70 protein-coding genes are annotated in these 110,217 nt (G+C 32.8%); 40 read left to right on the plus strand and 30 right to left on the minus strand.

What is annotated here, in order from left to right; translation table 11 throughout:
- The 3 genes from DG508_RS08775 to DG508_RS08785 form a co-directional block, all read left to right on the plus strand.
- The coding region (locus DG508_RS08775; RefSeq protein WP_159090768.1) for an SDR family oxidoreductase at positions 1-2,100 on the plus strand (2,100 nt) is incomplete at its 5' end.
- Entirely contained in the window at positions 2,069-4,195 is a 2,127-nt protein-coding gene (locus DG508_RS08780; RefSeq protein WP_108867787.1) for an aminotransferase class III-fold pyridoxal phosphate-dependent enzyme, read from the plus strand. The genes DG508_RS08775 and DG508_RS08780, both read left to right, overlap by 32 nt.
- Positions 4,196-4,225: 30 nt before the next feature.
- Complete coding sequence (locus DG508_RS08785; protein ID WP_108867788.1) at positions 4,226-5,293, plus strand: hypothetical protein; 1,068 nt, start codon at positions 4,226-4,228, stop codon at positions 5,291-5,293.
- 188 nt (positions 5,294-5,481) lie between these two features.
- On the opposite strand, the gene DG508_RS08790 is transcribed toward DG508_RS08785, so the two are convergent.
- From DG508_RS08790 to DG508_RS08800, 4 genes are all read right to left on the minus strand, one after another.
- The gene (locus DG508_RS08790) at positions 5,482-6,180 is read right to left on the minus strand and encodes a hypothetical protein (RefSeq protein ID WP_159090769.1); all 699 of its coding nucleotides are present in this window, start codon (positions 6,178-6,180) and stop codon (positions 5,482-5,484) included.
- Positions 6,181-6,190: 10 nt separating this feature from the next.
- Positions 6,191-6,406, minus strand: a complete 216-nt coding sequence (locus DG508_RS20995; protein ID WP_159090770.1) for a hypothetical protein — start codon at positions 6,404-6,406, stop codon at positions 6,191-6,193.
- 242 nt (positions 6,407-6,648) lie between these two features.
- A complete protein-coding gene (locus tag DG508_RS08795; protein ID WP_108867790.1) occupies positions 6,649-7,170 on the minus strand; it encodes a UpxY family transcription antiterminator in 522 nt (173 codons plus the stop codon).
- A gap of 619 nt (positions 7,171-7,789) precedes the next feature.
- Complete coding sequence (locus DG508_RS08800; protein WP_159090771.1) at positions 7,790-8,686, minus strand: tail fiber domain-containing protein; 897 nt, start codon at positions 8,684-8,686, stop codon at positions 7,790-7,792.
- A 329-nt stretch (positions 8,687-9,015) separates the two neighbouring features.
- Here DG508_RS08800 and DG508_RS08805 point away from each other — a divergent pair, with 329 nt between their 5' ends.
- The 7 genes from DG508_RS08805 to DG508_RS08835 all read left to right on the plus strand — a co-directional run bounded on the left by DG508_RS08805 (position 9,016) and on the right by DG508_RS08835 (position 19,243).
- A complete protein-coding gene (locus tag DG508_RS08805) occupies positions 9,016-10,050 on the plus strand; it encodes a LacI family DNA-binding transcriptional regulator (protein ID WP_108867792.1) in 1,035 nt (344 codons plus the stop codon).
- A 439-nt stretch (positions 10,051-10,489) separates the two neighbouring features.
- The gene (locus DG508_RS08810) at positions 10,490-13,648 is read left to right on the plus strand and encodes a TonB-dependent receptor (RefSeq protein ID WP_108867793.1); all 3,159 of its coding nucleotides are present in this window, start codon (positions 10,490-10,492) and stop codon (positions 13,646-13,648) included.
- A 190-nt stretch (positions 13,649-13,838) separates the two neighbouring features.
- Positions 13,839-14,744, plus strand: coding sequence for a ribokinase (gene rbsK / locus DG508_RS08815; protein ID WP_108867794.1), 906 nt, complete (start codon positions 13,839-13,841; stop codon positions 14,742-14,744).
- A gap of 74 nt (positions 14,745-14,818) precedes the next feature.
- The gene (locus DG508_RS08820) at positions 14,819-16,378 is read left to right on the plus strand and encodes an amidohydrolase family protein (protein WP_159090772.1); all 1,560 of its coding nucleotides are present in this window, start codon (positions 14,819-14,821) and stop codon (positions 16,376-16,378) included.
- 13 nt (positions 16,379-16,391) lie between these two features.
- Positions 16,392-17,324 (plus strand): nucleoside hydrolase, encoded by a 933-nt coding sequence (locus DG508_RS08825; RefSeq protein ID WP_159090773.1) that lies wholly within the window; start codon positions 16,392-16,394, stop codon positions 17,322-17,324.
- A gap of 190 nt (positions 17,325-17,514) precedes the next feature.
- Positions 17,515-18,747 (plus strand): nucleoside permease, encoded by a 1,233-nt coding sequence (locus tag DG508_RS08830; RefSeq protein WP_108867797.1) that lies wholly within the window; start codon positions 17,515-17,517, stop codon positions 18,745-18,747.
- A 118-nt stretch (positions 18,748-18,865) separates the two neighbouring features.
- A complete protein-coding gene (locus tag DG508_RS08835) occupies positions 18,866-19,243 on the plus strand; it encodes a LacI family DNA-binding transcriptional regulator (protein WP_108867798.1) in 378 nt (125 codons plus the stop codon).
- A gap of 391 nt (positions 19,244-19,634) precedes the next feature.
- Here the strand turns inward: DG508_RS08835 and DG508_RS08840 are convergent, their stop codons facing one another.
- The 5 genes from DG508_RS08840 to DG508_RS08860 form a co-directional block, all read right to left on the minus strand.
- Positions 19,635-20,153 carry a hypothetical protein gene (locus DG508_RS08840; protein WP_108867799.1) on the minus strand — a complete coding sequence of 173 codons (519 nt, stop codon included), beginning with the start codon at positions 20,151-20,153 and terminating at the stop codon, positions 19,635-19,637.
- Between the two features lie 2 nt (positions 20,154-20,155).
- Positions 20,156-20,665 carry a hypothetical protein gene (locus DG508_RS08845; RefSeq protein ID WP_108867800.1) on the minus strand — a complete coding sequence of 170 codons (510 nt, stop codon included), beginning with the start codon at positions 20,663-20,665 and terminating at the stop codon, positions 20,156-20,158.
- 146 nt (positions 20,666-20,811) lie between these two features.
- Positions 20,812-21,288, minus strand: a complete 477-nt coding sequence (locus tag DG508_RS08850) for a hypothetical protein (protein WP_108867801.1) — start codon at positions 21,286-21,288, stop codon at positions 20,812-20,814.
- A complete protein-coding gene (locus DG508_RS08855) occupies positions 21,288-23,738 on the minus strand; it encodes a hypothetical protein (protein WP_159090774.1) in 2,451 nt (816 codons plus the stop codon). The genes DG508_RS08850 and DG508_RS08855 overlap by 1 nt, the downstream gene beginning before the upstream one ends.
- A 24-nt stretch (positions 23,739-23,762) precedes the next feature.
- Positions 23,763-25,334: a T9SS type A sorting domain-containing protein gene (locus DG508_RS08860; RefSeq protein ID WP_108867803.1), complete on the minus strand. Its 1,572-nt coding sequence runs from the start codon at positions 25,332-25,334 to the stop codon at positions 23,763-23,765.
- Between the two features lie 597 nt (positions 25,335-25,931).
- Between DG508_RS08860 and DG508_RS08865 the strand changes: the two genes are divergently transcribed.
- The gene (locus tag DG508_RS08865) at positions 25,932-27,230 is read left to right on the plus strand and encodes a hypothetical protein (RefSeq protein WP_108867804.1); all 1,299 of its coding nucleotides are present in this window, start codon (positions 25,932-25,934) and stop codon (positions 27,228-27,230) included.
- A 375-nt stretch (positions 27,231-27,605) separates the two neighbouring features.
- The gene (locus DG508_RS08870) at positions 27,606-28,322 is read left to right on the plus strand and encodes a 3-ketoacyl-ACP reductase (RefSeq protein ID WP_108867805.1); all 717 of its coding nucleotides are present in this window, start codon (positions 27,606-27,608) and stop codon (positions 28,320-28,322) included.
- An 82-nt stretch (positions 28,323-28,404) separates the two neighbouring features.
- Here the strand turns inward: DG508_RS08870 and DG508_RS08875 are convergent, their stop codons facing one another.
- The 12 genes from DG508_RS08875 to DG508_RS08930 all read right to left on the minus strand — a co-directional run bounded on the left by DG508_RS08875 (position 28,405) and on the right by DG508_RS08930 (position 43,129).
- Positions 28,405-29,049: a type 2 periplasmic-binding domain-containing protein gene (locus DG508_RS08875; protein ID WP_108867806.1), complete on the minus strand. Its 645-nt coding sequence runs from the start codon at positions 29,047-29,049 to the stop codon at positions 28,405-28,407.
- Positions 29,039-29,581: an AAA family ATPase gene (locus DG508_RS08880; protein ID WP_103863627.1), complete on the minus strand. Its 543-nt coding sequence runs from the start codon at positions 29,579-29,581 to the stop codon at positions 29,039-29,041. Before DG508_RS08880 ends, DG508_RS08875 begins: the two co-directional genes overlap by 11 nt.
- A 183-nt stretch (positions 29,582-29,764) precedes the next feature.
- Entirely contained in the window at positions 29,765-30,073 is a 309-nt protein-coding gene (locus DG508_RS08885) for an AbrB/MazE/SpoVT family DNA-binding domain-containing protein (RefSeq protein WP_103863626.1), read from the minus strand.
- 12 nt (positions 30,074-30,085) lie between these two features.
- A complete protein-coding gene (locus DG508_RS08890; protein WP_108867807.1) occupies positions 30,086-31,117 on the minus strand; it encodes a phosphoribosylaminoimidazolesuccinocarboxamide synthase in 1,032 nt (343 codons plus the stop codon).
- Between the two features lies 1 nt (position 31,118).
- Complete coding sequence (locus DG508_RS08895) at positions 31,119-32,528, minus strand: nucleotidyltransferase domain-containing protein (protein WP_108867808.1); 1,410 nt, start codon at positions 32,526-32,528, stop codon at positions 31,119-31,121.
- Between the two features lie 246 nt (positions 32,529-32,774).
- Positions 32,775-34,973, minus strand: coding sequence for a PepSY domain-containing protein (locus tag DG508_RS08900; protein ID WP_108867809.1), 2,199 nt, complete (start codon positions 34,971-34,973; stop codon positions 32,775-32,777).
- Positions 34,974-34,978: 5 nt separating this feature from the next.
- Entirely contained in the window at positions 34,979-35,476 is a 498-nt protein-coding gene (locus DG508_RS08905) for a DUF2271 domain-containing protein (protein ID WP_108867810.1), read from the minus strand.
- A gap of 5 nt (positions 35,477-35,481) precedes the next feature.
- Entirely contained in the window at positions 35,482-36,975 is a 1,494-nt protein-coding gene (locus DG508_RS08910; RefSeq protein WP_108867811.1) for an ankyrin repeat domain-containing protein, read from the minus strand.
- A gap of 55 nt (positions 36,976-37,030) precedes the next feature.
- A complete protein-coding gene (locus DG508_RS08915) occupies positions 37,031-39,523 on the minus strand; it encodes a TonB-dependent receptor (protein ID WP_108867812.1) in 2,493 nt (830 codons plus the stop codon).
- A 439-nt stretch (positions 39,524-39,962) separates the two neighbouring features.
- Positions 39,963-40,457, minus strand: a complete 495-nt coding sequence (locus tag DG508_RS08920; protein ID WP_103863619.1) for a DUF2271 domain-containing protein — start codon at positions 40,455-40,457, stop codon at positions 39,963-39,965.
- 1 nt (position 40,458) lies between these two features.
- Positions 40,459-41,952, minus strand: coding sequence for an ankyrin repeat domain-containing protein (locus DG508_RS08925; RefSeq protein WP_108867813.1), 1,494 nt, complete (start codon positions 41,950-41,952; stop codon positions 40,459-40,461).
- Positions 41,953-42,214: 262 nt separating this feature from the next.
- Complete coding sequence (locus DG508_RS08930; RefSeq protein ID WP_108867814.1) at positions 42,215-43,129, minus strand: DUF6607 family protein; 915 nt, start codon at positions 43,127-43,129, stop codon at positions 42,215-42,217.
- An 81-nt stretch (positions 43,130-43,210) separates the two neighbouring features.
- On the opposite strand from DG508_RS08930, the gene DG508_RS08935 reads away from it, so the two are divergent.
- The 4 genes from DG508_RS08935 (at position 43,211) to DG508_RS08950 (ending at position 50,070) form a co-directional block, all read left to right on the plus strand.
- On the plus strand, positions 43,211-45,355 hold the full coding sequence (locus DG508_RS08935; RefSeq protein WP_108867815.1) for a TonB-dependent receptor plug domain-containing protein: 2,145 nt from the start codon (positions 43,211-43,213) through the stop codon (positions 45,353-45,355).
- A gap of 43 nt (positions 45,356-45,398) precedes the next feature.
- Positions 45,399-46,790, plus strand: coding sequence for an HmuY family protein (locus tag DG508_RS08940; protein WP_159090775.1), 1,392 nt, complete (start codon positions 45,399-45,401; stop codon positions 46,788-46,790).
- 175 nt (positions 46,791-46,965) lie between these two features.
- Positions 46,966-49,107, plus strand: a complete 2,142-nt coding sequence (locus DG508_RS08945; RefSeq protein WP_108867817.1) for a T9SS type A sorting domain-containing protein — start codon at positions 46,966-46,968, stop codon at positions 49,105-49,107.
- A 261-nt stretch (positions 49,108-49,368) separates the two neighbouring features.
- Entirely contained in the window at positions 49,369-50,070 is a 702-nt protein-coding gene (locus DG508_RS08950) for a hypothetical protein (protein ID WP_108867818.1), read from the plus strand.
- Between the two features lie 371 nt (positions 50,071-50,441).
- Here DG508_RS08950 and DG508_RS08960 read toward each other — a convergent pair whose 3' ends face one another.
- From DG508_RS08960 to DG508_RS08975, 4 genes are all read right to left on the minus strand, one after another.
- Positions 50,442-62,390, minus strand: coding sequence for a LysM peptidoglycan-binding domain-containing protein (locus DG508_RS08960; RefSeq protein WP_108867820.1), 11,949 nt, complete (start codon positions 62,388-62,390; stop codon positions 50,442-50,444).
- A gap of 74 nt (positions 62,391-62,464) precedes the next feature.
- A complete protein-coding gene (locus tag DG508_RS08965) occupies positions 62,465-66,112 on the minus strand; it encodes a hypothetical protein (RefSeq protein WP_159090776.1) in 3,648 nt (1,215 codons plus the stop codon).
- Between the two features lie 227 nt (positions 66,113-66,339).
- Complete coding sequence (locus tag DG508_RS08970; protein ID WP_108867822.1) at positions 66,340-67,032, minus strand: hypothetical protein; 693 nt, start codon at positions 67,030-67,032, stop codon at positions 66,340-66,342.
- A gap of 41 nt (positions 67,033-67,073) precedes the next feature.
- A complete protein-coding gene (locus tag DG508_RS08975) occupies positions 67,074-67,751 on the minus strand; it encodes a hypothetical protein (RefSeq protein WP_108867823.1) in 678 nt (225 codons plus the stop codon).
- Positions 67,752-68,509: 758 nt separating this feature from the next.
- On the opposite strand from DG508_RS08975, the gene DG508_RS08980 reads away from it, so the two are divergent.
- From DG508_RS08980 to DG508_RS09020, 9 genes are all read left to right on the plus strand, one after another.
- The gene (locus tag DG508_RS08980; protein WP_108867824.1) at positions 68,510-68,989 is read left to right on the plus strand and encodes a glycine-rich domain-containing protein; all 480 of its coding nucleotides are present in this window, start codon (positions 68,510-68,512) and stop codon (positions 68,987-68,989) included.
- Between the two features lies 1 nt (position 68,990).
- Positions 68,991-69,911 carry a hypothetical protein gene (locus DG508_RS08985; protein ID WP_108867825.1) on the plus strand — a complete coding sequence of 307 codons (921 nt, stop codon included), beginning with the start codon at positions 68,991-68,993 and terminating at the stop codon, positions 69,909-69,911.
- Between the two features lie 133 nt (positions 69,912-70,044).
- Complete coding sequence (locus DG508_RS08990) at positions 70,045-72,366, plus strand: TonB-dependent receptor (protein ID WP_159090777.1); 2,322 nt, start codon at positions 70,045-70,047, stop codon at positions 72,364-72,366.
- Between the two features lie 10 nt (positions 72,367-72,376).
- Entirely contained in the window at positions 72,377-73,555 is a 1,179-nt protein-coding gene (locus DG508_RS08995) for a hypothetical protein (RefSeq protein WP_108867827.1), read from the plus strand.
- A 3-nt stretch (positions 73,556-73,558) separates the two neighbouring features.
- Positions 73,559-74,260 (plus strand): ABC transporter ATP-binding protein, encoded by a 702-nt coding sequence (locus tag DG508_RS09000; RefSeq protein WP_108867828.1) that lies wholly within the window; start codon positions 73,559-73,561, stop codon positions 74,258-74,260.
- A 4-nt stretch (positions 74,261-74,264) separates the two neighbouring features.
- Entirely contained in the window at positions 74,265-75,701 is a 1,437-nt protein-coding gene (locus tag DG508_RS09005) for an ABC transporter permease (RefSeq protein ID WP_108867829.1), read from the plus strand.
- The gene (locus DG508_RS09010) at positions 75,694-77,127 is read left to right on the plus strand and encodes a DUF3526 domain-containing protein (RefSeq protein ID WP_108867830.1); all 1,434 of its coding nucleotides are present in this window, start codon (positions 75,694-75,696) and stop codon (positions 77,125-77,127) included. Before DG508_RS09005 ends, DG508_RS09010 begins: the two co-directional genes overlap by 8 nt.
- The gene (locus DG508_RS09015; RefSeq protein ID WP_108867851.1) at positions 77,124-79,328 is read left to right on the plus strand and encodes a DUF5916 domain-containing protein; all 2,205 of its coding nucleotides are present in this window, start codon (positions 77,124-77,126) and stop codon (positions 79,326-79,328) included. The genes DG508_RS09010 and DG508_RS09015 overlap by 4 nt, the downstream gene beginning before the upstream one ends.
- Before the next feature lie 3 nt (positions 79,329-79,331).
- Positions 79,332-80,696 carry an MATE family efflux transporter gene (locus tag DG508_RS09020; RefSeq protein WP_108867831.1) on the plus strand — a complete coding sequence of 455 codons (1,365 nt, stop codon included), beginning with the start codon at positions 79,332-79,334 and terminating at the stop codon, positions 80,694-80,696.
- A gap of 17 nt (positions 80,697-80,713) precedes the next feature.
- On the opposite strand, the gene DG508_RS09025 is transcribed toward DG508_RS09020, so the two are convergent.
- From DG508_RS09025 to DG508_RS09035, 3 genes are all read right to left on the minus strand, one after another.
- Positions 80,714-81,322, minus strand: coding sequence for a class I SAM-dependent methyltransferase (locus DG508_RS09025; protein WP_108867832.1), 609 nt, complete (start codon positions 81,320-81,322; stop codon positions 80,714-80,716).
- A 10-nt stretch (positions 81,323-81,332) separates the two neighbouring features.
- The gene (locus tag DG508_RS09030; protein WP_108867833.1) at positions 81,333-81,761 is read right to left on the minus strand and encodes a Fur family transcriptional regulator; all 429 of its coding nucleotides are present in this window, start codon (positions 81,759-81,761) and stop codon (positions 81,333-81,335) included.
- Positions 81,762-82,048: 287 nt separating this feature from the next.
- Positions 82,049-84,457 (minus strand): TonB-dependent receptor, encoded by a 2,409-nt coding sequence (locus DG508_RS09035; RefSeq protein WP_234418204.1) that lies wholly within the window; start codon positions 84,455-84,457, stop codon positions 82,049-82,051.
- Between the two features lie 762 nt (positions 84,458-85,219).
- On the opposite strand from DG508_RS09035, the gene DG508_RS09040 reads away from it, so the two are divergent.
- The 9 genes from DG508_RS09040 to DG508_RS09080 all read left to right on the plus strand — a co-directional run bounded on the left by DG508_RS09040 (position 85,220) and on the right by DG508_RS09080 (position 97,900).
- Complete coding sequence (locus DG508_RS09040; RefSeq protein WP_108867834.1) at positions 85,220-85,855, plus strand: nitroreductase family protein; 636 nt, start codon at positions 85,220-85,222, stop codon at positions 85,853-85,855.
- A 34-nt stretch (positions 85,856-85,889) separates the two neighbouring features.
- Positions 85,890-87,422 (plus strand): pyridoxal phosphate-dependent decarboxylase family protein, encoded by a 1,533-nt coding sequence (locus tag DG508_RS09045; protein WP_108867835.1) that lies wholly within the window; start codon positions 85,890-85,892, stop codon positions 87,420-87,422.
- A complete protein-coding gene (locus tag DG508_RS09050) occupies positions 87,394-89,853 on the plus strand; it encodes a GNAT family N-acetyltransferase (protein ID WP_108867836.1) in 2,460 nt (819 codons plus the stop codon). The genes DG508_RS09045 and DG508_RS09050 overlap by 29 nt, the downstream gene beginning before the upstream one ends.
- 20 nt (positions 89,854-89,873) lie before the next feature.
- Positions 89,874-91,205 (plus strand): lysine N(6)-hydroxylase/L-ornithine N(5)-oxygenase family protein, encoded by a 1,332-nt coding sequence (locus DG508_RS09055; protein WP_108867837.1) that lies wholly within the window; start codon positions 89,874-89,876, stop codon positions 91,203-91,205.
- Between the two features lie 122 nt (positions 91,206-91,327).
- Entirely contained in the window at positions 91,328-93,169 is a 1,842-nt protein-coding gene (locus DG508_RS09060) for an IucA/IucC family protein (protein WP_108867838.1), read from the plus strand.
- The gene (locus tag DG508_RS09065) at positions 93,169-94,575 is read left to right on the plus strand and encodes an MATE family efflux transporter (protein ID WP_108867839.1); all 1,407 of its coding nucleotides are present in this window, start codon (positions 93,169-93,171) and stop codon (positions 94,573-94,575) included. The genes DG508_RS09060 and DG508_RS09065 overlap by 1 nt, the downstream gene beginning before the upstream one ends.
- 31 nt (positions 94,576-94,606) lie before the next feature.
- Positions 94,607-94,849: an acyl carrier protein gene (locus DG508_RS09070; protein WP_108867840.1), complete on the plus strand. Its 243-nt coding sequence runs from the start codon at positions 94,607-94,609 to the stop codon at positions 94,847-94,849.
- A gap of 32 nt (positions 94,850-94,881) precedes the next feature.
- On the plus strand, positions 94,882-96,273 hold the full coding sequence (locus DG508_RS09075; protein WP_108867841.1) for an AMP-binding protein: 1,392 nt from the start codon (positions 94,882-94,884) through the stop codon (positions 96,271-96,273).
- An 808-nt stretch (positions 96,274-97,081) separates the two neighbouring features.
- A complete protein-coding gene (locus tag DG508_RS09080; RefSeq protein WP_108867842.1) occupies positions 97,082-97,900 on the plus strand; it encodes an enoyl-CoA hydratase-related protein in 819 nt (272 codons plus the stop codon).
- 116 nt (positions 97,901-98,016) lie between these two features.
- On the opposite strand, the gene DG508_RS09085 is transcribed toward DG508_RS09080, so the two are convergent.
- On the minus strand, positions 98,017-98,568 hold the full coding sequence (locus DG508_RS09085) for a flavodoxin (RefSeq protein WP_108867843.1): 552 nt from the start codon (positions 98,566-98,568) through the stop codon (positions 98,017-98,019).
- A gap of 95 nt (positions 98,569-98,663) precedes the next feature.
- On the opposite strand from DG508_RS09085, the gene DG508_RS09090 reads away from it, so the two are divergent.
- On the plus strand, positions 98,664-99,023 hold the full coding sequence (locus DG508_RS09090) for a hypothetical protein (RefSeq protein ID WP_108867844.1): 360 nt from the start codon (positions 98,664-98,666) through the stop codon (positions 99,021-99,023).
- Positions 99,024-99,031: 8 nt separating this feature from the next.
- Here the strand turns inward: DG508_RS09090 and DG508_RS09095 are convergent, their stop codons facing one another.
- Positions 99,032-100,045, minus strand: coding sequence for a helix-turn-helix domain-containing protein (locus DG508_RS09095; RefSeq protein WP_108867845.1), 1,014 nt, complete (start codon positions 100,043-100,045; stop codon positions 99,032-99,034).
- Positions 100,046-100,152: 107 nt separating this feature from the next.
- Here DG508_RS09095 and DG508_RS09100 point away from each other — a divergent pair, with 107 nt between their 5' ends.
- The 5 genes from DG508_RS09100 to DG508_RS09120 form a co-directional block, all read left to right on the plus strand.
- Entirely contained in the window at positions 100,153-102,501 is a 2,349-nt protein-coding gene (locus tag DG508_RS09100) for a TonB-dependent receptor (RefSeq protein WP_108867846.1), read from the plus strand.
- A gap of 30 nt (positions 102,502-102,531) precedes the next feature.
- On the plus strand, positions 102,532-103,866 hold the full coding sequence (locus DG508_RS09105) for a DUF4374 domain-containing protein (RefSeq protein ID WP_108867847.1): 1,335 nt from the start codon (positions 102,532-102,534) through the stop codon (positions 103,864-103,866).
- Positions 103,867-104,087: 221 nt separating this feature from the next.
- Positions 104,088-104,807, plus strand: coding sequence for a DUF4198 domain-containing protein (locus DG508_RS09110; RefSeq protein WP_108867848.1), 720 nt, complete (start codon positions 104,088-104,090; stop codon positions 104,805-104,807).
- A gap of 19 nt (positions 104,808-104,826) precedes the next feature.
- The gene (locus DG508_RS09115; protein WP_108867849.1) at positions 104,827-105,480 is read left to right on the plus strand and encodes a class I SAM-dependent methyltransferase; all 654 of its coding nucleotides are present in this window, start codon (positions 104,827-104,829) and stop codon (positions 105,478-105,480) included.
- Between the two features lie 521 nt (positions 105,481-106,001).
- Positions 106,002-110,217, plus strand: a 4,216-nt coding sequence (locus DG508_RS09120; RefSeq protein ID WP_108867850.1) for a DUF7507 domain-containing protein, incomplete at its 3' end; no start/stop codon positions are given.

Consider the following 110,217-nt stretch of genomic DNA (forward strand, 5'->3'; position numbering starts at 1 on the left):
ACTCAGGTGTATGTATTAGATAGAGAGATGCAATTATGCCCTGTAGGAGTTCCAGGAGAGTTATATACCTCAGGAGAAGGAATTGCTTTGGGATATTTGAATAGGCCCGACTTTACCAAGGAGCGTTTTGTTTCAAACCCATATGGTAGTGCAGATAGTAAATTATATAAGACAGGAGATGTAGTTCGCTGGTTATCCACAGGAGATTTGGAGTTTATAGGTAGAAATGACAATCAGGTAAAAATTAGAGGATTTAGAATAGAACTAGAAGAGATTAGTTATCAATTAAACAGAATCAAAGAGATTAAACAATCTTTTGTAACCGTAGATACCTGTGAGCAAACAAAGGATGTGTCTATTGTGGCCTATATCGTGTCTGAAACAAATATCAGTAAAGATACAATCATAACCACATTAAGATCATGTTTGCCTTCATACATGATTCCACAGCATTACATATCTATAGAGGCATTACCAATTACGGCTAATGGTAAAATAGATACAGCCTCATTACCAAGAGTAGACAAAAATGTTTCAAAAGATACCTATGTAGCACCAAGAAATGAATTGGAAGAAAAAATAGCCGCTATCTGGAAAGAAGTATTGTCAGTTGATCAAGTAGGGGTATATGATAATTTCTTTTCGATAGGAGGTAATTCTATTTTGGCAATTAAGCTTGTAGCGATGTTGCAACAATATTTCCAAATGGAAATCAACGATATTTTTGAATATCCTACAATAGATGAGTTGATCAAAAATATTAGCTATGAAAAGAACTATCTCAAACATAAACTAGAATCTTACATTTCTAAGCTCAAAGCGATGGAGTTTGTTGAACAATTTGCAACTAAAGAAATTAAGAAAGAAAATAAAAAAGCAACAGAAAGACTTAAGCAACAGAAGAAAGACTATATAAAAGATATTAAGAAATTACGTAAGCTGAATTACAAGAAAAAGATCTCATATGATCATATTTTCTTGTTAGGAGGAACAGGATATCTGGGAGTACATCTGTTGTTTGAAATATTAGAAAAACTTCAAAGCAAGGTTACTCTGCTTATTAGAGGTGAGGATCAACAGGATGCAGAAAATAGAATTCGAGATAAATACACCTATTATTTTGGTAAGAATGTTTTTGATTACAACGATAGGGTACAGGTGATAAATGGTGATATTACAGAACCTTTCTTTGCAATAGAGCAAAGTAAATACGAAGCGCTAGCTGAGCAAGTAGATTGTATTCTGAACACGGCAGCAAATGTAAAGCACTACGGTAAACAAGAAGATTTTGAAAAGGTAAATACACTACCAATTCATGAGCTAGTTTCCTTCTCTCTTATCGGTACACCTACCCCAATACATCATATTTCGACATTAAGTATTGGAGGTTTTTTAAGTGAAGAAGTAGTAGCGCAAGAAGAGGAAGAAGAAAACCTGAAAGTAATATTTACAGAGCAAGAAACAAATAAAAAGCAACAACACTTTAATCACTATGCAAAAAGCAAGTTCGACGCAGATACTTTGTTAGATACTGCTAGAGCAAAAGGAGCAATCGTAAATATTTATAGAGTAGGAAACCTTAGTTATCATAGCAAAACGGGTCATTTTCAGGAGAATATAGAAAATAATGCTTTTTATAACCAGATCAGAGCAAATCTGTTTTTAGGAGGAGTTATTCATAGTGAGATAGGAACAGAAATATCGTGTATTGATAGAGTAGCACAGGCGATTACTAAAATCTTTGACAAAGAACAATTATTGAATAGAAATTATCACTTAAAAAATGATAACCTGTTAGACAATAAAACATTCATAAAAGCAGCCAACAAAAATGGATTTGATGTACAAAGTATGGAGTCTAGAGAATTTCTAGAAAATATGTTAGGCATGTATGATGCCCATACGGCATTAATTAACCGTTTTATGCTTCATCTCAATATTTTTGATGGAGAAGCGTCAAAAAGAGTCCCTTACATGTTATGTAATGAAGAGACAGAATATATTTTGAAAAAATTAGGATTTGCTTGGAATCCAAATAAAGAAAGAGAAGTAAAACTCATGTTAAATTATGGAAGAAAAATTAATTATTGGATCAAATAGTCAGGTAGCCGTATCTACTGTACTAAAAGAAGCTTCAACACAACAACTGGATTATCTTAAAGAGAGAATCGAGGCTGGATTACCCAGTTTTTTATCCTCTATAAATCCTGTGTTTGAAGAATCCGTTCAGGTAGCTTATATGCTTTCAGAAATAAGTAATCACTTTCAAAAAGGAGAATATAGAAAAACATTCTTTGGGAACTCTCATTTAGAGGCTGTTCATGGAGCAATAAAGGTAGGTAGGCACGCAGCTAAAGAACTTTTTGATAAAGAAGGAGGAAAAGTCGTCGTCCTAGATAGCCTTAATTACTACAAAAAGATATTTGACCCTTTGCAAAAAGGTAAGGGTAAAGCATTAATTCCTGGAGTTGAATTTCTTGAAAATATCAGTAGCTTGGCAACTCATATCCAAAATAAAGAGCTTGCTGTAGCAGTAATAAAACTAGAGAAAGAACAAGAGGTAAACGATACTTTACTACAGATTCTTATAGAAGCACATAAGAATACTATAGTAACTGTTTTAGATATGAGCTGTTTGGATATAGACCAGATAAAAGTGCTTCCAGCTGAATTGATACGGCAGTCTGATGTTCTCGTATGGGGAGAAGCATTAACAGATAACAGATTTCCTTTTGGAGCCTTTTCTACAAAAAATAGTATTCATAAACCTTGGAACAGCTTTGATAGAGCATTATTACACTCATCAACTTATGGAGGAAATGGATTGGTACTAGGATTTGTGAGGAATGTTCTTTTGAAACAGTATCCTGATTTTAACCAGAGAAAGTACAACAATGTTTTTAGAAAGATTAAAAAATCTGAAGGATTCAAATTCAAAATGGCTTCAAAGTATATGAATGAATACCTCAATTTTCTTTTTAGAACTACAGTTTCTATGAATTTTGAAGAATCTAGATACTCTTATTTTATTACCAAAGGCAAAAAATATTTAGACTGTGTAGGAGGCTCAGGCTGTAATGCAAGAGGACATAATCGATTAGATATTATTGATGATGTGCTTGAACAACATGATACGACAAAAGACTATTTTGAAGACCTAGAAAAAGAAATGGCACTACGTACAGGGTTGAGTAGAGCAATGATGGGTAATAGTGGGGCAAGTGCTGTAGAGATGGGGATTATTATGGGAATGCTAGCTAATAAAGGAAAAAAGAAAATAGTTGTTTTTAATGGAAACTATGCAGGAAAGACATTAATAGCGATCAATGGAACAAATGATGATCATAGCCATTTTGAACCACTTTATGCTGATGTAGAAATTATAAATCCATATGTAGCATCTGCAAGAAAAGATCTAGAAAATGTCTTACTAACCAATGAGGTAGGATTAGTTTGGTTTGAGCATATTCAAGGAGGTGCCTTACTCAAGATACCTACAGATTTATTATCACTTCTTGCAAAACACAAAACTACCTACAAGTATTTGATAGGAATTGATGAAATCTTACATGGAGTTCATAGAACAGGAGATTTTCTAAGTTTTGATACGACCATTATAGAACCCGATATTATCACTTTTGCCAAAGCTTTAAGTAATATGGTATTTCCTACCTCTGTAGTTATGATGTCTCAACAAGTTATAGAAGCTGCTGAGGATACAAATTATGAAACCGTGCAGTACTATAAAAATGTGTTTAAAAACCAACTGGGAGCACATCTCGCTTTAGATGTGCTACGCAAAAGCGAAATGGAGAATATCGCTGCTAATGTGAAAGAAAAATCAGCATATTTACAACAACAAATAGGTCAATTGTTTAGAAAATCTAATTATTTCAAGAATATTGAAATTGTAGGTTTTCATATTCGATTTAATCTTAATATGAAAGCATATCCGTTTAAGTATTTTTCATACAAAAAAGCTACAAATATTATCACAAATGCCTTCTATAAAAAGGCAAAAATCATTACCTTTTTAGGGAGAATGCTTCCTCCTTTAAATAGCTCAAAAGAAGACATTGAGGTGTTGATAAAAGGAGTCGAAAAAATGGTAAGTATCCCAGGGTGGTACTTTATTTGGATTGGGATTAAACAGTATGTTCACATGAAATATTTGATGATAAAAAAGAAATTATAAAATAATAATAGTTGTATAAATATAGAAGAAATGAATAAAAAAGAAGAACCAAAAGTTCGTTGGATAGACTTTGGGATTCCTATTGGTATTATTGCATTGGCAGTACTACTAGGAAAAACCTCTTTGCTTCAGGAATACCCCAATACAGTTTCGATATTGATTACCTATACTTTGACGATAGTATCTCCTTTGGTATTTTTGATTCTCATTTGGGAAAAGAAGATATTTAGGCTTACTGCAATTCCTTTTTTTACCATAGGAATTATTTTGGTGCGTTTTCTTTTATTAGAAGAACAAAGGGTTCACCTAGAAGTTATTACAACGTATCTATTACCAGTTATAGAAATTCTTGCGATTCTATATATTGTTTACAAAAGTTATATGTCTATTAAGTCATTTAGGGCAAATGCCAAGGAAGATGCCGACAGGTATATGGTATTTAAAAAAACTGCCTATGACATGGTAGAAAATAGATTTCTTACAAATTTTCTAGCTTCAGAAATTGCTTATGTAAACTATGCCTTTTTTGAGTGGAGGACAAGGGCTTTAAAGGACAATGAATTTACCTGCTATAAAAAAAGCGGAGTTACCAGTGTTTTTGGAGGGATTATTTTTGTTGTCCTTTTAGAAACCATTGTTTTGCACCTTATACTGTATCGGTATGATTTAAAAATTCTAGCTTGGGTTTTTACCTTTAGTAGCTTGTATGTAGCTATGTTAATTTTTGGACATCTAAAATCTATGAAATTCCGTTTTTCAAAATTAAAAGAAGATCAGTTAATACTTAGATATGGACTTTTTGGAGATGCTCGCATCAATCTTGATATGATAGAAAAAGTAGAATCAACTACCAAAGATGTTGATATAAAAGAGAAAAAAGTAGCTAAACTGGCCATGATAAGTGATATGGAAGATCACAATATTGCACTCTATTTTAAAGAAAAACAAAAGGTAGAAGGAGCCTACGGGATTATCAAAGAATGTGATGTGTTACTATTATATATAGACGAAAAAAAGCACTTTCTGGAGACATTAAATCAATTAATTCAACAAGCTGAACCAGCATCGCAACAAGTATATACGTCAGCTTCAGTATAAAAAAGCACTATCTCATTAATTGTATAATTAATGAGATAGTGCTTTTCAGACAGAATTTGAGTTACACCCTTCTATTGGACACTACCTCAGTTCTTAACTATATTTGAAAAACGGGTCCAACTATAAAAAGTTAAACCCGCTGAAATTTTGTTTACACAAAATTATGGATACTGTCTATTTATTATTGGTTATTCATTCTGATCAGATTTTTCTTCCTTTTTTGAATTAAGCTTTAGAAGCCTTTCTTCACTTTTGGAAAGACTGGATTGAACCTTGGTAACCTTCTCTTGATGTTTTTTTAGTCTTTCTTCCACTTTAGCAACTTTAGCAATTTTTTCTATGTATTGCTCTTCTGTGATTTCACCAGCTTCTTTTTGAGCAGCTAAACGATCCTTAGTTTTTTGAATTTTGTCAGTTCCTTTACTACTTTGATTTTCATAAAAAGCCAGCTTTTCTTTTTTACGTTCGATGTTACTTTGAACAAGATTTGCTTTTTCGTTCTTATATTCAACTCGTTTGGCTTTTATCTCTTCTCTTTTTTCTTTGGTAGCTTCTTTATAGGCAGTAAGCTTTTCTTTCAATTCAGGATTAGCGTCTAGATAAGCCTTTTTTTCTTCAGGAGACATTCCCTTCATTTTTTCTTTATGTTCTCCCAGAATAGCCTTTCTACCTTCTTTTAATTCTTTTTTTGCTTCTTTAATTTCCCCTTTTTGGGCTTTCAGCTCTTCTTTCTTCGCCTTTATATCTTTTCGCTGAGCTTTCATTTCTTCTTTTTTCTGCTTCACCTTTTCCTTACGCTCTTTTATAGCGTCTTCAGGTTTTTGAGCATTCGCTATTCCGATAAACCCAATTAATAGGATCATCAATATATATCTTGTGAATTTCATTGGTATAATTTTATAGGTTGTCTAATTCATTGAGAGCATTGTCAATTTCCTTAGCTTCTTTTTCTAAAGACTCTAATTCTTGTGTAGTTTCTTCTGCTTCTTCCTTCACAGTCTCAATTTGTTGGTTTAATTCAGCAGCTTCTTTTTTTTCTTGTTCAGCTTTTTTATCTGTACAAGACATGAGACAGAAACTCATTACAAATAAAGTTAATAAGATTTTTTTCATAATATAAGTGTTGATTAGATTAAGTACCTAATTTACTTATTTTTTTCAGTTTTAACAATTTCAAAACCCTTTAAAGTGTTAAAAATTAAGTGATAACGATTCAGTGAATTTTTATTCAAGATTGTTAATACATAAAAAAAGCATCGATATCAATACACTTTTTGTTAAAGAAATTGATATCGATGCAATTATAAGTAACACATAGTTTTTAAAGAAACTATGAATTTGTTAATTGTTTCTTGTTAAACAAGAGCTTCCTCTAGATAGTAAGAAGGAATAGTTGCCATAATGTTTTGGTGTAATGAATCAATTCTAACAACAATTTTTTGGGTATTATCAACCCTCATTACCTCGCATCCTAATCCATCTAATGATCCATGTAAAATTTTTCTAATATCTCCTACTTTAGGTAAATTTTGGGTGACCTTAATTTCTGAGATTTCATCATTACTAACAAGAAGTTTGATTTTTTGAATTTCTTGCTGAGTTAGTAATGCGTACTCATTACCAAAACAGATAAATTTACAAACACCTTGCACAGATAAGGCCTTGTGAAATTCTTTTGCAGATGTAATATTTACAAAAACATAAGAAGGAAACAAGGGTTTAAAAATGGTTTTTTTTCGATCACTCCATTGTCTTATAGTCTTTATTGTTGGTAGAAAAACCTCAATCTGTTTTTCTTGTAAAAGACAATGGACTTTTTTCTCTTGGCATGATTTTACATAAAGTACATGCCACCCGGTTTTAAGAATTCTAGTCATAAAATTAATAATTAGTGTGAAATAAATATAATTATCATTGAATCTCTTCAATGGTCATTAACTTTATTGTTTATAATGGGGGGAGGTAATGATTAGATAAAGCTTCGCTTCCTGTACTTACAAAAATGGTCAGGGGTAAAGTATAAATGCAAAGAATTCATAGTATTTGAATTGCTAAAAAAATATTAATTTATCAGTATAAAAATACAAATATATTATGATAATTATTTGATATATTGTTCTTAAACGTCAACAATATAATACATTAGTGATATTTCTTTAAAAATTGAACGTTACGATTATATTAAGATTAATTACACAAAAAAGATAATTAGTGTTAAAAATACAATACATATTATAGTAACGATTTTTTTGCTTATTTGTTTTAAAAACTAACGTATATAAATTTTATCCATCTTTTTTAAAAGTAGTATTAATAATTATAAGAATTATATATCTTAATTTAAGAATCACTTTATTAGCATGTTATATAAAATCAGGGGTTTTTTTGAAATTGATGGAAACACATAGAGGAATTTGATGTTAAAGGGTCGTTTAAAAATATATAAACGACCCTTCTTACTAGTATGCCAACCAGCTTTTATATTTAATATTTTCTTTATTTAATCAATACTTTTTGACTATCTACTTTTTTATTATTGATTAATAAAGAATAAAAATGTATACCATTGGTTAGTTTGGTGCTATTAATAGTTATAGATGTATTTCCTCTTTCAGAAACAGGATGTGATGCTAGTTCTTGCCCTTTAGAATTAAATATTTTGACAGCAGCAGTAGCTATATCTTTAGCTATAAATAATTCAAGCGTTACTTCTCCATCAGAAGGATTAGGGAAAGCTTTAATCAATCTGGATTTAGAGGAGTTTGCAGGAATGTTATTACTCGCTATTTGATTTTCTAATTTTGTAACTTTAGCAGACAAATTTTCGATCATCTCTTTTTGTGTTTTTATGGCCTCTACTAATATAGGAACCATATGAGAATACGAAATAGATTTTCCTTCTATTCCTTCGACATTTCTTACTAATTCAGGAAAAACTTTTTCAACATCTTGAGCGAGAAATCCAATTTCTTTTTTTTTGGATTTGTCAGATTTCCAAGTGTAAGAAACAGCATCTAATTTAGATAAATCATCAAGATAATTTTTATTTATTATAGATATATTTTCTTTATCATTTTTATCAGATCTTTCATATAGGGTTTTTGCATAAATATCTATAAAGCTGGCTCTAGGAGTATTAAAGAATACAATAAACCTTTCAGATTCTAATCTAGGATCGGAAGCAGTGGTATTAATTAAAAATTGGCGTCTTCTGTATGGAGAGGTATTGCTATAACGAACTCTAAGTGAGCCTCCCTCGATGTCTAGTTTTTTTGCAGGAGACCTCGTGCCTATACCTACATTTCCATTAGGAGCTTCGTATAATTGTGCATTAATATCTATAGAGGAAAAAAGAAATATACAGATAGATAATTTAATGAATATTATTTTCATGATTTTTGGTTTTAAGATTATTGTATGATGCTGGTTAGGCATGTATTAAATTTACAAACTATTGGGGTATATTTTTTCTTTTTTAAGAAAAGGTTACATAATGAGTTGAAAAATAATATTTTACAGTAATTGCGGAAGTTTATACCACTTTAGGAAGCAGTATATGTATTAGAAACATACTTTAGTAAGATTTCAAAATAAAAAATTACCTTTGGAAAAGGGGAGGTGCAAAAAGAGCAAGTAGATAAAAATCAATTACTTTTCTATACGTATTTATATAAGTAGGGATAATTTTTGCGTTCAACCAATTAAGCAATATTGAGCAGTCTATGTCAAAAAACAAAGCTACTATACAATCTATCGCAGACACATTAGGGGTTTCTGTATCAACAGTATCCAGAGTAATGAATGGGGTCGGTAAAAAATATAGAATTAGTACAAAGACCATTGCAGCCATTCATGAAACCGCAGAAAAATTAAACTATACGCCTAATAAGATTGCAAAAAGCCTTCGTCTGAAAAAAACATTTACCATTGGAGTAATTATTCCTGATATTTCTAATCCTTGGTTTTCAAAAATTACCATGCGAATAGAAGAAGAATCCAGAAAAAGAGGGTACAGTGTTTTTTTATGCAATAGTAATGGTGATATTACCATAGAAAGGGATGCATTAAAATTATTAGAAAATTGGAGTGTTGATGGCATTATTATCGTTCCCATTGGGATAGAGTATAAGCATTTGCTCGCTTTGTATAAAAATGGAAAACCATTGGTTTTGGTAGATCGTTTTTTTGAAGATGTAGAACTACCTTATGTTTCTACAGATGACAAGCAAGGAGCCTTAGAAGCGAATGAACTATTAATCAATAATGGGCATACCCGTATAGCATGTATACAAGGGTTGAGAGGAACTTCGCAAAACACACAACGAGTTAATGGGTATAAAGAAGCACATAAAAAACATGGTATTCAAATAGATGAATCCTTTATCGTAGGAAGTGATTTTGGGTATGATAATGGCTATAATGAGGCCAAAAAAATCCTTAAAAATTTAAAAGACACCCAAATAACAGCTATTTTTTCTACAGGAAATCAAATAACGCTAGGAGTTTTAAAAGCATGTAAAGAGGAAAATGTAAAAATCCCAGAAGAGTTATCATTAATCTCTTTTGACGAAAATAACTATTCAGAGCTCTTATACACTCCAATTTCTACGGTATCTCATATAGATGATGAAATAGGAAATAAAGCGATAGAATTATTATTTAGTCAGATAGATAAAAATACAATTGAAGAATCTACAAATGTACTAACACCCACTCACCTGATCCAAAGAGCTTCAGTGCAAAAAATCTCATCATAAAAAGAAGTTTTAAAAAAACAAAAGTGCAATTAAAGACTCTTTTTAGTGCCTTTTCTAACTTGGCTATTATTATTATTTAAATAGTATAGTAATTTTTTTTCATTAAAAATAAGAGAAATAATAAGAGGATAATAAATCAACGTAAAATCCCTCTATTACTGAACTTCAAGATACCTAGAGCACTGTTGTTTTGCAATAAAGTAATTACGGTAATTGTGTTAAATAACAGTCTGTTAGAGAATGAAAGTTTTGGAAAATCAGAAAAAACTACTATTTTGCACAAACGTTTGCGCAAAAAAATATTCTATAATTCTTTTGAATTAAGAATGAATATAAAAGGATAAAAATCAAGAGGCAGGATGCCTTTTTTGCAATTCATCTCTTTTTCTTAAAACCCTAGTGATGAATTTGTGTGATATTAATTTAATTTTCTGTAGTTATGAAAAACAGTTTTCTTTTTGTCATTTTTTTAGTGTTCCTGGGGGCAGAAATATCAGCGCAGGTAACAACATCAAACATCAGAGGAAAGGTCATGGATGATCAGGGGCTCGCCTTAATGGGAGCAGATGTTATAGCAATACACACGCCTACTGGAACAAAGTATGGAGTGATTACCAATTCAGATGGTAGGTTTAATATGCTTAACCTTAGAGTAGGAGGGCCTTATACCGTAACAATATCTTATTTAGGGTTTAAGACTCAAACACAAAAAGAAGTGTTTTTATCATTAGGTAAAACCTTAACTTTTGATACCACATTAACACTCGACGCAGAAGCGCTGGGAGAAGTAATAGTTGTTTCTGATGGCGCAGGCACTTTTAATGGTGATAAAACAGGAGCCGTAACAAGTGTTACGAGCAAACAGCTAACAAAACTTCCTACGATTTCTCGATCAGCACAGGATTTTACACGATTAGAACCAACAGCAAGTGGTAATTCTTTTGGAGGAAGGAATGACCAATTCAATAACTTTTCATTAGATGGCGCTGTATTCAATAATCCCTTTGGGTTAGACTCTCCTACACCAGGAGGACAAAGTGGGGCGCAACCCATTTCGCTAGATGCTATTGATCAAATTCAGGTATCATCAGCACCCTATGATGTAACACAATCAGGTTTTACAGGAGCTTCTGTAAATGCGGTAACAAAAAGTGGGACCAATGAGTTTCACGGAACTGTATACAGTTTTTATAGAGATGAAAACCTAACAGGAAATAAAGTAAAAGGAGAAAAGGTAATACGACCAGATTTGAGTCAGTTGCAATCAGGATTCAGTATTGGGGGACCTATCGTAAAAGACAAGTTGTTTTTCTTTGCCAATCTAGAAAGAGACCAGAGAGATGACTTAGGAACCAATGGTTTTGTGCCTAATACAGGATCTGGAGCCATTAATGAATCTAGAGTTTTAGAAAGTGACTTGATAGCAGTACAACAAGCATTAGGTAGCTTAGGATATAATACAGGAGCTTATGAAGGGTTTACTTATGGAGCAGAATCTATAAAAGGAATTTTAAAACTGGACTGGAATATCAATACCAAACATAGATTAGCTTTTATCTATAATTTCTTGGATGCATCAAAAGAACTACCAGCACATCCAACAGCTATAACCGCCAGAGGACCAAATTTTCAAACACTACAGTTCGAGAATTCAGGATATGAAATCAATAACAGATTGCAGTCATTTCAACTAGAATTAAATTCTACCTTTTCTGATGTAATCACCAATAAACTACAAATAGGATATTCTCATTTTGATGATTTTAGAAACCCACTTTCTGCACCCGCACCTACGATTGTAATTCAAGATGGAGACGAGAGTAATTATATTATTGCAGGTCACGAACCTTTTTCTATTCATAATGAACTGGATCAAAAAGTGATTCAGATTACCAATAACGTGAATTATTTTATAGGAAATCACACTCTTACCTTAGGAGGATCTTTTGAAAAATTTATGTTTGATAATTCATTTAACCTAACTGCTTACGATAATTTTGCAGCAGGAGGTAATTATTATGGTTTGTTTAGACCGTACCCAAGTGTTCAAGCATTTTTGGAGGATGCAAACAATCCATCTGGCGGATTAGCAGGAAACCTTCAGTTTGCACAAAATACATTTAACAACAACAATCAATTGGCAGTAGGAGATCCAGGAGGATGGGCATTGGCAGAAACCAATGTAGGGCAATTGGCGTTCTATGCTCAGGATGAATGGAATATTTCTGATGATTTTAAACTTACATTAGGAATTCGTTTTGACAAGCCTTTGTTTTTTGATACAGCAGATAAAATTAGAGAAAACATAGAGCGAAAAGGAACCTATGACCCTACCATTGTTTATTTTAATCCAGAAACAGAACAAGAAACCACTATTGATTCTGAGGTATTGCCTAATGATGATTTCTTGATTTCACCAAGAGTAGGATTTAACTGGAATATCAAAGGAGAATCAAAAACACAGATCAGAGGAGGATCAGGAGTGTTTACAGGTCGTTTTCCTTTTGTATGGATAGGAAATCAGGTACAAGGTGTAGACTCATTTTTTTATCAAACAGTAAGTCCTGATTTTAAGTTTCCTCAGGTATGGAGAACCAATATCGGAGCAGACCACAGGTTTGAAAACGGTTTAACACTTACAGCAGATATTTCATATACCAAAGATATCAATGCCCCACATGTACAAAACTGGGGATTACGAAATCCATCGGCAACCCTAAACGCTTCTGGAGATAATAGACCAGTATATGCTGATGCAGACAAAGAGAATAATGGATATGTTTTTATCAATTCTAATAAAGGAAGAATATGGAACACTTCTATAAAAGCACAAAAAACATTTGAAAACGGATTGTATGCAAGTCTGGCCTATAGCTACCTTAATGCAAAAGATATCAATTCTATCGAAGCAGAAATCACAGGAGATGCGTTTGATTTTAATCCCGTATCAGGTAATGCAAATCAAGATGTGTTAGCACACTCTAAGTATGGTGATACGCATCGTTTTATTGGTGTTGGAACCAAACAATTTAATTATGGAAAAAATGACCAATGGTCAACCGTGATCTCTACGTTTTTTGAATATGCACAAGGAGGGAGGTTTAATTATACCTATGCAGGAAATATAAATAATGATAGTTCTTTACAAAATAATGACCTATTGTATATTCCTACCGCAACAGAAGTACAACAAATGCAGTTTTCAGGCGTGGGTCAGGCAGAAGCTTTTGAAGCCTTTATTCAACAAGATGATTACCTCAGTGAAAATAGAGGAGAATATACAGAACGATATGGAGCATTGGCACCATGGAGAAGTAAATGGGATGTAAAACTATTGCAAGATTTCAATTTTATGATTCATGAGCGTAAACAAACGATCCAGTTTAGTATAGATATATTAAATTTTGGAAACCTGCTTAATTCTGATTGGGGGGTAATATCAACGCCTAATACCTTAAACCCATTGTCAGTTTCTGTAGATCCAACGACCAATACGCCTACATATACATTTAATCCAGATTTGAAAAAAACTTTTGGTTCAGATGCCAGTCTTCAATCCAGATGGCAAATGCAATTTGGACTACGGTATATATTTTAATATCATAAGGAAACATGTATAAAATACAGCAGGTAACTCCAATACATGTCTTCCTTTTTTTTAAAAGAAGTAATTCAAAAACAATAACTAATAATACAAGGTCTTTGCCTATGAGTTAGCCACATTCAAAAAAATAAAGCAAAGACCTTATTGATGTAATAGAGTTTATATAAATAGAAAAACAGTAAAGATGAAAAAAATTATAACTGTAATAGGAAGTTATAATCACGATATGGTACTTCAGACCACACGTTTTCCTAATCCAGGAGAAACCATTACCGCCAAAAAGCTAGAGATGTTTTCTGGAGGAAAAGGTGCAAATCAGGCAGTCGCAGCAGCAAGATTAGGAGGAGATGTTTATTTTATTACAAAAGTAGGTAACGATGCCTTTGGCAATAATGCCAGTCAAAACTTTTCTGTAGATAATATACGTACTGATTACATACTACAAGATATGGAAGTATCCTCAGGTACGGCGGTCATTTTGGTAAATCAAGAAGGACAAAATTGTATTGTAGTAAATCCAGGAGCAAACAATATGTTATTGCCTAGTGATATAGAGGATTGCCAAAAAGCAATCAAAGAAGCTTCTTATATTTTAATGCAGTTAGAAATACCTTATGAAACTGTAAAATATGCTATAGAAACAGCATATCATATGAATAAAAAAATAGTGCTCAATCCTGCACCTACAGTTCCTCTGGATGATAACTTATACTCAAAACTTTTTTTAATTACACCCAATCAAACCGAAGCAGAAATGTTGACAGGGATAGCATGTGTAGATCAAATATCGGTTGCTAAAGCTGCCGATGTATTGCTACAAAAAGGAGTTAAAAATGTAATCATTACGCTGGGAGAAAAAGGAGCATATTTCAAAAATAAAGAAGAAGAATTTCTGATTCCTATTCGGGAAGTAGATGTCAAGGATACCACAGGCGCAGGAGATATTTTTAATGGAGCTTTATTAGTTGCATTAGCAGAAGAAAAAAATTGGAAACAAGCAGTAGCCTTTGCTAATTCTGCATCTTCTATTGGAGTAAGTAGAATGGGAGCGCAATCATCTGCCCCTTATAGAGATGAAATTTTGGTATAAAGCGTTTCAAAAAAGATAGTAAGAATACAGAATACAAGAACAGAAAAAGGATGTAGTAGAAATTTTAGATGACAATGAAGAGAGTACAACAGACAATAGTATATATCACCATAGGAGTATTATTATGTATAGCAATATCCTGTCAACAGGCAGAAAATACAATGGTGAATACTACCACAGAAAAAAAACAATCCTATGCAGAGAAAAGAAAGGAACTGATTGCCAAAGACAGCCTTCGCGCTTTTGCTGCAGAGATAACTTTATCTGATAAAGAATTAAAACTAGATAGCATAATCGATTCTTACAGAACTACTTTTAATACCAGTATATCAAATGCAAATACGTCTTTTTATAACCAGCCATTTCATACAGTACAGCATATGATAGACACTACGATGTTGTATACACTGTTTCAGAAAATGCCCAAAGGAGGATTGTTGCATACACATAGTATTGGTATGACAAATATTAAGTGGGTAATAGACTATGCAGAGAAACTATCAAATTGTTATGTTTATGAGAAAGAAAGTAATGACACCTATTTATATGGTCAGTTAGGGATTTATAAAGAAGACAATATACCAGATGGGTTTGTTTCCTTACAAGCAAAGCTTCAGCAAATCCCGTCTTTTAGAGATACGCTGTATGAGTTAATGCAGCTAAAACGAAAAAAGTTGTCTGATACGATGGATTATTGGACAGTCTTTGAAGAGCGTTTTAAAAGGATTGCTCAGGTATTGAATTATCGTCCTTTTTTCAAAGCCTATTACAAACAAGCGTTTGTAGAGTTGATACAAGACCAGATAACCCATGTAGAAATACGAATGATATTTGATCATTTGTTTGATAGTACTACGGTAGAATATCCTATAGAAACCATGATTTTGGATTTAGAAGAAGTAGTCAAAGAAATACAAATGCTAGATGAGAGATTCAGTATAAGTATTATTTACACCAGTTTTAAATTTTTGGATAACAAAAACATAGACAAGCAGATCCAACAAGCTTTTTATTTAAAACAAAAATACCCCGATATAATCAGTGGATTTGATCTTGTGTCTGAAGAAGATAAAGGACATAGTGTTTTGTATTATCAAAAAAACTGGAAAACAATCGACTCATTAGAGCAAAAATTAGGAATAGAACTGCCCCTGTTTCTTCATGCAGGAGAGAGTAAATCTAGAAAGAATCAAAACCTGATAGATGCTGTTTTGCTGGATAGCAAACGAATAGGTCATGGGCTCAACCTGATACTTTACCCAGAAATAATGTCACTTGTCAAGAAAAAAGATATTCTAATAGAAGTGTGCCCACTTAGCAATCAGATATTAGGATATGCAAATGACCTTAGAAATCACCCAGCTAGAATTTTATTGGCAAATGGGATTCCATGTTCTATAAATAATGATGATTCTGGAGTTTTTGCCTATCAGGGATTAAGCTATGATTTTGTAATGGCTTGTTTGGCCTGGGAGCTTACTCTCAAGGAAATAAAAAAGTTGATACAGAATTCTATTACATATTCTGGACTGACAGCCGAAAAGAAAGAAGCTGCTCTTGTTCAATTAGACATTGATTGGAATGTTTTTGTAAAAGAACAAATTGGCATTTTGGAGAAAACAAATAGTAATTAAAAAACAAATTCAGATGAAAAGAAAATTTATTATTGATACAGATACTGCTTCTGATGATGCTGTGGCTTTAATAATGGCAATGAATTACCCTGGTGTAGAAATTCAAGCTTTTACGGTAGTTGCAGGCAATGTAAACCTGAATCAGGGAGTACAAAATGCTATGTTTACCATCGATTTGTGTAAAAAGAAGATTCCTGTGTACGCAGGAATAGATAAACCCATGCTAAGAGTTTTAAAGACGGCAGAGCATGTGCACGGCAAAGATGGAATGGGAGACATTGGGCTGGCATTATCAGGATATAAGCCAGAAAAAGAACATGCAATTCCTGTATTAGTAGAAAAAATAAATCAACAACCAGGAGAGATTTCCTTAATATGTCTTGCTCCGCTAACCAATATTGCTACAGCATTATTGCTTGACCCTTCTATTGCAGGCAAAGTCAAAGAATGTATCATTATGGGCGGTATTGGTAAAGGTAGAGGGAATGTGACTCCAGTGTCTGAGTATAATTTCTGGGCAGACCCCGAAGCCGCAAAAATAGTTTTTGAATCAGGAATGCCTATAAAAATGGTGGGATGGGATATTTCTAGAAAATATGCCGTTTTTAATAAAAGTGATGCTGCAAAAATAAAAGCGATAGGAACTAGTCTAGCCAATTTTACAGTAGACATTCAAAAAAAGTTGGATGAATACGCGATTAATAACTCTTTGATCAAAGGGTTTGATTTGCCTGACCCTATTGCTATGGCCGTAGCTCTAGATAAAAATGTAGCCACTGTAGTAAAAAAAGCACATGTTAGTATATTGACCAATGATGATGATTCGAGAGGACAATCGGTGATGGATTATACGGGTGCTACAGGCGAATCGCCCAATACAGAAGTAGTTTTAGAAGCCGATAGAGAACGTTTTTTAGAAATTTTATACCAGTCTTTGCAACCGTAACGAGCGTTTTTTAATCAAACGGTTCCTGTTTGTAACCAAAATTTTTTGATTGATTTATAACAATTTATAGTAGTGTTATGCCTAGATGTTAGCGCATAACAAGAGGAGGCTATTTTTTATAAATTAAGAAATGAGATTACAGCATATTAATAAACAAAAGCAATAAAAAAATACCTAATACTAGTAGAGAATGAATATTAAAACCAAACTGACCGTAGTCAATTTTTTGGAGTTTTTTTCCTGGGGAGCCTGGTTGTTATCAGCAGGCGCATATATGGTAGCCACCTTACAATTCACAGGGGTGCAAGTAGGATCGGTATATGCTACTTTAGGGCTGGCATCTGTTTTTATGCCACCTATCATGGGGATCATAGCAGATCGATGGTTGTCTGCAGAAAAATTATTTGGAATTAGTCACCTTATACTAGCAGGAGTCTTTTTTTTGATGACTACCGTTACAGATTTCAACTCATTTTACCTTCTCACATTTTTAGCCTCTTCATTGTATATGCCTACACTAGCTCTCAATAATTCTATTTCTTATTATAATTTAGAGCAAAAGGGATATGATGCGGTCAAAGTATTTCCAAAAATACGAGTTTGGGGCACTATTGGATTTGTGATAGCTGCTTGGGCTGTTGATTTATTAGGTTACAAAATCAGCAAAGAACAATTTTATCTAGCAAGCGTAGCATCTGCTTTGTTAGGGGGGTATGCCTTTTTATTACCAGTGATTCCAATTGTCAAAACCAAAGGAAAAACCCTGATGCAACGTTTTGGGTTGGATGCTTTTGTATTGTTTAAGAACAAGAACCTTGCAATTTTCTTTGTTTTCTCGATATTATTAGGTGCCGCATTACAGATTACCAATATCTGGGGAGTTCCTTTTTTAAATGATTTTGAGATACATTACAAAGATTCTTTTGTAGTAAAACATTCGGTCTTCTTGATGTCTTTGTCACAGGTGTCTGAAGTAGTTTTTATACTAGCAATCCCCTATTTCTTAAAAAGATTCGGAATTAAAACAGTAGTGCTGATAAGCATGTTTGCATGGGTTTTTAGATTTGGATTTTTAGGATTGGGAAGCCCCGAAGGGGTAGGTTTATTGTTTTTGATACTATCCATGATTATTTACGGAATGGCGTTTGATTTTTATGTGATCTCTGGCTCATTGTATGTTGATAAAGCGTCAAGCAAAGAGGTGCGTTCTAGCTCACAAGGTATGTTTATGATGATGGTCAATGGTTTTGGAGCAATTCTAGGGGCGTATATCAGTGGGTTGGTCGTTGATCATTATACTCAGGATGGAGTTAAAGAATGGAGTACAATATGGTTTATTTTTTCAATCTATGCGTTTATTATTGGAATCTTATTTGTTTGGATTTTCAAATACAAACATGAACCTCAAAAAGAAAAGCTATGATGCAGAAAGCGGGTTAAAAATTAAGTTTATGAAATAAGCCATAAGAACTCGGTCTATATCAACCGAAATGAGTAGTGGCGAATTCCATCTGACTCATAATAACAAATAAAATAAACAGATGAAAAAAAGAATCACGCTCAAAGATATATCAAGACTATCAGGTTTTTCTATTTCTACAATATCAAAAGCCCTACATGATAACTCAGATATCAGTCAAAAGACAAAAAAGAAAATCAGAGAGGTAGCCAGAATTTATAATTATGTACCCAATTTTTTGGCAAAAAGCTTAAAGAATAATATTCCCAATGTAATCGAAATTACTATTGAAGAATGTAGCATTCAGGCATTTTTAGAAGAAGTAGAAAATATACCCTTATTAAAAAATAAAACAAGTTGCCAAACACCAAAAATGTATACAGAACTGCCATCAACCAAAAAAATGATGGGGTCTGATATTGCAGGAATCATTGTCTTATTGTCTGATAAGGGAGAATGATTAAAACCCCGACCAAAATATTAATTGAACTAAAAATGAGTGCCCCGTAAGAGGTGGCTTTAATATTAAAATCAAAGGTGTACTCTGAAAAAATATGACCTGATAATAAGATAGATAAACATATAGTCGTTATGATTGATATCTTTTTCATTATGTTTTGTTTTACAGTTTTTTTGAGATTTTATAAATGTTTTTTACAATAAAAATTAAGAATATTATTAATAAAACCACGATACTTATATCTAGATAGCTAATCACATAATAATTTGTATTAAGGTTGAGATAGAACGTATGATTTCTAAAAAAACAAACCAGAATAAAGAATGATGAAAGAAATTATTGAAAATTTTAAATTCATGGTTTTAGGTTAAAATTTATTTATGTTATGCGATTAACTCATTCCTACACTTTTTTTGTCTATTAACACCCATTTGTCATCAATAAGACTAAAAATATAAATTATTTCATGACCAATAATTTTACCACCTTGATAATTTTTATTTCCAATAGCAGTTTTATTTAAAACACATTTTTTAGAATCCGAGAGCGATATTATTTGAGAAAAGAAATGCACTATATAACTACCATTTTCTCTTATAAGATCGTCACTTAACATTAATTCTATTTGGCTTTTAAGCTTGGTACAAGAAAGGTAATCTATATCTTCTGGCAGACTCTTAAATTGTTCCATTTCTGTAGGATCAAAAATATCCATTATGCCAATACTTTCAATAACAAATTTACTTGGCTCATAACCAATTTTGATCTCAACAGCCTTTTTCTTATACAACTGCATTTCTTGAAAAACAAGATTGTAAATTTTTGTGTTACTACAATCTCTTTCTTGTCCTTTAGAAATATGAATACCTAATAATACTACTACCAATAAAATTATAATCGTTCTTTTCATAATTAATTACAATTATTTGGATTAAAATTAGTTGTGTTATTAACTATTCTTTCATATATATAAAGCGAATAAACATCATAACAATTTTTATTCTTTTGTTTTTTAATAGCATATTTATTAGAAAAATTAGAGTGCATTGCTAAAGACTCTTCCCTGCTCTTTACTAAATGCTTAATTAACTTCATCGAATCTATTATTCCTATATTTGACATACTAATATGCATCCAAGGTAAGTGTGGATTGTCATTTACTAATACTTTTCCATGTTTATCAGTATCATAAAAAGGACTAAGCCCTTGCCTAATACTATCTTTCTTTTTCTTTACATTAAGCCCTTTTTTATTTACAAATAAAAAGAGTTCTCGTTTTCCTTCAATCAAAACTAATTCATCCTTTTCATCAATTAGTAGATAAATAGCATCATTACTATTTAAATTCATTTTCTCTTCTTTTTGGGAAAATGTATAGGCAAAATTAAAACATAAAAGAATTACTGTTATATGATTTTTCATGATTAACTATCTTAAGTCTTAAAATTTGATTTGTCTATTATGACAGATATTAAAAAAGACCGCCTATAATATATTTTAGACGGTCTTACATAATTTAATTAAAAGATTATTTTTAAAACATCTATCATTATCTCACAACGACAAAATTATTCTTTGTTGTTAATATAGATTTGGTAGATATTATATTTACTATTGTTTTTTTGTTTTTTTATAGCATACTTTTTACTAAATCCAGCATGATTTTTTAAAAACTCTTTCCTGTTTTTTACATTATATTTTTTTAATTCTTGATAATCAATAGTATCAAAAATTGTTGCTAGTTCAAACTCTAACCAAGGTAAACTGGTTTGATTTTTCACAATGATATTTCCTTCTTTATTGAGATCATAAAAAGGTTTTAATCCTTGCTTTATACTATCTTTCTTTTTTTTAAGATTAAGTCCTTCTTTATTAGAAAACAAAAGAACATATCTGTTTTCTTCAATTAAAACAAGTTCATCGTTTTTATCTATTAATAAATAGATTGCATTGCTTTCTTGTTTGATATCAAGTTTATTTTTGTTTTGAGAAAAAACAAAGCTCAAATTTAAAAACAAAAAAATTAAGGGAACATACTTTTTCATTAGTTACAATTTTTATTTCCAGTTATTTCGTACATTTCTTGAACACTAGTTATCCTATCACGTTCATTCTTATCTAGTTTTCTCCATGCCTCGGTTAATTTCAATCCTCTCCAGGAAAAATCTATATAGAAATTATTACTATTTGCAGAATTATCATAAGCCTTAATATGATCGGCTATTACACCAACATATCTACTTGCCATAAGTTCATGTTGATAAAAATTCAATCCATATCTTTCAACAGCATCAAAAAAATCAGGAAACCTGTTAGAGCTAATTAATTCTTGTAATCTTTGAGTAGTTAAGCCATTATAATTTATTCCAGAATTTAGTACATCTATAAAAAATCTATGTATATCTGCATGAATTACTTCATGAGATAAAGTTCTCGCTAAACCTAATTCCGTTCGATTTGCTAAGTTAGTTTCATTCACAACTATTGTTATTAATCCATTATTATTAGGTTCACTAGTCGTTGCATTAGGCAGATTACCTTGAGCATTTGGAGGAATGGGAGCAACAACAAATTTTAAGTCAAGAGAAACAGGGTTCTGTGAAGTGAATTCATTAATTATTTTTTTAAAACTACCACTTCTTGATAAAAGTTTTTCATAAACACAATCCGCTTTAGTACCAATAAAACTTATATCTTTTAAAACTCGATCTGCAAAATCCACTTCACCACCACTAATCCATGTATTTAATGCTTCTACTGCAAAATTCGTGCCTTGTTGGTTGGTATTTAAATTATAAAAATTATTTAAGGCATCAGTTTGTTGTCTATTAGCAATCAACCACTGCTCTTGTGCATCATTAAGTTGCAAAGCTTTTTTTAAATCGTATACTCTAAGATAATGTTCTGCTGTTGGCGTATCATTTCTTGTGATTGCCATTGCAGCTTCAAAAGCAAGATCACTTTGTATAAAATCTGCTGTTTTGATTCCCCGATCATACATAATTCGACCAATATCGAAATTGTAATTAATATCCGCCCAATGAACATCATTAACAGAAATAGAACTTGAAGAAAGATTAAATAATACTGCCAAGTCTGAATTGGTATATGAAGACCATTGTGGGGTAATGTCCAATACCTTAAAAGCTTGTCTTATCATTGAGCCTTTTGTATTTGCATGCAGGTTTCCTGATCTTTCAATAGTCTCTACCAAATTAAAGAAACCGCTCATCCCCGAAGTTTCTACACGGGTAGGTTGAATATGCCATATTCTTAATAGGTTTTTATGATATTGATTTTGATATACATCATCTAATAAGCCCTGTATGGGGTCATCAATAGGATATCCCCGAAAATGAGTATAATTCTTATCTTTTGTAACAAAAGGTTCTCCCTTGATATTGGCATTGATCAGATTAGCCGATTCTGTTAAAGCATCTTGATTGTATGTATTATTTTCATAATATTTTTTGAGTTTTGCACTTACCTGATCCTTGTTATCTACCCAAGATCTAAAAGTCGAGCTTTGATCATTAAGGGCATAATTAAATAAAGCCACATCGTCTGTTACATCATTAAATACAGGTGCAGTATATCCATCCATAGGTTGAGTATTTCCCCCTGTTCTATATAAAAGTGTTTGAAGATATTGGTTCTCTTTTTGTTTAAGAGTAAAGATGTTTTCTGGAGTTCCAAAAGATATATAAGGTATCTGTGGATCTTTACTACTTACCCAAATCATATATCTGGTAAAAAAACGTATGGCATCTTCATACCCTAAAGAGGCATAATGTACCACTAGATAACCTGCCAGTGTATTAGATATATACCCCTCATTAAGCATTCTCTGTAAACGGCTGTTGCGTATGCCATATTCGGTAATGGCAGAACGTTGATGATTTCTAATCCCCAATTGTTCATTTAATGCATTGTTTGCTTCTGTATCACTCATGTTTTTAAGAAGCTTCCCTTTATAGTTTAAATCTCCATAGATAGGGTTTATTGTGCCTTCACGTTTTCTAATATCTAGTAGTTTGGCGTTAATCGTAGAACTCTGCAAAATGGCATTGTCGTAGTTTTCTACAGATTTAAGAACATCATCTGTTTTGGTAAAATATTCTAATGCAAGTGTATTGGTCTCTGCTTCTTTAAAATATTGCCGTTGTATATTGCTAAAATTATAATTTGCAGGTACTCCAGCCGCACTATTGTACATTGCATAATAATTAATTCCAGTTATTGCAGCTGCCATCAATAGTTCTTGTTCATATAACCATTTTTCTTTTTGATGATTTACATTGGCTATTTGACTGTTAAACATGCCTAGATGAAAGGGACCAAGACATAAGCAACCTCTTTCTGTACTACTACTTTTCTCTTCACAATCAATACAGCTTTGTATACCATCATCAGAGTATTGAACAATTTGCGCTTGTATAGTGGTTGATAATAGGTATACCATACCCATTATCAATATTTTTGATATTGTTTTCATTTATATAAATATATATAGGTTGGTTTATAGTTTTACAACAGTTTTAGAATATGGTATTCCATCTACGATCATTTGTATAACATAGGTTCCACTGGGTAGTTTATTGCTATCTACCGTAATGGTTTGTGTACCCTCATTAGTATATTTTTGGCTAGGCAAGCTTATTTGTTGCTGACCAAAGAAATCATATACAGATACCTGTACTTCTGCTACCTGATCCAATGTATAGGTGATATTAAACTCGTTGCCTATAGGATTGGGGGAGATGGTTGCAAAATTTTTATCTAGCACTTTAGGTATTGCGTTTTTTAAAGTTTTGTTTGACAAAGAGGTAATCGATGTTGTAGTAGTTGAGAGCGGTGTTTCTGGATATAAAATCATCCTGTAAGGAGCCCGCATTACCTCATCTAATTCTACAACCTTACTAGATGTTGAATTAACCTTGGCTACCAGAGCTAGTTTATTATCAATCATGATTTCGTTCAAATTCATTGATCCAATTTTGTAAGTAGTTTTAGTATGATCAGGATGATCTTTTAATAACCTTTTTACCGATGGTAGCTCTAAGGATGTTCCCAGCGTAAATGACATCGTAGTTCCTCCTGCATAAGATGCATTAAATATTTTACCTATTGCTGTAGTAGTAACACCATTTATAGTTACTTTACAATCAATATGCTTATAGCTATCATAATCTTGTGTAACGTTTATTTCTAATGTTATTGGTACAGAACGTAGTACTCCTATTGCAGAAGTGTTAAACTCAAGGAATTTACCATGTAGAATTGTTTTTGTATTACCAATTACTGTATTGATGCTACTGGGCTTAGGAAAACCTTCTATACAAGCAAAACGTTCTTCTGCCGAAATAGGTATCCAATCATTGTTTTGGGATTGTAAGTGTTGTTTTAGGATGCGACTATTCAGTATGTTATTTTCTGATAGCATTTGCAACGCTTTTGTTTTGTTTTGTGGAGTCCCATATCCAAAATAGTGCATAACCGCCAACCAATGTTTTGCCATAGGAAGTTTGCTTGCTTCAAAAAGTCTTTTTGCTCGTCTAAGAGAATAAATAGAAACAATTTCTTCTCCAAGTCCTTGATTTTTAAGGGCAATATATCCTAATAGATAATTTACGACATCTTTTTTATAAGAAGATTGATTGGTTAGTTTCTTTAAATAATCTTCTGCGTGTCTTAGTTTTCTTCCAGGAAACTGAATGTAATTACCCTCTACAAGATTTAAAGAATGTGTATACATGGCTGGTGCATAGTTGATATCCGCCAACTGTTTAAGATAATACCTAGATAACTCATAATTGATTCCTCCTATGATACCATAATCTTTTTTCTCAAAATGTAATAATGCTTTTGCATATGCAGCTGATAAATTTTCTTTATAATTTACTGCACACGGAGCTATAAATTCCATCATCTCATCAATTAACTGAGGAGGATAGTTTTTGAAATCGTTTTTAAATTTTAAAAGCTCTTCTGCTTTTTGATCACAGGTAAATGTTGTGATTCCCTGTGCATAACTTTGATGCACAAATAGTAAGACAAGGCATAATATGCCCAATATAAATGATTTGCTCATTGTTTTTGTTTTTTTAAGAGTACTATTAATGTACTGTTTTGGTATTCAGTTATATCATTCCCAAATGATCATGTTCAATTCAGGATATAGGTCGGTCAAGAGAGCATCCCTTTTATTTTTCAAAAAAGAAGCAAAAAAATGTAGTGTCTAGAATACTGATTTTTATATACTTCTATTCAGAGTAGGATTTCAACTTTGATAAGTGTGATATTGTTTTGATTTCATTATTGATATGGTATTAGGTTATAAAAAATGATATTCTACTTGCAATATTACTGCGTAAGAGTTTCATTATGTGAAACTTGAAATATTGATGGTGTTAAATTTTTATAAAAAAAACATAATTAAGAGTTAATAGATATGTTTTTAGGGATAAGAGAATAAGTATGACACCTATTTAACTGGAGAATTATTATCTGTCACAATTTTTTGGAATATAAGTATAGGTATTTATCCTTGTTTTTTGAAAAAAGAAAAAAGAGAATACTTTTTAAATAAAAAATAAACTAACTTAGGGTATACCAAAACAAAAAATTACCCCATACTAGAAATTTTCTGGTATGGGGTGTTTTTTTAAATCTTAAAACCTAAACCATTATGAAAACAACAGGCGTAAACAATTATGTCCTAGGAGTATCTTCTGTATTTGATACATCACAGGTTCAAAACTATTTAAAATTCAGATTTGGGCAGTGGGATTTGAAAGCTCCTTTTGATTTTTCTCCTAAACTTTCAGAACTACCACCAGTAGTCTCAACTGAAGAATTACCAGAAATCGAAACATTGGGAGAAGAGTTACAAAAAGAAATACGATATAGAAAAAGTTGTATAGAAAGCAATATAGATTTTTATTTTCCCTTACAGGAAAAAGAAAAAGTAGAAAAAGATATTTTGACGATAATCAAAGAGGAAGCCAAAGGTTGCCCTGCTGGGACTGTTATTTGGATTCGTAAAACGAATCTGGCAGAATATTTTGCTCTGGCAGGAGATTGGCAATTTGATGTAACCAAACCAAAACTTACCTCCCGAGTAGTAAAAAATACAAGTTTAGAAACTCCCAAGTTAAAAAGGCCTGTAGTACTAAGAGATGATATAAAAGCAGTAACAACAGTATTAGATGTTTTTGCTGAAATGATTCCTGGCCCAGCAAATTACGGGATTAAGCTGTTATCTTTTGCATTGGGGCAAGCAGGGTCCAGTAGCGGACCATCGTGGGATGAGATTTATGGCATGGTACGAACAATTGTAAGAGAAGAACTTATTGCAGAAGGTTTAAGAACCATTCAAGCTAATTTTAGCGCACTTACTGATTGGTCAAACGATCATTATTTGCCTCAGAAAAATAAAAAAAGAGTTAAGAATGCAAAACTACAGGAGCTATTAGAGCCACAGATGAAACCTATGCTGGATGACTTGAACAAACTGATAACAACTGAATATCGTATTTCTGGCTTTGTCCTTTTGTTACAAGGAGTCAATATGTACTTAACCATGTTACAAGAAAAAATTAGTATTGATGCCCCAGCAGATGTAAGAGGAGCAGCCAATACATGGTCTGCCAGAATGCTAGAAGTATGGGGAGAAGTAAAAGAGGAGAGAAAAAACAAAATAGTGGTAAAAAGATTTTCTTATGCCGTACCTGTAGGTCATGATGCTGTAACACAATATTATTATGCCTATATAGACGAACATACAGGAGAGAAATTTGGTAGTAGAAATGGCCCTTGGCAAGAAAGTAAAGGGGGTGAGGCAAAAGATGGAGCTACCAAAGCAGCAGAAAAGCATTGGGAAGAAGTATTAGCAACCATGAAGAAAGATCTTGCCGATCCAGACAATACAGCAAGAAAATGGAAAAACATTCTAGTTCCTAGTAAAATGTTGCAAGACAATTTATAAACAGATAAATAGTGGGTTGATGGTAGTGATTTGTTAGGTTTATCAAGGTAGAAATACGTTTTAAGTAGTACGATCACCAAAAGAAGGAGTAGCGTTAAAAAACTACTAAAAAAAAGTGATATTCGTATTAATTTTTCAACATCTCTTGTATACATCAATACCAATAAATACCTTTGATTTGGCAGTATCTTTTGTCTCTATAATCAATCAAATGATCTACTGATTATAGAGACAAAAGATATTGCTTTTATTGTATTGAACTCATTTACACTTTTTCGATTTGCTAAAAATAAGAAAGTGTAAATGAGTTTATTAGTATGAGTGATAGCATACTAACTAAACTTAATTTTTATTAAAAAAATAAAGCCCATTAAAATGAGTAAATTAAAAGGTAAAAAAGTAATCATAACTGGAGGCGGTAGAGGATTAGGAAAAGCCACTGCAATTGCATTTGCAAAAGAAGGAACTGATATTGCTATAACAGGAAGAAATGAAAAAACACTACAAGAAACAGTATCAGAATTAAAAACATTAGGAATACATGCTACCTATGCTGTTTTTGATGTAGGTAATTATGAAGAAGTAAAAAAAGGAATTAAAAATATAGTTTCTGATCTTGGATCGGTAGATATATTAGTGAATAATGCAGGAATTGCTGCGTTTGGATCGTTTAATGAGATGGAGGTAAGCCAATGGACCAATATCATTCAAACCAATCTATTAGGGATGTACTATGTAACCAAAGAAGTGTTACCTTATCTGATAGAAAAAAATGAAGGAGATATTATCAACGTTTCTTCAACCGCAGGATTAAATGGAAATCCAAATACTTCTGCATATTCTGCATCAAAATTTGCAGTTATCGGGATGTCTGAATCATTAATGAAAGAGGTGCGTAAAAATAATATTAGAGTATGTACATTGACTCCTAGTACGATTGCATCTGATATGTCATTGGATTTAGGAATCACCGATGGAAATCCTGAAAGCGTATTACAACCAGAAGATTTTGCAGAATTAGTAGTTGCTACATTACAATTACCAAGAAGAGCAATGCTTAAAAATGCTTCTTTATGGTCTACAAATCCGTAAATTAAAAAGAGTGTGTAATCTCTTGGATAAATTATAATAAAAAATGCGCTATAAGCGCATTTTTTATACTAGTGCAAAAGGGTTATAATTCTTCCAATTCTTGAGTCATAGTACGAGATAAATAAGGATAAATTTTTTCATAATCAGAATGACTCCTGATATACATTTTATGGCTTACATTTTTGATAGTCTCGATCTCTATTAAATTCAATTTTTTTATAGTATTTCCAGTTTCAATAATATCTATAATGACATCTGCAAAATCAAGCATCAATGCATTCTCGTGGCATCCAGACATATATTTAACTTGAACGATGTATCCTTTTTTTGCAAAGAAATTTTGTGTTAGTTTAGGGAACTTGGTCACAACCCTCATTCCGTCATGGTATTGTATTGGCCTTTTTGCAATTACAGATAATCGACAAGGTTTGTTGGTCTTGTCATTTAGATGGTAAGATTCATATGCTTGACTGTTGTTGTTAAACCATACAGAGCTGCCCAGTGCAATATCAATATGTTGTTCTTTTAGCATCCACTCTAGATCGGCGTGACGCACTTTTATACAGATAAGATTATTTTGTGTGTCTTTGAAATAAGGTATCTTAGAATTTATAAAATCTTTAAACATAGGAGTCTGATAGAAAGTAAAACAACGACTGATTTCGTCTAACCCTCTTCCTTTTCCAAATCCCAAAACTAATTCACGATGGTGTATGTTATTTCTCACTTGGTTCAATTTTTTTTAGGCCTATCAAAGATTCAATGTTTTTACATGCTTGTGTGATAGATAATTGATCGGTATCTATCACAACACAATTACATTCTTTTGCTATCTGAATGTATGTATGTAAATAATGACTATGATAGTTGTCATCAAATTTTTTTTCTTTTCTTGGTGCGATTCTACTTTTAATGGTCTCCAAATCTGCCGAACAAAGAAATGTATGTACTGGTTTGGGCCAGCATTTCCAGTATTGTTTCGGCAGAAGTGATAAAACCGTTATCCAATGCCTATCAAAAATCAAAGGCTTAGCGTGTTCAGATTCTGTTTCTTTTTCGATGGCATTTTTGCCTATTTCTATAACTTTTTCATAGGATTTTGCTTCGGCAGCTTGGATTAATTTTATTCCTGTACTGCCTCCAAATGGCCGAACATAAATTCCACAATTTGTTTCTGCTAATCTTTTTGCTAGTGTCGTTTTTCCAACTCCATCGTGCCCATCCAAAGCTATAATTGGATATGTTAACATTTTTTTCATAGTAGAATAGTATGTTCGTTCTACATGAATATTGAGAGATTAGTCTTCTAGCCCTCATTTTTATAAGAATGATGAGGGTAGGTGTTTATAAAAAATGATCGTACAATATGCCCCTGTAAAGAATAGGATATTAAATTATATACAACTGACTTGATTATCAAACAATATCATATCAAACTTAGATTAATAGATAGATAGACTAGCTTGTTTTTTCTTATCATCAAGTTCGAGCCAATAATGCCTTCCTTTACTTTTTTCTAAAAGAGCTTTGGCTTCTTCTTTTAGTTCCATTATTCCTTTTTTAGAGATACGCCAAGTTTTATCTCCTTTTCCAGCTTTTCCAGAAAGGATCACTTTGTTTTTTTCTACTTTTACACTTACTTCAGAACCTTCATTAATTTTCATTCCTAGTGCTTTTCTTGCAGAAACAGGAAGTGTGATGACCCCATTGGGAGACATTTTCATACGTTTGTTTTTTACTTTTAAGTCCATAATTAAGAAAATTTAATTGTTAAATATTAATTGATATAGCTCTTCATATTTTTGAGCTACGGTACTTTCTTTTTCTCCTTTTCGCCATAAGTCTTTATCGTAACTGGTATCATCGGGATGTATTCCTGATCTTACGCGCATACAATCAGGGCTGATTTCTCCAAATACAGAAGTTCCATCTTCATCAATAAAGAAGCAGATATCTACTAGTACCAAATTTGATTTTGCAAATAGAGATTCTAACCATTCAAAAGTTTCTGAAGCTAGTTTCTTGGCTTTTGCTACATCTTTTATCCAGATAGATGCATAATCATCAGAGATAGGTTCATCGGCTAATCGCACATCATTCTCATCGGTCAAAGGGTTTCTCCAATCAAAGCAAACGATAGGACGATCAAAGCGACTCCATTTTTTTAAAGGGCTATGCCCTTTTTGTAGGGTGTGATATTGTTCTGTATACCGATATCTATGTACAGGAGATCCAACGTGGTATCGTTTTACGCGTACTTCTAGATTACTGGTATTAACCCGTTGTTGAACCAATAACAATCCTTGGGGATGCTCTATACAAGCAAGAAATGCGTTTTTTAATTCTTTTCCAGTTTCGGTGGCATTTTTTCTCATCCTCCTGAACACTTCTGAAGTAAACTTGACTCTTAGGTCATCTGTTTTTTCAACAATTCCGTAACGGTTATGTGTATAAGAGTATACTGTAGGTTTAAACTGCTCTACAACGATTTTAGAATTTAATAACTTAACAATCTTACTTTCTCCTTCAATCAATAGAGGAAGCTCATCAAAATCAAAAGGTATTTTCTGAATAATTTGTTCAATGCAATCATCGACCGATAATTGTTGAGATTTTTGCGATTCTTGAAAATCAAATACTACAGTTTTAGAGTTGGTAGCTTCACTTTGATCAGCAACAATATCGGCTTCTATATCCAATTCTAATAGTCTTTCTTTGACGCATATAAGCAGTTCTTTTGGAAAATTCTCTTGAATAAGGTTTACTTTTAATACTTGATTGTCTGTAACGATCATTTTAATGAATTTTTATAAGGTGTTTATTTTCTGTTGGTTGTTTCTTTTGTTTTGTTATGTTGAGTTTTTGATCATAGTAATGCAATACCTCTTGTGCAGCCCAAGTTGATTTAGCAATTGCTTTGGTATGATTTCCTTGTCTGGATATTTTTTTCAGCATTTGCACATCAAAAGCCAAGGTTTCTTCTGCCCATTTTTTTATATCTTCATTGGTGCTTACAGCTCCTACACAGCCTTCGATACCCTTGCAAATGTTTAGCGGTATTTTTATAAAATAGTCTAGTAAATTTCTTTTGTCATCATCTTCACTAGTTATATGTTGCACATAAGACCCCATGCCCATAAGTTGCCTGAATCGTATAAAACCAAAACTCAGATTGCGTAGCAGTAGATCATTGGTGTTTTTATGAGGAACCACAATATTACCGTATAAGCATATACCATGGTCGTATAAGTTATCTCCTGATGCTAGTTGATAGGCCCAGAAATCATTGGTGTCAAATACACTAATGTTTAATTCTATACCATTATACAAAGGTGATTTACCTTGTAATATTTCGAGGGCATCTTCTATATTTTTTACAACAACAATAAGATCATAATCAGAAAATTGTTCACTATTGGTAGCAGAACCATATAAGATAACAGCTTCTAGGTTTGTATCTAGCAGTTTTTTGAGATCAGTAATAAAACCAAAACGTTCTTTTTGAGCAATGGTTAACTTAGGAATTTTCATTATTTTTTGTTCTGATGGAATGTCCTTGACCAGCTCTGTAAGTAGTTTTGAGTAAAAAAGCTTTAGTTTTTTTAATACTAAAAGTGGGTTTTTGGATAAATAAGGAACCATTTTCAGAATAAAATCTCTGATCTCTTGTTTGGTGATACCTTTGCTACTAGTCATCTCGATGGTACAACTGGCTTGCCATAAACGATTGAGCTTACTCTCTATAGTCCCAGAGGACCATCTGTTTTGTATAATTGCAGCACTAAGTGTAACTCCAGATAAAAAAACCATCGATTGTAACCAATGTAACCCATTAGAAATAGTGATAGATGAAGAAAACGGAATTGTTATTTCTCTTCTTTTTAATGTTGAAATAAAATCATTTAATGGGGTTATTGCTTCTTTACTACTATTTATCAAAGCTTCAAAAAAGCAAGGATGAAACAAAGAAGCATATTCCAATACCCTAGGAGTGAATACTCTAGGGTTGGGAGCTTCTAATAATACAATTTGTTTAAAAAATGCTTCGTATTGATTAGGTGTAAGCTCTTCATCCATAATAAAGATTGTGTATGGAGTAGGAGTCGTGTTTTTCCAGTTTGGAGGCATATAAATTAACTGATGCCCGACATAGGGAATACCCGAAATGCTTAAAATATCTATATTTTGATCTGGATAAAAAAACACGTTTATCTGTTAAATTGGTAAATAAAAATATAGCGCAATTGGGAATATATGAAGATACTAAATAATAGTGTTGTAGAGAGGGGGTGTTACCTCCAATTTTTTGAGGTTAAACACTTGTTTTAAAGTGAATTGCACAATGTTTTGGCTAGGGGTAATAAGAGGTAGAAAAACTAGTACAGGTGATATATTATAAAAATAGTATAGAGTAACTTTTAAATAAAATATACTACATAGAAAAAAATAGAGTTAATAACAATCCATTTTGAGTTGCCCTTTATTCTGATAATAACTTAGAGGTTTGCCATTTATTTGCAAACAAATTTGGTCTATTACATAAAGCACATCTTTTTGCATAATAATAGATCCACAAATAAATACAATTCCTTTCTTATGAAGTGTACTTGCGATAAGTGGCGCATTTTTTTCAACAATATGCTGGACATAGATTTTTTCTTGATGTACTCTGGAGTATGCAGGGAAAAATGAATGTAATGTTCTATTGTCAAGACCTTCTTGTATGATAGGATTGTATAATGTTTTTGATTCTTCATTTCTTCCTCCCCAAAAAAGAGTTGCCTGTGCATTGTTATAATTTTCATTGATCATACCTAGAAAGGGGGCAATTCCAGTTCCGTTTGCGATCATTACCATCTCTTTAGTACGTTTTGGCACATTAAAATGAGGATTTGGTCGTATTAATGCAGTGATTGTATCATTCTCAATAAGTTGGCTAAAATAGGTAGAACAAATACCGTATTTGTGTTTTTTGATACTTAATAAGATATCTCCATCTACTTTACCAATAGAATATAAGCGTTCTATAGAGTCACTTTTGGGATAAAAAGCTAATAAATCTCCAGAAGTAAATTGTGTTTTTTTCTCTGGTCGTAATCGAAGTAAAAATGTATCATCGGTATTTAACGAAGACCTCTCGACAACCAAAAACTGTTGATGTTTTTTGGTGTCTATATTTCTTTTTGGAGGAGATACCTGAATAGGTAATCCAGTATTTTTACTCCATTTTGAAGACCAGGTTTTAAAGGCTTCAAAAGATTGATTGTTTATTTTATGAATACCAGTTACAGGTATGAACTTGGGGTGCGATTGTAGCATATGATCTACATCAATAGCATACTTGCAAAAATCTGGATATGCCAAAGAACCCAAGCCGACTACAGAAAAATGTATTTCTTTTATAGGGGTGATTTTGGCAAAAGAACGTTTAAATTTTTTGGCATTTGCAGGAGGTTCTCCTTTACCATAAGTGGCTGTAAAAATAATTATGTGTTCTGCTTTTTTATAAGAGGTATAAGCATTTAATTCTGTGATAAAAACTGTTTTACCCAAATCAATTAATGCGTTATAAAAAAGTCTGGCGAGCTCAAAGGTGTTTCCTGTTTCTGAACCTACTAGAATGATATACTCTGCTTTGTCTTTGTGAAAGCTGTTTTTGAGAACCTTACTTTTCTTTCTTCGTTTGAGGGTCATAACAAAACCAGAGTATATAAAGTAGGGAATACATAGGGTAGATATGCCTATGATAAGAGACCAGATGATACTGCCTTTTCCTGTGTGTAAATTGAGACTCAAGTTAGATAATAATGCAGAGAAAGGGTATTTCTGTTCGCTTACGATAGCTCCTGTAAATTGATGAATGTAAGCTTCCTTATCTTTTAGTTTAAGATGGTAATACTCTTCTTCATCTTCAAAAAACGGAAAAGTAAGTTCTCTTACTTCTGATAGAGAGATATTTTTAAAAACAGGGAAGTGTATGGGTTGAATTTTTTTGTCATTAGTAGAACTATATTGGTCTGTTACAAGTTCTATTTTTTTATTTGGGATAATCTCAAATCGTAAGAGAGATAAATACGCTCCCGTAAGCGATAGAATAATGATCGGGATAAGAGTTAGTCGCCCAAAAATAATATGAAAATATTGAGACGCACTTTCTTTTATGACTTTAGAAAGAAATTTTTTAATTCCGTTTTGTCGTTTTATAATCAGAAAAACTCCTGATATAGCAATAAGGAATAGTAAAAAAGCAGTGATACCAATAAAAATTCTACCTAATGATTTTAAAAATAAGGACCGATGTAGATTGGTCATAAATTTAAAAATAGATTTTTGCTTGATAACATCCCCAATTTTTTTACCAGTAAAAGGGTTTATGTAAAATGTATTATTACCAGATGTAGTAGAGGCTTCTAAGAGAATAAATCCATTTTTATCTCTTTTTATACTAATAACTTCATCGTAGTTCTTTTTTACAATATTTATGGTTTGGGCAATAGTAAGTTGTGAAGCGTTTTTAACACTGTAAGGATTGCTTTTCTCTAGTATAGGTTCTAATGCTAGAATGCCTCCTGTGATAGAAACTAGTAATAAAAAAATAAAAGAAGATATAGCCAGTGCAAGGTGACTATATCTCCAGATTGAAATTGTCATAAAACTTAGTTAGGGATCATTCGTATGTAACGAATATAACCGTTACCTGTTACTTTATTTTTTATGGATTCTGAGTTGAATACTACTTCAGCGTCGTTACTATAATATTCTTTATCTTCGACAGCAGTTTCAAATCGTAACTTATACCCTGCATCTATTTTTGAAGAGTCGATTTTTAAACTTATAATTTTTCGTTCACCTCCTATTATTGATTCTCCTGTGATAGCATCTATGTTTTCTTTTTTAGCTTCAAAAAAGGGCCACCATTTTTTAAAATCAGGATACCATTCCTCATCATCTCCAAACATATATAATGTTTTTTCATATGCTCCATCAGGATTTATTAGAGATACTGCAATATAAGCACCTTCTCCAGAATAGTTAGTTAATTGTACAATACATTTATAGGTTGCATGAGTATTGTTTGATGAGGTAAAAGCAAGAGTAGTACAGATCAATGCTACAAACCCTATGGTTGTTATAGTTTTATATATACGGTTCATGGTGTTTAATTTAGGTAGGTTAGGGTTATTTTTTTCTGTTGCAATATTTCATTTTCTTTGGCTAAATCGTAAACAGATTCATTCAATTCTGTTTTAATAGTTTTATCTGCTCCTGATTCTAGTAAGAATTTTATGATTGCATCTTCTTTTGCAGTCATAGCTGCAATGTGCAAAGCGGTATATCCATTTTTGTTTTTGGAATTGATATCTATTTGCAATGCTACTAATTGTTTTACTAATTCTAGCTTTCCTTTTTTGACAGCTAGGTGCAACAATGTATTGCTATCCTTTTGCAAGGTGTTAATAGTATACCCATTAGACGTTAATGTGTTCATCTTTGTAGCAAACTCACCAATGTTTCTTCTATATCCATCTACCAGATGATATCCCATGTCATATCCTTTTTTGTCTTTTAATGTAATATCAGCTCCATTTTTTATTAAAAATTCAACAATGTCTACTGTGTTACTTCTTATTGCTCTAGTTAGTGCAGTGTAACCATCATTGTTTTGATAATTAATATCCTTTGTTTTTTTGAGCAACAAAGAAACAATTTCTTTTGTATTTCTGAAACTAGCTCCTATTAATGGTGTATTCCCGTTTTGAGCAACTTGGTTTATGTTTGCTCCTTTTTGAATGAAATAATTAAATACTTCAATGTTTTTTACAGAAGATGAAATATTGTTTAATGCGGAGTTTCCTGTTTTAGAAACTAATAGAGGATCTAATCCTAGGTTTTCTAGATACTGTAGAAATGATATTTCTACTTTTGTCGTGCTTCTATGTCTTCTTTTTGTAGCAAAAAGAAATGCGTTTTCATTTGTTTTTGGATTTGCTTTATATGAAACTCCTTGTTTAATCAGTAGTTCTAGCGCTTCTTTATTTCTTGCTTTAGCAGCATAATTAAAAATTCCGTTACCATCAGTATCAGTACTGTGTATAGATATATTTTTCTTTGTAAAATAATCTAGCATGTCTTTACCTTTGATATTTTGGGCATACAATAATAAGATGTTTCTACCTTTTTTATCTTTTTCTGTAATATCGCTTCCATTCTGTATGCAAAAATCATAAATTTCTTTATTATTTACACCTCCCAAAGCAATAAATTGAATTAAAGAATAGCCATGTGCATCTTTGATATCTGTCTTTGCTTTTTTATCAATGAGATACTTCATCAACTCTAGATTTCCTTTGTACCCTGCCCAGAAAATATAGGTGCGTTTATCATGTGTAAGTTTGTTTACATCTATTCCTTTATCAATCAGGTAAGAAATAGTAGGAGTAGGGTTGTTTTCTAAAATAGCATAACTCACTGCATCCATTGCATGTGAGTTAGATTCATAAATAGAGTGTCCTTCGTCAATTTTCTTTTGTATCGTTTCTATGTCAGGTTTCTTTTTCCAGAAATCTCTTTGAAGAAAAATGTTTTTGTTTTGTGCTTGGGTAAAGAAGCTAAAAACAAGAATAGCGGTTATTGATATTATTTGTGTTTTCATTTGTGATAATTTATGTAGCCCAGTTAAATTTTGATATAACTGGGCTTTGTATATATTAAAATTTGAGAGTAGTTGTAAGAGAGACCATTGTTGGGTCTATAGGGTTTACACTACCAGTTCTATAAGAGAAAAATACAAATTCATCTAATAGATTAGATACTCTAAGAGCCACATCTATTTTCTTAGATTCATAGGCTGCACCAGCATTTAATAAGGTGTAGGATTCCTGTACATAGGGTAGTACTGTACTTCGAGTAAATACGTCATTACCAAGACGCTCACTAGTGTATTGTCCTCCAACATTAAGAGAGAAATTTTTAAGTATCCCTTGGTCAAATTTATATTTTGACCAAAACCCTATCTGATGTTCTGGTGTTTGTTGTGGTCTTGTTCCTTCTTTTCTAGAGCCTCCTGCACCAAACTCTGCATCAATATATGAGTAATTAGCGCTTAAGAATAATCCTTTGAAAGGAGTGGTAGATATATCAAATTCTAGTCCTTTATATTCTGTTCCAGACCCTATCTCGTATCTATCATCTTCTCCTTGTACAGCAAGGTAACTTTTGTCATTAATGATATAATAAGAAAGGTTTGTTTCTATTTTACCATTAAAGAATGAGTTTTTTGTTCCTATTTCATACTGATCTGTATAATAAGGAGCTAGTACTTTATCATTTATATCCAAGTAAGCTCTGGTGTTTGGTCTGAATGAATTTGTATAACTCGCATAGATTGAGTTTTGCTCAAAAAACTTATATACCAATCCAGCACTAGGAGTAAGAGCTATATCATCATGTTCTGTAATAACCACATCACCTGCTCTAAAAGTAGCTCTACCTCTGAATCGACCTTTTATATCTTCAGAATTTTGAAAATGAGTGTTTTTTGATGCTCCACTTACATTGTCTAATCGTAAAGAAGCTAAAACATTGAATTTATCTGTAACATTAACCAAGTTTTGTACAGAAATTCCTAATCCTCTGAAGGTTGTTTTTGTGGTTCTAAATTTTTCTGGATTAAGGCCAGGGCTTTGAACTGCATTTCTGTTAAATAGATAAATGGTATCTAAATTTCTTTCAAAAGGGAAACTATGAGAAAGTTGCGTTCTATTATCATAATCAATATTAATACTTAGATTATTTGTCATCCCCAAGAAATCAAACTTACCTCTTAAGTTAGCTTGCGCTCCAAAAGTTTCTTCTTCCCAATCTGCTGTTTCTAGAGTTCTTATAATTTGAATGTCATTTCCTTCTTGTATGTATTTATTTCTAAATCCACTCCCTGTTTGTTGATAATCATATGCAGAAAATGACAGTCCTGTACTTACACTCAGGTTCCAGTTTTCATTTAAGTTAGTATGAAAAGCGAGGTTTGAGTTTAATTGAGTAGAGTTTCTTTGATTAAAAGAACTACCAAGAAAACGATCTCGTATATCTTTTGTAATCCCAGAATAGAGTCTTTGTGTACCTTCTGTTTGCATATAAACTGGCTTTTCTTTACCATCTACAGTTTCATACCCTGTGATAATCTGGTTTTCAAAAATTGGCAGACCAAAATCTCTTGGTCTTTCATCTATTGTATAATCAATATTAAAGTCAAAATAACTCTGTTCAGAGGCTTTGTATCGTAAAGCTCCGTAGTTAAAGATTCTTTTAGATTCTACATTTTCTCTAAAGCTTTGCGCAATATCAGTAGTAGAAACTATGCGTATTGCAAGCTTATCACTGATCAATCCATTGAAATCTACAGTTGGTTTGTAATAATCATAACTCCCAACGCGCATAGAAACAGTTCCTTTAGTCTCAAACACTGGTTTTTTGGTTACATAATTTATAGTAGCCCCAGGTGAGATATACCCAAAGTTAATTGCGGCCCCACCTTTAAGGATTTCTATTTTTTCAAAAGCTTGCAACTCTGGTGTTCCCAAAGATTGATTAGTACCAAAACGAGTACCATCTCTAAACATAAACCCTAAATAACGAAGACTAATTCCTCTTGCAGCAAATGTTTCTGATGTTCCGCCATATCCTTTATTGAACTGAAATACACCTGATACATTCGAGATTACTTCTCCTAGCGTTAAGGCTTGTTGTTCTTTTATCAAATTACCAGATATGATTCCTGAAGAATTAGGCATATCAATAGCTTTGACCCCAAGTTTATTAGAAGATGCGACTGTATTATTCTGGCTTTTGATCTTTTGACCATTTAGAGTAACCTCGCCTAGTTGTTCTATTTTTGATGGTAAAGTGATATTTACGATGTTTTCTCCACTAGTTAAGGTGACTTCTTTATATATAGTTTGATGACCAGTTTTTGATATTTGCAGGGTTACTTTTTGAGTAGTAATATTTGATAACACAAAACTCCCTATGGTAGATGTAATGGTTCCTTTATCAGCTTCTTTTATTTGTATGGTTGCACTTTCTACACTTTTTCCTTTTTCGTCAGAAACCGTTCCTTTTATTGTTGAGTTATTATTTTGTGCATTTACAACCATTGTAAGCATAAAGCATGCACAAATAATTACAGTATTTATAATTTTCATTTTGTTTAATTGTTGATTTGTTGAATTATTATTTTTATTTAGATTAAATTAAAACAACAAAATTATGTTTTATTTTATAACAAGATGTTTTATTAGTACTTTTTTTACTGTTAAAGTGTAAAATAATAGGGGAATTACTCTTGTATAAAGAAGTATTGATTTATAAGCTGTATAAATGAGAAGTAAAGATGCTGTGGTTGTCTTCTTATTTTGTTGGAAATAAGTTGCTTGGTGTTTGTTTTAGTGTTAAGATGATCCGATAAAAGAAATTTTTTATTGGCCTTAATAAGAGGGGAATCATAGGTGTAGTAACTTCTGATTTCTTTTTAGTACAAATAGCAAGAAGTTTGTGTAAAAAAAGAAGATATAGTCACTTTATATTGACTATATCTTCAGATCGAGATGATTATTTAGTTAGTTGTATTGTTTCTAAGCTATTTTACTGTGGCATCATACGAATATAGCGTATATATCCTTTACCATCTACTTTACTTTTTACCGTTTCAGATGTAAGTTCAAATTCGATATCGTCTTTGTAGTATTCTTTATCTTCTACAGCTGTTTCAAAGCGAATTTTATATCCAGCATCAATTTTATCATTATCAATTTTAATAATACTAATGCTTCGTTCACCACCACTTAATGTTGCCCCTGTGATTGCATCAATGTTTGAACGTTTTTTACCATAAAAACTCCACCAACTAGCGATGTCGTGATACCATTCTTCATCATCACCCAGGATATATAATGTTTTCTCATAGTTTCCGTCTGGATTCATCAAAGAAATAACAACATAAGCTCCTTCGCCTGTATAATTGGTCATTTGTATCATGCACTTATACGAGCTACTATCTGTTGTGCTTTTGAATCCAAATACAGTAAAAAGGGTTAGTACAAGTATTGGAAACAATTTAAATATTAAGGATTTTTTCATTTTACTTTAAGAAATTTAGATCAACATTATTTGTCTTTAATACTTCATTTTCACTTGCCAAATCAAATACAGACTCTTCAAAACCAGTTTTGATGTTTTTATCAGCACCAATAGATAAAAGATATTCTAGTATTGTATTGTTTTTTGCTGTCATCGCTGCTTTATGTAATACAGTGATTCCTTCATTATTTTTGGCATTGATGTCAATAGTATATTTCTTAATAAGCTTTAATAACTCCAAATTCTTTTTTTCTATGGCTAGATGGTATAATGTATTTCCATCTTTTTGAGGCTGGGTCATGTCAAACCCGTTGTTGGTTAGCAAGGCTACCTTCTTTTTGAATTTATCAGCTTCTTTAGGATTGTAGGATGCTATTACATGTTTAGAAAGCGTATTTCCTTTGGTATCAGTAACGGCAACATCAGCTTTTTGAGCAATTAAAAATTCAACCACATCGGTAGTATTATATTCAATAGCATTGGTTAATGCAGAACGCCCGTTTTTGTCAGTACCATTTATTGCATTGGTTGTACTAGCTAGTAGTTTTATAACCTCTAATGTATTTTCATATGATGCATTTAATAAAGCTGTATTTCCTTTATCATCTTTTTTGCTGGCATCTACACCTTTATCAATAAAATAGTTAAATACAGCAACATCTTTGTTTGAGTAAGCCAAAGAATGTAAAGGAGTAACCCCTTCTTTGGTAGTGATATTGGGTTGGATTCCTAATTTTTCTAAGTACTTGAAAAAACTTAAAGGATTAGGACCTTTTCTTGTTCCCTGACTGGCAAAGATCATGGCGTTTTCTCCTTTTTTATTCAGAGTTTTATAGGGGACACCTTTTTTTATTAATTTATCGAGGATTTCTGTATTTCCTGAGCGTGCTACGTAATTAAAAACTCCATTTTCATGTTTATCTGTACTTAATAAGTCCAAACCTTTTGAGGTAAAGTAATCAATAAGCGCAAAATCTTTTACATGTGGAATCAGTAAAAGTAATGCGTTTGCACCATCTTCATCAACATCTTTTTGTATATCAATACCATTTTTGATGCATAGATCATAAATCTCTTTATTGGTTTGCCCTGTAGCAGCAGCAAAAGTTAGTACAGAGAAATTATGAGCATCTTTCATATCCATTCTGGCCTTATTCGCAATCAGGTGCTTCATCATTTCTACATTATTTGCATAGGCTGCCCAAAAAACATAAGTTCTTTTATCATGCGTAAGTTTGTTGACCTCATTTCCTTTTTTTGAAAGTAAATGTTTTATTGTAGCATTCGGTGCTTTACCTAATAATGCATATACAACAGCATCAAATCCATAAGAATTTAGGATTGTTGCATTATGGCCTTCTGCAATTTTTTGCTCAACAGTTTCTATTGAGGGGCTGGTTTTCCAGAATTCTCTTGTCAAGAAGATATTTTCTGTTTGCGCTTGTAAAAGGTTTACAAATAAAACCAAAGCAACTGTTATTTTTATTATTTTCATTTTTCTGACTTAAAAAATTTATGTGATACTTTTACTATTATAAATAAACTACTTCAGAGAATTAAAATCTCACTTAGTGAGTAAAAGTACCATATTTTTACCTTTCTCTACATACAACGGTTGCTATAAGATACATCTGTATAAAGAATCATCTTGCTAGATTTTCTTTTGTGTTTTCTTAAGAAAATAACTTGATTAGACATCAAAATTATAGCTACAAAAGTTACAGCGGTTGTAATTGATTGTTATTTAGGTAGCTGTATTATGGTTTTTGAATTACAAAAGATTCTATAACCTTATTAATGTCTTTCTCTTCGGTATATTTATCAGAAAATAAATGCTTGTATAATGCTTTATTATCTACTTTTGCCTCAAGAGAAAGGTCTGTATTTCTACCATAAACCTTTTCCCATTTAGTACGAACTAAAGCCCATTTGGCATTATTTTTTTTCCACCAATCTGCTGCAGCTTTACATTTACTATCATCAACTTTTACATAAGTATTATATCCTTTTTCTTTTGCTAGAACAACATCAGGCTTCCCCTCTTCGCGTATTACTTTGTCATTATCTTGATCATGAACCCATCCATTATCAGTGATCTCGTGTCTGTTTCCTCTTACTGTAATGTTGTAATCACTTCTTTTGGTATATTCTCTTCTTGGTAATGGAGCATCTGTTCTGTTCTCCCAGAAACTTTTACCATCTACATGTACCCAAGTAGCAGAACCTTCATATCGAGGGCTATCATCAACTTGATATACCTTTTGTGTCCATTGTCCTTTTACATCAGTATCTGGCTTGCTCTCATATTTCCATGAATTATTACCATTAAACATGTAAAAGTTTGTGTTTTGGTATACCCAATCCTGTCTCCAGTGTTTTACTATATATGGTTTTGATGGGGAACCTACTTGTAGTAAATGTTGAATAGAAATCTTATCCTTACCGTCTTCAACCAATTGAGCCCATTCTAAAGCTTTATCACTTTTTGTTTTTGAAGGTTTGTAAAGAGAATCATTGCTATACTGAAAAGTCTCGGCAAAATTGAAAGTTACCTCATAACAGCCACACATTTTCTTTATGGCATTTTGATCTTGCTTTTTTTTATTCTGAGCTGTTATTGTAGTAGATACAAATGCTAGTAATAAAAGCGATGAAAGTGTAAATCGTCTCATTTTTGAATATTTAATAAAATTATCAACTCTTATTTAGATTGAATTAAAATAAGATATATATTTGTTGCAAATTTATTAAGAATGAATCTAAATAGAAATACTTTTTTATTTTATTTTCTGCTTTTTTATTTCAGTTTTATATCAGCCCAAGAGAATGAAGTAAAAAAGGACTCTGTTAAGACAGAAGAGTTAGAGGAAGTAATTGTAACAGGTCAGTATTCTCCACAATCCATAAACAAGTCAGTTTTTGAAGTAAAGGTAATTGGTAGAGCACAGATAGAACAACAAGCAGCAAACAACCTTGCTGATGTATTAAACCAGTCATTAAACATTAGTATTATACCCAATGGGTCTACAGGAAAATCATCGGTTCAACTTTTTGGGTTGGATGGTAGGTATTTTAAAATACTCATAGATAATATTCCTGTAATTAATGATGAAGGTTTGGGTAATAACACAGATTTAACGCAATTAAATCTGGATGATATCGAACAAATAGAGATTGTAGAAGGCTCTATGGGTGTACAATATGGTGCCAATGCAATTTCGGGAGTGATTAATATTATCACCAAAAAGTACGGAAAGTACACATGGGAAATAAGCCCCTATATACAAGAAGAGACGGTAGAAAAAGAATATGGTTTTTTTGATAAAGGAAGACATATTCAATCTCTACGAGTAGGGCATAATATCTCAGACAGATGGTATGCCAATGCATTGTATACAAGAAATGATTTTGCTGGATTTTGGGATGATAGAGAGGGTAAAAATCATGAGTTGAATGATGATAAAAGAGGGTATTTGTGGTTACCTAAACTACAAAATACAGCTAAGGCATTAGTAAATTATAGAGGTGAAAACGGATTTAGAAGCTTTTACAAGTTTGAATATTTTGATGAGAATATCAATCGGTTTTCTCAAGTGGTAAACCCAAACTATAATCCTTCTACACAAACCAGTGATCCAGTAGGTAATGATGCTACCTTTACCTCAGAACGTTTTTATCATCACCTTAACTTTTTAGGAAAATGGAAAACGAGCTTTAACTATGATGTTTCGTTATCCTATCAACAGCAGAAAAGAAATGTAGAAACGTTTAGATATCGAATTAAGTCAAGACAAAAATTTGATATAGAAAAATTTGAATACGAATCCAGAAAAGTACTTTATTCCAAAGGTAATTTTAGCAATTTTTTACAAAAAGAAAGCTTTGATTTTCAGTTAGGATATGAGGTAAATCATATTGATGGATATGCTTCTAGTTCTGCGGGAACTTTTAATGGAGAAAATATAAAAAGAGAATTAGGTTCTTATGATGTATTTGGTTCTGCAGAAATTCATGTCAATGATAAATTTTCTATTAGACCAGGAGCAAGACTACTCGCTTCTTCTGCATTCAATGCTCAAGCGGCAGTATCATTAAGCACTCGTTATAGTTTTGCAAATGGACTAGAATTAAGAGGAGTTGTAGGGTCTGCGCCTAGGTTACCAAGTTATGCAGAGCTGTACACCTATTTTGTAGATGCTAATCATGATATAAGAGGAAATGAAGATCTAGTACCAGAACAAGGAGCATCGATTTTTTTGCATTTGAAGAAAAGCTTTGATTTGACAGGTGATAGCAACCTTAAAATGTTGAGTAAATTAACGCTTAACTATTTGGATTTATCAGACAGAATAGAACTAAGTGTTATAAACGAAGCCCCATTACAATTTAAATACATCAATATTGATTCATATAAAACTGTTGGCGCTTTTTTAAATAACAGCCTGAATTATAAAAACCTGAATGCTAATATAGGAATTGGTTTGTCGGGAGAGTCAAAAGTGTTGGATAGTAGAGTGTTACATAATGATGACTACTTGTATGCCATGCGATTGAATGCCAATGTATCCTATTTTGCAAAACCTATAGGGATGGTATTCTCTGCATTTTATAAATATAATGGCCCCAGACAACAATTTGTAGAGCGACAAAACGAAAATGATGAAGCTGTACTCGTAAGAGGAAAACAAGATGGATTTAGTTGGCTGGATGCATCTATACGCAAAGATTTTTTAGATAGAAAAATACAATTAACTCTTGGAGCCCGTAACCTATTAGATATTACCCGGGTGAATACCACTGCTACAGCAGGTGGAGCACATTCTGGGCCCCCATCAACCATATTACTTGGTTATGGAAGGTCCTATTTTTTAAAACTAGTTTATAACCTTAAATTTTAATTATCACACCAAAATGAATAAGAATTTATTTTTTATCAAAACCATGTTACTACTTTTTATCATAACAGGATGTAGTAGCGATGATGATGCAACAGTAACACAAGAGTTTGCTGTAGCATTTGAGAACCCCTCGGTTAGTTTTTCGACCACAGATGAAAACAAAGAGATAAAGATTGTTTTTTCAAGTACTGCACTAGAAGCAGGAACGTTAACTATAAAATATACTGCAAATAAAGCAGTATATGGAGCAAATGCAGATTTTACCACAGTGCCTTCAGGAGAAACAGGATCATTGACTGTTAATTTTAAACAAGGTGATAAAGGAGCTGTTTTTACTTTGAATAAATTAAGAAACCCTATAGAAGGGATAACTAAAGCCGTATCATTTTCTATAGAAAAAGTAAGTATAGCCAATGGTTTGATTAGTGGTAATACTGATATAGCTGTAAGTTTTACAGAAGCCCCTGCTATTGGAGGAGTAATTGCTCCAGAAGTTGGAGGACATAATGAACCCAATCAAGTATATATAGACTTAAGCTCGCAAACACAAAGTACCATAAAAAGAGATCAGTGGGATCTTGGATTCTATAGCGGTAGCGAGTTTAGGGTAAAAATCAATGGCGCAATATATATGGGGGCAGCTCAGCTAGATGCTACAGATATTACTACTGTTAGAGAAGCAGATGTAACCGCCTTAAAAGATTTGATAATAACAAGCGCACCAAATACAGCGCAATATTTTGATGATCCAACGGGAGATATTACAAAAACAGTAATTGCAGAGGTTTCAGCAAAAGTAGAGGAGAATAAAGTATACCTTTTGAAATTAGGTTATGAAGTATCAACAAAGGAACCAAAAGTAGGAAGAGTTGATATAAGTGGCGAATTGAGAGGTTGGAAAAAAATACGAATACTAAGAGATGGTGATGGTTATATTTTACAGCATGCTGATGTAGATGCGACTACTTTTGAAGAAATAAAGATACCTAAGAAGAGTGAATATAATTTTACATTCTTTAGTTTTAATACCAAATCTATTGTAGATGTAGAGCCTATGAAAGATAAATGGGATCTTAATTTTACAGTATTTACAAATATTATTAGTTTTCAACCAGGAGTAACAGGAGCATATGGATTTAGTGATTTTATAACAACAGACCTTCTTGGTGGTGCAAATTCTTATATGGTAAAAACTACAGAATTTACATACGAGGATTTTGCTTTGGCAAATATCGATAATGATAAGTTTATAGCAGATCAAAGAGGTATTGGTAGTAATTGGAGAGATTTACTTGGAGGTACAGGTCTTCTCACCGATAGATTCTTTGTACTTAAAGATACAGATGGAAACTTATATAAAATTAGATTTACTGCTTTCACCAATGAAAGTGGTGTTAGAGGATATCCTCAATTTGAATATACTCTATTACAATAATATGTTTTTTTGATTTTTATAGCCAATAAAAAGTGTTAATGCAAACGCTTCATATTCAATAGATATGAAGCGTTTTTTTATTACATGTATATATAAGTTAAATAATGCTTAATGTTTTTACTAGTATATTACTATTATTTATATTTAGTCTAAATAAATATAAACTACACACAAAATGAAAATATTTACAATAAAATTATGTATAGCGTACTTGATTCTCCTATGGGGTTTACAAAGTCATAGTCAAGTTACAGTTAGGATTACCAATATGGAATATGTTTCTGGGAGTTTTATAAATTGGGGAGATCCTATTGAGATAGAACAAGGAGGAAATCAAAGGATAAGATTTAATGTGGATTTAACCAAGCCAAATAATATGGTAGTTGGAAATTCTACATTACGGATTTATGCAAAAGGATCATCGGCAAGTCCTCGTTCTATTGATAGGCAGAGTATTTGTAGTGGTTGTTGGCACACCTCTCATATAGTTTCAAAAGATATTACATTACAAAGTAGTGATTTTAGTACAAATGGAGGTGTATTATATGCAGAAGTAGAAAGTAGCAGTGGAATAAAATATAAAAGTCGTGAATGGAGAGTCAATATAGCAGTTTCTAGTATAACGAATAATTCTATTTCAGGAAATCAGAGCATTTATTCAGGAGATATTCCTAATGCGTTATCAGGAACGACTCCATCAGGAGGTACGGGGAGTTTTAGGTATCAATGGAAAAAGAAAACTTCTGGTAGTTGGACCAATGTTTCGGGTGCAACATCAAGAAATTATTCGCCTCCAGCATTGACCACAACAACAAGATATCAACGAATCGTTACTTCTGGCAGTATTTCTAGTACTAGTAATACGATTACTGTTACGGTGATTAATGCTCCACCAATAACGAATAATTCTATTTCAGGAAATCAGAGTATTTATTCAGAGGATACTCCTAATGCGCTATCAGGAACTACTCCATCAGGAGGTACAGGAAGTTTTAGGTATCAATGGAAAAAGAAAACTTCTGGTAATTGGGCTAATATTTCGGGTGCAACATCAAGAAATTATTCGCCTCCAGCATTGACCACAACAACAAAATATCAACGAATTGTTACTTCAGGTGGTATTTCTAGTACTAGTAATACGATTACTGTTACAGTGATTCTTGCTCCACCCATAACGACTAATAGTATTTCATCTGATCAAACGATTGATGAAGGTGAAGCTCCATCTACTATTATTGGAAGTACTCCAGCAGGAGGAAGCGGAAGGTATAGATATACTTGGCAGAAGAAAACCACAGGAAACTGGTCTGTTATTTCAGGAGCAACTTCAAAAAATTATTCTCCAGGAATATTGGTAAAAACAACATTCTATAGAAGGATTGTACGTTCAGGAGGGAGACTAAATACCAGTAATACGGTAAAAATAACAGTTAATTTATTACCAGAAATAAGAAACAATACAATAGTTTTTAATGGGGTTTCTAAAATAATAGGAAGTGTTCCAACAGGAGGTAATAATAGTTATAGATATGTATATACAACCGTAATTGAAATAAACGGAGAGGCATTTGAAGATCGTTTTGATCAAGGAACTAATAAAGATTGGGTTATTCCAGAATTTTTTCTAAATGCTGCTAGAAATGGACAAGAATTGATGATTATAAGGCATGTAACTTCGGGAATTAAAGAGTCAAGGACTCATATCTTTTTAAATAAGATAGAAAACAATTCATTTGTTTTTGATGGAGTTTCAAAAATTATTGGGAGTGTTCCAACAGGAGGTACTGGGCCATACACTTACCAATATAAATGGTTTGTAGTTGTAGAAGGAGGAGAACCTGTTCATTTCTCTTCTTCCAGATCAACGAATAAAGATTATACTATACCACCTGATCAAATGCAAAAAATTATTAGTTGGGATATACCAGTTTATGCTAAACGAATAGTTTGGTCAAATCATCAAAAGCACGAGACAGGCTATATAAAAATAAGAAGCTCTTCTCAAGGAAGGTTAATAAATTCATCGGTTAGTATAAAAAATCATGAAGAAAAGAAGTTAATATCAAAACCAAAATTATACCCTAATCCAACTCGAGGGACTGTGTATTTAGAAACAGATTATATAGCAGATACAGAAGTTGAAATATACATATATTCAAAAGTATCTGGCAAAGGTGAAAAAGTATTTACACAAAGAATTAGAGCAGGTAAGCAAACAATTTCATGGGATATTCCAGCCAGATATCCAAAAGGCTTATATGTATATGAGATTATTGAAAATGGTATATCTAGGCATGGAAAACTTGTAAAGAAATAGTTCTAGATGAGAATTACTTTTTACTAAAAGTATTAATGCAAACGCTCCATATTTCTTGAATATGGAGCGTTTTTTGAAACACCGTTTGTTTGTCCCACTAGATGGAAGCGGAAAATTACTTAGCTTTGGAAAAACAAACTAAACATAGCACTCCGTAAACTCCATTGATCAAATTGTTTGCTTTCGCTAGCGCTGCACAAACGATTTAATCAACAACGCTAAGGCTGAGTTTACTACGACGTTGTGCTTAATTAAAAAACGATGAATAATATCAAAATGCTATTTATTTTCATACTTCTAACTTCTTGTAATTCAGTGAAAACTATTACGGATTTGAAAGAATATGGATTTAAAGGAAAAGTAAAAAATATTGTAGTTTTGAATTATAGAGATTTGGAAAAGAAAAATGAATTATGGGTTATAAAAGAAGATAAACTATTCTCAAAAAAGACAATGAAATTCAATAAAAAAGGGAATATTGTAGAAATACATTATCATTCAACTTCTAAAAATCTATCTGATGAGATTATTACAAGTATTGAATTTAAAAACGGAAAAAAAAGTAAGACCACTTCAAGAGATTTATTAGGAGAAATAATCAATACAGGTTATTATACTTGGATTGATAAATATAATTATAGTTATGATTTAGTTAATAAACAAAAAGAACTAATTCTGAAATCTCACACAAAACTTAACAATAATTTTCGAGAAATAAGTACTGAATATTCATATATAGAAAATGATTCTATTGTCTTTTCTGAATCAACTGTAACTGAATTAGATATTAACGAAGAAGTTGTAAGCACAAAATTTAAAGATAAAATATCTCAAGAAGAATATGTAATTGAGTATATAGTTAAAAAAGATAAAAAAGATAATCTAATAAAATGTGCTTTTATTTTTCGAGAAAGTAAAAAACTTCAATTGTTATCTATTAATAAATTTGAATATTATGAATAGAATAACTAAGCATTCGGTACGATCGGCCATGAATGCAGTGTTGACTAAACTGGTCTGATTTATTGTTTGTATGGGAATTGCTCTGGTCGTTGCAAATATTCTTGGGTGTCACTGGCTATTTCAAAAATGCAGTTCTCTTATTTTGAACTATTTTTAACCCTACTTGCTGTCGTATTTTCATTTTCAGTAATATCCTGTATGAGCATAGTGTTCCTAAAGCCCAAGCATTCCTTGATGAATTTAGAGTTAAAAAATATCAAAATACACAATAGGTTAATTTATAACAAAATCATAGAATGTGATAAAGAAACCCCACAAACAGTTATGTTTATGGAGTTTCTCACCTTTGGCTGGCTCGCCAATTTTCACACTCACAAATTTGTAATATAATCCAATGACAACGTTAATGCTCTCAGTCGGATTAATGGTTTTGGTTGTTCAGTCAGATTAGAAAAAACAGTAAGATCAAACCAAAGGGATGCCTTAGTATTATCTATTTGATTCTTACTATACCAATCTTTGATACTATTGGCCCAATCTTCTATCATTTGATTCAATGTTTTATCGGTTCCACTACCGATTACTTGGATTGATTGTAATGGTTGCATAATCACAGGAAGTACAATATCGCTTAACCCACTATTGGCTTGATAACTATACGTTGAACTCATCAAAACACTAATAGTCTCCTGAGAGTTTTCTGCCAGTAAGGTGTCAAATAAAGTAGTAAGTTGTTGTTCTAGTGTTCCTATATTTGGGCTGGATGGGTTATTTATAGTAGCAATATTTATAGAATCACTACTATCAATTGTAGGATGAAAAACATTTGAAAATCCAATACTACCCGTTGTGTATACAAAGTCATTTGCCGAAGGTTTACCTGGTACCAGTTCTACATTACGTTTTAACTCTGCAGAGGTGTCAGCATCCTGTCTATTTAGAATATTCATTGCAGGAATAAGCACTTCGCGATCAGGAATAGCTTGTCCAACAGAAGCTTCCAGAATTTCTTTTGTGTTGTTATCTGTATAATAATAACTATAAGAAGCTCCATCTTCTGGGTCGATGGCAACAGCTTTATACCCAGAAATATTCACAATAGGGGTTTCTATTCCTTCAGGAGCTTCACCAAAAATATTGATGATTAATGCTCCAGTGGTGGTATCTACAGTGGTAGATCCCTCTTTGATATAAAATGTATAAGGAACTGCAGCATATCCTTGTTTTTGTTGTCTATGAGAAGTGTTTAAAGCAAAACCATTACTGGACTCTGCTGTTTTTGCCATTTGAGACACCATCTCATTATAGGACGATAATGCTACTGCGGCAGATTCAAACTGCGAAGCATCTGTAGTTGTAGCATCTATTTTGATCAATGTATCATTGAATACTTGATTGATATTAGGAAAAACAGTAATGAATTCTGCCATCTGCGCAAATGCATCTTCAAAACTGGCAAGTGCTTTAGCTGAATTGTCTAGAACATTAAATAAAATTTCAAAATCAACTTGATCCTGAGGGTAATGAAAAGATTGAGAATATGTAATTTGATAATTCCATTTAAGAATATCGTTTATTTCATTAGTTCCCGAGATATAAGGATAAGAACCTTCTTGTTTTATCATTGCTGGTGCGGTAGGAAAGGATCGTAGAATCAAAGGGATTTTAAATCCACCTAATGAAGTTTCTAATGGATTGGCCAATGTCTTTGAAATAAAACTTAACCACGAAGATGCTTTATACCCTTCGATACCGTTGACTGAGCTGATTTGATGTTCTATGGCAAACCCACTGTAAGTAATATTCAGATCTACATAGGATAAAACCTCATTGTCTGTACCTCTAATAATATCAGGCGAAGAAATCAAGAAAGGCAGTTTCGCCTTAGTATTCTTATTTAGTTCTAGTTTTGGTGAACTCATACTAAATGATGTACTGAAATTACCACCATCAACTTCTTGTTGTACGGCATGAATTAGTGGTGAGGTAATGGTATTTCCTAATTCATCTTGCAATGTATCTGTAATAGTTACCGTAGTTTTATCAATACTAGCCTTGGCGCTTAATCGTAAGCTTACAATGCGATTGTTGTTTTTGAGTAGTGTCGCGCTTACAACATTTATATCGTCTGATATGGTATAGTTACTTATCTTTTCTGCGGTTGCTTTATTCATAAAATTAGAGAAGAAAAGATAGACAATAGTAGCATCTTTTTCATCTATTTCTACCCCAATAAAGATAAAATTCAAATTAATGTTACCGTATAATTGAGGAGCATCTGTGTTTTCTAGAACGGTTTCTGCCTGTACAGTTGCTTCAAATTGGATTCCCGCTCTAGTAGTATATGCATTGCTCAGCTTTACTAATAATTGTTGCAAGAAAGTTTCTTGAATAGCAACAGTATCTGTTGTTTGACCTGCAAAAACAGGAATCATTGATAGTTTTAGAACTTCTGCCAAACGTTCCTTATTGGTTAGCATATCTGCTAAGAAATTTGACTTACCATAATCATCGACCAATTGAATCGCGGCTGTAAACTCTGGGGTTAATACAGCATCAATAGCAGAGAAAATTTGTTTTCCCCAAAGATCCATATCAATGTTTTTAAAATCCATATATGTAGAAGGAGTAGAAAAATCGATACCTGTTTTTGAATTGAAATAATAAATAGGAACCTGTTCTTTTGTTTCCAATTGATTTGATATTGGTTTGGGAGCAAAAATTTCAGGATTTCCAATGTTATTAACCTCATATCCTATATCGGTAGTCGTATCAAGCCCTAATCGAGTCGCCCATATTTCTGTTCCTCCTGAATTGCTTAAGTTTTCATTACGATTGATTCCAGAAGTAACCCTAAGTTGATAGCTATCCTTTTTGGATAAGGCAGTTTCAAAACTAGTAGCAAATTCTTCTAAGCCAGTAGTGGTTCCAGATTTGGCTTTTGATAATGGAGGAATATTTGTATGTACTGCTTTTATACCTCCAGTAGTCTCAAAATCACCAGAAATAGAACCGCCAGTACGTTCGATAGTAAAACTAGATTCTAGTTTAAATATTTGAGTGGTATTGATTTGAGTAGTATCTATATCAAAAGATAGAATATGATCACTATCTGGTATATCAGTGTCAATTTCTCCCTGACCACAACCGACCAAGAATACATATATCGAGGCAATCCATTCCTGAACTAGCCCCTCTATATCATTCTCATCCAATACAAAAGGAGTATCGGTTAAGGTAGTATTTAATTGAAAAGCGATACCATTAGGATCTGTTAATTGATACCAGATTTGAGTATATGTTTGTAGATCTCTGATTGCTTGCTCTTTTACCGATGAAGTAGCCAGGTCTTTATCATTATCAGCACTAAATTTGGACCAGCCATTGAACACCAAGGTATTTTCATTATCAGAATCAGAAGCATCAGCTTTTACATTGCTTATAGTGACTGTTATCTCTACATTTTCTGGAATGGTATCTACTGTAATCGTTACCGATTTGTTATCATCATTGAGAATGATTGATTGGATGTTGATATTTTGATCAATAGTATAATTTGAAATATCTGTAGCAGTAGTTTTATCGAGATCAACTGTATATTGCCCCAGAATAGTAGTAGTACTTTTTACAGAGGTACTGATTAGACCTTGATAATAGCTAGGATCAAAATTAAGTCCCATATCTAGTTTAGCCTCTGCTTCTTCACCGCTTACTATCCAAGACGAAGTGATCGAAGGCCATTGATTAAGCCCTAAGATGGCATCGGTATATCCTGTGAGTACAGGGGGTTCATTAAGGGGTTCAATACTATTGGCAGAAGGATCAGATAATTCACTTATAATACTATTACCATAAATATCTTGCCATGCAAAATTAACCTGTAAGAGGTCACCTAATCCTAAATATGGGCTATCATTGCTGTCTGGCATAATATCTTTTGTAGAAACTACTTCTTTGCTAAATCGAGTATAAGGAATGCTCACTTGGTAGTTCCATGTATCTTCTGCTGTAAGTGTTTTTGGAACCTGAATTTTATTGGTACTGTCTGGATCTTCTGCTTCTGTGGTTGGGCCAGAAGGTAAACCAATATTACTACTGTCAAAATAATCATTGGCAACTACTTGATACGTCAGAGAGCTATAGATATTTTGTAAGAATAATTCTCCAAAATCAGTAGCTTTTGGATCTTCGGGTACTGCTGCTGGTATGGGGCGTATAGCATCTATAGAAGTTGTACCAACAGCCACATTAGCAGTTCTTATTTTTGGACCACCCGTACTTAGGATTTCTTGGTTGTCGTCAAAAATACCAACAACATTTTGATTGTAATTGGCTATAGAAGAAATGTTCTCACCATAAAAATCAGACAATGTAGCAAAAGTATTTCCGCCTGGACTAGTACCTACGATAATTGTAAGTTGTGGTAAGAAAATAGCATCAAACATATTGAGTTGATCAGGTAATTCATTTCCTGATTTTTGGTTATTGATCTCTTGTATTGCAATTACAGTAGTATCAAAGCGATCAGCAATTTCTTGCAAGGTATTACCTCCAACACCTACTTCATAAATTCCTTCATTGATAGCTAGTTTAGTATTAGGACTAAGTAGTAAAGATTGATTGTCAGAAGCTACATCAGCGATATTTCCGTAATACGTATACGCCAATTCTTGTAGTGTTTGTGTTGTATCAGATGGTAATTTTATAATGTTAGGATCTGATTGGGCAAAGAGTACAGAGGTATCTTTATTAAAAGCTTCACCACAAGCAAAAACATTCATATATGATGTAATTGTATTTTGAAGATTTTCTTCTGCAGGCTTATCATACATTACTATAAATGATAATTCCGCCTCGCCATTATCATCAAAAATACGATCAGGAAGCCCTTGTTGATTATCTGCATTATAATAATATAAGTAATAGCCTCCATTTCTGGTAATACTAGCTTGCCATAATAAGCGCAAGAAGTCGGTTTGTGTATTGAGGAGTCTTATTTTTTCACTCTCTGTGTCGGATAGAGTTTTGAGCAACCTATCAAAAGTTACATCAGGTCGGGTTTCTGTAGAGAGATTTACCTGAGCCAATCCCATCGTAAGAGCATTTTGAGTATCAGTTTGTACACCATCTTGAGTACTTCCGTTACTATCAACGGCATATGCTGGGATCAGGCTTGCAATAAGTGAATTATTAGCACCAATTTCACTCACTATTTTTTCCAGAATAGCAGCATTATTACTATTGGCACCAACTACTTCATATGTGGTAAGAGTGGCAGGGCTATCAGAAACTACAGGTACCTTTTTTATAGTAACTTCCACCAGAGATCCAAGACCATAATAAGAAACACCATGATTGATCATTTTTTTAGAAACCTCATCATATTCACCGATTAAGAATTCCATTCTTGGGTTTACTTTTCTGGTACTTAGATCTGGGAGTTGAAGTAATGTGTCTGGCAATGGCCATAGGCTTAATGCCGGTACACCTGGTGGAGTACCTCCATACGGAAGATCAATAGTAGCTGCGGCATTCCAAACAATCTCTGAGGTGTAGGGGTAACTAGCCTCATTATTTGTAAACAGGTCTTTTACTCCAAGAAAACTAAGACCTGTATTTAATTTATTCGTGGTTGCATATTCAGAAACTTTATTAATACGAGTAGCATCATCACTATCTGGTACAATAGTAATAACTCTTTTTGAAGCATTATCCCCACTAAATGCTAGCCATTGTAATGTATCGGGTTTGCTGAATGTAATATCAAAATCATTTCCTTCTGTGAGAGTAGGAATAGGAAATTGTTGTCCATTTAATGCATATAAACCTGCAAATTCAAGCTCACGATAAGATAAAACATCATTATCATCTTCTACCCACATTCCCTGAAAATTAGGAGTTATGCCATCAACAGGAAGTTTTAGCCCAGCCAGATAATATCTAGAAGTCATACCCGATAAATGCTGGATTCCTTGTGTTGCTTGAATCTCTTTAAGCAATTCTCCTACTTTAAACTGCTCTAGATTTGCCATGTCTAATGTTGTAGTATCAAACAAGTCTATAATAGCTCCGTTATTATGATCCTGATCGATAGGAGTAGCCAAATCTTGTTGAGTAACATTGAATTTAGAAGCAATAGTTCTTAGAGTATCTTCTTCAATTGTAGTATAAGTAATCAAATCAATACGAATTGTAGCGACAGTAAGCAATAAATTAGGAATCGTTGTTATGCTCCCATCAGTAATTAAGATGTTAATGTCAATCTTATTTTCGTTAGGAACACCAGCATTGATGGCATTTACAACTTCTGTAAGTGATTGAGAGGATAAAGTCGTATAATCGTACTGATAGTCATTATAAGTAAAACGAATTGCAATCCCTCCTTGTAGAATATTTTGAGCATCTTTATTTAAGAGAGCTAAGCTGTTTCCATCAAAACTAGTAGCATACATAGGTTGATTTGCAATACTGTCAAAAGTATCTCCTTGTTGTACTGTATACGTACTATTTGGGATATATATTGTTTTCTTAACATTTAATGTAATACCAGAATTGTCACTAAAAAGTTCATCAATGGTATATGCCATATCTCCAGAAAGATCTCCGTTGTCATTAATCCATTTTACAATATTATCAGGAGTATCTCCACTATTTGTATAATATTTAAAATCTTTTAAAGAATCTTGTGCTGTCTGAACCATCTGTTTGGCAATCAGTAAGAAATAGTCACTAAATACAAAATTACCAACAGAAATATCTTCTTCTGCTAGAGTTGCAAAAGTAGCAGGATTCTCTTCCTGCATTTGAATTGCTAATTGATTGAAGTATTTTCTAAGGTCAGCAACATAAGTAGAAGAGATAGAGTTATAGTTTTCAAAATCATAAGAAACCCCTTTATAATCACTACCATAATCTGGAGTAGATAATTCTAATGACAATGCCATCGGGAAGAATGTAGCATTCACATCTGTTTTTTCCTGTGGTTGTTCTTGAATAACAAGAGAAAACTGATCTGTCATAAACGAATCAATAGCCTCTGTAGGAATAGGGCTAGGATTTGTAGGGTCACTAAAATAAGCTAGTAGTTGTGTTAGTTGCGAGGATGTAATAGGAGTGTTGTTTACTTGCTCACCAGTAACAGTATTGCTTTGAATTGAAGCTACAACCCATCTGAATATTTCTTTACTCAACAATTCAAAAGAAGAATCTGTGATCTCTGAGAATGCTTTTTGATATCCATCAGTACGTTCTTCTTGAGGGGATGCCATAGATTCTAAGAATAACATAGATACATAACAAGCTTGTTGCTCACTTAATTGCGTAGCTCTGTCTCCTGCCATGGTAAGTCCTAATCCCAAATATCCTGTTAAAGAAACAAGCTCAGAAGCTTTTTCTAGATTAGACCAATTAGGTGTTACTTGAGTTAATGATACGGTGAGCGGGTTATGTAAAGCGATACGTAGTTGCTTGGTGTTTTGTAATCTATTTAGCGTATACGCTTTTAGCATTGTATCAGATGTAGCTGTTTGCCAAGGTGGATTGCTTGCTATAGCCTTGATTGTAATACTTTGGCTGATACTTGCAGAGAAGCTGAAGTGCATTTTGATCTTAAATAATCCCAGATTGATGCTTACACTCAAAGAAACACTTACAGAGGCAGATAATTGAATTACAATAGGCTCATAGGGAGAAAACGTTAATTGCGCCAATAATCTGATATCAATATTAAGATCGGCTTTGATAATAGCAAAATCAACAGTACCATATAATTTTCCTATAACACCTACAGTACCTCTGAACCAGAAATAATATGCTTCTGCAACCTGTGCATCATTAGAAGCACTGGTAGTTGATAATTGATAAGGATTAAACTTTGCCAAAACTCCTTCTAGAATAGCTACAGCAGTAAGGCTGAATCCAGCTTTGAGAATGCCAGCATCAAAATCATAACCAAACCCAAACTGCATACCAAACCCAAAGACCAATACAGGATTGAATGTACCATTGGTAGCATCGGGTACTTTGTTGGTAGTAGCACTACTGAGTTTACCAAAATAAACTCCAGCTGATCCCATGACAGGAATAGGAATCCCTACTGGAGTCCAAATTAAAGTTTGAAAGGTAAAGGAACGAGAAAAATCTTCTTTCCAAGGGAATCCTATATCTACTTGAAAATCACCATTGGTATATACCTCAATACCAAAAATAGGCAAGGTGAGATTAACCTGTCCTAATTGTATTTTCCGCATGACCGTAGGCAATGCAATTTCTGCTTTATACATTCCTACAGTATCACTAATTTTTTTGTATAAAATCTGAAAATCTAATCCTTTAAAAATACGAGCTGGCTCTCCTTCAAGAGCTAGGCGTAGTGCATACAAATTAGGATCATTAAATACGATCTGCATCGTAATAAAATAACTATCAGTATCAGATTCTTTTGCTACCGCAACTGCTGAGGTAGATTTTTTATCACCTCCCAATTTCAACACTCCAAAATCCATTCCTACCAACCAGTTGCTATTAGCATCCAATTGTACATCAGGAATTTCTCCTGGCTTAGTATTTGGCAGATCTGCCATAATTGCTATGGCATCCTGTACTTTTTCTACATTTTGAAACCCTGGGATAGTAACATGTTGTCCTAGAGCGAGCAGGCGTAGATCCAGATATTCATTTCCTTGTCCAGAAGGAGATGGGGTGGTCTCTGGTTTAGCTGCATCCCAACCCAAAGGTTCGTTAGGGTTATCTTGCCATAAGAAGCTACCTTCTAGTGTCACCATGACCCCATTATCTTCTGGTTTAGGTTGATTGGATTTATAAGTGATACCAATAGATTTGATAGTTGCAAATCCTAATGAGATAGGTCCTATCTCTAAATTAAACCCTACCTGTTTTGAGGTGAAATCATAAGTTAAGCTAAGGTTGTTAAGTGGTATTTTATTAAGGAGATCCCATGGGGCTGCAAGTCCAAATTGAGTTCCTGTTGCCCAAGACACCATTTTCTCTACCATACTACCAATTGTAGTAGATTCTGTAAAACTTAATTCTGCGGTATAATGAGGTTCTTTACTCGTCCCAATGTTTTTTACTTCACCTTTTAAGAATTCCCAGATGATCCCAAAAGATTTTACATCGGGATTAAAATCATAGAAAGCTTGAAAATCAATCCCAAGCCAGGTTACATTTGCATTGATAGTACCATAATATCCAACAGAGGTTTCCTCGTCTTTTTTGCCATATGCTACCAAAGCATTTCCGTCAACTTGCAGATCAAGAAAAGTGATGTCCCATTTCTCGGCAGTTTTACCACTAAATTCCCAATATTTGGTTTCTGTCTGAATTTTAAAACCAAGTCCATCAATGGCATAATTAAATCCATCATCGGGTTTCCAGTCGGGAGCGATGTAGAAAGTAAGTAACTGGCCAATTTCTAGAGCGCCAGATGTTTGATTTCCTGTAAAAGTCCAGCCGTTTCCTGTAGCATAGGTAGATTGTAGAGATAATCCAATTTTCATACTATCGGGTAATACTACAAATTCACCACCGATACTAATTTCGTTTTTACCAGTGTTATGAATAGCATTAAAAGTGAGTTTGTTGATGGTAAAAAGTGGCCCGATAACCAAAGGCTTATCAGCCTCTAGAATGGTATTTAACTGATAATACTTTTCATTAGGTTTTAAATCAAAATCTAATAAAGTAACAGCAGTTTCCAAGTCTAATTTTGCACCAAATAATTTTAATAAATCGCTAAGTTGAATAACTCCTTCACTAAGTCCTCCATGCACTTTGAAATCTGGATATGTACCCAAAACACTTACAGTTCCTTCCCCAATCGGAAAATCACCAGTTACAGTAAATTCAATTTTTCTATTTGCTACATCTTGCACATTATAAATCTGTACATCTACACTGGGATTTATCTCAAATTTAGGATCTTTAGATAATTCCCATGCGGTATCTGTATTCATGGAGTATGACATATAATCAAATGCATGCGTTTGATTATTATAATGTAGCTGTATATCTTTTAGTCCAAACCCTGCCATTCCATTCAGAGGAGGTTGTAATACTTGTACCAGATTAATACCTCCCGCCATTTGAAAAAAACTAGATACGCTCAAGGGCGTATCAAATCCTCCTGTGATAAGCCAGGTATTATTTTCTTCTGGGTATTTTATTAGTGTTTCCAATAGTACAGGATCATTATTTTTATCCGTACCAGACCCAACAATGGTTCCTTTCATACCACCTTCTACGGCGCTTCCAGCTTCGTTTATTTTTAGTTTGAAGCCTGGTTTCTCAAAACCTATCCAAGGGATTTCGTCAATACTCCACCGTTGATTAATTTCTGTTTCAATTTCGGTTACTACAGATTCTTCTGGGCTGGTAAAATTTAATGTGATATTAAAATCAGGTCCAAAAGCAGTAGTGGTTCCTTTTGATAATGTAACCTGAGTTACCGTATCTCCATCTTTTTCCTGAGTAATATCATCTTTGGCAACAGTAATAAAAAATAAGTTCCCTGTTACTAACTTGAAGAAGGAGGATAGATAAGTGTTAGGTAATGCATTTAGAATATTGACCCCATCATTACTATAATTATTGATAAGTTGATTATAGACTCCTTCTAGGGTGAGTGTTTCTTCTTCAAGCACCATAAGTCCGTTATTGGAACTAGCATGTGCGTGGGATTCTGAAAATTTTAATAAAGTAACAGCAGGAGAAACCAGTTTTACTCCTACCAATCCAAGCATTAATTTATCATGAATATCCTGCTGATAATAAGTACCTAAGCTTTTAAAATAGGTGTTTATATTGTTTGATGCAGTATATGCATTTATCATAAATGACCCAGAATCTACCAGTGCATTATAATACTCTTGAGGTTTTCCTGGATTTATTTTTTGTAAGTAAGTGTCAAAGGTTTGATTTCTAAAAGTTAAAGCAGTTGTTTTTGCAGTTTCTGCTACAGGGGCATAATTTACCGCAGATAGGGTAGAAGGGTAGTTGGCTCTGTCTTCTTCTCCTGTTTTAGGAATTTGTAAAAAAGGATGCCCCAAACTGATGGGGAGACTAGAGGAGCCTTGTCCTTCAAAAACTCCTGGTAACCCCGAATTAGCATAATAGAAATTATATATTTCCTGAGGAATAGGGCCTAAGGTAATGGCAACTATTTCTTTGTTGTTGGCTTCTTCAAGTATTGTTGTTAGGTCTTTTATCTCTACATAGTTTCCATTTTTGTATCCCTCTCTTATAGTCAACGTATATCCTGCATCCATCAAGGGTTTTACTTGTTGCCCTAGATTAAGAATAAAATTATCCAGACTTGATTGAGAATATGCTCCCATGATATCTGTAGCAAGGTATACTTCTTTGATTGTTGCTTTTAGATGAGGTAAGGAGGTGTCTTTATTATCTAAGTCTTTGGCAAATGCAGCAACATAATCAAAAGGCATTTCCTGATATTTTTCCTCAATTTTGGCAATATCACTCAGAATAAAAAATGCAATAGGTTTCTGCATACTTTTTTGCGCAGTAAATGCAGAAAGAATAAGATTCAAAGTCATTTCTGCGGGACTAGAAAATTGGTGTAACCCGTATATAGGCCAAAGACAAAGTTCTTTTTTTGCAGTGTATACATTGTAGATAGACTGCGCATTTATCGACCTTATTTTTAAAGCCTCATTATAGGTTTGATCCTTGGCATACCATGACCATAAAGTATCTGAAACCGATGAAAGAGAGTCTGCAGAGAATTTAAAAGCTAGTTGGGCAAATGAGGCTGATTCTTTTGATAAATCATAAGGCTCTTTACCGTTACGTTCTATTTGATTAGGTGCTTTTTCCCATAAATAAGGTTGAAGTCTTAAAAAATAGTTGACACTAAAGAGCGTTGCGTAATTCGCTACGCTATTATCTGCTCCTCCAGTAAAGCCAAAATCAATTTGCTCGAGATCTGGTTTGGTATCTTTATATTCAAGAAAAGTAAGAGTAGCTTTACCATAGGTTATACTTGTAGTTGCTATATCATTTGGGTTAAGGCCAGTGAGTAATATAGCAAGCTTATTGGGAGTATCTGATCCCGAGTAGATGATGAGGATTTTTTTGGAATAGGTAGTAGCGTCGACTATTCTTTTCATCATATTTATAGTAGTAGCCTGATGTCCAAAATTGGGCGTATTATCTACATAAAATCGAAGTTCATCTTTACTCTGTATTAGAGCAAGCATATCCTGAATTGAAGTACTGGTAGCAGATTCACTAGCTTCCTGTCCTTGCATGAGTTTGTTTAAAAGATCATTGAAGTCGCCCATCTTACAATATTTTTATGATTTGTGTAATTCTTGTTAGAATTATAATATCTTGGTTATTTAGTATTGTCTACACACTATTCTACCAGTGTTGCTTCTCTTGTACTTTCTGTTAAACTTTTTACTGTTTCCTGATCCTCTTTTTTATACATAGCATACCAGCCTAATCCAGATGATTTTCCTCCAGAATTTGGGTTGCCAAATAGATAAAATAAAGAAGAACCATTGGGAGGGATTTTCAGTAAGCCTAAAAATTTCAATGCTATTTCAGTAAACATAAGAAGGAACGACTTTTGACTATCATCAAAGGCCAATCGTATTTGTCCGATAGAGAGTTTAAGTACCGATTGTAAACTTATTAATTTAGCACCTCCACCTGTACCAGGTAGAGAGATACCTATATTAGCTTTATAATTATTTTCTCCCGTACTATTAGGAGTCCAACTCAATAAGAGGTATGAGTCCAGACTTACTTTGCCTGCCAATTCTCCTGGAGTTCCCATATTTAATTTAAAATCCAGCCCATACCAGGTAGAATTATCTACCCCAGATAACCTAACATCTGGAATGACTGTAAGAAAGCCTTTGTCTTGAGGGCTTTTATCACTATTTCCGATAATCAAACCTTTTAGATCTAATGCAAAATTGAGAAATAAGCTTTCGCTTCTGGCAGTACTGGTTGTGATATCAAAAGTGATTTCTCCTGCATCAAAATTTAGGGATTTGTTTTGTTGTGGATTCTCAATTTCATAGATCATAGCAATACCCAGATTATTAAAACTAAGGCCAGTTCTTGGAGTAAGATTGGTATTATCTGAGCTTCCAAAAGAAAAGATATCAAAGTTGACAGGGTTACTTTTTGGGGCATTGCCTTTAGATGATTTACTTTTATTATTTGTATAAAATTTGTTGTCCTCTACCGCACCTTGAATAATTTTATAATCAATAAACCCTTGCATACTAAACCAAGATTCATCATACCCTTCTTGAGGAGAATTACGAGTAGTTAATAGTACATTGGTGATTTCTATTTTGTTATAGATATTACTGTCAAATAGAAAGATAGTATCTGCTACACTTCCCATACTGTATACAGCATTTCCATTATTAATCTGGAAACTACCTTTGAGTAAAATATTTTTGAATGTGTTTTCGGGGTTTTCCATACTAGTTACATCACTGTCAAAAAGTTTATTGATTGTGAGTTGTGAGTAGCTTTCAAAGTCTTTTACTGTTGTGTTTTCAAATAAAACTTTTAGAGATAATAACCTATAATCATAGGTGTTTGCAGTAGTAGGCGAGATTGTTTTTGGAGGCGAGATTGTATCATCAAAATCAGGGTCTACATAATAAATCAAGCCAAACATGGTACTGGGTTGATCAACTACAGCACCACCATCCCCTTTGGTAACAGGGCTTATTTCTACTGCAAAATGATGTGCATTAAATGCTTCGGGATTGGTAATTCCTGCCATAATGCCTTGTAGGTTTGTAGGAATATTTTTGATATCCATTCGTAAAATTAGGATTCCAGTCCAATTTTCATCAGTAGCTATTTCATTGAATTTAGAGAAATATTCGTTATCAGATTGCTCAGATGCATTTTTAAAATAGGATTGCATCCATTGTGATACTATAATCAATTGATCAGGATCAGGCTCTTGTTGCACCCCTTCAGAATTAATTGTAGAAGGAGCACCAAAGCGATCCCGTTGTGTCCATTTTTTTGGATTAGCAATTAAACTTTCCTGAGCACTTATTTCTGTATCAGGGTTTGGATCAAATAATTTACCTTTTCGCCCCTTGATAATCATTATGTTTTTGTAGTTGTTATACTCACTTCCTTCTCCAACATTAGCTTGTAGTTCCCAACTATCAATACTTACAATATTATTGAATGCAGCAATCAAAGGGTCAGTACTATCCAGTGATCCCAAATATTTTGAATTGGCAGTTACCAAAAAAAGATCACTAGTTTGCATAGCTTCTACCAGTTCATTTTCAGGGTTTATAAATTCTAGCTTATAATTTTTGTTTTGATCTGTATTCTGACCTAAGAAAATTTCATTCCAATGAGTTTGCCCTTCATTTTGTATGGTGGTAGCCAATAATCCGGAAGGAGTGGTTGAAGTAGCAGGAGATGCTTCGTCTATATTTGCTATCTGTTTTGCTGATAATAAAGAAGCTTTTGTACTTGTTTGCCCAATAGTATCTCTACGGGTTTGACTTATAATTTGACTTTCAAAAGTTTCTGTGTCTGATTTAGAAAAAGATGTAACTCCATTACCTACTGTAAGTCCTAGATAAGGAACTATAGGAAATAGCGTGGTTTCATCTGCGGTATATACAAAACCCAAATTATTGTGTACAAACAGATCCTGATATTTAAAAGAAGAATTGTCTGCTCCAAAAAGAGCAGAACCTTTGGGTTGAGATACATAGGTAATAGTGTTTCCAGAGGTGTTGAGTATAGTTGCCCAAGCGGTTTCTTTGGTGTGATTAAGTAAAGGAGCTGTTGGAGATTCAGGAGCCTTTACAGAAGACGCTGCTTCAAAAGGAAATTTTGGAGCGAATGCCCCATTTTTGGATATAAAACGAATGGTATCTCCTTTTTGGCTTAGGGTAAAATACTCAGTTCCCTGAAGTCCACACATCATATAGTACTCACCTGTACTGGTTTCTTTTTGAAATTCAATTTCAAAGTCCCCTTCAGGAGTAAAATGAAAATCTTCGGTATTACTTTTATCATTAATAGTACCTTTAGAGATAACCAATCGTGCGTTATATATGTTATCAGATTCCTGTTTTGGGGACAGAGTTATCTGGTTTCCATAATTAGAAGTAAAATAAGAATACAAAAGAGTGGCTCTTTGATTACTGTTTTTACCTGTAAAATCAAAATAAGTTCTTCGTGAGTTATAAGCTGTATTGATGTTACAAATAGCAGTAGTATCGTTTGAGCAAGGATTAAAAGTTTGATTAGTAACATCTGAAGGGTCAATAACGACAGAGAACCCTAGGTAATCCCCTGCGGGAATACTTTGTGCAAAAGGAAACCATTCTGATAATGAATCTTCATCCCCTTCTTCCTCGGGGAATAAATATTGAAACCCCCACTTTAAATCCTCTAAAAGAGAAAAACGGTTGATAAAATTAGAAAAACGAATACAGCCTCGTAATGATCCAGAAAAATCAATATATCCTATTTTGGAAGGAATCGTTTTTGGAGAAGAAGTACCAGAAAAATCAATCACCATATTGTTAGAATTGCCATCAAGAGTAATCGTGTTATTTGTATCTAATGTAATATCCATTCCATTTTGTACAGTAAGATACAGACCAGTTGTAAGTGGAGTTTGTAGCCCGGTATTTAGCCCTGATCCATTAGCTTTGAGCCCCATAAGAGAGCTATTGGTGCTATTGATATCATTGATATTGATCTGTCTAAGCCATATAATTGCCCTATTTGCAGAGCTAGATGAGATCAACTCATTTATATTTTTTACAAAGATTTCAGCTTCTTCTTCATTTTCTATAGATAGAGTCTGTGCAGAGAACACAAAATTTCCATTATAATAGGAATTTTCCAGCGCATCTTTTAAGGCAATAGTGCTATTAGGAGGGTTAATCTCATCTGGAGTAACAAAAGCAATAAAACCACGATCACCTGTTTCGTTTTCAGCAATATACAATTGGTTGATAAACTTCTTAGAGAAAACTGTCATGTGTAAAAGATTAAGTTGAATGTGTGTAACTACTATTTTCTTGATATAAGGAAATAGGAGAGCATTACTTAGTTGTTTTGCAACAAAAAGCATTGATAAAACATGATATCTGATATCCAGAGAAGCAAAAACCCATAGATATAGGGTTTTTACTTATCTGAATACACAGATTAATTGCAATCTCTCATCATATCACAAAAAGAGGATTACTCAATCACTTAGGGGGATTAATTAGTAAACGTATAGGCAGCGGCCATTGTTTCCTGATTACTATTTCCTGTAGGGTTATAGCCACTAGTGAAAATAGCAATAGTATATGTAAGCCCTCTACCAATACTAATATCATTAAAAGCACCACCATTATTACTCGTTATCTGAACAGCAGATAATGGACGCGCAAAGTAAGAAGGAGCTCCTGATTGCCAGATAGCCGCCCAAGACCCATTACCATTAAGATCGATTTGATTTGGGAAATTGGTTAAACCAAAAGAAACACTGGTTGTACCAGGCTTTACGTTTACAATTTCTCCTTCAAAATTATTAGAAGGTTCAGGCTGTCCTGCTGCAGGAATAAATGATGATGAACAAATATTACCATAAGTTTGTGCAGGACTGTTTAATGTAGGCCCTACTGCATACCCAACAATATAACTGTTATTATTAAGGTCAAGTCCAGCAAAATTAAGAGATCCTGCTTGAGTGTTACTAGGTATGATTTTGCTTTGTAAAGGTGGTGTGCCAAAAGGAATTTCATTACTATTCTGCCATAATACCACTTGATTACCAAAAGTGTTAGGTTGATTTCCTGGTAGTGTGTCGTAATTGATATCTAGGGAATTAGCCGTGATAGAAGTAATTTCAATTTTAGTAGTTAGTACGGTTGTTGCTTTTCCTTGTTGTTCTAATGTTGCTGTACTCATGATGTTTAGATTTAAATGTTATTAATAAGAGTTTTAAAAAATTATTTCTCTGATGTCGGATCACTGGTATTAAATGTTAGTATTGCAGCAGCTGTTGTATTGTCTGCCCCCATAAAGTATATTAAAGTATATTCTGTATCTCTGCCTAATGATAGGTTGTTAAGTCCAATAACTCCCTGATTGGCATAACTGTCTATTTCTTTTTTTATAAGAGCATCAGGAGGTAGATTGTACGGCGAAATATAACCTTCCCATAGACCTATCCAATTTCCATTTTCTTTAGGAAGATATCCTGATAGTGTTTGATAATGCACAGATAGAGAGGTCTGTCCTAGATTAGCAATACCTATATTCACATAGGATAACGGCGCTTTGGTACCTCCAGCATTTAGAATAGCACTGGCACAAATATTTCCTATTCCAGGACCAACCCCGTAGCCTACTATATAACTATTATAGGTAATAGTTAGGTTATCAATAGTAACAGTTCCGTCTTCTGTATTCACACCTATTTCTATGGTTCGTAGCGGTGTTACTGTCCAAGGAATAACCGATGCTTCCCAAATAGCAATAAAATTTTTATAGGTGGATGGTTGATTAGCAGGAAGACCTGAAAAAGCTACTGTGATAGATTGTCCCGTATAGCCAGTGATTTCGATTTTACAGGTATTTAGTTTTGCTGCACCTAAGGCTATTGCAAGAGGTAGATGTGTTTTCAAGGTAGGGATGTTGGTATTAGAAATAGAGTTATGCGCGAATAGATGAGAAGATCGATTCGAAAGGCATAAGAAAAGTATAGCTATACTAATCGATGTAATTTTCTTAATACAACTATCGTAAAGCCCCGATGTAAGGAAATATTTAAAATTAAGTACCATGTAATATATGATTTGTGTTGAAGTTGATATTAATTATCTGAAGTACTCTTGATACTAAGTTACTTTTAAATCAACATATTTCCTATAGGTATAAACCCTTGTTTTTTAATAAGTTACATTGGTGTTTTTGATGATTTTATAAAAGGTTTTACCATAATTATAGAGGTTATTACAATGCGATATATAAGGGTCTAAGAGTCATTATAATACAGAATTTGTACAGTTTGTAATGAGCTATAGTTGTATTGTATGTTACTGATATTTAGGTTTTTGTGATTTTTTTAAGTGAATTATATAGTGTTTTAACATTTTTTTAGTTGCAACATAATTGCAGTTATATTTCATATGTTATACATTGCAACACTGTTGCAACAAAAAAGGAATAGCCGAAAACCTTTATAAACGAGTAGGCATAATCTTAAAACTATAATCATGAAAATTCACAAAGAATCATTAATTTCTCAAATCTTAGAAGAAAAATTAGCTAATCCAATAGGAGGTACACATTGTAGTAACTGTGGACATTGTCACAATACATTGTAGATTTCATTGCGGTAGCATGATGTATAATCATGTTGCCGTTTTTTAATTTTTGAAACATGAAAGTACTAGAAGAAAAACAATTAGCTGAGATTCTCAAGTTTAAAAGTGAGGATGTTATTTCTAGATTTAAAGATATGTATCTTATAGAAGAAGATGAAATAAGAGATATTTTTAATGAAACACTCAAGTTCCTTTATATAAGTCAGATTCCTGGAGTTTTTATACCAGATGATCTTTTGATTATAGATGAGATGTGGCATAATATGATTCTTTTTACACCCCAATACCACGAGTTTAGTAAACAGTGTTTCGATAAACCTTACTTTCATCATATTCCCGCTACCAAAAAAGAAAAGGAAGATCGTAAAAAAAGCATGGCAAAAGACCCAGAGAAAGCCAGAAAAGAATATCTGAAAAAATTAGAATTTTTATTGTCGGTGACATATGATTATCTGGGGGAAAAAACAGTAGAAAAGTGGTTCAGGAAATATCCAAAGGAATATGGTAAAGAACAGCTGAAAGCACTAAGAAAATAAAATGAGTATTTTTCCTAAACGAGCCATACCAGGTAAAACAGTTACCATACATTGGAATTTTAATATTTCATCATTAAAAAACACACATATATTACCTTTTGTAAGAATAGGTGTCAAAGACCCAAAAGGTAAGGTAACAATGCTTTTTGAAGAGCATGTTCTTGGATTACCTGACCCTATTGCCAATGATAAATCAGATGAGCAACAATTAAAATACCTAAATAAAAACATTCCACTTCTGGTATTAGCAGATTATCTAAGTGGTCCTTGCAAAAGAGAAAAGCTAATAGAAATCCTTAAAAACATTCAGTCAGGAAGGCATTACTATTTTACATATACGGTTCCAGATGATGCTCCTATAGGAAAATACACATTGATATCAGAAGTTCACAATTCTGGAGAGATAAAGCACTCTAAAACTGCAATGGATGACTTTTTCTTGGTAGAGAAGCTTACTCTAGATAAGGTTGTAGAAGAAGGAGGTCAAAAAAAAGCAATAATTATCAATCATTCTACAGAAAAAACACCAGTAAAAGTGGTGCATTGCTATGAGAATGAGTTGGGAGAATTAAATACTAAAGTACAAGTTTTTGAAATTGAGGCATCACAAGAAACAGAAATACAATTTTTTTCTGATAAAGACTTTCTTTTATATAATGAAGAACGAGAAGTAATTCCATTGACAGCTTTATCCACGTCATATCTACTACGTAATCAACAAGTACTAGAAATACAAAAAAATAATGAGTTCTCCTGTCTGTTAAAAAGAGATAAAGAAGAAGCTTATCGTTTAACAACAGAAACAAAACAGTTATGGGAAAAATCAAATGGATTATTTCATAAAGATATGATGTCAGAAAAAGAAAAAGCAATTTTTGAAGAAATGAACTCAGAAGGATTAATAGAAGAAATCCACCTTTAAGATATTTAAGATGAAAAAAATAGCGTTATAAAACATAAAACGATAAAATAAAGCATACCAAACAATTTGTCACTCTCCCATGCACTACAATTCATATTTTATAATTGTCTTTCTTTTTTTTTCAATAAGTTGTTTGAGCCAACAGGCTACCATCTCAGGGGTAGTAATCAACAGTAAGGGAGAGCCTTTGTCTGGAGCCCATATATATGAATCAAAAGCAAATAGGAGTGTAGTGACCGATATTTCTGGTAGCTTTGAGTTAGACAACTTATCATTAGGGCAACATGATTTAACCATATCTTATATTGGATATTATACAAAGCAAGAGAAAATACTGCTTAAAAAAGAACAGCCTAAAGTAAAACAAACAATTGTACTAACCCAACAATCTGATGAGTTGGATGAAGTAACATTAAAAGCAACATCAGAAGCTACCAAGATAAAGAACAGTACTACAACAGTATCTGTTATCAAAGCGCAAGCATTTCATACCAGATCTATAACCACCTCTGATCTTTTGGCTACAGCATCAGGAGTGCAGGTAAGACAAAGTGGAGGAGTAGGCAATAGCGCAGAGATTTCTATTCAAGGATTAAGTGGTAGACAAGTAAAACTATTTGTAGATGGTATTCCTATGGATTTTTTATTACCTGTAGAAGAATTAGGCGTAGGCCCTTCTTTGGCAATGCTACCTGTTAACCTTATCAAGCGTATGGAAATATACAAAGGAGCAGTACCAGTAAGTATGGGAGTAGATGCATTAGGAGGAGCTATTAATATGGTCACAAGAAAAGAAAAATATGATTTTGTAGAGGCCTCAGCAGGATATAGTTCATTTAATACATGGAGAACTTCAATTAATGCCAGAAAAATACTAGCATCGGGATTCACAGCAGGATTGACAGGGTTTTATACTTCATCAGATAATAATTATAGATTACATGATGTCAATGTCATTAACGAACAAGGTAATCCTGAATCTATTTCTGCCAAAAAATTCCATGATAGCTTTAGAAGCTATATGATTAAGGCAGATATAGGAATGATAGATCAATCATGGGCAGATCGTATATTACTTAGTTTTTCATATGCCGATTTATATGATGAAATTCAGCATAATTTTGAAATGAGACAACCTTATGGCGAGGCATTGAATAGAGTATCTACCTATAACAACGCATTACAATACGAAAAAAAAGAGCTTGTAAAAAACTTAGATGCAAACCTATATGTTGGATATAATAGGATCATTACAAATTTTGATGATGCTACACTAAACATATATAATTGGAGAGGAGAAATTGTTGGACAAAGAACATCTGGAGGAGAAATTACAGCTTCGCAAAATAAACTAAAACTTACTGGAGATAATATTACAGGAAGAATAAACTTACAATACAATGCTAATCCTGCAACTAAATTAATTTTTAACGGAGTAACTTCTTTTTTTAAACGATCAGGAGAAGACCCTGTAGCGGCTGATTTTTATGGGGAAGACTATTTTAAAAATCCTGTGTCTATAAATAAGGTTACTAGTGGTATTGGATTAGAAAGAGGATTTTTTAATGAGAAAATAACAAGTTATAGTGCAGTAAAATTATATCATTATACAGCAAAGGGTTTTGAAATAGAAGATAATGAAGCGCACGTAGTTGAACAGCAGAAAACCGAATATGGGGCTAGTCAATCGTTCTCTTGGAAAATGAATACCAATTTCCTAGCAAAACTATCCTATGAATATGCAACACGATTACCTGATAGAATCGAAATGCTAGGAGATTTTAGCGCTGCTGTTGCGGCAAACCCTAATTTAAGACCCGAAAGAAGCCATAATATCAACTTAGGAGGAACTTATAAAAAGAAAACATGGAGCGCAGAAGCTTATGGGTTTTTTAGAGAGGTGGAAGATATTATCATACTTCAGGCCGTTCCCCCTCCTGTACTAAGTACCTATCAAAATTTATTAAAAACAAGAATCTTAGGGGTTGAAAGTGAGATTAAAATAACTCCAACACCATGGATAAGCTTGGTGTTAAATAGTACTTTTCAAGATCTGCGAAATCGATCTAAAAAAGAAAACTCTGGAGTTTCTAATGATCGCTATTTTGGAGCTAGACTTCCCAATAAGCCTTACTTGTTTGGAAACGGAGAAGTCCAGATTACTCAACGCAATCTTATGGATAAAGAAGATCGGTTGCAATTCTGGTGGTCTACAAGGTATGTAAAAGACTTTTTTAGATACTGGGAGATAGATGGAAGAAAAGAAGATAAGCTAGTTATCCCTACCCAATGGCTTCATAACTTAGGAATAGCTTATACAGATAAACAAAATAGATATACAATCACATTAGAAACTAATAATATATTCAATCGACAAGCCTATGATAATTTTGGAGTTCAGAAACCAGGAAGATCATGGCATTTTAAACTAAAAACTTCACTTTTTAAATCTTAACATAACAGTCATGAACAAATTAAAAACAACAACATACATATATATTCTAGGGCTATTAGTCGCATTTAATATGCTCTCTTGTGGATCAGATGATGATGCAACTACTTCTGTAGAAGAACCAGTAGTCAAAATAAATCATGGGGTAGCAGTAGTATCTGGAGCAGGAGATGTAAAAACTACCTTTTTACAAGGACTTACAAATCTTAACACTACTTCTATAGATAATAAAAATAGTACAGAAGTAGGGCAATTTAGCTCTGTGTATTCTGATGGAAAAGCCATGTTTACTGCTGGCTTTGGATCACCAGCTACAATGAAAAAATTCGTATTTGATAAAGAAGGAAAAGCTGTTCTAGAACAAGAAATTATAATTCCAGGATCTAATTCTTTTTCTTCTGTAGAAATTCTAAACGAGACTACAGGATATGCAACTGTAGGAGGGGGGATATCCAAAGTTATTCAATTTGACCCTTCTACTATGAGGATTACAGGTGAAATAGATATAAAAGATGCAGGAGATGGTATTTTTTATTCAGATATGATAATAAAAGATACAAATCTATTTGTAGCACTAAATGATTTTGGAGGATCAGGAACAGCTAAGGTTGCTGTGGTAGATCTAAAGACGAATACACTTAGTAAGATTATAACAGATGATCGTACCGCTACGTTGTTTAATACGCTAACCTCAGAGATTATGACTGTTGATGCTCAAGGAGATATTTACATTCAGGCTTCTGGCTTGTTTAGTGATAAGCCAAGTGGTGTTTTGAGAATTAAAAATGGACAGACAGATTTTGATACTACATATTTCTTTGATCTAGGTGCTGCGTTTGGTAAAACTTGCTTTGGGTTATATCACTTTGGTGAGGGGGCAACCTTTACGATAGTATCAGAAAATGATGATAATTTTTTCGGAACAGATGGAGCTAACCCTGTTTTTAGATATCAAAAAATTGATCTTGCTGGAACAAAAAAAGTAGGAGATTTAGAAACCTCTTTGCCTAATACTTTTGCGGCATCTCGTACATCATTTATGAAAAAAACATCAGATGATGAGGTTCTTTTTCCTATTTCAGGAACAGAAGAAGATGCATTGTATAGTTATAAAATTAGCTCTGGTAGTGTAACTAAAAAAATGGTGAGTACCAGTGGGTATATTACTGGAATCATCACACTAAAGCAATAAAAAATGCTTGAAGCAATAAATTTGACAAAAAAATATGGTGATTTTACGGCACTACAATCTCTAAACTTAACCATAAACGAAGGTGAAATTTTTTGCCTTTTGGGAGCAAATGGAGCAGGGAAATCTACCACTATTAATTTGTTTCTCAATTTTATTGGAGCAACAAGTGGTAGTGCAAAGATTAATGATCTAGATGTTACAAAGCATGCAAGAGAAACCAAGCAGTTGTTATCCTATATTCCTGAGAATCTGATGTTGTATAAAAACCTGACAGGATTGGAAAACTTGCAGTTTTTTTGTGGATTAGGAGGAAAACATCAAAGTAAAGGAGAATTAGAAGAATTACTAGAGCAATCAGGATTACAGACAGATTTTATCAATAGACGAGTAAGTAATTATTCAAAAGGAATGCGCCAAAAAGTAGGTATTGCATTAGCCAGAGCAAGAGGATCAAAAGTATTACTACTAGACGAACCTACTTCTGGACTTGATCCTAAAGCCAGTAATGAGTTTTCTGAATTATTACTAAGCATGAAAGAAAAGGGAGTAGCCACATTGATGGCTACTCACGATCTTTTTAGGGCAAAAGATACGGGAACACATATCGGTATTATGAAAGAAGGGAGATTGCTAGAGAAATTTGAATCTCAAGAAGTCAGTTTTCGAGATCTGGAAAAATTATATTTAAAACATATGCATAATTAAAGCGATGAATTCAGTTTTCTTGATAGCCAAAAAAGAAATACTAATTGCCCTGCGACAAAAGGTAATTCGTGCTCTTGCAATTGTGATAATGGTATTGCTAAGTGTTGCATTATATGCTGGATATGTAGCATATGATCAGCAAAAAGAAGTAATAGAAAATGCACGAAAAGAAAAAAGAGAAGAATGGCTTACACAAGGAGATAAACACCCACATATAGCAGCTCATTATGGTACTTTTATATTTAAACCCAAAACCATTTTAAGTCTGTTTGATTTTGGATTAGATACCTTTACTGGTACTTCTGTATATCTAGAAGCACACTATCAACACGAGTTTATGTTTCGTCCTGCACAGGACCATAGTAGTATGATACGATTTGGAGAACTTAGTGCAGCACTCGTATTGCAAATCTTGGTTCCACTACTCCTTATTTTTTTAGCATTTCCTGCGTTTACCAAAGAAAGAGAAAGTGGTACACTCAAATTGTTAATTAGTCAGGGAGTATCCTGTACTACTATTGTATGGGGGAAAATAGTAGCGTATTTAAGTATTCTTATATCAATATTGGCTCCGTTTTTTGTAATAGCATTTGTGTTATCTACCATGCTGGCAAATTCTCAAACCATACCAGATATAGCAATTAGAGTAGTATTATTGGTTATCATTTATGTAGTATACCTCCTTATTTTTGTTGCTTTTTCGGTGTGGATATCTATGCGGTCATCTACAAGTAAAAATTCATTACTTACCTTATTGACATGTTGGATTTTGTTTATGATTATTATTCCAAAAACAACAGCTAATTTTGGAGAAAGTATGTACCCGTTACCCTCTATGAAAATCTATAGAGAAGCCATTCAAAAGGATATCAAAAATGGGTTAGATGGTAAAGCTTCAACAAGTTTTAGGCAGAACCAATTAAAAAAAGAATACCTACAACGGTATACAGTAGATTCAATTCATAAACTTCCTTTGAATTTTGAAGGAGTACGTATGCAGGCAGGAGAAGATTATGGTAATAAGGTATATGATGTGCATTGGGCAAGGCTCAAAAAAATATTTGATAATCAAAACCGTATTGCCAGTTTATCAAGTTTTATCACACCATATCTTGCCATACGTAATTTATCAATGGGGCTTACTGCAACGGATTTGTATACCTCGATTCATTTTCAGAAAAAAACAGAGAAATACAGGAGAGAATTGGTAAGAAAAATGAATAATGATATGGCTCAAAACTCTAGATATGGAGAGTTTTATGAATACAAAGCAGGTAAAAATTTATGGAATTCGATCAAGGAATTTGAGTATACTACAATGTCTGCCTATGAGATAGTATCACTATATAAAACAGAGTTAATATCTCTATGTTGCTGGGCGGTATTGATCTTTTCTCTTTTAGGGTATTCATCTCGTAAAATCAGACCTGTATATGAATAAGGTAATACTACTATTAATACGTTATGAATGGATTTCTTTTGTTAGAAATACTTTTCAATTGCTGATGTTGGGGTGTACTTTTTTGTTGGGATTATATGCAATTTATTATGGTCAGTCAGAAATAGAAGTACAACGAGAAACCATACAAGATGTAAAAGATATAGAAGAACATGAGTTTCATCAATATCAAGCTAGTTTTAAAGAAGAATTAGGGTCAGAAGGAAAAAAAAATCAAATAGCATCAGATCCGTCATATGCTTGGCATAGACATGGATATCATGCAGTACTACATCCTCATGATTATGCAGCATTAGCCATTGGTCAATGTGACTTACACCCATACTACTATAGACTTACAGGAATGAGTCTTCATTACCAACTTTTTGAAAACGAAATTGCCAATCCAGTAAAGTTATATGTAGGTAATTTTGATCTGTCATTTGTGTTGATTTATCTTTTTCCATTATTAATTATAGCATTTACCTATAGTTTATACGCAGGAGAAAAAGAAACAGGAATATTACCCTTGTTACACATTCAATCCATAAGTATCAGAAAGATTCTAATTGTGAGATTAGGATTTTATTTTTGCTTAATTACAGGACTAGCATTGTTTATTTCGATAATAGGCCTTGTTTCTTCTGGAAATATTTTTGCTCCAGAAAACAGGCTTGCAACCTTGTTTTGGATTGTTGGAGTTATCATTTATTGTGCATTTTGGTTTGCAGTATTATTTTGTATTGTTAGTTTTAAAATGAATTCTTCTTTTACTGCAATAAGTGCGGCAGGAGTATGGCTTTTATTTCTTATTGTAATACCTGCAGTACTTAATGTATTAATGTCTTCACAGTATCCATTAAACAGTACATCTCTAGCCGAAATTACACGTAGGACAAGTTTAGAAAATGAAGAAGATGAGAACGAAGCAAAAGAAGTCATACATGAATTTTTAGATCATAATCCACACCTCAAAGGATCAGATACACTAATACATAATAATACACTAGCAAAAGCATATGCCGCATTAACCTCATTAAAAGATATGCATAGCAAAGAGGATGTAGATCATTATGTGGGTCAGGTATATAAAAGAAACCAATGGGCAGCAGGTTTACATTGGATCAACCCAGCAGTCAATATGCAAGGAATATTTGTACATATTGCCAAAACAGATCTCAATACCTATCATCAATTTCACTCTTCTATAGAGTCGTTTCATCGCGCTATTTCTGATTTTTATTTTAAGAAATTGTTTTGGGATAAGCCAATACAGTTAGAAGATTATTCCAGTCTCCCTTCTTTTAAGATGAAAACAAATGAAGTAAAATGGAAAACTCATATTCTTTGGAGTATGACAAAAGTGGGTATTACAATGGTATTCTTTTTTGCGGTAGGTTTTATAAATATAGAAAAACAAAAAAAATGAAGAAATGGATTTGTAGTATTCTTGTATTCGTGCAATATAATATGATTGCTCAACAAACGAATCAAAATTTTCCTCCTCCAGATACTCCTCCTCAGATTCATGCAAAACGAGTACAGGGTACTATAAAAATTGATGGGAAATTAACTGAGTCTGATTGGCAAAATGCGATACCAGTAGATGATTTTTTTAGAATGGAACCCAGACAAGGAGGAACCTATAAACATAAAACAGAAGTCAAAGTGCTATTTGATGAAAAGTACTTATATGTAGGAGTTTTTTGTGAGGATTCATTAGGGCAAAAAGGAGTTCGTGTTCAAGATTTGAGGAGAGATTTTAGTGAAGGAGAGAATGATATTTTTAGTATTCAATTAGACCCTCAGAATCTCAAACAATACTGTGTCTCTTTTCAAACAACCCCTTATGGTAATCAACGTGATTTACAAAATTTTAATGATACCACAATAGATAATGATTGGAACGCCTTGTGGTCTGTGCGTACCCATAGAACAGATAAAGGTTATTTTGCAGAATTTGGGATACCTTTTGCTTCTCTTAGATATGATAATCAAAAAAAAGGAGAAGATGTTGCTTGGGGAATTACATTTAGTCGATTGGCAAGAAGAGATTATGAGCGTACTGTTTTTCCTGCAATTCCACAATCCTTTTCTCAATATAGAATGACATATGCCGCTCAGATAAAAGGATTAGAACTTCCTGATTCTGGAGTTAACCTTAGGATAGAACCATATTCCTTATATAAATATACAACCACAGATATAGAAGGAGAAGAAAACTCAGAAAGTAATATAAAGTTCGGAGGGGATTTGAAATGGGCGATAAGTCCGCAATCTGTGTTGGATGTAACAGTGAATACAGATTTCGCACAAGCAGATGTGGATAGGGCAGTTAATAATCTAGAACGATTTAATATTTTTTTCCCAGAGCGAAGGCAGTTTTTTTTGGAAAACTCGGGAATATGGGCTGGGGCATCCAGCGAATTAGTGCGTCCGTTTTTCAGTAGAAAAATAGGGCTAGAAGGAAGATTTAATGCAGTTCCTGCTCCAATTGATGTAGGAACACGGTTTACTGATAGAAGTGATAAGCGTACACTTGCAGGGCTATATATTCATCAAAGAGAGACTGATAATTCCCCAGGAGCTAATTTTGGAGTATTTCGGTATTCACAGAATTATGGCAAAGAAAATAATATAGGAATAATGATTAATCATCGTCTGGATGAGAAAAACAATGTGTTGGCTGTTGACCAAAATAATAATACAACCACTACAATAGACGGATTGATCAGATTAAAAGATAAATGGACAATATCGTATCTAGCCTCGGCAACATATGACGAGCAAACTAGCAAATGGGGGCAGGCAGGAAGTATTTTTTCAGAATATAGTAGTAATAGGATGAAGTGGGGGTGGTCTACAGATTTTGTAAGTAAAGACTATGACTCCAAAACTGGTTTTGTTTTTCAAAATGATGTTATTAGACATAATCCTGGAGGGTATTTTATCCTTAGACCCAAGAAACTTCCTTGGATTAGACGATGGGATCCTGGTTTTTTTGCCAGATATCAACATGATTTTCAGAATCCAGAAGAATTTCAGCAGGCGAGCCTGTATCTTTTTCCAGTCTATATATTTTTTAAAGACAACAGTTTTGTAGAATATTCTGTAACTCCCTCTTGGCAAAATATAAATTTTGATTTTGAACCACTGGGATTGTCTATCGAAAAAAAACGTTATTTCTATACAAGGCAATTTATTAGGTACAATTCTGATCGATCCAGAAAATTATCGGCCTCAGTCAAATATGAATGGGGGGATTTTTATAATGGAAATAGAAAGACTGTTACTGCTGGTATGCGATATGCTCCTTTACCACACGTTGCTCTAACGGCAGATTATGAGCATAATTCACTCAAAAATATTGGAGTACAAAGAGAAGATTTAAAAACAGATCTATATTCTGCTAGTCTTAGATTGGCACTCTCACCCAGAATGCAAGTATCTTCTTTTTATCAATACAATTCGTTTGATAAACGAGGAGGGTGGAACGCAAGGCTTAGTTGGGAGTATATGCCATTATCTTTTATTTATTTGGTATTTAATGATACTCAAATAGACTCATTTGATCCAGTACAAAGAAACCAACAATTTATAAGTAAAATTACTTTTCTGAAACAATTTTAAGATGTGAATAAACGACCTGACATACTCAAAGATAACCTCTGGAAACTGATGTGGAAACTTTCTTTACCTGGAATATTAGGAATGATGGTCATTTCTATTAATTCATTGGTAGATTCTATATATGTGAGTTATTTTATTGGGGCAGATGCTTTTGCTGGGGTTTCATTATTATTTCCTCTTACATTGGTAATAACCAGTGTAACCGTTTTTATAGCGGCAGGGTCATCTTCGGTTTTAAGTAGAGCTATTGGGGCTGATGATAAAGAGACACAACAAAAAGTACTTCCTAATTTGATTGCGCTCTCTATGATAAGCTCTATTATTATCATAGGAGGTGGTGTATTTTTTTCTGAAGAGTTGGTTGCAGTAATGGGAGGTACAGATGCGATGTTTGAACATGGTATTTCTTATTTTAAAGTATATATACTAGGTGCGTTTTTTAATATTTATGGTCTTTCTGCAAATGGACTTATAAGATCAGAAGGAAAGATTAAACAAGCGATGACATTTACAGTGATGTCTGTAATATTGAATATTATGTTGACACCGTTGTTTATTCATACGTTTTCAATGAGTATAGAAGGAGCTGCTTGGAGTAGTATTGTGTCAATGTTGATATATGCAATAGCAACGTCACTTTATTTTATAAAAGGAAAAGCCTCGTTTAATACTGGCAGATTTAAAATAGGTATAGAAAAAGACATTATAAAAGATGTGATGAATATAGGAACCTCTGCTTTTGTTATGCAATTATCTAATGTGGTCAAGCAGTTTTTTTTGTTTAGAACATTGACATGGTATGGAACACCTCATGATATTACTTTTTTTAGTGCAGCTTTTAGGTTGTTTTCATTTTTAGCAATACCCGTTTTAGGATTATTACAACCGATGCAGCCAATTATCGGGATTAATTACGGAGCCTCTAATATAAAAAGGTGTATAGAGGCTGTAAAGGTGTTTAGGATAGGAAGTATTTTATTTGTAGCAGTGTTAATGATTCCAGTACTGTTTTTTCCAGAATATTGCATTCAATTACTTTTGCCAGATATTGTTTTAAGTAGTGCTGATATTATTAATTTAAGAAGTATTCTAGCAGTATTACTTTTATTACCTATTGCATCTAGTGGCATCATTCTTTTTCAAGCAACAGGTAAAGGTAAATTGGCAAGTTTATTACCAATAGGAAGACAGGTTGTATTGTTTTTACCCTTGATATTGTTTTTACCTAGATTGTATAATGTAGATGGAATATATTATGCTTTAATACTAGAAAATGTACTGTATGCATTACTAGTATGGATTGTATCTAGAAATGAATTAAGAAAGTTCTCAGAAGGAATTTCTACAGAGGTAGCTCTTGGGAAATAGAAGTATTTTTTTGATGCTTATTTTTTTTGAGCAACGATGTGAAACACATGCCAATGTTTTGTTTTACCAGAAATTGTTGTTCCTTGTTTTTCTATTTCTTTATTAAAGTGAAGATGATACTCTTTGAACAATTCATTTATTTTTTCGACAGTATGAAAAGTCATTTCAGGATTAGAGTTCCAAGAATCATTATGGCCAAATAAATGACCACTAAAAAAACCATTTTTAGGTATGGCAGAAGTAATTACATGCCATAATTTTTCAAAATGATCTGGATGACAAAAAGGTAAACTGAAAGTAGCATTTATAAGATACGCATCAGGAAGAGTGTCAATATTTTCAAAAGCACGTAAATCGAGTTGAAGTTGGTCTTTGTGCTCAACAGGAATATTGTCTTTAATTCTTAATAGAGCATCATTTTGTTTATCGATAGCAAGTACATTCCACTGTTCTTGTAGCATAGCAAAAGTATCTATACCATTTCCACACCCCAGATCAATAGCTAGCTTGTTTTTTATGTCGAGAGGTGTTTTTTTTAGAAACTCAAGAGTTTTGACCAGCGTAGCAGCAGGAGGATATTTTTTTTGATCAAAATGGTGATAGTGAGTGTTCCAAGAGTTATTCATTGGTTATATTTTAACTAGATAGACATCCATTACAAATACCATTAATAGTATAGTTTATTTTTTGAGCAAGAAATTTTTCTAAAACCTTAATCTTTGGGATTTTTATATCCTCTAGACAATAGGTGTTTGAGCATTTTTCACAGATAAGGTGTACATGCTCATCGGTATGTACTTCTTCTGGGCATTCATGACTACATAACGCATATCGTATTCCATTACTATCTTCAGAAGCTTTATGTAAAATACCATGTTTCTCAAAAGAATTCAGAGTTCTGTATATCGTTACTCTATCATGAGTTATTTTCATATGAGAAATTATTTCTTTGGCAGATAATGCATAAGAATGGTTCATGAAAATTTTAAGCATTTCAATTCGTGCAGAAGTCTTTTTTAATGCATGAGACTTTAATAATCCTTCTATCTTTTTTTGTGTATTCATGAATGATAAATATTCAATAAGGTTCAATAATAGAGAAATAGTACCTCATTATTTATGATAAGAACCTCTGTTTTATTCTGTTTAATTCCCTTTTTCAAAGATACTCATAATTTTATGAAGAATATTTATATATAGTAAGAACTGTATGAGGTGTTTTTTGTAAAACGCTGTACGTTAATAAGTAATTAGGAGAAGTGGTTAGTCTTAATGATTTCTTTATAAAGACAAAAACGAATGGAAACCCATTCGTTTTTGTTAAATATTATAAGGTGTTGGGGGTACACTTATTAGAATTTATAACTTATAGCCAATCGGCCATTAATTCCTTCTCCAGCTGGGATTTGCCCTCTCAATGGGGATGCCCATTGTGATCTGGCAGGTAAAAAGTCTTTGTTGAATAAGTTGTTTATTCCTAGAGATATAGATATTTTTTCGGTTGCTTCATAGGTGCTCGAGAAATTAACTAACGCGTAATCATGTACAGGAACTTCTCTATATCTGAAAGAAAAAGTACCGTCTGTTTCTGTTGGGTTGAATCTCTTTCTGCTTCCTACATGTAAAACACGGATAGAGGTAGATAATTTACTGAAAGGTCTTACATTGATATATGCCGTTATTTTTGGAGGAGAAATAACATCGCCACCTATATAGGTTAAATTGGTAGAATCGTCAGGACTATGTTTTAACCCTTCTACATAAGAATAAGAAGCTCCGAATTGTAAGTTATCATGTAAGAATGTAAAATCAGCAGATACCTCTGCTCCATAAATATTTTGCGGGTTTTCTGATTGTTCAAATCTATTGCTATCATCATTAAAAACTAAACCAAGACCAAGATTAGAAGTGCTATAGTATCCAACAGCTTCAAATCTTACATGTTTGAATTTTGATAAGAAACCAAATTCGTAATTATTAGTGATAATAGGACTAGGGTTAATGTCATCAACACTATTAGCTGTTGCTCCTCTAATTACTCTTCCTATATCAGGCAATGAAAACCCTTGAGAAAAACTAAAATAAGGAATAAATTCATTATTTTTAATATATCGTATACCAGCGTTTATAGAGGTATTTCTAAAACTAAGATCGCCTCCGCTTACATCAGCAGATTCTCTGAAATTACCATCTCTTCTAGGAGAATATGGTAAAGTTGAAAAATCATCAATAACTATTCTCATATCATCATGACGTATTCCTGTTTTAAGTACCCAATCTTCTTTGTATTTGAATTTTGCTTGAACAAATGGGGCAATACTTAATAAATCTAAATCTGGAGTCCATATACGACCGTCAAGTAATCCTTGGTTGGTTTTGTCTTTTAGTAAATCAAGACCATATGTAAAAGACATTTTAACAGGGATATCCAGATGTAAATCAGTGTGTAAAATTGGTCGAAAACCAAACTTATCTGTGTTTACCACAGTTTGCCCTCCGTTTTCAAAATATTCAGAATAAAAGAAGATGTTTTTTCCTTTTTGATAATATAGATCGGCATCAAGTTTTGTAGTACCATTAAATATTTCGTTTAAGGTATACTTTATTTGTGCATTGGTGGTTGTAACTCCAGTATCATCCCCTAATTTTGGGTTTTCGTCAGTAGGTAGTACTCCTATCACAGGGGTAATTCTACGATCTCCTGATGCATTAAAAACCTCTAACTCTCCTCTTGTAGGTACAAAAGGACTATCTTGTCTTGAATTATAGTGATTTATCATAGCATTAATAGTCTGCTTATCATTAATTTGATAGCCTATTTTTCCTAATACACTAAAGATTTTAGAATTATCTAAACCGTATGTTGGAGATAATGGATCTCTATTTGCATCATATTTATTCCCCGTTTTTTCAAAACTTCCTGAAACGTAATATGAAAATTTATCTAAATTACCAGTAAGTGATTGTTGAAGCCCCCATCCAAAGGCATCATCAGTTTTGGATAAGTTACTAGTTGTCCATGCGTTTGAGGTTCCCGTAATTAGAGCATCTTTATTAGTTTTCTTTGTAATGTAATTTACAATACCACCATCACCACCATTACCATAAATAGCAGCAGACCCTTTGATGACTTCAATTCGATCAATATCATAAGGTTGTACACTTTTTAAGTCAACCAATGAATTTCTTAAGGGAGTAGATTGCGGGATACCATCTACCAAAACTAATAATTGGCGACCACGCAGGGTTTGCCCCCAATTAGAGTAGGTTCCAGAACTAGGAGCTAATCCTGGTACTGCAAATTCTAAAACATCATTAATATGCGTGGTATTTGTAGATAAGGTTTTTATTTGTTCTGAACTAACCACTGTAATAGATGCAGGAATTTCAGATAGTTTTTCTGGAGTTCTGCCGACAGAGGATACGATAACTTCATCTAATTGAGAGTTAATTTCTTCTAAAACAAAATCAACTTTTATATTTCCTCCAGAAGTAATCATAACATTCTTTTTCGATGTCATATAAGACATATAAGAAGCTGTTAATGTATATTCACCATCTTCAACGGCAGCAAAGCTGTAATTTCCATTTGCATCTGTTGTAGTACCTTTTTGAGTATTACTTAATATAACATTCACATATTCTAGAGGAGTGCCGTAGGGGTCAGTAATTGTTCCTTCAATACTTCCCGTTTGTGCAAAGCTATTTGCTATACAACATAGCATAATAATATATGGGTAAAATTTCTTGACTGTAATCATAAACTATTATTTTTAATAAATCTAAATAAAAACAACAAAAATACACTCTTAATTTAAAAATGCAATCTTTTTTTTGATTGATTGTCAGTTCACCTATATTATTTTATGAGATGAAATTGTAATTAAGATTTACTTTTTATCTGAAAGTAAAATAACGAGACTTTTATAGTAAATTTTTTATAAGAAACTTTTGTTTACGAGGATTTATTTTTATTTTTTTTATGAGTTGAATTTTCTTTGTTTTATAGATATAATGACTCCAAAAGGGGTATGATATGATTTATTGAAGATAAAAACGTATTTATATTTTTTTAAATACATCAATTAACTTCTTGAAATACTTTTTTATATAAGTTTTAAGGATTGTTTATCTTTTTCATGTATGATTTTATAATTCCTTTGAGTATAATTTAAGGCTCCATATAAAGAAGAAAAGATGTTTTTTGAGAAATTAATTAAACAAAAAAGAAACTTTTATTTTACTCTTTTCTATAAAACTCTATTATAACAAGAGGTACCAAAGTAACAACGTTTGAGAATTTTCCATTTCTTTTTTTATTGATTGAATTTGACTTCAAAATGATTTCAAAATTTATAGTATAAGTTTTTTTAAGACTTTACTTTTTATTTAAAAATTCTCTAATAATTCATTCATTAATTCGTTTTATAATTTGTAGTTTTGTTATTCTTATTTGATCTAAATAAGTATTATTTAATTTGAATCATTTATTAAATAATTAATAACAATTCAAAAAAAACAAGATGAATACTATTCGCAAATCGTCTAAAGATGAGTTGTTGTACAATACGAAGTCAGAAATGATAGTAACCAATATCATTAGAAATAGAAGAAGCATATATGCCAATGAATTTACGGGAGAAGATATTCCTGATAAAATTTTACAAGAAATTTTGGTGAATGCGACATGGGCTCCTACTCATAAGATGACTGAACCATGGAGATTTATTGTTTTTAAAGGAAAGTATCTGGAAGAGTATGGACAATACGTGTCTGAATATTACAAGGAATATTACAAGGATAAGTTGTCTCATGATGATTTTATAGCAAAATGTGATTTTCTTAGAGAGTATCCATTAAAAGCAGCATGTATGATAGGTGTTATTTTAGATAAACACCCCAAAGCTAATCTCCCAGAGTGGGAAGAAGTAGCTGCTGTTTCTTCTGCTGTTCAGAATATGGCTCTTACTTGTACCGCATATAACATAGGTTCGTATTGGAGTACCCCAGATAGCGCAATAGATTTTGTGAAAAAATTTGGGTTGAAAGAAAACGAACAATCTTTAGGACTTGTTTTTTTAGGATGTTATGACCATACCAATCATCATTCAAAAAAGAAAAGAAGCTCCATAGATGAAAAAGTTTCCTATATGGAGTAGCGTATACACAAATTAACTTAAAACCTATAGTAACATGAATGACCAAATTTTGGTGGAAGCACCAAAAGTAGCTCCTGTACAAGAGCTATTTGACAAAAATTTCTATAAAGATATTTTTCATGAAAACTCTGAAGAAGAGTATAGAAAAGTAATTGATATGGCTAGAGACTGTATCTCTGGTTTCTTACAAAACAATAAAACCCCTTTTAGTGGTGTAAAACCTGCAGATTTATTATCTGTCATTAATACCATTGATTTTGATACCCCATTAGAAAATTATGAAAGCCTTTTTCAAGAGGTAGAATCGTTGTATGTAAATCATGCGACCACATTTCACCTTCCCAATTATATAGCCCATTTAAATTGCCCAGTAGTTATCCCTGCATTGGCAGCAGAAGTTTTGATTAGTGCAATCAATCCATCTCAAGACACCTATGATCAAAGTGCAGGAGGAACTTTTATGGAACGAAAACTAATTGATTGGACTGGGGAACAGATAGGATTTGATGCTAATTGTGATGGAGTTTTTAATTCAGGGGGCTCTAATAGTAACCTTATGGGACTTTTATTGGCTAGAGATTATTATTCTCTAGAGAATTTAAAACACAATATAAAACTAGATGGAAACCCACCAGAAGCCAGTAAGTTTAGAATTTTTGTTTCTGAAAAATCACATTTTAGCAATCAAAAAAATTCTTCTCTTATGGGGTTGGGAGAGCAAGCTGTTGTAAAAATAAAAACAGATGAGCGTTTTAGAATAATTCCTGAAAGCCTAGAAGAAGCTATTATAAAAGAAAGAGAACAAGGGAATATCCCAATTGCAATTATAGCAACTGCGGGAACCACTGATTTTGGAAATCTAGATCCTCTATATGCAATAGGAAAGATTGCCAAGGCTCATGATATATGGTATCATATTGATGCAGCATATGGTTGTGGGTTATTACTTACTGATAAGTATAGGTTTTTATTAAGTGGAATTGAATCGGCAGATTCTGTGACAGTAGATTATCATAAATCTTTTTTTCAGCCAGTAAGTAGTAGTGCGCTCATTGTTAAAAACAAATATCACCTTAATATTATCAAGCATCATGCAGATTATCTTAATCCTAATGATCAGGATTATGATGAGTTACCAGCGCAGGTGAATAAATCAGCAACTCAGACTACTCGTCGTTTTGATGCTCTCAAACTTTGGTGTACGCTACGATTAATGGGTAGAGAAAAACTTGGGCAATATACAGAAGTTATTATTGAGACAGCAAAAGAAACCGCAATGCTATTAGATGCTCAGAGTGATTTTGAGTTATTAAACCATTCTGATTTAGGAGCATTAGTATTTCGCTATATACCCAAAAGTGAAAAAGAATATAGTGCTAGTGCAATGAATAATCATATCAAGAAGACCATGTTTTTTAAAGGAGAAATTTTGGTAGCAGGAACCAAAGTTGATAGTGAATTTTATTTAAAATTCACTATGCTTAACCCGCTCACTACACTGAATCACATAAAAAATATACTTAAAAATATAAGAAACCATGGACAAGAGTATTTACAAACCGTCTAAGATATATACAGAAGCAGAAGAAGTCAATTTTACAGCTTTATTAAATAGCTATTGTAGAGAATTTACTAATTGGAGTAAGTATTATGGAGTTCCAAAATATGATGATACTCTCAAAGAATATATAGGATCGATAGAGCATTTGCTCTATTTGAAAATTGATTTTTCTGAGATTGGATATGAAGTTTATGTTCCTCTCAAGTATTTTTCTGAGACAGGAATACATTCTTTCTCTTTTCCTGTAGTTGAAAGAAATTTGGAAAAAGATGTCATCAAAAAAATAGCGTATTCTCGTTTTTTAGAATTAACTTCTTGGTATGCAAAATCTGAATTTCCTGCAATAGATAAAACATTTACACAGCAGTTAATGACGAATAGTATAGAGAACTTAGATACATTTCTTACTTCTTTTCAAGAATCAGGATTAATGATTAATAGTCCTTATCTATCTTTTATAGATGCAGAACAGTCTTTGATTTTAGGACATAGTGTACACCCATTAACAAAAACTCGTGAAGGCTTTTCTGATGAAGATTTGTTAAAATATTCACCAGAAACCAAAGGGCGGTTTCAACTCTATTATTTCTTAATTCATCCCGATAATGTAGATGAAAAAAATGCTGAAGGTGAATTGCCATCTCAATTTTTGAGAGAAGAAATACTTGCAGGAGATAATGATTATGCAAAAAAAGTGATAAGAGAAAACCCTGAATGGAAACTAGTTCCATCTCACCCTTGGGAAGCTACATATCTATTAAACCAACCCGAGGTAAGAGAAATGAAAGATATGGGGTTGTTAATTACTATTGGAGAATTAGGACCAGATTATACAGCAACATCTTCTGTAAGAACAGTGTATAATGAAGATAGTGATTGGATGTATAAGTTTTCTTTGCATGTTAAAATCACAAATTCTTATCGTGTAAACTATGCTCAAGAATTGTATAGGGGGTATGAAGGTAGTTGCCTTCTTAAAACAGCGTGGGGGGAGGGAATAAAAAAGGATTTTCCTGAAATGAATTTTATTACTGACCCAGGGTATATAACAGTTTCCCATAAAGGAAGGTTTATAGATGGCTTTAATACAAGTATTCGTAAAAATGATTTTAAACATACAAAGGCTAAGAAAAATGTATCTTTATTGGCAGCAATATGCCAGAACGGAATATTAGGAAATCCTTCTCGTATAAAAACTATTATAGAAAAAGCCTCTGTAATACAAGGAACCTCCCTAGAAGAAACTGCAAAAAACTGGTTCAAAAAATACTTTGATGTTGGGATAAGGCCATTGATAGGGATTTTTAATAAATATGGATTTGGGAGTGAATATCACCAACAAAATGTATTATTAGAATTAGGAGAAGATTTCTTTCCTTCAGCTATTTATTTTAGAGATAATCAAGCCTTTTTCATTAGAGAAGAAAAAAAAGAAGAACTTTTAAAAATACTTCCTGATTTTGGTAAACAAGGAAAACCATTTATTCCACAATCTAGAATGCGTAGGTACTGGGATTATTATGTGATCTCTAATAACCTTTTTGGAGTAATAAATGCATTAGGTAAGAATGGATTGGCGGATGAGTTAGATTTGATACGCATTACTTATGACAGCTTTAAGGCTATCGAAAACCTTGATACAACAGGGTATGTCAATCATTTTCTTACGAGTCAAAGGCTAGGTATCAAAGGAAACCTTCTAACAAACCTTAATAAGATGGATGAAGCTACTGCATCTAGAGAAAATCCAGCAATATATCGCTCGTATTATAACCCATTGAATACTTATTTCTATTCAAAAACCTTATTATCTCCAGAATCCAAAGAAGTGGTTTATAGTCGTTATTTCTCTAAAGAAGATGTGACAATAAGTATTCGTCCTATAAATCTTGAAGAGGATTTAGAAATGTTACACGAATGGTTTCATCGAGATCATGCTAAGAAAATATGGCAAATGGATTGGCCGATTCGTGAGTTGGAAGCTTATTATAGAAACTTGATCGCAAGTAATGTGATTTATAGTTATATAGGAGAAGTAGATGGGGTACCAACATGCAATTTTGAGGTATATTGGCCTATTAGAGATATAGTAGGTGATTATTATGACGTATTACCTACTGATTACGGGACGCATCAATTTATAGCACCTACAGATCCAAAGAAAAAATTTGTCTCTCTTTTTACCCAATGCATGATAGATTATGTTTTTGCACAACCAGAAGTTGGTAAGATGATTGGAGAAGGAGCAGTAAACTCGTTAGCTTCAATGATGAATAAAGCACATGTAGGATTCAAAATAGAAAAAGTTATAGAAATGCCTCATAAGAAAGCAAACCTTAATTTTTGCTATAGAGAGTGGTATTGGGCCAAGTTTCCACAAAATAAGGGGATCAAAATAAGCCCTGTCGCAGAAAGACCAACCGAAAATTTATTATAAACACAAAAAAAGAATATAACATGAGTAACACTAATAGATATTCTATTATAGGGGTTGGAATAGGTCCTTTTAATATAGGTTTAGCAGCATTATTAGCCCCAGTAGATGATATCTCAGCCATTTTTTTTGATCAAGCAGATGGTTTTGATTGGCATCCTGGATTAATGTTTGATGATGCTACACTTCAAGTTCCATTTATGGCTGATTTGGTAACTATGGCAGACCCTACAAGTAAATACAGTTTCTTAAATTTCATGAAAGAAAGTGGAAGGATTTATCCATTCTACATCCGAGAGAATTTTTTCCTCTTTCGTAAAGAGTATAATGCATATTGTAAATGGGCATTATCTCAATTATCAAGTTGTAAGTTCTCACATAAGGTAGTTTCTATAAAATATGATAATAATGTGTATGAAGTTGGAGTAATGAATACGAAAACCTCTGAGGTATCAGTTTACTATGCAGAGAAATTGGTTTTAGGAACAGGAACAACCCCGCATATCCCAAAATTTATTGATAAAAACACTTTGCCAAAAGTTATTCATACTTCTGAGTACTTATATCGTAAATCAGATATTCTGAAAAATAAATCAGTAAGCATTATAGGGTCTGGGCAGAGTGCGGCAGAAATATTTGATGATATATTACCAGAAACACGAAACGGTTTACAATTAAACTGGTTTACTAGATCTTCGCACTTTTTTCCGCTAGATAATAATTCTAAACTGACACTAGAGCTTACCTCACCAGAATATGTAGATTATTTTCATGGATTACCATATGAAAAACGTAAACAGTTGCTAAAAAGTCAAAGCGGACTTTATAAAGGGATTAATAAAGATTTGATCAATAAAATTTTTGATACTCTTTATGAAATGAGTGTAGAAAATACTTCATTAAATGTAGAATTACGTTCTAATTTAGAATTGAATAAAGTGGCTATTGATAGCAATGGGGCTCATAATTTACATTTCAATCAAACAGAACTTCAGCAACCATATCACAATCAAAGTGATTTTGTTATACTAGCCACAGGCTATAGCTATAAAGAACCTGATTTCTTGAAAGGAATTGAGGATAAAATAGATCGTATAGATAATGGTTTGTTTAATGTACAGCGCAATTATGCTATTGATAAAAAAGGAGATGAGATTTTTGTTCAGAATGCAGAGTTACATACGCATGGGTTGGTAACTCCAGATTTAGGAATGGGAGCATATCGCAATTCATACATTATCAATCAAATTGCAGGTAGAGAGGTATATAAGATAGAAGATAGAATTGCTTTCCAAGAGTTTGGTGTAGCTAGTAAAAAAGAGGCTAAACTTCCTGAAGAAGCATTAGCGATTTAACAGCCTGTATCTAGAAGTGTCATTTGGATTTTATATAAAACAGCATGAAATATGTCGAGTTTTTTATTGCCTAAATTCAAATGGCATAAATAGGTAGATAATAATAAAAAAAAGATAGTACAATGGTAACAACCACTAAAGATATATTTAAAGAAACCAAACATTTGGATGCAGATATTTGGGATAAAGTAAATCGAAATTTACTAGCCAAAAGCTTAGCAGAACTTATGCGAGAAGATGTGGCGAAACCACAAATCCTTAGTAAAAAAGAAGATGGCCTTACTGAATTTAGATTAGAGACAGACAAAGAACATATTTATTATACATTTTCAGCCTATCCAAGATACCTTAATCATTGGCATATAGAGAAAAAGAGTATACAAAAGCATGAGAACCAACAGGTACTAACAACGATAGATGTTCCTAATTTCTTTATAGAAGTTCAACATACTTTCGGTATAAATTCCTTTACGCTAGCTCATTATGTAGAAGAGTTGATACATACATTGTATGCTGATGCTTATATTCATCATAAAGGGCGCTTATCAGCAAAAGTATTAGCAGATTCAGATTTTCAGACTATAGAACATAATGTTATGGATGGTCATCCATGGGTAATTGTAAATAAGGGGCGTATTGGATTTGATTCAGAAGATTATGCAAGATTTGCACCAGAAACTGATCAAAAAATCCGTTTAATTTGGGTTGCTGCTCATAAAAGTCGTGCTTCTTTACAGTTAATGAAAAATACGAATCAGCAAGAGTTTTATGAAAAAGAATTAGGAAAAGAAAAAATAACATCATTCAAAAAAGTACTAACAGATGCTAATGTAGATCCAAACGATTATGTTTTTGCTCCTTTACATTCATGGCAATGGCAGAATAAAATAGCGATACAGTTTGCTCCCGATATTGCTGCAAAATATCTGATTCCGTTAGGAGAAGGTGATGATTTGTACAGCCCTCAACAAAGCATTCGAACATTGCTTAATCATAGCCATCCAGGTAAAAACTATGTAAAAACAGCAGTCTCTATTTTAAATACTAGTCACATAAGGGGGTTGTCGCCTAAACAGTTATCAATTGCTCCAGGCTTAACCGCTTGGCTTAAAGAGATGTTAGAGAGTGATTTAGATTTGCAAGAAATGGGATTGGTTTTATTAGGAGAAATTGCCTCTATTAGTTATGTACATCCCAAATATGATAAAATCGAGGATACTCCATATCAATATAAAGAATATTTAGGAGCAATGTGGAGGGAAAGCCCTATAAACTCTTTAAAAGAGGGTGAAAAATTAATGACAATGGCTTCATTGTTATACATAGATGATAGTGGAAGGAGCCTTGTTCAGGAACTTATAGAAAAATCAAAGCTATCTATAGAAGAATGGTTACGATCCTATTTTACAGCCTATCTAAAGCCTGTGATGCAGATTTATTACAAGCACTCCATAGGAGTAGATCCGCATGGACAAAATGTTATACTTATTATGAAAGATTATGTTCCTACCCGAATAGCATTACAAGATTTTGTAGGAGATATATTGATCAATGAAGAAGCTAAAAAGAAGCTCCCAAAAGCTTTTTCAGAAAACATGTTTGTAACATCTCCTAATCCCGAAAATGCTCCTTTGGTTATTCTTATTGCAGTTTTCGATGCCTTTTTTAGATATTTGAGTGATGTATTACAAACAACTGCAAACTATCCAGAAGATTCCTTTTGGAAATGTGTGCATCAAATTATTATGGAATATCAAGAGGAACACCCTGAAATGAAGAAGAAGTTTGAAAAATTTGATATACATATACCACAATTCAAACGCCTTATTTTTAATAGTCGACGATTGTATAATGGATATGAAGAAACATCAGGGTTTCCACACATGAAAAAAAGCGGTAAAGTACCTAATCCTATGTATGATTTGATAGCAGCATCTGAAGCAGTAGCACTAAATGACAATTAATGAGGACCGTTTTATATAAAACACGTTCTTTCTTTAGTCTTTTGTGGGATGCTCTATTAGGTAAAGAAAGTAATTTTGTAAGTGGTAATATTAATAGAACTATAGTTTTATTATCTGCACCAATGGTTGCAGAATTATTTATGGAATCTTTATTCGTTTGTGCGAATCTGTTTTTTATAAGTAAAGCAGGAATGAATGCGATTTCTATTGCAGGGGCAACTACTTCTGTTATAACGTTATGTTATTCTGTTTCTATAGGATTAAGTATTGCGGCTTCGGCAGTAATTTCTAGAAGGATTGGAGAAAAGAATTTTGAAGGGGCTGGGCTTACTGCAATGCAAGTGATTTACCTTGCAGTACCACTAGCATTACTTATAAGTGTCTTGTGTTTTGTTTGGACTACTGATATATTGCATCTTATAGGGCTTTCTCCTGCTATGATAGAGGAAGGAACTTCTTATTCTAGAGTAATGTTTGCCTGTAGTGGGTTTCTTATTCTACGTATTACAGTCAACGGAGTTTTTAGAGGGGCAGGTGATGCATCTACCGCGATGAGAACACAATGGTTGTCTAATGGACTTAATATAATATTATGTCCCATACTAATTTTTGGATGGGGCATAGTACCTGCTTATGGCCTACTTGGAGTAGCAATAGCTACAGGAGTTTCTAGAATGATAGGAGTATGTTACCAAGCATGGCATTTAGTAAAGGGTAAAACCGTGATGAAGATAGGTAGAGAGCAGTTAATTTTCCATTTTGGTATTTTTAAGAAGGTACTGAATCTGGCTATGGGGGGTACCTTACAGTTCATTATACCTGCCTCTAGTTGGGTGTTTATGATAAAGATTATCTCATATTTTGGAGAGAATGCATTAGAAGGTTATATTTTGGCTCAACGAGTAGCCTCTATAGCTACGATGCCTGCTTGGGGAATTGCAAATGCAGCAGGGATACTTACTGGACAGAATCTAGGAGCTAATCAACCAGATCGTGCAGAAAAATCAGTATGGAGAGCAGGAATTATAAACATGGGGTTCTTGATAATAATAGCCATTTGTTGGTTTTTCTTAGCAAGACCCGTTGTAGAAATATTTTCTAATGTCCCAGAAATCGTTAATCATAGTATTACATACATAAATTTTATTTCAATGGCATATGTGTTATTAGGGTATACTATGGTTATTTCTAGAGCTTTGAACTCTGCAGGGCAAGTAATGGTGGTTACGCTACTTTACATTCTTATGTTTTATGTAATACAGATTCCTCTTTCTCATACATTGGGAGTCACTTTTAGTTTAGGGCCGAATGGTGTTTTTACAGCCATATTGATTTCAGAAATTATTCTGGCTACAGCTTTTATTTTGATTTTTCGAAAAGGAAAATGGAAGAATAAAAAAGTATAACTGATATTAAATTAATTAAAAAATAAAAGAAATGAATACGAAAGAACAATTACAGCAGGTATTCGCAAAAGCATTTGAAATACCTGCAGAAACAATAACCGATCAGCTCGAATATCAAGGTATTGCAGAGTGGGATTCTATGAGTCACCTGGTATTGGTAGAAGAAATAGAAACTGCTTATAAAGTCTCTATAGAGATGGAAGATGTCTTAGAGATGGGAAGTGTTATTAAGGTAAGAGATATGTTAAAAAAATATGGGATAGAAATTATTTAAAAGTATATACTATAACTATAAAACATAAAATAATGAGACTATATGATCTAATACAGCAAAATAAAAAATTAAAGTTTGTAGATCCTGATTCTGGAAAAACGGCTAATGTTGCAGAGTTTCATGAATCAATAGCAATAGATGATTTTCATGGATTATCACTTATATATAGTAACAACAAAATTGAGTCAATAGAAGTATTTTTAAACTTTTTACATAGCCAATTTACCATTTCTTTATTAAGTGTTCAATTGAACCTTCAATTCAAAGAAAATCTAGAAGAGATTTATGAACCATACTATATATATGATCCTTCAAGAAAAGAAATTGATGGGTATGAGATGGATTCGGTATCAGAAACGATTGGTTTGTTTAGGAAAAAAGCTAAGCCAGTATATACTATTCATAAAGATGTTAAACTATTATTAAGTACATCTGGTACAACGGGAACACCAAAATTTGTCAAATTATCAGATGAGAATTTGGTTAAAAATGCAATGTCTATTATGGAATTTATGCCCATAAAAAACGATGATGTTGTACCTCTTAATGTGCCCATTATATTTGTATATGGTTTATCTATTTTTACAACAAATTGTATCAAGGGAGGAACAATTATCTGTACAGATAAGGATATTTTGCAAAAAGCATTTTGGGAAGATTTTAAAACCTATAAATTTTCTACTATTAATGGTGTGCCTTATGTGTATGAGATGTTACATAGAATAGGTTTTTTTAGAAAAACATACGAATCCTTACGATATATAACACAAGGAGGAGGAGGGCTTAGTAGAGCTTTGATTGATGCAATCGTTGAGTACTCAGAAAAACAAGAAATTCCTTTTTATGCTCAATATGGACAAACAGAAGCAGCGGGACGTATGGCTTATTTGCATCCAGATGATTTATCAGAAAAAGCACCTTGTATTGGTAAACCTATTAAAGGAGGAGAGTTCGAAATAGATAAAAAAACTAGAGAGTTGATTTATTATGGAGAAAATGTTTTTGGAGGATATGCACGAGAATTAGAAGATCTCAAGGTATATGACAGAACCAACAAATTATATACAGGGGATATTGCTAGAAAAGATGAGAATGGGTACTATTATATTATAGGAAGAATGAAGCGTTTCATGAAGTTATTTGGAACAAGGATTAATCTAGATGAAATAGAATTAATCCTGAAAAATAACCTTGGAGGAGAAACCTTTATTTGTGTAGGAATTGAAGATAAATATTTATCTATTATGCACCTTGACGAGAGATTTACAGATAATGATATAAAAAAAGTGTTAAGGCACAAACTCAATATTCATGCAAGTGCAGTAAAAATTAGATATATAGAAAATGTTCCGTTAACACCAAATGGAAAAATAAATTATCGAGAAATAAAAGAACTTGCAAAGCTTTCAGAAATGAAGGTTTGACAATATTATCCATATAAAAATTCATAAAAAGACTCTTTGATTGTAGTTGCCATAACATAAATTGGAAACAGGTTTCAAAGAGTTTTTTTATTGTTAGAGAAAGATATCAGAGGCTTTTAGTATCTATTATTTTGTCTATTAGAAAACCTTATTACAGTTCAAAATAGCTTCAAAATACAGCCTCTTTTTATCATATCTTGAACCTTTGACGATAAAGCTCTAATGCATAAAATGAGTTAAATCAAGAAGAATAAAATTTCTATAACATTTCTATTTGTTTTTTGATTGATTCTAATAATAATTTAATAGATTTGTTTTATATTTATTTAGTCTAAATAATGATTAAGAAATAAAATAACAAGGAGTTCTTTGATTTGATTGTAATACTTAACCGATACTACTTTACAATTCAGGAAGATAGCCTTTATTACTCGTAGAAGTCACTAATAGATTTGTGTAAAAACAAACATTACTTCTGCGATTATAAAATATAGTAGCTGTAGTAACCAAGGAGATACATGGGCTTCAATTAGGAGTAAGTTGCGTGGATTTATATGCTTAACCTGATCTGGCGTGCAAAATGGAATGCTCATTTTGCGGTATTTCCTTGGTTTTTTTTAGATATTATATTGTTTTTAAGAAATCTCTCATCTTAAAAATAACCAAGAATGATCAATACTATTTGTAAGTATTGATTTTGAAAACTATAAACATACTTTTATTAAACCAATATTTTATTGCAAAACCCATAGGTCTGTTATGCCTTAGAAAGAAGGGTAAGATAATAGAATACTTATAAGAATATAATATGAAGAATTTTGATTGTATTACTATGGAATATTTTAGAGAACAGGAGCTCTTATTCTGGAAAATTAATGATAAAGGAAGAATTCCTGATTTTTGTTTAAAAAGGCTAGAAGAATTCAAAGAATTTACTTCTTGGGTAAAAGATTATTTTTCACATCCAGATAGACCAGTAAAATTTATTGTTTCAACTTTAGGAGATAATGATCTTTATAGTATGAGAAATGACTTTTCTTTTCTCACAAATTCTATTATATCCAAAGATAAATCTGCACTTACCCTATATGGTTATCTTTCTGTAGAAGCAATGTATCAAATATATAACTCTTTTGGGTTAAAAGCACTTACAGTTGCTTTTGTAGAAGAAGATATTTTTGGAGGTGCTTTTGAATGTGCTTTGGCACATGATCTTATAGTAGCAGAAGAGCAAGTCGAGTTTAGTTTGCAAGAAAATAAACTTTTTAATATGTTCCCAGGTATGGGGGCCTATAGTCTGTTATATAGAAAATTAAACACTAGAGATGCAGATGTTATTTTGACAGATAGAAGAGCCTATAAAACCAAAGATTTATATGATTTAGGTTGTCTTAATAAGATCGTAGAAAAAAATAATTCGATACAAATGTTATTTTCTTACGTAGAAACAATTAAAGAACGATTTAATTTTGAGTATTATCATATCCAATGCAAAAAAAGTGTTTTCTCTTTAACTAAAAAAGAATTGCTCAACGTTACCGATTTATGGATAGAAGCATGTATGAATTTAGACTCTTCTGATCTTTATGGAATGGAAGTTTTGAGAAAAGAGAAAGTAGAAATTTAATTGCAGATTGATATATAGCAATATTTAGAAAAATTAAGAATTAAGGTTCTTAATTTTTCTAAATGCTACTATAAAAACTGGTTTTTTTAGAGATGATTCTTTATGCTGTCGAGCACTTATATTTCTATATATTCCTCTTTAGAAAGTAAATGAGGTTTTAATTCAGATTTTACCTGATTAACCCATTTTTCTAAGCGAGCATCACTCAATTCAGATTCATTGTCATGATCTATAGCAAGACCATAAAAGTGGTCATCCTTTTCTTCTATCACAGCAACAGAATCTGTAAAACGATATCCTTCTATAGGCCAATGACCAATAATTGTACCTCCGTTTTCTAATATAACTTTAGCTAAGATTCCAATTCCATCTACAAAATACTCTCCGTACCCTATTTGATCTCCAAGGCCGTATAAAGCGATAACTTTACCTGTAAAGTCTATTTCTTGAAAATCATCATAAAAAGCCTCCCAATCACTTTGTAAATCCCCATCATACCATGTTGATAACCCCAAAATAAGAATTTTGAACTGATCAAAATCTTCTTTAGATACATCATCAATCTCTCTAACATCCAATTGATCAGCTCCCCAAAGAGATACAAGGTCTTTAGTAATATCATCGGTACATCCGGTGTCTGATCCGTAAAAAACACCAATTTTTTCCATAATAGTTATATTAAATATTTATACAAAAATAAATTATTTTTAATTATTCTAAATAAAAATAATGTAATAAATTTGAAAACTGAAATTTAAGAAGCATGTATACTTTAGATCCATTATATTATAACAGTACCGGAACGGCATATTCAATTAGAAATAGTGATTATGAAAAAGAGATAAAACAAAAAATACAATTACAGATAGGGGATATAGCTATTTTGATGGATATCAAAGAAATAGAGTCATTTCTTACGGTTATACGTTCTGCCAGAAAAGGATGTCAATGTGGTAAGTGTAATGGTAAGAATTGTTATAAAACCATAAAATGTAATACCCCACAAGCAGAAATTAATTTTAAATTAACTCCAGAAATTCTGGATGGGCTAGAAGAATTGGTACTAGGTATTTTATTTCATGAAGAATACAACAATATTTTATTGAGTAACGAGATTGGGTAAGGTTGGTTTTAAAAAACTTTTTTCAAGCTTTTTTCTCTATATCTTTTTGGAGTTACACCTTCTATTTTTTTAAAAGCTGCTGTAAAATGTGTAGAGTTTTTATATCCTACTAATTCAGAGATTTCATAGATAGCTTTTTTGCCATATTTTAATAGTTTTTTTGCTTTTGTCATTCGCGCATTTATAGCATATTCAAAAATGGTCATATTAAAAACGCGCTTAAATTCTTTTTTTAACATAAAATCATTAAGCCTTACTTTACGAGCTAATTCATGAACAGAATATTGAGTCGATAAATCAGAATTAATGATAAATTGAACTTCATATATTTTTTTGATAATAGTATCTGAAGTAGCATTTTTTATAGGAACATTAGGACCCAAATCTAGTTGAATAGATAGTAATTCTAATGCTTTAGATTCTAGAAATAAACGTTTTGAGAGTCCTTGCCGAGTATTTGTCAATAAATCAATAAGTATTTCCTGAGTTTGATTGCATATGGGCTTGGTGAAATTTTTATTTAAATTTTCTAATGCATATTTATTGTGTATTAGGTATTCTAAATCTAATTTATGTTTTTTAATAAAATGAGGGGTCATTATTATTTTTACCTCTTTGATTTTCTTATTCTTACTATATTGGGTTGACCCTAGAGTTTTTGATATATAAACAAGATAACTCTCTTGACTTTCATAAGTGAGGTCATATATTTTTCCATCAACTTTAATAATTTGCTCACCATCTATAAGATATGATAGCTTCAAAGTATTAGTAAGATAGCTACTATCAAGATTTAAATCTTTTTTTAATTGAGCATCAAAAAAGCCTATAGATAAACCATCAAAATAGTGATATTCTATAGATCCACACCCATATTCAGGCAAAAGCTCAAATTTTCTTGTACAGATTCCATGACTTGCATATGTGCTAACTGTTTTACTAACAGTGTTTAAAATGCAATCTATTTTTTTGTTAGTACTTATATTTTTAGAAGACACCATATTACGTCTTTTTTTATCCATAATACGTCGTTTTTATCTTTCCCCAGATATTAATTTTGCATTTATATTTATTTAGATCAAATATATATAATATTATGAATTCTCAATAAATTGTTAAATAAAATAGTATGTCAGTGTTTGTTTTAAGAAGAAATAGTTGTCTGTTTTTTCTGTTTTTATGTAGTATTGTTTGTAATGCTCAAACCAATATTACAGGTGTAGTAATTGATCAAAATTCTAATCCTGTCCCAGAAGCATCTATACAGGTTGTAGAACTCAAAAAGAAAGGTGTAGTAAGTGATTTCGAAGGTAGATTTACTCTTGAAATTCCTTCTGGGTCTTATACCTTAAAAATAAGTTATGTAGGGTTTAAAACGTACTTGCAGAAAGTAGATGTAATCAGTTCAGAAACCACATCACTTACCATAAGATTGCAAGAAGACATTAATAAATTGAGTGATGTTATTGTAAAAGGAAGAACCAAGGCCCAAAAAACTCGTGAAAAAGCATTTGAGGTAGAAGTAATAGAGACCAAAGGTTTAAAGAATATGAGTGTTGATGTAAATTCTGTTCTTATGACAATTCCAGGAGTTAATATCAGACAAAATGGAGGTTTGGGTTCAGGATTTGATTTTTCATTAAACGGTTTATCAGGTAAGCAAGTAAAGTTTTTTATAGATGGAATACCACAAGAAAACTTTGGTAGCTCATTATCACTCAATAACTTTCCAGCTACGTTGGTAGAAAGAGCAGAAGTGTTCAAAGGCGTTGTACCTATTTATTTGGGAGCAGATGCACTGGGAGGAGCTATAAATATAATTACCAATCAACGTAAGAATGATTTTCTTGATGTATCCTATGATATAGGGTCTTTTAATACCCATCGTGCAACATTAAACGGTCAGTATTATAGTGATAAGGGGTTTGTAGCAAAAGTATCTTCATTTTATAACTATTCAGATAATGATTATAAAATTGATGGGATAGAAATAAGAGATGAGCTGGGTAACGACACAGGAACTATACGCAATGGTGTAAGACGATTTCACGATGCTTATAATTCTCAAATGATTAATGTAAAAGCAGGGATAGTAGATAAAAAAATAGCAGATCAACTATTGGTAGGAATTACAGCATCTGCCAATAGAAATGAAATTCAGCATCCAATTGATCCACAAAACCCATTTGGGGAGGTGTTTGAAGAAAATAATGTAATTCAAGCTTCAATTATTTATGAAAAAAGAAACTTGCTAAAAGAAAAATTAAACCTGAAATTATTTGCAGCTATTAGTGAGAATAATGATAAAAAGGTGGATACTTCTTCTAGAAAATATGATTGGTTTGGAGGTTTTATAGAAAGATCAGATCAAGATAAAGGAGAATTTGAATTCAGTAAAACTCTATTTGAGTTTAAAGATAAAATGCATTTGCTTAATGCTTCTGCCAATTATAAAATAGGAGAACAAAGCACATTAAATTTTAACTACACAAAAAACTACCTCAAAAGACAAGGAGAAGACCCTGCAAGAGCAGGAAGGATAGCGTTTAATGATCCTCATATTTTAGATAAAAACATACTCGGGTTATCCTATGATGTAAGTCTTTTTGAAGACTCTTGGAGTACAACATTATTTACCAAAGGGTATCTGCTAAACTCTGAAGGTATAATTGAAGATGTTTATGCCAATGATGAAGATCGTTACACAAAATTCAAAAATAATTTTGAAGAATTAGGATATGGGGTAGCGTCTACTTATAAAATGTCAGACCGTATTCAGGTCAAAGGTTCTTTTGAAAGAACGTTTAGAATACCCGAAGGATATGAAGCTTTTGGAGATGGACTGTTACTAAAAACAAATCCCAATTTATTACCAGAAGAAAGCTATAATGTAAATATTGGTTTTTTATTAAACAATCAATGGGATAAACTAAGAGTTAATTTTGACACTAATTTCTTTATTAGAGACACAAAAAACTTAATTGTCTTATGGTCTGAAGGGATTAACTCCAGATATTTTAATACTGCTGATGCTAGTAGTATTGGTATAGAAGGAGAAATAAAGGCTACATATAACGATAATTTTTTCGTTGCTGTTAATGCTACTTACCAAAAAATACAAGATGATGTATTAAATGAACGCATAGCTAATATACCATATCTATTCGGAAACTTAAGAGCTGGGTATAATATACCAAACATACTTTCTAACCATGATAAGATGTCTCTTTCTTTGGATTCTTATTTTGTGAATGAATTCCCTTTTCAGTCCTTTAGTCAAGGAGCACCTGAAGAGAGATTTTTTATTCCCGAACAATTATCTCATAACATTCAACTAGGGTATTCTTTTAAGCAAGGAAAGTATAATATTTCTGTACAAGCACGAAATGTTACAGATGCGATAGTCAAAGATAACCTTGATATACAAAAGCCAGGAAGAGCTTTTTATCTAAAACTAAGATACTTTATATCGAACTAAATTTTACAATAATTACTAAAACAGAAAACAATGAAAACAAAAAAAATAAATTGGATAAAAAGTATGTTGCTACTTTTTGTAATCTCTAGTGTTGCTCTTTCCTGTAGTAGTGACGATGATACAACGATTACCCCTCCAGATCCAGAGCCAATTTCGATATCTAAATATGTAGTAGGCTTTCAGGCTAATCCAATAGGACAAGCAACAGGAGTTGATTATGTTTTAGAACTACCATCCCTTGAGTCTCTTACAACAGGAGAGATTACAGTAGAAGGACAGGGAATCCCATTAAAAGGATGGAGATTTTTTCATAGCGTAAACAATACTATTTTTTCATCAGGATATGGAGATGATGATAAATGTATTGCTTATCAATTGGATGAAGCTGGAAAATTAAAAGAAGCAGCAAACTTTACTTTTCAGTCAACATTAGATAACTATGCAGCTATTGATGATAAAACATTACTCGCTGTAGAATTAACTGGTGGTGTAGATGATTTTACCAAAAATATTCCTGATAGAAGTTTTTATGTTGTCAATGCAGAAACAGGCTTGCTAGAAAAAGTAGTTACACATGCCATCGATAGTCGTGTTGGTGAAGGAACAGAAGGGAGCCCTGCTTATATTCCATGGGTTACAGGAATGGTGCTAAGAGGCGGAAAATTATTTGTGTCTTACCATAAATTGTTACCAGATAATAGCTTTGCTCCTGTTGGGGTAGATAAAGCACACGTAGCAGTATTTAAATATCCAGAGTTTGAACTGGAGTCATTGATAGAAGACGAAAGAACAAGTTTTATTGGGATTAACGGGCATAGTACAGGAATCGAAAAAACAGAGAATGGAGATATCTACTCATTTTCATCTTCTTCTGATGCTGCTGCTATTACTGGAGCAACTAAACCTTCTGGAATTCTTAGAATTAAAAATGGAACAACAACCTTTGATCCAGATTACTTTTTTGATGTAGAAAACGCACCAAATGGTGGTAAGTTATTTTGGATGGATTATGTGGGTAATGGAAAAGCTATCGGTAGAATTGTTATGGATGATTCTTTAGGAACATGGACCGTATTTGCTGAACAAGGAAGTTTCTTTAAAATGGTAGTTATCGATTTGATCAATCAAACAGTAACAGATGTACAAGGAATACCTGCTCATGCCAATAGATATACTTCGCCAATGTTTGTAGAAGATGGAAAAGCCTATTTAAGTAGTCGTGTAGGAGCGTCACTAGCATCTGGAGGTAAGATTGAAGATGGAGAAACTCATATCTATATAGTAGATCCAGAAACAGCAATGGCAACCAAAGGAGCCAAAGTAAAAGGACTAACACTCAAAGGAATATTTAAAGTGTCTAATTAACTCTTCTTTTGATCTTTGAGGAGAAAAATAGCTTTTGTAAATCAGATTTCGTTGTCAGACAAGCCTTGTTGAATGTTGTATAATACCACTTCTATGTTCCATAATTATTCGACAGGCTTTGATGGCAATCTGATAAAATCATAAACAAGTAATCAAACCTTAGAAAAAGCGCTCCTGAATCATTCAGGGGTGTTTTTTTATATAAGAAAACAACATACAAAATGAAAAAAACAATAGGAATAATAGCACTTTTTTTGCTATGTACAACAAACACTTTTGCTCATTTCTTTTGGATAGAAACCAATCCAACAGGAGCTATAGGAAAGGAACATGAAATACGGGTGTATTTTGGTGAGTTTTCTAGCGGAACCTCAGAAAAAACAGATGGAAAGGTATTTGAAAATTCAAAACATTATACGCTTTGGGTAGTAGATCAAAACGGTAATAAAACAGAATTAAAAACGACTGCAGAAGATTTTTATCATGTAGCAAATTTTACACCCAAAACAGAAGGTATATATTCTGTTGTATTGGATAATAAAAAATATAAAGTCTTAGATTTTACAAAATATGATTATGGTATCTTTAGACCGCAATATCATTCTGTAGCCAAAGTAACGGTAGGCACAAGTAATGTGCACCAAACTGCGGCAGTTAATCCAGAGAGTATTACTATTATTGATCACTCTACAACAACCAATAAAGCAGAGCTTCAGGTACTTTTTAAAGGAGAACCTTTGGTAGAATCAGAAGTTACGATCTTTATGAAAGAAAGTTGGTCAAAAAAAATGAAGACAGATAAAAATGGAATGATAATTTTTAATTTGCCATTCAAAACCCGTTATGTGATTGAAGCAACGCATGAGGATAAAGAACCAGGAGTATATAATGAAGAACCATATCAATTTACATGGCATTGTGCGGTATACACAATAAATTGATATACAAAATCAAAAAATAATGACTGAAAAAGAGTTAAAGGCAATAGCAGCACAATTAAGTTGCCCTACTGGAGATTCGGGATTAGAGATAGCAGAAAAAATGAATCAAACCAATTCAGGTATGATTTCTAATACTATTGATCAGCTAAACCTAAAGCCAAATGACCATGTCCTAGAGTTAGGACACGGCAATGCAAGCCACCTTAGAGAAATATTTACTAAGACAACAGATTTATTATATACAGGATTAGAGATATCAGACTCTATGAAGGATGAATCAGAAAAACTTAATAAAGAATGGGTAGACAAGAAGAAAGCAGAATTTACATTGTATGACGGATGTACCCTCCCTTTTTCTGAAAACTGTTTTGATAAAATAATGACTGTAAACACCCTTTATTTTTGGGAAAAACCTGTAGAATTATTGAAAGAAATCTACAAAGTCTTAAAAATAGACGGAATGGCATGTATCACATTTGCAGATATCAATTTTATGAAAACCTTACCTTTTGTAGATACAAGGTTTGAACTGTATGATGTAGAGAAATTCAAAAATTTAGCAAAAGAAATACCTTTTAAGTCGATAGTAGCTGTTGAAAAAAATGAAATAGTAGAAAGCAAAGCAGGTGATACAGTAAATAGAAAATATTTGATTATGAAGCTTACAAAATAATTTTAATGCTATTGTGAACAAAGCATAAAAACACCTTGTAAAAATGACCATAGCTACTACATCTGATGTCTAGTAATTACTGAACAAAAGAATATTTTTCTATTTTTAATATATTCAAATAATAAATGAATATAAGGTGTCATCAAAGAAATAATAGCAAATCTCAGAAAAATCATAACAAGCGATAATTAATTAAAAGACACCAATATAATGTATCGCTTTTCATTATAACGAATTGATCTTTTTTGATCAATTCGTTTCATTTCTTCATAGAAACATTTTTATGATGCCTTAAACCTCAAATATATGAGGGTTTTCCACACGTGTATACTGGTGTTTTTAGATTAACTTTGATACTATAGGATAGGTATGCATTTTAACGAAAAACTACACCTTGTCTGTTTTTCAGGGGTTTTACCGATAGTTGATGGGTTTTCAAATATATCAGCAAAATTTTAACAAAGGAAGTAATTAAATTAGTTAGTGCACATTACCTGTTATTAATTGTTATTTCCTTCCATATGAAAAAACACTGCATTTTTATTTTTATTACAATTATCAGTATCCTTCATACTTATGGACAGCTAAGTGATTTACATTATTTGCCCCCACTAAAACAGGGTAATGGTGGCACAGGATCAATAAGTCAGCAAAGAATTTATTTATCTACACCAGAAGCAACACCCTTTGATGTAGTTATTTATAGAGGAACCAGTATGACACCTATAGCAACCATAACCAATTTGTCTAATACAAATTCTCAGACATATAATCTGGCAAATGGAAATAACGGAATAACTTTAGTGAATACAAATAGTACAGGGATTGTATTAAATAATGGAGGATTAAAATTTGAATCCGCAGGAGGACAGAAGTTTTATGTAAATTATAGAGGAAGGTCTAATTCTCAAGCAACTTCATTAACATCAAAAGGGAGGCAAGCAATGGGAACCTCTTTTAAATGGGGTGGAAGACCAAATTATGGAAATGGACATAATACGTTAAATGCTGTAGTTGGAATTATGGCCACGACAGACAATACAACCGTAACTGTCTTTGGATATAACACAGACTGTACATTTAGAAATACAAGTAACGCCTCAGGAATTACTGCCGATAATATAACAATTACTTTGAATGAAGGGCAATCATATGTGTTAGAGGCTCCTAGAAATAATACGACAGCAAATATTGATGGGTGGTTGGGAGCAACAATACAATCTAATAAAAATATAGTAATCTCAAACGGAAACCTTAATGGAGCTCCTTCTGCAACAAGTAATAGTCGTGATGCAGGAATAGATCAACCAGTTCCAGAAAATGTATTAGGTAGAGAATATGTATTTATTAGAACTAATGGGTCTAATGTAAACGAAACACCAATTATTATTGGTACGCAGAACGGAACAGATATTTTTGTAAATGGTTCGGGAACTCCAATTGCTACAATTAATAATGGAGAATATTTTGTAATTCCTGCAACTAATTATTCTTCCTCGTCCTTAGGAGGTAATATGTATGTAACTACGAACAAAGAAGTATATGCATACCAAAATATAGCAGGATCCAGTGGTATACAAACAGGAGGATTAAATTTTATTGCTCCAGTCAATTGTTTACTGCCACCAGCAATGGATAATATTAATGATATACGCAATGTAGCTGGAGCTAATTTTACAGGTGGAATTACAATTACAGCAGCATCAAGCACTCCAGACGCTAATATTGTAGTAACCGATAATACAGGAGCTGTTACACTACCATCCTCTATTCCAGTTGCAGGAACTTCAGATTGGAAAACAATTACAGTTTCAGGCCTCACAGGAGATGTCAAAGTACAATCTACAGGGCCAATCGCAGTAGGTTTTTTTGGTGTAAGTGGCAATGCAGGAATTGCAGGTTACTTTTCAGGATTTGATACAGTACCAGTTGTTCAACTTGATGTAACAGGAGGAGGTTGTTTACCAGGATCTGATGTGTTTGAAATCTCTGCCAGTTTTGATGCATATCAATGGTTTGAAAATGGAGTTGAAATATCAGGGGCAACTACAAGTGCCTATACTCCTATGGGACCTGGAGATTTCTTTGTAAGAGTTACTAGAGGAACATGTACATATGATTCGGCAATTTTGTCTGTCTATAATTGTGCTCCAGAAATTGTACTTACAAAAACAGTAGACAATACTTCTGGAATCGAAGGAGACACAGTTACTTTTACAATAACAGTAGAACATCTTGGCGTTGACCCTGTAAGCAATTTAGTGATCAATGATATACTACCATCAGAACTTAGTTTTGGAACAGCAACCCCAAGTTTTGGATCATGGACAGCCCCTAATTGGACTATCGGAGATATGTTTAGTGGAGAAGTACACACGCTGACAGTAGAAGCTACAATCAATGAGATATCATCGGGAACCACAGTTACTAATATCATCGTTAATTCTCAAACAGAAGTAGAAGCAGATGTTTTACCCGATGATGATACCGAAGATATAACCATAATTAATAATGAACTAGCAATAACCAAAACAGATGGTGCTCCACCAGATGGCAGTTATGATACTGTAGGTGAAGTAATAACTTATGATTTTGTAGTGACAAATACGGGAGATCAAGTAATTCCATTAGTAACTATTGTTGATCCTAATATTGATTCAGGTAGTTTGTCGCCAGCTTCTGTCAATAACCTTGCGGTAGGAGCGTCGGCTAATTTTACAGCAACCCATACCATTACACAAGCAGATATCGAAGCAGATCAAGTGGTGAATACTGCCATAGCTCAAGGAACACTATCAAACGGTTTTGTGATTTCAGATATTTCTGATGATCCTGATGACCCTAATAATAATGAAGATGATCCCACGATTACACCCATAGATCAAAAAGGAGCTCTTGTTCTCCAGAAAATTGCACAACCCGCACCAGATGGATTGTATAATGCTTTAGGCGAGGTTATAACCTATGAACTCACTGTTATCAATACAGGAAATGTGAGTATTAATAATGTTACCATCACAGATTCAAATGCAGATCCAGGAAGTATAAGTCCGATATCTGTAGCAAACTTACCAGCAGGAGCCTCTACAGTCTTTACAGCACAACATACTATTGTACAAAATGATTTTGATAACGGGAATACAACTAATACAGCAACGGTGACAGGAACAGAAGTTGTTGAAGGAGCAGTTATAAGTGATACGTCAGACGACCCTACTACAGTGACTCCAAATGATCCTACAGTAGTGAGTATTCCTCAGTTTGGACAATTAGACGTAACCAAAGTAAGTAGTCCTCCCGCAGATGGAGCATATGATACCGTTGGAGAGGTGATTACCTATACTATAATTGCCACTAGTATAGGAAATGTAACATTAACAAATATCAATGTAGTTGACCCCAATGCAGATACTGTTGTATTGCAAAGTACAACAGGTACAGATTCAGGAGGAGATAATATTGTAGATAGTATGCTACCTACAGAAATCGCAATTTTTATTGCAACCCATACATTGACACAAGAAGATTTAGATGCTGCTCAGGTAATTAATACAGCAACAGTAGGAAGTGTTGATCCTGGGGGAGGAAGTGTAACAGATATTTCTGATGATCCTAATGATCCTAATAATACAGTAGATGATCCAACAGTAGTATCTACCATATCAACACCATCTATGACAGTAACAAAGGTTGCAGATGACAATAGTAATGTTACGATAGGGCAAACCGTTACATATACATATCAAATTACTAATACAGGTAATGTAACTTTTGATAACATTACCATTAATGATGCACATTCTGGTAGTGGAACATTAAGCACTCCCATGCTACAAAATACAACAGGAACAGATGATGGATTGGATACTAGTGTAGATGAATTAGGACCAGGAGAAACCGCTACTTGGACATCTGAGTATGTGATTACAGCTACAGATATTACCAATCAAATAGATATTAATAATACAGTAACTGTTACTGCAAGTCCAAGAACAGGTAGTATTACAGCACCTACTGCCATAGAAACGATTTCTGTTAATCCTGTCGAAACTATCTGTGGAAGCACTACGCTTTCTCATGATTTGACTGTAAATGCAGACCCTTCTATTGCATCTTTTAGTTGGTCTGCGATGGATAATCCATTAATTAGCGGAGAAACCATTACAACCACCACTACACCTGATATAACAGATACATTAATAAATTCGGGAACAGCAAGTCAAGATGTGGTTTATACCATTAATGCATTTGATGGTGGAGGGATGCTTCAGGATACCTATACCTATACAGTAACGGTACAGCCGTCACCCACAGTATTAAATACTAGTATGACAACTTCATTGTGTACTGAAGGTTCTTTAAATCAAAATTTGATTGATCATGTAGATAATTTTAATAGTGGAGTTACCTTTAATTGGTCTGCAGCAGATAATCCCAATATTACAGGAGAAACAACAACACTATCTTCTGACGCTACAATTACAGATACATTGATAAATACAGGAATAGCACCTCAGGATGTAGTGTATACGATTACACCAACCAGTGATGTCACAAGTTGTGTAGGTACAGTTTACACTATTACAGTAACGGTGAATCCTAAACCTTCTGCAACTACTACTCCTACAGATACGATCTGTAGTGATGTTGCCTTAGCTCATGATCTTACAGGAGATGTAAATCTAAGTGGAGTTACCTTTAGCTGGTCTGCGGCAGATAACCCAAATATTACAGGAG

The sequence above is a fragment of the Aquimarina aquimarini genome (assembly GCF_900299535.1).
Lineage (GTDB): Bacteria > Bacteroidota > Bacteroidia > Flavobacteriales > Flavobacteriaceae > Aquimarina > Aquimarina aquimarini.

Excerpts from the sequence above, each read along its gene's own strand:
- DG508_RS08780 (WP_108867787.1), top strand. The coding sequence starts at position 2,069 with ATGGAAGAAAAATTAATTATTGGATCAAATAGTCAGGTAGCCGTATCT.
- DG508_RS08785 (WP_108867788.1), top strand. The coding sequence starts at position 4,226 with ATGAATAAAAAAGAAGAACCAAAAGTTCGTTGGATAGACTTTGGGATT.
- DG508_RS08790 (WP_159090769.1), bottom strand. The coding sequence starts at position 6,180 with ATGAAATTCACAAGATATATATTGATGATCCTATTAATTGGGTTTATC.
- DG508_RS20995 (WP_159090770.1), bottom strand. The coding sequence starts at position 6,406 with ATGAAAAAAATCTTATTAACTTTATTTGTAATGAGTTTCTGTCTCATG.
- DG508_RS08795 (WP_108867790.1), bottom strand. The coding sequence starts at position 7,170 with ATGACTAGAATTCTTAAAACCGGGTGGCATGTACTTTATGTAAAATCA.
- DG508_RS08800 (WP_159090771.1), bottom strand. The coding sequence starts at position 8,686 with ATGAAAATAATATTCATTAAATTATCTATCTGTATATTTCTTTTTTCC.
- DG508_RS08805 (WP_108867792.1), top strand. The coding sequence starts at position 9,016 with ATGTCAAAAAACAAAGCTACTATACAATCTATCGCAGACACATTAGGG.
- DG508_RS08810 (WP_108867793.1), top strand. The coding sequence starts at position 10,490 with ATGAAAAACAGTTTTCTTTTTGTCATTTTTTTAGTGTTCCTGGGGGCA.
- rbsK (WP_108867794.1), top strand. The coding sequence starts at position 13,839 with ATGAAAAAAATTATAACTGTAATAGGAAGTTATAATCACGATATGGTA.
- DG508_RS08820 (WP_159090772.1), top strand. The coding sequence starts at position 14,819 with ATGAAGAGAGTACAACAGACAATAGTATATATCACCATAGGAGTATTA.
- DG508_RS08825 (WP_159090773.1), top strand. The coding sequence starts at position 16,392 with ATGAAAAGAAAATTTATTATTGATACAGATACTGCTTCTGATGATGCT.
- DG508_RS08830 (WP_108867797.1), top strand. The coding sequence starts at position 17,515 with ATGAATATTAAAACCAAACTGACCGTAGTCAATTTTTTGGAGTTTTTT.
- DG508_RS08835 (WP_108867798.1), top strand. The coding sequence starts at position 18,866 with ATGAAAAAAAGAATCACGCTCAAAGATATATCAAGACTATCAGGTTTT.
- DG508_RS08840 (WP_108867799.1), bottom strand. The coding sequence starts at position 20,153 with ATGAAAAGAACGATTATAATTTTATTGGTAGTAGTATTATTAGGTATT.
- DG508_RS08845 (WP_108867800.1), bottom strand. The coding sequence starts at position 20,665 with ATGAAAAATCATATAACAGTAATTCTTTTATGTTTTAATTTTGCCTAT.
- DG508_RS08850 (WP_108867801.1), bottom strand. The coding sequence starts at position 21,288 with ATGAAAAAGTATGTTCCCTTAATTTTTTTGTTTTTAAATTTGAGCTTT.
- DG508_RS08855 (WP_159090774.1), bottom strand. The coding sequence starts at position 23,738 with ATGAAAACAATATCAAAAATATTGATAATGGGTATGGTATACCTATTA.
- DG508_RS08860 (WP_108867803.1), bottom strand. The coding sequence starts at position 25,334 with ATGAGCAAATCATTTATATTGGGCATATTATGCCTTGTCTTACTATTT.
- DG508_RS08865 (WP_108867804.1), top strand. The coding sequence starts at position 25,932 with ATGAAAACAACAGGCGTAAACAATTATGTCCTAGGAGTATCTTCTGTA.
- DG508_RS08870 (WP_108867805.1), top strand. The coding sequence starts at position 27,606 with ATGAGTAAATTAAAAGGTAAAAAAGTAATCATAACTGGAGGCGGTAGA.
- DG508_RS08880 (WP_103863627.1), bottom strand. The coding sequence starts at position 29,581 with ATGAAAAAAATGTTAACATATCCAATTATAGCTTTGGATGGGCACGAT.
- DG508_RS08885 (WP_103863626.1), bottom strand. The coding sequence starts at position 30,073 with ATGGACTTAAAAGTAAAAAACAAACGTATGAAAATGTCTCCCAATGGG.
- DG508_RS08890 (WP_108867807.1), bottom strand. The coding sequence starts at position 31,117 with ATGATCGTTACAGACAATCAAGTATTAAAAGTAAACCTTATTCAAGAG.
- DG508_RS08900 (WP_108867809.1), bottom strand. The coding sequence starts at position 34,973 with ATGACAATTTCAATCTGGAGATATAGTCACCTTGCACTGGCTATATCT.
- DG508_RS08905 (WP_108867810.1), bottom strand. The coding sequence starts at position 35,476 with ATGAACCGTATATATAAAACTATAACAACCATAGGGTTTGTAGCATTG.
- DG508_RS08910 (WP_108867811.1), bottom strand. The coding sequence starts at position 36,975 with ATGAAAACACAAATAATATCAATAACCGCTATTCTTGTTTTTAGCTTC.
- DG508_RS08915 (WP_108867812.1), bottom strand. The coding sequence starts at position 39,523 with ATGAAAATTATAAATACTGTAATTATTTGTGCATGCTTTATGCTTACA.
- DG508_RS08920 (WP_103863619.1), bottom strand. The coding sequence starts at position 40,457 with ATGAAAAAATCCTTAATATTTAAATTGTTTCCAATACTTGTACTAACC.
- DG508_RS08925 (WP_108867813.1), bottom strand. The coding sequence starts at position 41,952 with ATGAAAATAATAAAAATAACAGTTGCTTTGGTTTTATTTGTAAACCTT.
- DG508_RS08930 (WP_108867814.1), bottom strand. The coding sequence starts at position 43,129 with ATGAGACGATTTACACTTTCATCGCTTTTATTACTAGCATTTGTATCT.
- DG508_RS08935 (WP_108867815.1), top strand. The coding sequence starts at position 43,211 with ATGAATCTAAATAGAAATACTTTTTTATTTTATTTTCTGCTTTTTTAT.
- DG508_RS08940 (WP_159090775.1), top strand. The coding sequence starts at position 45,399 with ATGTTACTACTTTTTATCATAACAGGATGTAGTAGCGATGATGATGCA.
- DG508_RS08945 (WP_108867817.1), top strand. The coding sequence starts at position 46,966 with ATGAAAATATTTACAATAAAATTATGTATAGCGTACTTGATTCTCCTA.
- DG508_RS08950 (WP_108867818.1), top strand. The coding sequence starts at position 49,369 with ATGAATAATATCAAAATGCTATTTATTTTCATACTTCTAACTTCTTGT.
- DG508_RS08960 (WP_108867820.1), bottom strand. The coding sequence starts at position 62,390 with ATGGGCGACTTCAATGATCTTTTAAACAAACTCATGCAAGGACAGGAA.
- DG508_RS08965 (WP_159090776.1), bottom strand. The coding sequence starts at position 66,112 with ATGACAGTTTTCTCTAAGAAGTTTATCAACCAATTGTATATTGCTGAA.
- DG508_RS08970 (WP_108867822.1), bottom strand. The coding sequence starts at position 67,032 with ATGAGTACAGCAACATTAGAACAACAAGGAAAAGCAACAACCGTACTA.
- DG508_RS08980 (WP_108867824.1), top strand. The coding sequence starts at position 68,510 with ATGAAAGTACTAGAAGAAAAACAATTAGCTGAGATTCTCAAGTTTAAA.
- DG508_RS08985 (WP_108867825.1), top strand. The coding sequence starts at position 68,991 with ATGAGTATTTTTCCTAAACGAGCCATACCAGGTAAAACAGTTACCATA.
- DG508_RS08995 (WP_108867827.1), top strand. The coding sequence starts at position 72,377 with ATGAACAAATTAAAAACAACAACATACATATATATTCTAGGGCTATTA.
- DG508_RS09000 (WP_108867828.1), top strand. The coding sequence starts at position 73,559 with ATGCTTGAAGCAATAAATTTGACAAAAAAATATGGTGATTTTACGGCA.
- DG508_RS09005 (WP_108867829.1), top strand. The coding sequence starts at position 74,265 with ATGAATTCAGTTTTCTTGATAGCCAAAAAAGAAATACTAATTGCCCTG.
- DG508_RS09010 (WP_108867830.1), top strand. The coding sequence starts at position 75,694 with ATGAATAAGGTAATACTACTATTAATACGTTATGAATGGATTTCTTTT.
- DG508_RS09015 (WP_108867851.1), top strand. The coding sequence starts at position 77,124 with ATGAAGAAATGGATTTGTAGTATTCTTGTATTCGTGCAATATAATATG.
- DG508_RS09025 (WP_108867832.1), bottom strand. The coding sequence starts at position 81,322 with ATGAATAACTCTTGGAACACTCACTATCACCATTTTGATCAAAAAAAA.
- DG508_RS09030 (WP_108867833.1), bottom strand. The coding sequence starts at position 81,761 with ATGAATACACAAAAAAAGATAGAAGGATTATTAAAGTCTCATGCATTA.
- DG508_RS09035 (WP_234418204.1), bottom strand. The coding sequence starts at position 84,457 with ATGATTACAGTCAAGAAATTTTACCCATATATTATTATGCTATGTTGT.
- DG508_RS09040 (WP_108867834.1), top strand. The coding sequence starts at position 85,220 with ATGAATACTATTCGCAAATCGTCTAAAGATGAGTTGTTGTACAATACG.
- DG508_RS09045 (WP_108867835.1), top strand. The coding sequence starts at position 85,890 with ATGAATGACCAAATTTTGGTGGAAGCACCAAAAGTAGCTCCTGTACAA.
- DG508_RS09050 (WP_108867836.1), top strand. The coding sequence starts at position 87,394 with ATGGACAAGAGTATTTACAAACCGTCTAAGATATATACAGAAGCAGAA.
- DG508_RS09055 (WP_108867837.1), top strand. The coding sequence starts at position 89,874 with ATGAGTAACACTAATAGATATTCTATTATAGGGGTTGGAATAGGTCCT.
- DG508_RS09060 (WP_108867838.1), top strand. The coding sequence starts at position 91,328 with ATGGTAACAACCACTAAAGATATATTTAAAGAAACCAAACATTTGGAT.
- DG508_RS09065 (WP_108867839.1), top strand. The coding sequence starts at position 93,169 with ATGAGGACCGTTTTATATAAAACACGTTCTTTCTTTAGTCTTTTGTGG.
- DG508_RS09070 (WP_108867840.1), top strand. The coding sequence starts at position 94,607 with ATGAATACGAAAGAACAATTACAGCAGGTATTCGCAAAAGCATTTGAA.
- DG508_RS09075 (WP_108867841.1), top strand. The coding sequence starts at position 94,882 with ATGAGACTATATGATCTAATACAGCAAAATAAAAAATTAAAGTTTGTA.
- DG508_RS09080 (WP_108867842.1), top strand. The coding sequence starts at position 97,082 with ATGAAGAATTTTGATTGTATTACTATGGAATATTTTAGAGAACAGGAG.
- DG508_RS09085 (WP_108867843.1), bottom strand. The coding sequence starts at position 98,568 with ATGGAAAAAATTGGTGTTTTTTACGGATCAGACACCGGATGTACCGAT.
- DG508_RS09090 (WP_108867844.1), top strand. The coding sequence starts at position 98,664 with ATGTATACTTTAGATCCATTATATTATAACAGTACCGGAACGGCATAT.
- DG508_RS09095 (WP_108867845.1), bottom strand. The coding sequence starts at position 100,045 with ATGGATAAAAAAAGACGTAATATGGTGTCTTCTAAAAATATAAGTACT.
- DG508_RS09100 (WP_108867846.1), top strand. The coding sequence starts at position 100,153 with ATGTCAGTGTTTGTTTTAAGAAGAAATAGTTGTCTGTTTTTTCTGTTT.
- DG508_RS09105 (WP_108867847.1), top strand. The coding sequence starts at position 102,532 with ATGAAAACAAAAAAAATAAATTGGATAAAAAGTATGTTGCTACTTTTT.
- DG508_RS09110 (WP_108867848.1), top strand. The coding sequence starts at position 104,088 with ATGAAAAAAACAATAGGAATAATAGCACTTTTTTTGCTATGTACAACA.
- DG508_RS09115 (WP_108867849.1), top strand. The coding sequence starts at position 104,827 with ATGACTGAAAAAGAGTTAAAGGCAATAGCAGCACAATTAAGTTGCCCT.